The following is a 115,343-nucleotide window of genomic DNA, read 5'->3' on the forward strand; positions in this document are numbered from 1 at the left end:
GCTGCTCGCGGCTGTCGTTTCGCTCATTTTGTCCAATCTGGTAGTTATCATGGCCGCGTTAGTAGCGGCGCAGGCGGTCAGCGAGAGGTCATTTGACACCAAGGCATTCCTGTTGATTTCGCTGACGGCGTTTTTCGTTGAATGCATGTTTTTGGCACTTGGCATCCTCATCTCCGTCCTTGTTCCAAAAATAAAATCGGTGTTGCCGCTGTCACTGGGAACGGTGTTTGGTTTTTTCATTCTCAATATGTTCGGATCGGTCATTGGTGATAAGGCGGTGCGCTATCTGACACCGTTTAAGTATTATGATCCGGGTTATATTAGCAAACATCAAACCTATGAAATTCGGTTTATCGTCATTGAAGTTATTTTTATCATTGTCGCGGTCACGGCAAGCTATTTCATTTATGCGAAAAAAGATATTCATGCGGTGTAGGGGGTGTGGACAGTGAATCTATTTTGGCGGGAAATGAAGGCGAATCGGAAGTCGTTAATCATTTGGGGAATCGGGCTTCTGTTCATGGTGGTCGCCGGAATGGCGAAATATGAAGGATACAGTTCATCGGGTCAATCGATTAACGAATTGATTTCGCAGATGCCGAAGTCGCTCCAGGTAATTATTGGGACGGGAGACTTGGATTTGTCGACAGCTATCGGGTTTTACGGCATGCTGTTTTACTACTTGTTGCTGTTGGCGGCAATTCATGCGTTGATGCTGGGCGCTAATATTATTGCCAAGGAAGAGCGCGACAAAACAGCGGAATTTCTGATGGCAAAGCCAATCTCACGTACCCGGATTATCAGTTCAAAGCTGCTGGCGGCTTTGGTAAATGTGGTCATCTTTAATCTGGTAACCTTAGTTCTATCGCTGGCAATGGTGAGTCATTATCAGCAAACCGGGGAACAGCTTGATGATATTTACTTATTAATGGCGGGGATGTTTCTAGTGCAGCTCATTTTTCTGGCAGTTGGCGCGGTGATTGCGGCGGTGGGAAAACGGCCGAAGCGTGCGGCCGCACTGGGAACGGTACTACTGCTACTAACGTATCTCCTCTCCATCGCCGTCGATTTGAATGAAAAAATTGAATGGCTGCAATATGTAACGCCATTTAAATATTTTGAAGCAAAAAGGGTCTTGGCGGACGGTACGCTGGAAACTACGTTTGTTGCGATCACCATTGTAGTGGTTACGATTCTAATTGCCATTACTTACCATTTTTATCAAAAACGAGATTTGCAAATATAATCACAAAAATGAAGCAGCAGTAATGTTAGAAAACTTCTATATTGTGATGATGTGGTGGGCTTGTTGGCTGGGATGGATTAGAAGTTGAAGGATGCTCCTAAGTGGTAGGCATCCTTCTTTTTTGGTTCCGGGGGCAACAACTTGATGGGAATAAACAGGATTTTTTATACATATTAATAGTGTTTAATACATTAATAATAGTGTTAATATAATATATAAATAGGTTGGAAAAGGGAGGAATTTAGGATGTCGCAAAATAATCATCAATCGTTGCCGCCAAAAACGTGTACAATTGAGCGCTTAGTGACGTTAGAAAAGGATGTCAAGAAAGTGCTTGCCGGGGAAAAAACAGCCACCCGCCGCAATGGCCGCTATGCCGACCCGGGAGAAATCATGACCCTGGAGGGACGTCAGTTTGTTGTTGATAAGGTGTATTCCCAAAGCTTGGGTGAGCTGACAGAGGATGATGCGCGCCGCGAGGGCTTTGCTTCTGTAGAGGAATATAAACAGTCAATCCTCGCAATTCATCCAGGTATGCCATGGCTGCCGCAAATGAGAGTCTGGGTGCATGAATTTAGCGCAGTTTAATAGAAGGGTTCAGTTAGTCCACAGATCTTTGCACTGTGGACTTGATTTTTTATGGCGGGGCTACTGTAAACATGACAGCCGCTAGAAAAAAGCCATCAATCGCCAATTGAGGATGTTATCCCGCCAATTGAATGAGTTTGCGCCAATTGAAGTGCGTCTATCGCCAATTGAAGCAGCTATGTCGCCAGTTGAATTGGCAATGTCGCCAATAGGAGAGGGCTTTTCGCCAGTTGAATGAGTTTGCGCCAATTAAAGTGCGCCAATCGCCAATTGAAGCAGCTATAACGCCAGTTGAATTGGCAATGTCGCCAATAGGAGAGCGCCTTCCGCCAATTGAGATGGCTATATCGTCGATTGAAACCGGTTACCTGCCAATTAGAGAGTGTATCCGCAAGTAACACAGCTATATGTGGCCCCACATAATCGGCTCAAATATTTGTATATCACCAAAAAACATCATTATAATAGCTTTATCCCTTTTTCCGGGAGTGTAGCCCTCACCGCAAAACTTTCGTTAAACAAAGTTTTGGTGGGGTATAAGGCGTACTCCACTGATTGAGGATCCACTTCATGAAATGTTGAAAGACTTTTTGAGGAGAGAAACTCTATGAGTTATTTAGGAAAATACATCAAAAAATATTGGCTGTCTTTCAGCATTGCCGTGTTTTTTCTTACGTTAGAGGCGATTTGCGATTTACTGCAGCCGACGATTATTGCCAAGGTAATCGACGAGGGCGTGGCCCATAATGACATCCACTACGTATTGAAAATGGGTGGGGTGATGCTGCTCGTTACCGCATTTGGAGCGGTCGCCGCGTCAACGCGGAGTATCCTAGCCAGCATCGTTTCACAAAATTTTGGCGCCGAATTAAGATCCGATTTGTATAAAAAAATTCAATCCCTGGCATTTAAAAATCTCGATCAATTTGACCGCGCGTCGCTCATCACTAGGCTGACCAATGATGTCACCCAGGTGCAGATTTTTGTCAACGGATTAATGCGAATCTTTGTCAAGGCACCGCTGCTTGCACTTGGCGGGCTGGTGATGGCTACCCGGCTGAATCTGCAACTCTCGGTTGTCCTGGCGGTCGTTGTGCCGCTTGTCGCCATTCTGATCATCATCAACCTTAGGTTGGGCTTCCCGTTATTTTCCAAAGTGCAACAGGCGTTGGACGGAGTGAACCTGGTGATGCGCGAATATTTATCAGGAGTCCGCGTCGTTAAGGCGTTTAATCGTTTCGAGGTGGAAATCAACAAGTTTACTAGGGTAAACGATGAGTTTAAAAGTCGCTCGATTGCCGCCAGCCGACTGATGTCGATTTTCAGCCCGGCGATCATGCTGACCGTCAATCTCGGGATTGTTGTCGTCATTTGGATCGGCGGCTTGGGCGTTGATAATGGCAGCATCCAGGTCGGCCATATTGTGGCGTTTATCAATTATATGACACAAATTTTAACATCATTGATGATGATCACAATGGTGTTTAATATGTTTGTCCGCGCGAAGGCGTCGGCGGGAAGAATCGGCGACGTTTTTTCCGAAGAAAGCAAACAGACATGGAGCAAGAACACGCTAGCACAGAGCGGTACGCAAACAGGCCGGATTGATTTTGAACACGTCAGTTTCTCTTATGAGACAGAAGGAGCTGAGCCGGTGCTAAAAGATATCAGCCTGACGATCCTCCCGGGGGAAACGGTGGGCATCATCGGCTCAACCGGGTCCGGCAAAAGTACCCTAGTCGGGCTAATTCCCCGCTTCTATGATGCCACATCCGGTACAGTAAAGGTGGGCGGGGTAGATGTTGCGACCGTAAGCCCGAGAGCACTTCGGAAAAAAATTGCCTTCGTACCGCAAAAGAATACTTTATTTACCGGCAGTGTTGCTGAAAATATTCGCTGGGGGAAAGAAAATGCGACACAGGAAGAAATCGTCGAAGCGGCCAGGATTGCCGGGGCGCATGAGTTTATCAGCGCCACGCCGGAAGGTTATGGGACCGCGATCGGCCAAGGCGGGGTTAATTTTTCCGGCGGCCAAAAGCAGCGGCTGGCAATTGCCAGGGCATTGGTGAAAAAACCGGAAATTCTGATCCTCGATGACAGCACAAGTGCCGTTGATGTCAACACTGAGGCCAAAATCAAACAGGCCTTAAAACAATATGCCAAGGGGCTGACCTGTATCATCATTGCCCAGCGGATCACCTCCATGCTGGATGCTGATAAAATCGTCGTTCTCGACCATGGTGAAATCGCCGGGGTGGGAACGCATCAGGAATTATTGAAAAATTGTCGCGTTTATCAAGAAATTTACCGCTCGCAAATTGGCAAGGAGGTGTCCGTAGATGGCGAAAACAACCACACAGCAGCAGAATAATCCGGTCACGCCTCCACCATTAAGACCGGGCGGGGCCCATCATCGCCGTGGCCCGGTTGTCAAGCCGAAAAACTTCAGCGGCACCCTGAAACGGCTTTGGGATTATATCGGCAAGGAGAGAAAGATGCTCACGCTGATTTTCAGCTTTATTCTGATTGACGCGGTGCTGATGTTGCTCAACCCATTCCTGATTGGGAAGGCGATTGATGCAATGACGTTGAAACATGGAAAAGTTGATTTCGCGCTTTTGGAAGTAATGATCCTGGTACTGGCAATCGCCTATATCGCTGATGCTGTGCTTACGCTGATGCAAGGCTGGCTGATGGCGGGCGTAGCTGGAAGGATTGTGAAAAATTTGCGCGATGCCATTTTTCACAAGCTGCAAAAGCTCCCGGTCGCTTTTTTCGATTCCCGCACACATGGGGAGCTGATGAGCCGGCTGTCCAATGACGTTGACAATGTCAGCAACACCATCTCGCAGTCGACGACGCAATTAATGTCGGGGCTCGTTGTTCTGACCGGTTCCTTCCTGATGATGCTTTACTTAAGCCCGTTGTTAACCTTGGCCAGCATGATCACGATTCCGCTTGTCTATTTGCTGACGCGGACGATTGCCAAGCGCACCAGCGTCTTGTTTAAACAGCAGCAGGTCGAGCTTGGCCAGTTAAACGGACAGATCGAGGAGACGATTTCCGGGATCGAGGTCGTGAAAGCCTTTAACCATGAGGATAAAGTAGTCGAAGAGTTTGACAGCGTCAATGCCAGACTCCGTGAGGTCGGCCTTAAGGCGCAGATTTGGTCGGGGTTTCTGATGCCGATTATGAACGTCATTAACAATCTGGGCCTGGCAATTGTCGCAATGGTCGGTGGTGTCCTTGCTGTCAAAGGTCAGATCACGATTGGTGCGATCGCCAGCTTCATTACTTATTCAAGGCAATTCGTCCGCCCGCTTAATGACATTGCCAACATCTTTAACATCCTTCAGTCGGGTGTTGCCGGTGCCGAGCGGGTATTTGAAATGATGGATGAAGAGGAGGAATCCGTCGACCTGGCGAACGCGGTGCCGCTTCAGCATCCGCAGGGTCATGTCGTCTTTGATAACGTCAGCTTCGGCTATCGCCCCGATGTGCCGATTTTGAAAAATGTCAGCTTTGAAGCTGAGGTTGGCACCAGCATTGCGCTTGTCGGGCCGACCGGTGCGGGAAAAACAACGGTCGTCAATCTGTTGACGAGGTTTTATGATGTCACCAGCGGCAGGATCTTGTTAGATGGCCGCGATATCCGCGAATATACGAGAGATTCGCTGCGGCGCTGCTTTGGTTTTGTGCTCCAGGATACGTACTTATTTTCCGGGACGGTAAAGGAAAATATTAAATACGGTAAGCCGGATGCGACCGATGAAGAGGTGGAAAAAGCGGCCCGGATGGCGGGTGCCGCCGGGTTTATTAAACGCCTGCCGCAGCAATATGAGACAGTGCTTGCGGAAAACGGCGGCAACTTGAGCCAAGGCGAGCGGCAGCTGTTAGCAATCGCCCGGGTGATGCTGGCGAAACCGGCACTGTTGATTTTGGATGAGGCGACCAGCAGCATTGACACCCGGACTGAGCTTCATATTCAGAAAGCATTGTTAGCGCTGATGGAGAATCGCACGAGCTTCATTATTGCCCACCGCCTTAACACGATTCGTGACGCTGATATGATCATGGTCATTGATCACGGCGAAATCATTGAAAAAGGCAGCCATGAGGAATTAATGAAAAAACAAGGCCGCTATTATCAAATGTTTTTCAACCAATTTAAAAATGTCGAAAGCGCGCTAAATGAGTGAGGGACGGATCATCCCTCGCTTTTTTTGACTTGGAAAAATGAGCTGCAAATTTTTCTTTATTTTCCGTGCTGGATCTCTGCAATTTTTTAAATTATATCTGCAAAACTGTGCAAGAATATCGGCGATTTTTCAAAAGCTAGTTACAAAAGGCTCAAGTAGGAAATAAATTGGTGACAAGTGTAAAGACAGCTGTTAAAATACATGTATTGTTTCAACATACTATTTAAAAAACATGGAGGGATGAAAATGAGCAATACAAGGGGGATTTCAGGCGCACAGCCGCTTGGAATGAAGGTAAATAACAGCGACGGTATTTCCAGCCGTAAGCTGCTTGGTATTGCCGGGACGGCCTGGATGTTTGATGCCATGGATGTCGGGATGCTAAGCTTTATTATTGCGGCGCTGCAGGCAGAATGGCAGTTAACCCCGGGGCAGATGGGCTGGATTGGCAGCGTCAACTCCATTGGCATGGCTGTCGGCGCGCTTGTCTTTGGTTTAATGGCCGACAAAGTTGGCCGCAAAACTGTGTTTATGATTACTTTGTTACTTTTTTCACTTGCGAGCGGCGCCTCTGCGTTTACGAGCAGTTTGGCTATCTTTTTAGTACTCCGGTTTATTATTGGCGCCGGCTTGGGCGGCGAGCTTCCGGTGGCCTCAACGCTTGTCTCGGAAAGTGTTCCGGTGGAGAAACGCGGCAGCACGGTTGTCCTGTTGGAAAGCTTTTGGGCCGTAGGCTGGCTGGTTGCAGCGGTTATTTCCTATTTTGTGATTCCGGCTTACGGCTGGCAGACTGCCTTGATTATTAGTGCCTTGCCTGCACTTTATGTCATTTACCTGCGGCTCGGGTTGCCGGATTCACCAAAATTCGCTGCCGCCCAAGCCAAAAAGACGGTTTCTGTGTTTGAAAATCTCGCAAAAATATGGTCGAAACAGCATGTAAGGCAGACGGCAATGCTATGGATTGTCTGGTTCTGTGTCGTGTTTTCTTACTATGGCATGTTCCTCTGGCTTCCAAGTGTGATGGTGATGAAAGGCTTCAGTTTAATTAAAAGCTTTGAGTACGTGCTGATCATGACATTGGCACAGCTGCCAGGCTATTTTACCGCGGCTTGGTTTATTGAAAAATTTGGCCGTAAGTTTGTCCTGATTGTTTATCTCATTGGGACGGCGGTGAGTGCCTACTTTTTTGGGACGGCCGATTCAACAGCGTTGTTAATGACATCAGGAATCCTGTTATCATTTTTCAACCTTGGTGCCTGGGGCGGGCTGTATGCCTATACCCCTGAGCAATATCCAACGCTGATTCGAGGAACTGGCGCCGGCATGGCAGCGGCCGTCGGACGAATTGGCGGAGTGCTGGGTCCATTATTGGTCGGCTATCTCGTTGCCCAAAAGATTTCTGTGGCCATGATTTTCACTATTTTCTGTGTTTCCATCTTGATCGGAGCACTAGCCGTGTTTATTTTGGGAAAAGAAACGAAGCAGCAGGACCTCATTTAATGTTATTTTGAAGGGATTCCTTTTTATGGGAGTCTCTTTTTTCCTATTTATTCAAAAAAAATCATATTTAGACAAAATATTTTTATCCTATTTATAAAAATATATTGTTTTTAGTTTTTAACTGAGTAAAGCGATAGAATCAATAATAATCCAGACTGTTGGCATTTTTTAAATTATTTCAAAAAAACAAATATTAATACTAGACGAACGTAAAATTATTATGTACAATGTTTTCAGAATATTATCTTTTTTGCCAAGACTTCGATTACTAACTTGGGAAAATATTAAAAAATGGGGGTAAAACAATGAGAAAGAAAAAGGTAGCCGGCATTTTTGCATCATTGATGCTAGCGGCAGGGGTAATGGCAGGTTGTAACTCTAGTACAAGCGGTGGAGGAGATAGCAAAGAAGCGGACAAGGGCGGCGAGATTAAAATCGGTGCGAACCTTGAGTTATCCGGCGGGGTTGCTTCTTACGGCCAGTCGATTAAAGAGGGGATCGAATTAGCGTTTGAAGAAATCAACAAAGAAGGTGTCAACGGCAAAAAACTGAAGCTTGTTCCGTATGACAACAAGTCTGATGCACCGGAGGCGATTACCGGGGCAACGAAGTTAACCAGCCAGGATAAAGTTGCAGCGATCATCGGGGCAGCTACAAGCGGAAATACAAAAGCACAGATTGAAATTGCCCAAAGCAATAAAGTACCGCTGTTAACACCGACCGGAACGGCAGAGGATGTAACATTTAAAAACGGCAAGCTGAATGATTTCGTCTTTCGTACCTGCTTCATCGATCCATTCCAAGGGACGGTAGCAGCAAACTTTGCGCTTAATGAGTTAAAGGTTAAGACAGCTGCTATTTTCATCGACAGCTCCAGCGACTATTCGAAAGGCTTAGCGGCATCCTTTAAAGAATTATTCACAAAGGATGGCGGAAAAATTGTCAAGGAAGAAGCTTATGTTGCTAAGGATACTGACTTCCATGCACAGTTAACCAATATTAAAGGGGCAAAACCTGAATTCGTCTTTATTCCAGGTTATTACGAAGAAGTTGGTCTAATCGTGAAACAAGCTCGTGAGTTAGGCATTACCGCACCAATGATGGGGGCTGACGGCTGGGATTCTCCGAAGCTGATTAAACTTGCTGGAAAAGCAGCATTAAACAATACATTTATTACCAACCACTATTCTTCTGGCGATTCTGATCCAAAGGTACAAGAGTTTGTGAAAGCCTTTAAGGCAAAATACAGCGACAAGTCTCCTGATGCCTTTAATGCTTTAGGTTATGACTCCGCTTACTTTATTGCCGATGCCATTAAGCGTGCCGGCAGCGCCGATCCGGAGAAAATTCAAAAGGCACTTGCTGAAACGGACGGCCTTGACCTGGTAACCGGAAAAATGAAACTTGACGATAAGCACAACCCAATCAAATCTGCTGTTATTCTGGAATATGTAAACGGCGAACAAAAATTCAAAACAAAAGTTAATCCATAAAAGAAAAGCGGAAGTTACCGTTTAGCGACGTACGGCCAAGGTTGGACGCTAGTCGCTAGGGACTGGAGCTAGACAAATTTATAATTTTTAAATGAATAGGGAGCATGTCGATGTTCCCTATTCCCTTTAGAAAGGGAGTTGCTTTCATGGAACAACTTATACAGCAGCTGGTAAACGGCATTTCCTTAGGAAGTATTTATGCACTAATTGCTCTCGGTTATACAATGGTATACGGAATCGTCAAGCTCATCAACTTCGCCCATGGGGATGTCTTCATGGTCGGCGCATTTATCGGTTTTTATTCGATTACAGTTATGGATTTAGGTATTTTTCCAGCATTGCTTGTTTCAATGGCGGCCTGTGCCCTGTTCGGTGTCCTGATTGAGCGGATTGCTTATAAACCGCTGCGAAACGCGACCAGGATTGCCGCTTTAATTACGGCGATTGGGGTTTCGCTGTTTATTGAATATGGCACGATTTATATCCGCGGAGCACAGCCGGAAGCTTATCCAGACGGGATAGTTCCGCTCAAGAGTATTGATCTTTTTGGCGTCAGTATCAGCGGCCAGTCGTTGTTAATTCTGGGCGTTGCGATTGTGTTAATGATTTTACTGCAATATATTGTCCATAAAACAAAAATCGGCAAGGCGATGCGGGCTGTTTCCCATGATCAGGATGCCGCAAGATTGATGGGCATTAATGTCGATAATACCATTTCCGCAACGTTTGCGATTGGCTCGGCGCTTGCCGGGGCAGCCGGCGTTGTGTTTGGGATTTACTATACAAAAATCGAACCGTTGATGGGGATCATCCCGGGGTTAAAGGCTTTTGTTGCCGCCGTTTTAGGCGGAATCGGAATTATCCCGGGGGCGATGGTCGGCGGTTTATTGTTGGGTGTGATTGAAGCGCTCGTCAGCGCCGCAGGTTTCTCGCTATGGCGTGATGGAGTGGCGTTTGTCGTATTAATTGTGATTTTAATTTTCCGTCCTGCCGGATTATTTGGAAAAAATGTCAGGGAAAAGGTCTAGGGGGTGGCTTAAGCGATGAAATCAATGAAACATGTAAAAGGTTTTTGGCTCTCAATCGTTTTAGCCATTATTTTTTCCGTTGTGATTCAATTCCTTATTACCGGAGGAACGTTAAATTCATTTTATGTTAACACGCTGTTTTCAATTGGGATTAATATTATTCTAGCAGTCAGCTTGCATTTAATCATCGGCATTACCGGGCAGTTTTCGATTGGACATGCCGGCTTCCTTGCCGTCGGTGCCTATGCGTCGGCGATTATCACGATGAAATTGGCGTTGCCGTTTCCATTAGCCTTGCTTGTCGGCGGGATTGCAGCGGCGTTTGCCGGGCTGGTGATCGGGATTCCGACGTTACGTTTGCGCGGTGACTATTTGGCGATTGCCACGCTCGGTTTCGGCGAGATTATGAAAATTGTTTTCTTAAATATTGATTATGTCGGCGGCGCCAGTGGAATGACGGTGTCTCACCTGACAACATGGCCGTGGTTAATGGCGTGTGTCCTGATTACCATTGTCGTGATTATAAACTTTACCAATTCTACCCATGGAAGGGCCTGCCTCTCGATTCGTGAGAATGAAATTGCCGCCGATGCGATGGGGATTAATACGACGTATTATAAAGTAATGGCGTTTGTCATCGGTGCGTTTTTTGCCGGCGTTGCCGGTGCGCTGCATGCTCATAATTTTTATATTATTCAGCCAGCCAACTTCGGCTTTTTAAAGTCCTTTGATATTTTGATTTTGGTCGTTCTCGGCGGCTTGGGCAGCATGTCCGGTTCGGTTATCGCGGCAATTTTGTTAACAATTATTTCCACATTCCTATCCAATTATCCTGAGGTTCGGATGCTCATTTACAGCCTTGTGCTGATTGTGATGATGCTGTTCCGTCCACAAGGATTAATGGGTACGAAAGAATTTACCGACCTCTTAAAAATCGGCAAAGGCGCTAAAGGAGGTTCTCAAGATGTCAACAAACAAACCATTGCTTAAAGTAGACAATGCTGGGATTCGATTTGGCGGACTGAAGGCCGTTTCTGAAGTCAACCTTGAGCTCCTTAAAGGCGAATTGGTCGGTTTGATTGGGCCAAACGGTGCCGGGAAGACGACTTTTTTCAACCTGTTAACTGGCGTCTATGTGCCGACGGAAGGCAGCATTTTGCTTGACGGGGAAAAATTAAACGGTATGGCTCCCCATAAAATTACCAAAAAAGGGATCAGCCGGACGTTCCAAAACATTCGATTGTTCAATGACTTGTCTGTGCTTGACAATGTCAAGATTGCTTATCACACGCAGGCGAAGCATTCCATTGTCAGCTCGATTCTCCGCCTCCCATCCCATTTTGCCGGTGAGCGCGAAATGGAGGAAAAGGCCATCGACTTTTTAAAAATTTTTAATTTGGATGATGTGCTGTATGAGCAGGCGAAGAACCTGCCCTACGGACAGCAGCGCCGCCTGGAAATTGCCCGGGCGCTGGCGGCAGGGCCGAAGCTGTTGCTTCTCGATGAACCTGCGGCCGGGATGAACCCGCAGGAAACAGAGGAACTGATGAATTTAATCGCCTTGATCCGCGAGAAGTTTGATTTAACGATTTTATTGATTGAGCACGATATGAACCTAGTCATGGGGGTTTGTGAGCGAATCTATGTCCTCGACCACGGCCAGTTGATTGCGCAAGGCACGCCGGTAGAAATCCGAAACAATCCAAAAGTCATCGAAGCCTATCTCGGCGAGGAGGTCTCTTAAATGCTGAAAGTGAATGATATCAATGTTTATTATGGCAATATCCATGCATTGAAAGGAGTAACTCTCGAGATCCATCCCGGTGAAATTGTGACCTTGATTGGTGCGAACGGTGCCGGAAAAAGTACCCTGTTAAAGACGATCTCCGGTTTATTAAAGCCGAAGAGCGGGGAGATTTTGCTTGAGGACGAGCATGTCGCCGGGAAAGTGCCACAGTTAATTGTCAAGCGCGGGATTTCCCACGTCCCTGAAGGCCGCCGTGTGTTTGCCAATATGTCGGTCGAGGAAAACCTGGAGTTAGGCGCTTATTTGCGTAAAGATAAAAACGGCATTCGCGAGGATTTTGAAAAGGTGTATCAGTTGTTCCCGCGCCTCCAGGAACGCCGCAAACAGCTATCAGGGACATTGTCAGGCGGTGAGCAGCAAATGCTGGCAATGGGCCGGGCGTTGATGGCACGGCCACGGCTGCTGCTATTGGACGAACCGTCAATGGGTCTGGCACCGCTCTTGGTTAAAACGATTTTTCGCATCATTGAAGAAATCAATCAAACGGGTACCACGATTCTTTTGGTTGAGCAAAACGCCAATATGGCCTTATCGATTGCCAACCGTGCGTATGTCATTGAGACTGGAAAAATTGTTGCTGCCGGAACCGCGGCAGAGCTGGGTGAGAGTGATCAAATCAGGAAAGCTTATTTGGGCGGACATTGAAAAAGGTATCGGGATTCTCTCCGATACCTTTTTTTAGCCGAAAAGGAAAGCATTAACTTTCCTATTGGGTATAAGCACACAATGGAAAGCTTCGTGAGCAAAGACACCGCAGCCCAAAACCTTTGGGCGAACTGCGCCTCTGCCTTAAAGGCTCGCCAATCGGCGAGTTTTCTTTTTTACAGTTTGGCCTTCCGCTGTTCTGGTTTCAGCTTAAATTGATGGCGCTGCTCCTGGTGCAGCTGGGATTGAATTTTATTGGCATATTCTTGTAAAAGTTGCTCCAAGCCAACCATTGTCAGTGAAAAGATGTTGGCGTAATTCTTCTGTACTTCCCATTTCAGTTCATTTTTACCGCAAATGCTGTAGTTGTTGAGCTGTTCGATTTCCTTGCGTAGCTCTGCCAGTGCTCCTGCCTGGTCGGCCTCGGGGAGCACGAGAATGTGGTCGATTTTTTCAATGTATTCCTGTGATTTGGCGATTTTCCATTGAATTTCTTCGTAGCTGGCTTGGTCAATCAGCTGATAGTTTCGTTTAAATTCGTTCAGCTTTGCCGCCGCTTCATACGTCGCATTGACGATATCATCACGGGTCATTTCATTTGTTTCATAGCTTAGCATATGCTTCCATGACGGCTGGGTAATCGCCTTGCGGTGGTCCTCCAAGCTATGGCACAGCTTTTTGTAGCCGTACATTTCCGGATGCTCAAACGCCGGGCTCGCCGGGTCCAAAAACGGCGCGAGCGGAGCGATAAAGTAATAGATTCGCCGGTCCTCGTGGCAGGCAAGGTGTATTTTTTCACAGAAATCAATATTGGCGATCGCACTTTCGTACGTCTGCCGCGGGATTCCGACCATGAAGAACAGATCAATTTTTTTACAGTTATGCTTTAAAGCGAAATTCAAGGTTTCGATCACTTTGGCATTTGTACAGCTGAATTTCCCGTTATAGCGGCGAATGTTCTCATCATGTGTTTCCAGGGTGATTTCAATGCTGTATTTTGGCACGCTGTCTTCGATCAGTCTGAAATAGTCCTCATCCGCGTACTGGAATAATTCAAACACAATTTCATTTTTCAAATGAAGCTGTTTGACCCGGCTGAAAAACTCTTCGACATACTTGCGGCCCCCCTGCCGTAAGTCATGAAGAATGAAAATTGGTGCCCGGCTAAACCGGGAAATAAACTGAATGTCACTGGCAAGTTTCTCCGGTGACCGCAAGGCCAGTGATTGCCGCTGGCAGTTTTGCTGATAGGCCTCTCGCGAACCGCCGCAGATCAGGCAGTTCTGGGTACAGCCGCGCGCGGTTAACAGCGCGGTGTTGGGATAGTGCAGCCAGCCATTGTATGGCAGCGGATCAAGGATGTTGCGGTATTTAAACACCGAGCGGATCGTGTAGCGGTAGCCAGGAATATCGATATCATCCAGGTCCTTAGGTACGTAGGTCAACGGATTATAGCCGATTTGACCGCCCTTCTTCCAGGTTAAATTGGGAATATCGGCATAATAGGTGTTGCCCATTTCTAATTTATTCATCAACAACAGCATCAGCTTTTCCGTTGAATCGCCGCGCATGACAAAGTCGATAAACGGATACTCGATTAAGTCTTTATGGTAGTAAGTGGCGGATAAGCCGCCAAAAATAATCGGTGTCTCAGGATGCAGTTGTTTCACGATTTTTGCCAGCTCGATGCTGCCGTGCGCATGCGGCAGCCAGTGGAGGTCAATCCCGAATGCCCGGGTCTTGATGTTTTTTAATTTTTTTTCGACATTGAAATCCCGGCTCATCAGCATCCGGTTGGCGATATTAATAATTTTTACCCGCAGTCCGTACCGCTCCAAATAATCTGCGATGCTTGTTAGTCCGATCGGATACATTTCAAATACTGGCGATGACGGCACGACATCGCTGATCGGACCAGCCAGTACAGAACTTTTCCGAAAGTCGTAGACACTTGGCGCATGCAGCAGTACTAAATCATAGCTCATTTGTAACAACACTCCTATATATTATGAATAATCCACTTGTGACGCCTTTCACAAATAGGAATCAACTATTTACAGGTTAATAACTGTAACTTCGTTGGGAAAAATGGTCCTTGATTCCAATTAATATAAGTTTACTATAATCATTGTTTGATAAAGTGACAAATGGGTGACAAAATAGCGGTGAATTTGTGGAAATTTGCCGGGGATTCGGCTGGTTCTTGTATGACTAGAAGGGGCCGGCAAAATACTGCTATAATAGAAAGTAATTTTTTGAACAAAAGGATGAGGCAAAATGGCACATGCAAAAACTAACGCAATGCGGCTGCTCGATACACACAAAATCAGCTATGAGGTCCTGATATATGATCATAAGGATGAAAAAATTGATGGGATTTCTGTGGCTGCAAAAATTGGCAAGGATCCAAAAGAGGTCTATAAAACGCTCGTCGCCCAAGGGGCAAGCAGGAATATTTATGTGTTTGTCATTCCGGTGGCGGAGGAATTGGATTTGAAAAAGGCTGCCAAAGCAGCTGGTGAGAAAAACATGGAAATGGTGCCGGTCAAGGATATTCAAAAATGGACCGGCTATATCCGCGGCGGCTGTTCACCGATCGGGATGAAGAAACAGTACCGCACCTTTATTGATGAAAGCTGCCTGCCGCTCGACTCGATCGTTGTCAGCGCCGGAAAAATCGGCATGCAGGTGGTGCTGGGGCCCGGTCAACTGAAGGAAATCACCGGAGCGGAAATTGTTAATTTGACGAAATGAAAAATTTTCTGGGCATTCACCTATAAGAAACTCCTGCATAAGATAGGGTGAAAAATCATTGAGGTTCTCATCTGTGCAGATATTTGTTAACAAAGGGAGTGTCGACGAATGCCAGGAAAAATCAAAAATTATTTTGCAGGCGGTAATACAGCCAGAGGCTTCCACAATTTGTATGATTCCAATCTTCAAGGGTTGAATCGGATCTTTATTTTAAAAGGCGGGCCGGGAACGGGAAAGTCCTCGCTGATGAAAAACATCGCTAAAGAGTGGCTGGAAAAGGGCTATGATATTGAATTATTACATTGCTCCTCCGATAATAACTCGATTGATGGGGTGCTGATTCCTGCACTAAAGGTCGGTATTGTTGACGGCACTGCACCGCATGTGATTGAGCCGAAAGCACCGGGGGCCGTGGAAGAGTACATTAATTTAGGCGAAGCCTGGGATGCCAAGGCACTTGCCGCCCGGAAAAAGGCAATTGAAAAGCTGAGCAAGCAAATCAGCGAGTCGTTTGAACAGGCTTATGCGACCTTTAAACAGGCGTTAGAAGTGCATGATGATTGGGAAAAAATCTATATTAACAGTATGGACTTTCAAAAAGCGGATCAGTTGACGAACAAATTAATCGAGTCGTTTTTTGGAAAAATGAAGCTGAATAAACCATCCGATGTCCGTCACCGCTTTTTAGGGGCAGCGACTCCAATGGGAGCAGTGGATTTTGTCCCGAACTTAACCGAAGACATCCCCAAGCGTTACTTTATAAAGGGACGTCCCGGTTCAGGGAAATCCACCCTGCTGAAAAAGCTGGCAGCTGCAGCCGAGGAGCGCGGCATCGATGTGGAAATTTATCATTGCGGCTTTGATCCGAACAGCTTGGATATGCTGATTTTCCGGGAATTAGGCATTGCCATTTTTGACAGCACCGCCCCCCATGAATATTTTCCGAGCCGCGATGGCGATGAAATTATCGATATGTACGAAATTTTGATCGAGCCGGGAACCGACGATATTTTTGCCGACATTATCAGCAAAATCTCCGCGCAATATAAAAGGAAAATGGCCGAGGCCACCTCATACCTCGCCAAAGCCAAAGAACTTCATGACGAACTCGAAGCCATCTATGTTGCCGCCATGGACTTTTCGGTTGTCGAACAAATCCAGCGAAAAATTGAAGCCGAGATAGAGGAAATCGCGAAAGACTAATTTAAAAACGCAACTGGATTTTCACCAGTTGCGTTTTTATTTCTTCTTGTCACCTATATTGTTATTCAAATAATTGGGTCTGAACCGATCATCATCTCTTGCTGAATAAACAAAACTTACCCCAATTGCAGCAGTACCCAAAATGGAACCTACACTATAAGCAAAGATATGATACCCTAAAATAAAACTAATAATTGTTACACCTAATAAGAATAACAAAAGATAAAGAAAGATCTTGCCCATAAATCAACCTCCTCTTTTCCCTATAATACCATATACGGAAAAATTACCCGAAAGTTTCAGCGTTTTTATACGAATAAAGCATTTTTTTAATTTCTGTAAAAAAGGCAATTTAAACTAAAAGGGTAATAGGGAAAAATCGATTTCACCATTTTTAATATACTTATTAGTCCGGTGTCAGGCACCATGTGAAAAATTCACATAGTGCCTGACACCCTTTTTACTTATGCGGATTGGTTTTGCTTTGCTGGCTCTTGTTGCGTTTGTTGCCTTTGCTGTTGTCCCCGCTGACAAATTCAGCGGTAAATTCCTCTCCCATCTGTCTTGCCTGCGGTGAATTTTGATTGCGGCTGCCTTTGTTGAATTTCTTGGTCATCCTGATTGCTCCTTTCGATTAATTGCTATTGATAGTTTGGCGGCTATTGTCTGCTTTATTCTCCAATTAAAAAGGTTATTTTAGGAAAAAAGAGAATACTTTAATATGCTATTTTTTATAAAGGACTGATCGATCATGCCAATTAACATTGCCCCGTTAACAAGTCTTTTTAAGGCAAACCAAAACCCGGCCAATGCCGAACAAATGGAACGATATATGAAGAACCGCTTTCCCTTCTTTGGAATTAAGACGCCACAACGAAGAGAGATTGAAAAGCGATTTTTTCAAGAGACGGGAATAGTAAAAGAGCCGTTTCATCATGAATTAGTCCTGGAACTTTGGCAAATGCAACAACGGGAATATCAATATGCGGCTTTAACCTATATTGAAAAATCATTAAGTAAGCTGCAAAAAAGTGATGTAGCACTGATGGAAACTTTGATTACAACAAAATCTTGGTGGGATACGGTTGATGCCCTTGCTGCAAAGCCAGTTGGAAACATTGCGCAAAAGTTCCCGGAAGTTGTCGATGAGACGATTGATGGCTGGGCGACTCATGACAATATGTGGCTACGGCGGACGGCAATTCTTTTTCAATTAAAATATAAACAAGCGACAAATGAAGAGAGGTTGTATCAATACATCCGATTAAATGCCGCCAGCAAGGAATTTTTTATCCAAAAGGCGATTGGCTGGGCATTAAGGGAGTATTCCAAGACAAATCCGCTGTCTGTTAAGGGATTTATCGAGGGGAGTCGTTTAGCTCCGCTGAGTGTGAGGGAAGGCAGCAAGTATTTGTCTTGAGGCTCGATGCAGGAACAATTCGGAGAAAAATGGTAAAATACCGGTATTATTTATTTAAAGGGTGAAACAGAATGATAAAATGTATTGCTATCGATATGGATGGAACCTTGTTAAATTCGATGCAGGAAATACCCGAGGGAAATAAACAGGCGATTCTAAAAGCACAATCCCAAGGGGTTGAGGTGGTTGTGGCAACGGGCCGATCCTATCAGGAGGCCACCTATGTCCTGCATGCCGCTGGCTTGAGCTGCCCGGTGATTTGTGTGAATGGCGCTGAGGTCCGCTCTAAGGAAGGGGATGTGATTTCGGCCAACCCGATTCCGAAACAACTGGCCCGCGAGACAGCGGCGAAACTGTCGGAGAATGATATTTATTTCGAAGTTTATACCAATCATGGTGCCTACTCGACAGATGCCGATAAAGCTGTTTCTACTCTTGTTGATATTGTGATGAGCGCTAACCCCGAAGCGGATCGTGATGAAATTACTGTTGCGGCGGGGGCAAGGGTGCGCGACGGCTTGATCCACATGGTAGAGGACTATGAGCAGCTATTTGTCGATGACGAGAAGATGATTTATAAATTTCTCGCTTATTCCTTTGAGGACCCTGGCAGACTGAAGGCAGCCAGCACCGCCCTTGCAGTATATGATGAGTTAGAGGTCACTAAATCAGGTTATGAAAATATTGAAATTACCTATAAAAAGGCGCAGAAGGGGATGGCCCTCGAGGCGTTTACGAAGGCGATGGACATTGCCTTAGCGGATACGATGGCCATCGGTGATAATTTTAATGATATTTCGATGCTGGAAAAGGCCGGCCGCGCGGTGGCAATGGGCAATGCCAGTGATGAAATTAAAGCGCTTTGCGATGTTGTTACCGACACCAATGAGAACAGCGGCGTGGGCAAGGCAATTCTTGAAGTGTTGTAGGTTGAGGGAGAAATCGAGCTCGGAATTTCAAAGAATGAAGGACAAACCGATTATAGTCTTTTTTAAGAAGAATAAAGGACAAAACGGTCTTGGAATTTGGGGGAAATGTCTTTCATCGGGTGGATGAAGGACAAAAGGAGCTTGGAAATTAGGGGAAATGTCTTTCATCGGGTGGATGAAGGACAAAAGGAGCTTGGAAATTAGGGGAAATGTCTTTCATCAGGTGGATGAAGGACAAAAGAATCATAAAATATAGGGGAAATGTCCTTCACCAGGCGGATGAAGTATTAAAGGAGCTTGGAAATTGTAGGGGATGTCCTTCATAAAGAAAAGGGGGTATCTGTTGTTGGGGCGGATCGGGTCTATTTTTCTAACGCTGGTTTTGCTATTGTCCGGTTGTTCTTTTTTCGAAAAAAAGCAGACACAGGAGCCTGATAGAGACGCGGTTGATGTCCAACAGGAAGTGGAAGTGTTGGCAGAAAATTTATCGGTTCCCTGGTCTATTGATCGAGTAAATCAAACTTTCTACATCAGTGAGCGGACGGGAAGTATTGTCAAAATTACTAACCGCAAAATCGAACGGCAGCGTGTACACTTGGAAAAACCATTGGCTGAAGCGGCAGAGGCCGGTTTGCTTGGCTTTGTATTAGACCCGCAGTTTTCCGAAAATCACAAGGCCTATGCGTACTATACTTATCGGGATGAAAAGAAGGGACAGTTTAATCGTGTCGTTGTCTTGAGGACGAATGGCAACGAGTGGACAGAAGCCGCCATCCTTCTTGACAGGATTCCAAGCGCCGCTTATCACCACGGCGGCAGGTTAAAAATAGGTCCGGACCGCAAACTATACATTACAACAGGAGATGCTACTGAACCGGATTTAGCCCAGAATGTAAAGTCGTTAAATGGAAAAGTTTTGCGAATGAATTTGGATGGTTCGATTCCCGCGGATAATCCATTTCCAGGGTCATCTGTTTTTAGCTACGGTCACCGTAATCCACAGGGCCTGGCTTGGCTTGGTTCGAGGTTGTATGCCAGTGAGCATGGGCAGTCGGCGCATGATGAAATTAATATGATCAAATCAGGTATGAATTACGGCTGGCCAGTCATTCAAGGGCAGGCTAAGAAAGCGGGGATGGTGACGCCGTTGTTTCAATCAGGTGAGAAAACCTGGGCGCCTTCCGGGATGGCTGCATCCAATGGTAAGCTTTACGTCGCAGCACTAAGGGGCAATGCGGTATTTAGGTTTGATTTAGCACGGATGCGGATGAAACCGGTGATAACGGGTTTAGGAAGAATCCGCGATATTTTTGTAGATGGTGAGTATCTGTATTTTATCAGCAACAATACTGATGGCCGCGGAAATCCTGATGAAACTGATGATAAATTATATCGGGTATTGTTGAAAAATGGTAATTAAGATTTTGGCGGAATGTCTATCAGACAAAACGATTCAGCAAATGTATCGAACTGTCCCATAGGGAAATCCTATGGGACAAAACTGTGTGGAAAAAGAGTAGAAGTGTCCCATAGCAAAGCTCTATGGGACACAAGCGGGTGAAAAAAGAGTCGAACTGTCCCATAGGGAGGACCTATAGGACAAACCGATCGAAGAAACCAGTCAAACTGTCTTTAATAAAGCCTCTTAAGGACAAAATTCCCCGTAAAATCAACCATACTGTCCTTAAAAGGTTTAACAAAACTTCAAACCTGTTCCCAAGGCTACCGTCTTCAACTCCAGCGGTTATGTGATAAACGATAGGTAGCAGATAACTAGCAACAAACTTACAAAATCTCAATCTTTAGCGAATTCACCTCGGAAACGACGAGGTCTTCGTATTTTTGCTGTGCCAGGTAGAGGAGATCCTGCTCGCCGGCCTTAGGATTTTCCTGTTTAACTTGCGCCTTTACATCCTCTTGAACTTTCGAGGCGAGGACAATCAGCTTGTACTGCTGTTTTTCCATTGTCCAAAATTTCTTCTCACCGTAAGCCTTGATCAATTTCATTGCCGAACCATATTCGCGATATTGCCCGCGAGCTCGGGTAACCGCCTGGGTAACCTCGGCATCAGCAGCTTTATGGCCCTTCTCTTCAGCAAGCAGCGCCATCGCGTGCAAACGGATCATTTGCGTCAGCAGCTGATTCCGATCTTCAGCTAGTTTCGACTGTGAATCTAAATAGGTTAATTCCTCCTCTAACTGTTTGCCGCTATATTGCTTTTTCGCCGCCTCGCGGTTAATCGCAAGCTGAAGCTGGTTGATGAATTTATAAAAAGCAAGGTCGTCAGCGGTAATCCACTCGCCGTTAATTTTGGCAACTCCCTTTGGTTTTTCCACATTCAAATTCATAACCTTTTCGGTCTTTTTGCCGTCTTTCTCAAGGGTGAAGGCCGCCTCATATTTTCCGGTCATCGGCAGCTGCACCTTGCCGGAATAGATGCCCTTCTTCCCCTCGGTAAATGTTATTTGAGCAGTGCCGTGATCCATATTGGCCATTGATAATTCTGCCGTCACAGTTAAGCCCGTAACCGCCTTATCGCCTTCAGTTACCTTCACCTCAATGGGTGACGCCTTATCTTGTTGAAAATAAGGCTTATTTGTGATTTTAACCGTATAATCGGGGCTTGAACTGCAGCCGGCCAGCACCGCGGCGGCCAGCAGCACTACAAACAAAATCCGTTTCATTCCTGATAACCTCCCAAATGATGTGTTTCCAAAAATTCTTCAACCGTGTATTTTGTCATTTTTCCATCGTCTAAATAGGCAACATGGGTGCACACTTGGCGGATTTCATCGAGATGGTGCGAGGAGAGGAGGATTGTTTTACCATGCAACGACTTTAATACCTCTAAGATTTCCTTGCGCCCCAACGGATCGATGCCGCTCGTCGGCTCATCAAGAATCAAAATATCGGCATCCTGATAGAGCGTAATCGCCAGACCTAACCGCTGCAGCATTCCTTTTGAGTACTTCTTCACTTGGACATCGCGGTCATCCCAGAGGCGCACCGACTGCAGTATCTGTTCCATCCGCCCAAGATCCGCCGAACCCACAACCGCCTCGGCAAAAAATGTCATATTTTCAAGCCCGGTCAAGCTGGGGTAGAGCATGAATTTTTCCGGCAGATAGGCAATCGCTTTTTTCCACTTGACATTTTTCTTTGTGACTTCAATGTCATTAATTGTAATTTTTCCTTGCTTCACCGGTAGAAGCCCCAACAGGCTGTTAATAAAAGTAGATTTGCCGGCGCCGTTTCTACCAACAAGGGCGCAAGTTTCAGTTTTGCCGATTTCCACGGAGATAGCATCGAGGACCCGTTTTTTTCCGTAGGATTGGCTCAATTGTTCGACTTTAATCATTATTCAACCCCCTCCTTGCGGTTGAAGGCAATCGCTATGCCTATGGAAGCGGCAAGCCAGACCACCAGATTCCCCAGTAAAAAGAACACCGGCTTCGTCCACATGAAGGCCTGCAGCAGCCGCGACATGTGACCGAAGGAATAAACTCCGATGCCGGTTTCGAGAAACATTCGCACGGCCGCAAGCGGATTTAAAAAGTAACATATGGAAAATAGTTTCACAGATTCATAGCTAACCTTCGGCAGGAACGACAACAGGATGAAATCATGCAAAAAGAAAAAGTAAAACCAGACAAAAATCGCGCTTCCGATAATCTGCATCCGTGAGCGGGAAAAACTGCCGATTGCCGTGCCCATCTGCATAAATACCAGTGCCATCGACATGATCGAAAGCAGAAAAATCACATACGACTTAAGATCAAGCTGGAATTGAAACTTCAACAGTAACAGGTAGATGAAAAACCACACGAGCAAAGGCACTAACACTACCGCATAGAGCGCGAGGCTTTTTCGCAGCAGGAAGCTGGCAAAGCTGTCTTTTTTCGTCAGCAGCATGATCAGCGTCTTTTGCTCTTTTTCTTGAAAAATCGAAAAGGCACCGATGAACAGGCAAAGGATCGGAATAAAATAAATGATGGCATCAAACAAATTGATCAGTAGAATGTAAAAGCCTTTGTCAAATGAAAGGGCCGTGGAACGAAACAGGATGCTGACTGAAATCAGCCCAATGATGCTCAAAGAAAGCCAAAGCCCCTTACCCCTTATGTTTTCCTTCCATTCCTTCCAAATGTAATGCATATTTTCGTCTCCCCTTTATGAAGATCAACACCGCCGCCGCAAGTCCGATGACGATCCAGACGACCACATGATGGCTGTTATTTTTCGAAACGAGCGGGTGCGAATCTCGAAACATGACTTCATTTTCGTTCAGAGTGGCGTTGATTTTTTCATAGATTTTAATCGCCGGGCTTTTTAAAAATAACGTCGTTAATTCCTGATCCTCCATTAGTTGGTGGAGGCTGGAATAGTAAGTTATCGGAAAATCCCCGATGCCGTCCTGATTTAAGTCGGTGAGCGGAAACGATCTGCCCCAGTCGTTGCCGAAGCCTTTCTTGCTCCAGACATTGCGCTCGCCTTTGCCGCCAATCGTGACAGCGGGAATGGTGTTTTCGGAAATTCGGTTTAAGGTAAATATTTCATCATTGGAACTAGCCCACAGCTCAATTCCAATTTGATTTTGGACAATGCGGTTATTTTTGAAAAAATTCCTCGTGGCTTGGTCAATGTACAAGCCGCGCTGGTTCATATAAAACGTATTATCTTCGATTCTGTTATCATTGGCCTGCAGCAAGAGGAGGCCGAATGATTGATTGCCATAGTTGATGATAAATTGATTGTCTTTTAGAGTCAGATGATTCGAGTTCATGACGGCGGCGCCGCCTTCGTTCATGGTAAACGTATTGCCTTTAAACATATTGCCGTCGGAGTACATATAATGCAGCCCGTAGCGGGTATTGCTGATATGATTGTCATAGCTTTGGTTGTGGTTGGCATAGTCGAAGAACATCCCGTCACGGGTGCCTTCAATCGTGTTATGAGAGAGGAGATTGTCCTCGGCATACCAAATATGAAGCCCGTTGCCTTGGGCGGCGATTTCTCCCTTGCCAAGTCCCTTTATGTTGCAGTAACGAACGGTGTTGTGGAAGGCTTTGCTTAAATAAATGCCGTGGAAGGAATCGCGGACCCGGATATGCTCGATCACATTGTGGTTCGTGTAGACCTTGACCGCGGCATATTCTTCGGCAGAGTTGCGATTCATGCTGCTGCCTTCCACCGTGAAATGGCTTAAGGTTACCTGCGGTGCCTTCACACTGATGACGTTGCCGGTGCTGTCGCCCTTAATCACGGTATGTTTTTGGCCGACGAGTGTCAGCGGTTTGTTAATGACGATATTGCCTTGATATGTTTTGTTCTCAAGCTTCAAAACCGCTCCTGCTTTCATGGAGTCGATTTTCGCTTGCAAATTCTCGGCTGCCATATTTTTTTCCGGTTTTATCAAAAACAGGAGAGAAAAAACAACAAGTAGGAGCGATATTTTTTTCATCTTTTTCGATCCTTCCATAGCGGAATCAGTAATAAAATGAATGCGATAATCACGATGTAGACACCTGTGCCTAACAAGCTGTGGGTTGTAAAGTTGGCCACTTTATTGGCTCCGATAATCGGCGGGACGAATGGGTCCATGTGGATGGGCGCATGCGGGTCCAAATTGGTGCCGTATTTTTTTAACGCTGCATAAAGGTCTAACACTCCAGCTAAACCGCCAATGACGAATAGCGAGATTAACCCGTAAAGTATGGATTTTTTGCGCAGCACCGCGGTAATCAGGGTCAGGACCGCCAAGCCGCCAACAATGTAGATTAAGTAGGATAATTCCGGGAAATTTTTCTCGCTGAAATTGGACATCCCAATATAATGGTTGAGCCCGTTAATGATGTCAATTTCGCCTGCTAGTTTATTCGGATAGACGATGATATTTAGGCCTTCTGGGTATTGTGGCGCATAGAAGAGCATTCTCCACCAAGGGAAAAACATCGAAATCACAATGAGAATAGCGGAAAGTCCAATTAATAAAGCTGAACCAAGTGATAATTTCCCTTTCTTTTGATCATTCAAGATAACCACTCCTATTATGGTGTAATCTTTGTAATGGGGAGGGTACCAATTGTTCAATTGATCCCCCCGCCAAAAAAGACTGCCAGGCTTAAGACGGCTAGGGTGGCCGATTAAGCTGGGCTAATTACAAAGTGCACAAAGCATTGGCATCGCGGCACAAACATGTTGCTTTTGAGCCAACCCTGTCTCTGTCCTCGCCTTGTGGGTTTGCCAGTCGGCGAGTTCTCTTTATAATATCAGAATTTATATCGTTCAAAATTGAGAATTGTCCAGCTCCACAAGGAACGCTACGGCAGCATAAACAAGGCGCTTCCGCTTTTCTATTTCGGTTTGACAAGGAAGTAGCCGTTCATTTCCTGGTGCAGGGCAGAGCAGAAGTTTGTGCAATAGAGCGGGAAGGTACCGGCTTTATCGGCGGTAAATTCCATTGTATTGGTTTGTCCCGGCTGGACTTCCATGTTCAAGTCATAGTCATTGATCGCGAAACCGTGGGTAATGTCCTCATCGAAGTCGATGTTCGTTAAATGGATGAAGACATGGTCGCCTTGGTTCACCTCAATCACGTCAGGACGTTTTGCTTTGGAATCAAATACAAATCTTGAACGCATCGCAATCCCGTAGACATGGACTTCGTTGCCTTTGCGGACAATTTTAGTATCTTTTTGGGTGTAGACGGCATCCTTGTTTTTCGAATCCTTTGGATAGACGTTAATCGTCTTGATTTTGTCCGCCTTGATCATTTGGGCATAGTGCGGCTCCGGATCAACCGGTACCGATTGAACGATCTTCATTTTCTTGCCGCTGAGATCGATTAATTGCATTGATTCTGGGTGAGAAGGTCCAACTGATAGGTAGGAATCCTTCGCGAGTTTATTCAGCGCGATAATCCATTTTCCGTCGGGCGATACCGTGTCTCCTTCAGCGGAAACTGCGTGTCCTGGTGAATATTGAACTGGTACGCGGTCTAATGTTTTACCGGTATTTGGATCCCACTTGACAATTTCTGATGAAATGAACATCGTGGTGTAAGCCATGCCTTTATCATCAAATTGTGTATGTAGCGGTCCAAGGGCATTTTCCGGGTTGACTTCGCGTTCCATGACCGATTTATAGTTTAAAATCGGAATACCATTGCGTTTGCCAGCAAAATCTTTATTTTTAATCGCCTTGAAGGCTTTTTCAAACGAGAATACCGTCATCGCCGGGGCCAGCTTGCCGGAAGCGATGAATCGTTTGCCGTCTGGTGTTACGTCTACACCATGCGGGGATTTGGCAACAGGGACTAAATAAATGCCGCCTTTTTGTTTTTCCGGGAAAATCATTTTTTGCCCGCCAACATTTTCATATTTGCCTTCCTTAACCATTTGGGCAAGCTCTTTCCAGTTGAACAGGACGATGTAGTCACGGTCAGCCTGGGATGCTTTTACTTCCATTGTTGTAGTTGCTTCTTCAGTATTGTAAGTGGTCATTACGGCCCAATCTTTGGATATTTTCTTACCGGCATCGGAAAGGTCATAAGACCATGGCGGCAGCGCCACTTGATAGGCGATGTGAAGCTTTTCCTTTTTGTCATCAAAAGTTACCGCTGACATCACGCCGCGGTATTTCTGGCTGTAGTTGTCAAGCGATTCGTATTTTTGCCCAAGCGGAACAGCGAATCTTGTTGGTAAAAACAAGTACTCGGTATTTTCCGTTACAAACGCGGCACAGTGCGGGCCGGCTGTGTTAGGCACTTTGATAATGTCTTTGGTGGTGAATGTTTTTAGGTCAACAACGGCGGCGCGGGCATTGCCAACATCAGTGGCAAACATCCATTTGCCGTCATAATCGCCATTTGTTTCCGATAGGGCCGGGTGGTGCAGGTCGCCCCATGTATAACCGCCCATCAGCTTTTTCGAATGTTCGTCAAAGCCATAACCAGTAGCGGAGTCCGGCGAGAAGACCGGGATCGTTCTGATTTTGCGCATCGAGGGCACACCGTAAATAAACATTTGTCCGGAGTGGCCGCCAGATGCAAACAGATAATAGTCATCTTTTTTGCCAAATGGCACATAAACCTTTTGAGCATCGGTCTTGTTGCTGGCGGAAGCGGTTTCGGATTTTGGAAATGAGAAGTCGGCAAAGGTAATCGTTGCCGCGATAAAACCAGCCAGCAGGCCCGATGCGATCGGAATCCATTTTTTCATTCAGTACACCTCTCTTTGTATTATTTTTCAGATGCTTTTTTCAGTAATTCCAATACTTGCTTGCGTTCTTGGTCGGTTAATGGATTTTTGCCGATAACTCCTGACATCACCTCTGTAGTTGGTTTTTTCAGGAATTCTTCAATCGGCTTGCCGTGTTTCCCTTCCACATTGACATAAGCCTTGGATAGGTCGGGACCTACTTGCCCGCCTTGTAGATTAAGGGATTCCACGCTGTGACAGCCTAGGCAGCCCTTTTTATTTAGGATGTTGTCCTCGTCAGCGGCAACGGTTTTGGCGGCTGGTTCCGTCGAGGTGCTGCTTTTTTCAGTTGTGGCTGCTTTGTCTTTTGGACCGGTTTGTGCTGTCTGTGCTTCATGACTGGAGTTCCCAATCAGGACATCAAAGACGAGGTAGCCAAGCCCAAAGCCAATGACTAAACTAATCACAAAACTAATAATTGATTTTTTCACCTTTTCCCCTCCTTTTCTAGGTATGAACATTTTCATCCTAGACTTCGCTATTCCGGTGAAGTGTGATGGGAATCACACTAGTTCTGGTATTTATGAAAATTTTGTGAAGGGGCTATGAAAAAATTATTAACAAAGCTGGTTTGAAAAAATGAACTTTTTTTGAAATGTATATTTATGTAGGGAGGATTCCTTTTTGTGAGCTATGTCACTCATTTTTGGAGACAGGTCATTATAATAGAGGCTAATCTAAAGTGTTTTAGTGATAATGAGGATTTCTTTTGAAAAGGTGGTGGCAATTTTGGTCCAAATCAACTACTTGCAGGACGAGAATTTGGCAGTTTATCGGGAGCTGAATAAAGCGGATTTGCTGCGCAAGATTGTAATTTTTAAAGAGTTATCAGCTGCTTCGCTTGCGGTCATTGAAAGGCGGATTCAAACCTTTGAGTTCAAAAAGGGAACGCAGATTATTGCCGAGGATGAAGTGGCAAAAGGGGTTTATTTCATTTTTTCCGGAGCGGTCAAGCTGACGAAGCGGGATGAAAACGGCAATGAAATTATTGTTTGTATGAAGCAGCAGGGCGACATTTTTGCCGAGGCCTGTCTGTTTACCAATAATGCTGAGTGCTATCCGGCCACGGCAACGATGCTGGAGAACGGTAAGATTTTGTTTTTGGACAAGCAGGAGCTGGAGAAAGATCTTGCTGATTATCCGGAACTGGCGCTGCAACTGGTCCGCTATATGAGCGATGCCTTAAGGGAAATGACCGGACAGCTGCGCGATGTGGCCTTGCTCGATGTGTATGCGAAAACGGTGAAAACGCTGCAGCGCTTAGGGGCTAAATTTAATACTGACGGGAAGCGCTGGGGGATTGAAATCCCCTTGACGGTCCAGGAGTTTGCAACGGTGGTGGGGACGACCCGGGAAAGCGTCAGCCGCGTATTTTCGAAGCTGCGCAAGGATGAATTGATTGAGATGAAATCACGAAAAATTGTCATCCTCGACTGGTGCAAGCTGTGCACATTGGCGCATCACGGGTATTGAGGTAATTTGTTGCGACGGCTGGAACAGTGGATTGTAACTATCCGCTGCAAAAGTGTAGATATCTGGCCAGAAAGTGTAGATATTGTCACAAAAAGTGTAGCTATCTGGTCAAATAGTGTAGATATCGTCACAAACAGTGTAGATATCGCCAAAATTAGTGAAGATACCTTTCTATAGCGAAGAAAAAATGACGTGTGCGAAATCGGCACGCGTCATTTTTTAACTACCATGAAAGTATAACTATTTTCATTCTTTGCGCTGCATGATGGACTAATGGGAAAGCATAAGTTCAACTGCGCCTCATGATCCGTCCTTACGGAATCGTCAGTCGGCGAGTTTTCACTTATCAAATTTATAGGTCCAGAACCGCTCATTGTTGAGCCAGACCATCACTTGTGGATCCTGATTTTTCAATTTTTCCTCCATGTCAGCGAGCGTTGCCTCGGTCTGTGAGCGGTGCGCCTTGATCGCGGCCAGCTTCAGTTCATTCACCGGTGTTATGTTATTGATAATATCAGCTTCTCCAAGCTTTTCGACACAATCGTTGGAGAATGCAACACAGTGTACGGTCGGCCTTGCGGCAGCGGGCATTTTTTCCACCGCGCGGATGACGGCCGCCCCAGTGGCATTGTGGTCAGGGTGAACAGCATAGCCGGGATAAAAGGTAATAACCAGTGATGGATTCAGTTCCTCGATTAACGAGGAAATCAAATTGGTCATTTTATCGTCGTCTTCAAATTCAATGGTTTTATCGCGAAGGCCCATCATCCTCAGGTCTTGAATTCCTAATGTGCGGGCTGCTTCCATTAATTCTTTTTTCCTGATTTTCGGCAGTTCCTCCCGGTTCGTAAATGGAGGATTCCCCATATTACGTCCCATTTCGCCTAGGGTTAAGCAGGCGTAGGTGACCGGTGTGCCATTTTTTATATGAGTCGCAATTGTTCCAGATACCCCGAAGGCTTCATCATCCGGGTGTGGGAACACGACGAGGACATGGCGTTCTTTTTTCATAACCATTCTCCTTTCCGGTGATTCAAACAGAGTTGAGCCATTTTTCAAGTGGAACTGATACCTTTATGAGTTTAGTCAAACGGCGTCGTGCTGATTTCCAGGGCAACGGCCAGCTTGCCTTTATAATCGTGGCCGGCGAGTAGCAGTCTTCCTTGTGGATCCATTTCAAAATGGGTAATCCCTTCAGCGTAGACCCAGCCAAGGTTAATTTTTAGACCGACCCGGTAAGGACCGTCGCCGGTGATCTTACCTATTTCATAGCGGACAAGGGCATTACGGATATAGGCGCCGGCGGAAAAAAAGGTTTGATCATAGTGGGATGCATAGGCACCATTTGTTGTTTCCAGATGGATATAGACATCTTTGTTGGCTAGTTGGTTAATCGCTTCCTGCACGCGATTCACGTCAACAACTTCCATTTTCCGCTCCTCCTTCCCTTTACAACAGTTAAAATTTATAATGTAATTATCATACTAAAATTAATAAGAAAATGCGAAATCAATGCTTTGGTGGAAGAAAAAAGGCGCCCTTAGAAAAGGGACACCGTTTATATCATTACTTAGTTAATCCGCTGCGATAAGCGCCATGCCAGGTAGGACCGACGTATTGATTTAAGCGGAAGCCTTGCGAGATCGCGGCAGAGACAAAGTCTTTGGAAACTTGCACAGCCTCGTTGACTGATTTCCCTTTAGCAAGTTCCGCTGCAATCGCCGCTGAATTGGTACAGCCGGCACCATGGGTATAGGTTGTGTCGATTTTGTCTGATTCATATACTTTGAATTCTTTTCCATCATATAGAAGGTCAAGTGATTTTTCCTCTGTTTGCAGCTTGCTGCCGCCTTTGATGAGAACATTTTTGGCCCCTAAATCGTGGATTTTCGCAGCCGCCTGCTTCATTTCATCCAATGTTTTCGGTGTTTTCATTCCGGCAAGCTGACCTGATTCAAACAGGTTTGGAGTTACCACTAAAGCCCGTGGGACGAGCAGTTCACGCATGGCGTCAGCCGTTTCCGGATTGAGCACTTCGTCTTCGCCTTTACATACCATTACAGGGTCAATGACGACGCGCTCTAATTTGTGCTCATCCATTTTTCTGGCCACCAGTTCGATGATATCCACCGTTCCAAGCATGCCCGTCTTCATACCGTCAATGCCAACTGAGAGGACCGTTTCCAGTTGTTTTTCAACTAGGTCGACAGCAATTGGATCAACACGATGATGCCAGCCGTTTGGATCCATCGTCACGATACATGTCAGGGCGGTCATTCCATAAACGCCCAGCTCCTGGAATGTTTTTAAATCTGCCTGCTGTCCGGCGCCACCGCTGGTATCCGAGCCGGCAATGGTCAATACTTTTTTAATCGCCATTATGTAAAACCTCCTGAAAATCTGCTTCAATTCATTTTTATTATAAATCATTTGAAAAAAATTAACAGAAATGATGCATGATAAAGTGAAACTTCCATCAGTGTGGGGGTTCTTCATCCCCCCACTGGTGGTTAGTTGAACTAATCGGACCTTTACGGGCAGTTGATCCCCCACCTAGATTTCTTGTAGACTTGGACTATCGATGTGGGGGTCTTACTGCCCGTTAAGGTGGGATAAATTTTATAATGATAGGAGAGCGAGAATGAAGGGAGGCTATCCTGATCCCCTACTATTGGTTGTTGCCTCCAAAGGAGAGATATTCAGTTGAATCAATATTGGCAGAAGGTATTCCGGCTTCCAGCGGAGAATACCACAATACGGACGGAGGTCATTGCCGGATTAACTTCGTTTATGACGGTTGCCTATATTATTGTTATTAATGGAGTGATTTTGCGAACGGCCGGGATGCCGTATGAGGCGGTTACGATTGCAACGGTCATCTGTGCCTGTTTAGGCTGTCTGTTGATGGCACTTTGGGCGAATTCACCGCTGATCATCATTCCGGGAATGGGTGATAACGCCTTTTTCGTTTACACGCTTGTGTTAGCTTTTGGACTCTCATGGCAGCAGGCGCTTGCGGCCGTTTTTCTGGCCGGCATTGTGTTTTCGATGACGGCGATGACAAAGGGAGCGGTCTATTTAGCTGCCGCGATTCCTAAGTCGATGGTGCATGCGATTACAGCAGGGATTGGTTTTTTTATTGCTTTTCTTGGATTGAAAAATGGCGGCTTGATTATAGCCAGTAAAGGGACGTTTGTTACCTTAGGAAACTTACATGATCCCCATACGTTGACAACGATTTTGACCTTGGCCGTTTTGCTGCCGCTGTTTTTGCGCAATGTAAAGGGGAACTTTTTAATTGCGATGATCGTTGGTACGGCCATTGGTGCGATGTTTGGTATTGTCGACTTTTCTCAGCTGCGTGATTTTAGTATTTCTTTTAGCAGCTACCGGGAAGTGTTCCTAGCCTTGGATTTCAGCGGGATTAGCTCGGTCGATTTTTGGACGGCGGTATTTGCGCTGTCAATGGTGATTATTTTTGAAAATATGGGAGCACAGCTGGGGATGCTGCCGGATAAGGAAAAGTTCCGGAAAGCGTTTCAGGCGAATGCGATATCCGTTCTCGCTGCCGGGCTGTTCGGCTCAAGTCCAACGACGACGGCTGCCGAATCAGCAACGGGAATCGCTTCCGGGGGAAAAACCGGATTGACATCTCTGACGGCTGGCTTGTTATTTATCCCGGCGCTGTTCTTGATTCCGTTATTTAAGATTATTCCCAATGCCGCGATTGCACCGGTTTTCATCATTGTAGGCTGTATGATGATTCAAAGTTTAAAGGAAGTACCGCTGGATGACTTTACTGAGGCTTTCCCGGCCTACCTGATGATCGTCCTCATGCCGCTGACCTTTAGCATTGCCAACGGAATCGCATTTGGCTTCATCGCCTATCCCATCGTCAAATGGGCCACCAGCCGCCAAGACGAAACAACACCAGCCATGTATATCATCGCTTTATTATTTCTGCTTTATTTTATCTTTGGTTAAGGGTGCCGGTATGTGAATTTTTCACATGGTGCCTGACACCAAAAGAAGGAAGGTGTGGCTATGAACGAGGCTGCTGCCATTATTTTAGCGGGTGGGAAGTCTAGCAGGATGGGGACCAATAAGGCCCTTTTAAAAATAAATGATAAAATGAATGTTGAGAGAATTAGAGATTAACTGCGAAATAGCTTTCATGATATCATTCTGGTAACAAACGATCCAAAGGCATATGAGTTTCTTGGCATAAAAATGGTCAGCGATGATTATCCTGGTATGGGGCCGCTTGCTGGACTTCATGCGGGCTTAAAGGCGAGTGCCCGTAAGGTAAATCTTGTTGTTGCCTGCGATATGCCGTTTGTCTCGGCCAAGCTTAGCAGGTTGCTGGTCGAGCAATACCGTGGCGGTGATGCGGTGGTCCCGGTTATCAACGGCAAGCCCCAACCATTATTTGCTGTTTATAAAAAGGAAATTGCTGATAATGCAGCGAAATGTATTGAGCACGGGAAACGAAGCATGAACTACTTGCTTGACCGCTTAGTAGTCCATTACGTAACTGAAAAAGATCTGGCTGACTTTGCTAATGTAGATTTAGAGCGGTTTTTTTTCAATATGAATGAACCCCAAGACTATGAGGCTGCTAAAAAGCTGGGCTTAAAGAGGTGAAATCATTGACGTTTTATGAAATTTCAAAGGAACCGATTAACATTCAGGCGGTGATAGACAAGGTAGTCCGGCGGGAAGCAGGGGCGATTACGACCTTTATCGGAACCGTCCGGGAATTAACCGGTGGAAAGAAAACATTATTTTTGGAGTATCAAGCCTATGAAGCTATGGCAGTGAAAAAGCTTGCCCAAATTGGTGCCGAGATTGAGCAGCGCTGGTCGGGAGCCAAGGCGGCGATTACCCATCGGATTGGTCGCCTTGATATTACCGATGTGGCGGTGGTCATTGCCGTGTCCACCCCACATCGTGCGGATGCTTATGAGGCCAACCGCTATGCAATCGAACGGATAAAGGAAATTGTTCCAATTTGGAAAAAAGAACACTGGGAGAACGGCGAAGAGTGGGTCGGCAATCAGTTGGAAACGGCCGCTTATCCGAGCGGAAAACCAGAGGCAGGTGATTTCGATGAATAAAGTGCTATTTTTCGCCCACTTACGCGATGTGGTCGGCGAGGAGTTTATAATGGTCGATGCGAGCGGCAAAACTGTCGCGGAGCTGAAGGCAGAATTGGCGGCAAAGTACGATCTCCCCAGACTGGAGACGGTGATGACGGCGATGAATGAAGAGTTTGCTCCCAATGATGAAGTGATCCGCGATGGCGATGAGATCGCGTTGATCCCACCTGTCAGCGGGGGCTAAAGGGTCAGTCCGTATAAACTTATATGGATCTGACCCGTTCATGTTTATTTTTTCAATAATAGATAGACAAAGTAGGGGGCTCCAATAAAGGCAACCATAATTCCGGCGGAAATGCCGTTTGGCTCAATCAGATTATGCCCGATAGTGTCCGCAATTAATAAGAACCAGCCGCCGATTAAGATGGCAAGCGGGATAAATAGTTGATTTCTTGGACCAACCAGAGCCTTTGCTATATGCGGTGCGATTAGTCCAATAAAGGAGATGCTTCCGGTAACAGAAACGGCGGCAGCAGCCAGGGCCACCGCGATTAACAGCAGGGTGATCCGCTCTCTTTCCACCGACACACCGACACCGATTGCCACGGGTTCACCAAGACTAAGAAGATTCAAGCGATTGGCTTTGTACAACGTAATGGGGATTAATATCGCTAACCATGGAAGCAATGCCCCAATAAATGGCCAATCTGCCCCCCAAATATTCCCTGTTAGCCATTTGGCAATAAAATCCACTTTTTCCCGCTCAGCGGAGGAAATCAGGACAATCATTGCCCCGGAGAGCGCCATGGAAAAACCAATCCCAACGAGAACTAGTCTTACCGGGTCCAAACCGGTGTTTCTATGATAAGAAAACAGATAGATAAGACCAGCAGTCAAAAGCGCACCGAAAAAGGCACAAATCGGAAGGAGATAGGTAAAGGATCCGGTCTCAATCGGAAAAAACAAGAAGAACACGGCAATAGCCACACCGGCACCAGCATTAATGCCAATAATACCGGGGTCCGCCAAATCATTGCGGGTAATGCCCTGTAAAATCGCACCCGATAAAGCTAAGGCCATCCCCGCCAGTAAGGTCACCACCATTCGCGGCAAGCGGATGGAAAATAATACAAACTCCTCTTGAAATGTACCATGGCCGAAAAGCGTTGGAATCAGTCTGTCATAAGATAGAGAAGAATAACCCAGCCCCATTCCAATGATGATGGTGACGACAATCATTCCGAGAAAAAGACTGAAAAGGATTCGTTGTTTTCTTCGTAAGGCAGGGTGAATCATTAGAAACTGCCTCCCTTCCGCACAATGAATAAAAAGAAAGGAAGCCCCATCACAGCGACAATGGCCGCCACCGGTGTTTCATACGGTGAATGAATCGTCCGGCCCAATGTATCGGCTAATAGCATGAAACTAGCACCTGTCATAGCCGACATCGGAATAATAAAACGATAATCGGTTCCCACCATCGCCCGGACGATATGCGGCACCATTAAACCAATAAAAGCCATATTGCCGACAAGGGCCACTGATGCCCCAGCCAGCAGAACAATCACGATGAACAGAATTCCCTTGATTCTTGCTGTATTTTGCCCCAGTCCGACAGCTACCTCTTCACTTAAACTTAAAATGGTCAGCTGCCTGGAAAGAATCAGTGCAAGCAAAATTCCGATCACAATAAGCGGAACAATGATTTGGAGCTGGGGCCATGAAGTTCCGATTAATCCTCCGGCGGTCCACATCGAGACATTTTTGGACAGTTTAAAATAAAGACCGACCCCGTCCGCGATAGCGTATAGGAAGGCAGAAACAGCCGCCCCTGCCAAGACAATCCGGAGCGGCGAAAAGCCACCTTTTTTGGCGGCGCCAATCCCAAAAACCATGAGTGTTCCGATTGCTGCCCCGATAAAGCAGGCAATCGTAATCGTAAAATAATTGGCATTAGGGAGAAAAGCAAGGGTAATTGCCAGTGCGGCATTGGCCCCTGCTGTTAATCCGAGCAGTCCCGGGTCCGCAAGTGGATTTCTCGTCAGGCCTTGCATAATTGCTCCCGCAACAGCGAGGGCAGCCCCAACAAAAACCGCTCCTGTTTCCCGTGGGAAGCGAATTTCACGCAGCATCAATACTGTATCGGTTTTTGCGTCCAATGTTATAGCCTGCCAAACGTCTTTCAGGGATGTGTCAGCCGCTCCCAAAACACAGGCAACTATAAACATGGTGACAAAAACAACCAGACTGGTGGCTATTTTTACGATAAAAGGAATGGAAGCTTGTTCTTCTTTTGTCATTAGTCTCTCATTTTTTCTTTCGCAGGATAATGGGAAGAGGAATTCTAACGATTAGAATCCCTCTTTGGCTGATTATTTTCCTAAAAAGGAATGTTGGAAAAATTTCAATTGCTCCTCAAGTGTAAGCGGGTCATTGAGAGAAGCGCCGTTTCCAACCATTTCGAATACATGATGGTTCTTCACAGCCGGAATGTTTTTATATGATTCTGTTTTTTGGAAGGAAGTATCAGCATCTGCATATTTGCTTAGAATGACATAATCTCCGGCATATTCCGGCAGTACCTCAGCCGAAAGCGTATAATAGCCTGATTTCAGCGCCATTTGCTTAACTTTCTCTGGCATTTTCAGTTTCATGGCCTGGTATAAGATTTCCGTCCCGCGCGCCCAGTTATTACCATATACGTAAAGGCTTTTATCATAGGCTTCGATCACAGAGACGGTTGCATTTTCTCCGATTTTGGCGCGGATTTCAGCGCCTGTGGTTTGCGCCCGTTTTTTGAAGTCATCGACCCAGCCCCGCGCTTCTTTTTCCTTATTTAACAGTTTGCCAATTTCCACATGCTGTGTCAGATAATCTACCTTTCCCCATGTATAGGTTACAGTTGGTGCAATTTGCTTAAATTTATCCAGGTTTTTAGCAGTGGATAGTCCGATGATTAAATCAGGTTTTAGTTCAATAATTTTTTCAATATTATCTTCGGAAATTTCAGCGGCATGTTTTAGTTCATCCTTTAAAATCGGGCTGTTCTTAGACCAGCTATCAGTGCCGACTACATTTACTCCCAGTTTAAGCACATTTCCGGCGAAAGCTGAAAGCACAACCACCCGCTTTGGATGTGCCGGAACTTTAATGGGTCCATTTTCGGATTGATAGGTAATCGTTTCAGAGTCTTTGCCGTTATTCTTTGCGTTTTCCTTTTTTTCGACAGAATTATTACTGCAGGCACTAACGATAAGCACCAATAGAAGAAAGGGGAATAGCCATTTTTTCATTTTGATTATCTCCTTTTAAAAGATTGTAAGTAATGCACATTGGTTTGTTTGTCCTTGGGTCTCTGCCAATATGGGCGTCAATTTGGAATACTTTTCTCAAGACGTCATGGGTCATGACTTCCTCACAGTCACCGGCCTTGACAATTTGTCCGTCTTTTAAGGCAATCATGTAGTCAGCAAAGCGGGCTGCCTGATTTAAATCGTGAAGCACCATAACAATCGTCCGTTCCTGTTCGATGTTCAACTTTTGCAAAAGTTCAAGGACCTCCAGCTGGTGGGCCATGTCCAAATAGGTTGTTGGTTCATCGAGAAAAATAATCTCGGTTTCCTGTGCTAGAGCCATGGCAATCCATCCTCTCTGGCGCTGGCCCCCAGATAGAGAATCGACGGAGCGGTACTTGAAGTCGCTCGTCCCCGTGACTTCAAGTGCCCAGTCAATCACCTCGATGTCTTTTTTCGTTAAGCGGCCCAACCCCTTTTGGTAAGGGAAGCGGCCGTATGAGACCAGCTCACCGACAGTTAAGCCGCTGGCACTTTCCGGCGTTTGTGGGAGAATCGCCATTTTTTGGGCGAGAATTTTCGTGTTTTCCTTGAGAATGTCCTTTCCATCAAGCACAACCGTTCCGGACTGTTGCGGTACAATTCTGGTAATCGCCTTCAGTAATGTGGACTTTCCGGAGCCATTGGCCCCAATAATGGTTGTAATTTTGCGATCGGGGATTTCTACATTGAGATTTTTTACAATCAGCCGTTCTCCATAACCAATATGTAATCCTTTTGTATATAGGCGAACCATTGCCTGACCTCCGTTCAGCACACTGTAATTGATAATGATTATCAATATCGTTAATTAAAACTATAAACACTCTTAATTTGAATGTCAATCCGTTTTTTTAAAAGAATAAGAATGGATAACTTTCGAGTTAGAGAATTGTCTAGCTCGACAAGGAAGCTTCGCCAGTACAGACATCGAACGAAGGAAAGCGATAGCTTTTTCGAGGAGTTTGGACGGCGATGACTAAGGAAGACTTCAAAGAGAATAAGCTTCGCAGGAACTGGCTGTGCTTGTTCCGAAGTCGCTTGCGCTTATCTTATTATTTGAATGTTCTTCCGTTTTTATTGAAAACTAAGAAGGATCAGGGTATATTTATTTGAGAATGATAATCAATTACATAAGCTGCGAAGGAGTGGGCGAAAATGGATCGGAAAGAATTGTTTGATGTGACCATTATCGGGGGAGGCCCTGCAGGATTGTACTCCGCCTTTTACAGCGGGCTGCGGGAGATGAAGACAAAGATCATTGAGTACCAGCCGCAATTAGGCGGGAAATTGCATGTCTATCCCGAAAAAATTATCTGGGATGTTGGCGGACAGACTCCGATTCCAGGGGCCAAACTAATGGAGCAGCTAGTGAAACAGGGACTAACGTTTAACCCTACAGTGGTCTTGAATGAAAAGGTCGAGAAGATTTCAAGCGAGGGAGAACATATTTTTGTCGTGCAGACAGCTTCCGGAAAAAAACATTACTCAAAAACAGTTATCATCGCGATTGGAAGCGGTATTTTGAGGCCGAAAAGATTGGAAATAGATGGCACTGAGCAGTTGGAAGTGTCCAACTTACATTACACGGTGAAGTCTTTAACCCATTTCAAGGACAAAGCAGTGGTGATTTCCGGCGGCGGCAATACCGCGATTGATTGGGCAAATGAATTGGAATCGATTGCCAAGGTAGTATATGTAATCTACCGGAAAGATGCTTTAAAAGGGCATGAGGCCAGTGCAACCAAGCTGCTGAACGGTACGGCAGTTTGCCTGTTTCAAACGACAATGACAAAGCTTGATGTAAGTTCGGACGGTACAAAAATTGTTAGTGTCGAGTTGACGAATCATGAAACCGGTGAAGTCTTCAGCTTGCCAATCGACGAAGTCATTGTCAATCACGGTTATGAGATTGATGCTTCGCTTGTGAAAAATAGTGAATTGGACATTGAGATGGTGGATGACTTTTACATTGCCGGAAATGCTGTTAGCGAAACCTCTATCGGCGGTTTGTACGCAGCCGGGGATATATTGATGTACGAAGGAAAATTGCAGTTAATTGCCGGGGCTTTCCAGGATGCCGCCAATGCTGTTAATAAAGCCAAGCAATGGATCCAGCCGGATGCCGAGAAAACTGCTGTCGTTTCCTCACACCATGAAGGCTTGAAAAAGCGTAATCGGGTTTTGCTGCAGCAGATGATGAAGGGATGATCATCAGTAATAGGAAACAGGAGGCAGCGACATCTTCCATGCTACCTAAGGGAAACTTGTCGAAAAGTCTAATTTTTCGAAAAAACGGCGATACTCTTGTAAAATAGAATCGAGATTGAATGCTAGAGGTGGCGCTCGTGAATATATCAGTACAAAAGTTGTTGACAAAGATGGAAGCGGAGCTGCAGCAGGCGAAAATGGCTCAGAAACCAGAAAGCTTGCGGGAAAAGGTTTACTCGATTAAAATATTATCTGAGCTTATTCTGGACGAAGTCCAGGCTGGTGGAGCAGTGATGGAGCCTCTAAGGCAGCGGCCGCAGCCGAAATCCAGCTCACAGCCGAAAAAACTGGAATTGGATGATGAAGCAAACGGGGATTCGTTGTTTGATTTTTAACCAATGCTTAAAGTGTTGACAAGCAGAGTTGCGCCGCAGTTGGCGTTCTTTGTTTGCAACAGGAAGCATATTGGATGGAACAGGGGGGACAGGATGAAAGCTTTTATTGTAATTGGCGCTTTGAATGCCTTTTTGGCGGTGGCGCTTGGGGCCTTTGGTGCTCATGGGCTGAAGGGAAAGGTTGATGCCTACTATTTAGACATTTGGAAAACAGGGGTTCAGTATCAAATGTTTCATGCTGCAGGTATTCTGGTTGTCGGATTACTGCTGGGAAAGGTACCGGCAAGCTCCTTATTTACTTGGTCAGGTTGGTTGATGTTTGTCGGGATTATCTTCTTTAGCGGCAGCTTGTATCTGTTAACTTTAACGAATATAGGACCGCTGGGAGCAATCACTCCGATTGGCGGCGTCTGCTTTTTGATTGGTTGGGTGTTAATGATGATCGGTGCAGTGAAAAATTTTTAATCATGGCAAAAAGGCATTGGGTGTGAGTGATCCCGATGCCTTTTTTGGCTGATAGGAAAGCATAAAAACTTTCCTATCAGTCCACCATGCAGCGCAAAATCAGTGTTGCACCACAAAGAATGAAAATAGCTATACTTTCATGGTAGGCATAAGTTTAACTACGCCTCATGAACCGCCCTAACGGACTCGCCTTTCGACGAGTTTATGTGCCCCGGAAGGAGTTTGAGACTGGGCACTGCTGCTTTGCTGTTAACGCGGGGGAAAGTTGCTAATGAGGGCCCGGCTCCAAATGGATACTCGTATTCAATTTCTTCGGCAAAGGTGATGTAGTCGACGGCAACCATCGGAATCAAGTAGCGGGTTCCTACCTGCGGATCGCTTAGAATTACATGATCCCTGCCGGCAGCCTCGATAATGCCCCTAAATTCTTTGGCATTCCATTGGGGGTTGCCTTCAAAGGTAGCAAACACACTGACTAATTTTCCCTTGTTCAGTCGTAAAATATTTTCGATATATGACTGTTCAATTGGCAGCATGCCCGGTATCGCTGACCCCGCAGTGGCGGATGGCGGCGTGGGCATAGTGCCTGAACTGGTCGGCGGAAATTGCGGATGCGGCTGTACTGGAAAAAACGCCTGACCTTGGCCGCCGCCAGCGATTGGCTGTGCTCCCTGCTGTCCAGCTGCCCCGGTATACGGCTGGAAGCCTTGAGGATTGTAATATTGGTTCATTTGTTTCCCTCCTAAAAAATAAAATGTACCAATTTGCCTAACATTCTATACATACTCGATCAACCCTGAATGGATACATAAAGGGTCAAGCATTTCCCGAGATACGTTTATAGACTCGCTGTTTTATAGTATGAGAAAAAACAGTGAGATATGACTTGTAAATAGGAGGTAAAGTAAAAAAGCTTCCAAACAGGGCTGGAAGCTGTAAAGCAAAGAGCTAACCGGGCAAACGCAGTCAACACTTTTTTCAAAAAGCGCTCTGATTATTTTTATACCTGAAGGAATTGCGGCACGCGTTCTTCTGCTAAAATATTTCCGACAAAGAACGCGCCAAATTCGCCATAACGGGCACTCACTTCATCAAAACGCATTTCATAGACAAGTTTTTTAAACTGGAGGACATCATCGGCAAATAAGGTAACGCCCCACTCATAATCATCAAAGCCGACAGAGCCGGTAATAATTTGTTTCACCAGTCCGGCATATTTACGACCGATCATGCCGTGGCTCCGCATTAACTCGCGGCGCTCCTCCATCGGCAGCATGTACCAGTTGTCATTGCCTTGGCGGCGCTTGTCCATTGGATAGAAGCAAACATGCTTCGCTTTCGGCAAAATAGGATAAAGCCGTGCCTGCACCTGTGGATTTTGGTATGGATCCTCATCAGATGGCAAATAATTGCTGAGTTCGACCACGGATACATAAGAAAAAGCAGGAATGGTGTATTCTGCCAGTTTTGTTTTATTAAATTCGGTTTCAATTTCATTTAACTCTTCCATCGTCGGGCGAAGGATCATCATCATAAAATCGGCTTTTTGGCCGACGATCGTGTAGAGGGCATGGCTGCCTTCCTTGCGCTCTTGAGCCGTGTTCCATTTTTCAACGAGACCTAGAAACTCATCGATGGCGGCTTGCCGTTCGTCACTTGAAAGCATTTTCCAGGCGGTCCAGTCGACAGAACGGAAATCATGCAGGCAGTACCAGCCATCAAGTGTTTGTGCTGCTTCGCTCATTAAACTCACTCCTATATAATCATTATTCTTAGATCATCATTACTATACCATAGTTTGACCCACAGGTGCTTTAATAAAACCTTAAATTAGCGAGGTTGGATATTTTTATCAATAAACGCGCATCTTAAAACTGAGAGCGTAATTTTTTAAAAAAACTATTGCCTGAAAACGTTATCTTCGAATTGCATAGGTTGAAAAATTGTTCTGGTAAAGTATTCTAAAAGAAGAGCTTTTTTTTAAAATGGGAGGTTTTGATTAGTGAGTGATTTATTTACTGGCTTAAAGAATAAACTTGCCGGTCGCGAGTTAAAAATCGTCTTTCCGGAGAGTTTGGATGAACGGGTTTTAACAGCGGCGGGCCGGTTAGCAGCGGAAAAACTGGTAACACCGGTTTTGCTGGGGAATATTGACGAGGTGCAGGCAAAGGCTGCTGAACTGGGCGTCTCTTTGGATGCGGCGGAAATTTATGACCCTGCTCATTACGCGGGGATGGATGAACTTGTCGCCGCGTTTGTCGAGCGCCGCAAAGGCAAGGCCACGGAAGAAGATGCCCGTAAGATTTTACTCGATGTCAATTACTTTGGGACGATGCTTGTCTATCGTAATAAAGCCGACGGGCTTGTCAGCGGCGCCACCCATTCCACTGCTGATACCGTCCGTCCTGCACTGCAGATTATCAAGACAAAGGAAGGCGTCAAGAAAACGTCCGGCGTGTTCATTATGGTGCGCGGCGATGAAAAATATGTCTTTGCCGACTGTGCGATTAATATTGCTCCGGACAGCAATGATTTAGCGGAAATTGCCTTAGAGAGCGCGAAGACTGCAGCAATGTTTGATATTGAGCCGCGCGTGGCCATGTTGAGTTTTTCCACAAAAGGATCGGCCAAATCGGATGAAACCGAGCGGGTCGTTGCCGCTGTTGCCGAAGCCAAACGGCGGGACCCTTCGGTTGTGCTTGATGGCGAATTTCAATTCGATGCCGCTTTTGTTCCGTCTGTTGCGAAAAGTAAGGCCCCCGGTTCTGTCATTCAGGGTAATGCCAATGTATTTATTTTCCCGAGCCTGGAAGCCGGCAACATCGGTTATAAAATTGCCCAGCGCTTAGGCGGATTTGAGGCTGTCGGCCCGATTCTTCAAGGCTTGAACCGCCCGGTTAACGACCTGTCCCGCGGCTGTAATGAAGAGGATGTATACAAACTGGCGTTAATTACCGCAGCCCAAGGACTGTAATCTATTTCTGAGCTAGCTCTTCTTTTGGAGGGCTGGCTTTTTTTGATTGGCGGGCAGGGTTTCCACTTTATTCTAATCTTTGTACAATTGCAGGGTGATTACGCACAATTAGGCTTGGTTTTTGTAAAAAAACAGTTGGGTTTTGTAAAAAAGAGCTTCAAATATGTACAATTGCCCCCATTGATGAAGTAAGTTCCTAATATGTTCCAACTATTGAAAAATTGTTTAGGGATTACGTATAATTAGGCTTGGTTTTTGTAAAAAAACAGCTGGGTTTTGTAAAAAAGAGCTTCAAATATGTACAATTCATTGCGCTCATAACATTCTTTGGTACAATATTTACAACATACATATAAGGGGCAATCAATATGGAAGGTTTGCTGCGCCAGCCGGAGTGGCGGGTAATTGATCAGTCTGGTGTTGGACCGCTTTTTCCGGCGCTGGAGTCATTTGGTTATGATGATACGTTGTGTGCCTCTGTCGGGGCGGGAAAGGCACCGGCAACAGTGCGCACCTGGGTTCATCACAACACCGTCGTGTTGGGGATCCAGGATACGAAGCTTCCCTATTTGCAGGAAGGGATTCAATTTCTAAATGGACAAGGGTATCAGGTGATCGTCCGCAATTCCGGCGGTCTTGCGGTTGTCCTAGACGCGGGAGTTCTCAATGTTTCGCTGATTTTTCCGGAGGCGGAGAAAGGAATTGATATCAACCGCGGCTATGAAGCCATGTGGGCGCTTACGAAAAGCATGTTTGCTGATTTCCCGCAGCGCATTGACGCCGGGGAGATTGACGGCTCATATTGCCCGGGAAGCTATGACCTGAGTATCGGCGGGAAAAAGTTTGCCGGGATTTCGCAAAGACGGCTACGAAAGGGCGTAGCTGTCCAGATTTACCTCAGTGTCGACGGCAGCGGCTCGAAGCGGGCCGAGCTTGTCCGCGAGTTTTACCGCAGGGCGAAAAAGGATGAAGCGACGAAGTTCTTCTCCCCTGAAGTCGTCCCCGATGTGATGGCCTCACTGTCAGAGCTTTACCGCTGTGATTTTTCCATCAGCGATATGATGCTGCGCCTGCTTAACCAGCTGCAGCACTATGGAGATCGGCTTTATGCCGGCGGGTTAAATGAGTTTGAACTTGAGCTCTTGCCCGGATATATCCACCGGATCGTCCAGCGAAATGAACCTTATTTGGCGATGCAAACACAAAAAGAGGCTGGCTCTTAAACGGTTTATCCGCTAACAGAGCTAGCCTCTTCTTATTTAATAGAGCTGCTGCGCATTCTCTTCTCCCTGATGAATGGAACGTAAGCATTGGAATCCGCTTTATTCCGCTACTTTTTCCAGGTTCCCATTACGGTCCATTTTGAATTTGGTGGCGGGTCTTTCTTCTTCCTCAAATAAAACGAGCTTGCGGGCGCGGTTCATAATTTTCATTAAGGTTTCGTAGTCTTCCTGCATGGTTTCGGAATTTTCTTCGAGCCCCTTGATCTTGTTCTGCAATTCCTCGTTTTGTCGCTTCAAATCGGTCATTTCCCGCTTCAATCTTTCATTCTCACTTTTTAATGCTTCATTTTGCAGATTGGAATGTTGAAAGTTTTGCAAGAAGGCGATGACGGACTCCATTGTCAAACCTGTTGCTGGCGTATACACTTGGGGTTGCGGCTGTACATAGGATTCCATTGCCAATTCTGCGGTCATGTTTTGGACCTCGGAAGCTGGCACTTCTGCAATAGGTTCAGCTACTGCCGGGATTTCTGCGCTGACTGGCAGTGGACCCAACTCTTCCGGAGTGGTCACTGGCGGATTGTAGAGCAGTTTTTTCTTGCCGCCCTGATCTTTTCCTAAAATTCTTTGCCGTTGTTTTCGCTGCTTTTTCGCCAATGCCAGCGCTTTTTCATAACGGTGGCGGACGACGGCGTTCCATCTGAAGCCGCAAGCCGCAGAGGTTCGGTTCAGCTTGTCACCTACCTCTTCGAAAGCATTCAGCTGTGTACTGCCCTCTCTTACATGTCTTAGGACTGTTTCAGCCAATAGCAAATCGTTTTCATCTGTCCATGCATCTTGACGAACTTTCATTTGTTTCATTTCCCTAAAATTAATTTCCCATGAATGACATGCCTAATAATGGCTATGTTCAAAAAGTTCTAGTCTTATCATGGACAAGTTTTCTAGGCTTTATACCAATATGGTTAAAAGGATAATAGATTTTTTAAATAGCAATTTTAAAAAAGTTGTTTAGCATGGCGGGCATCGTTAAAGTTGTACGGCTTGCATCGACAAGAGAGAAAATGTAAAATACGTTAGGAGTTAATCGATCATCGTTCGTGATTTTTCCATTGTTTGCTCAATTGGTGAAATCTTAGCTGCCGGTTGGGCAAAATAATGTTATAGATTGTTGGTCATGCTTTAAGCACTCGTCTGTCAGGGGGCTAGAGCTGCCAATTGGAGAAAGGGTTGTCGGAAATGGCTAATGAATTTCGCGTTTGTGATGATTGCCAAGCCGTGAATTTAAAGACTTTGATTCCACGTCTGAAGGAGCTCGACCCCAATGCTGAAATCAAAATCGGCTGCCAATCATATTGCGGTCCCGGTCGGAAAAAGACCTTCACCTTCGTCAATAACCGCCCTGTCGCCGCCCTCACAGAAGAAGAACTAATGGAGAAAGTTAGCAAAAAAATAAAATAAATAAGGTTTGCCCAAAAATTTAATAATATTGATATATGCAAGGCTTTACAACAATAACGGAGTGCCCAAAAGTCAAAATATGACTTGCTGGACCGCTCCGTTTTTCTTTTTCAATGCAATCGCACGGTGTCACCGCATGGTGTCAGGCACCGTCCGTGGACACGATTCCACCCCACGCGGACACATAAAATGGAAATTGAAACACTGTTGTTGTCGAAAAATCCTGCGGAAATGTGCTGCTTTTTGGTATATAATAGGGCTAATGTAGTTCGGATTATGTTCTTGGGGAGGAGGGAAGCGGATGACGTATTCGACGGAAAAGTTGAGTGAGGAAAAAGTGTTTAAGGACCCGGTTCATCGCTATGTCCATGTGCGTGATCGAGTGATTTGGGATTTAGTCGGGACAAAGGAGTTTCAGCGCCTGAGGCGGATCAAACAGCTCGGGACAACGTTTTTAACTTTTCATGGTGCCGAACATAGCCGTTTCACCCATTCACTCGGTGTCTATGAGATTGTTCGCCGGATGATTGACGATGTGTTTGACGGCCGGCCGGAATGGGATCATGATGACCGCCTGCTCACTTTATGTGCCGCGCTGCTTCATGACCTGGGCCATGGCCCATTTTCCCACGCATTTGAAAAAGTATTTGATTTCGATCATGAGGATTTTACGAGAGCGATTATTTTGGGAGACACTGAGGTAAACAAGGTGCTTCAGCACATTGGTTCTGATTTTCCGGAAAAAGTCGCCGAGGTGATTGCCAAGACGTCCCCGAAAAAGCTCGTCGTCAGCATGATTTCCAGTCAAATTGATGCTGACCGTATGGATTATTTGCAGCGCGATGCTTATTTTACCGGAGTCAGCTATGGTCAGTTCGATATGGAGCGGATCTTAAGGGTAATGCGTCCGCGCGAGGAACAGGTCGTCATCAAAAAGAGCGGCATGCATGCGGTTGAGGATTATATCATGAGCCGCTATCAAATGTATTGGCAGGTGTACTTCCATCCTGTCTCCCGCAGCGCCGAGGTGATTTTGACAAAAATTCTCCACCGTGCGAAGCAGTTATTTAAGGAACATTATCTGTTTAAATATGAGCCATTGCACTTTTTCTCGTTTTTCCGGGAAAACGTGGCATTAGAAGACTATCTTAAATTGGATGAAGCGGTCATCATGTATTATTTTCAAATTTGGCAGGAAGAGGCCGATCCGATCTTAAGCGATTTGTGCCGCCGCTTTGTTAACCGGAATTTATTTAAGTATGCCGAGTTTGATCCGGCCAAGGAATATAAAAAAATGGCAGAGCTGAATGCCTTGTTCATCCAAGCAGGGATTGATCCCGACTATTATTTGGTCGTGGACTCCTCTTCTGACCTGCCCTATGATTTTTACCGTCCGGGTGAGGAGGAAGAGCGACTGCCGATTCACTTATTGATGAAAAGCGGGGAACTCCGGGAGCTTTCCCGAGAATCAGAGATTGTTGATGCGATTTCCGGGAAAAGACGGACCGATCACAAACTCTACTATCCTGCGGATTTTCTGGCTGACGAAACAACGGCTGGAGAGATTAAAAAGCAAATTCGTTCACTTTTAGAATAGCGGTCCGTTTGTGGAAATGAGCGGAGGCCGTTAAACTCGGGTTGGTATGTTTGTTTTGGAAAAATAACTCGAATACGTCGGTACAAACGCCTTTATAGGCTGACGAATATTTTTTCCTCTGAATTGATTTCAATTGTAAATGGTGACGGCGATTGCCATAAGGTTTAGATGGAGTAGGAGATGACGAATAGTGTTAAAAGATCATGCCAAGCTGATGCAGGCGATTATGGTTTCCGGCGAAATCGTCGGCCGCAAGAAACTGCAAAAGATGATATATATTGCGAAAAAAATTCACTTTCCGTTTAATGATCGATTCCAGTTTCATTTTTACGGCCCATACTCGGAGGAATTGACGACAAGAGTGGAGGAACTGTGCAACATGGGCTTCTTGAATGAGATCAAGGAGAAAAAAGGCGGCTATTTTCAGTACCGTTATACATTGACGGAATCCGGGAAAGAGTTTTTAAGTCTAAATGAAGTCGAGATGCCGTTTTTAGAAGATTGTTTCCAGGATATGAATGAGCAAAATGCAAGATTTTTAGAGCTGGTATCGACGGTTCTGTTTTTTGGTGAGCTTCCAAGGGAAGAGGTCAAAAACAAAGTATTTACGTTAAAAAGCAGCCAGCGCTATACGGAAGCGGAAATAGAAGAAGCCTATCGCTATATTGAAAGCTTGAGAGCGAAAGTTCAATAATGTCAGGTCAGGGAAATGCTTGGATTTTTGTCTTGCCATACAATCGGGTAGTCAAAAATCCAGGCATTTTTTTAAGTTTTGGGTTATATGAATTTTCTAGAAAATTTGCTATGATTTGTCTATCAGTGTGGTGAGGGAGGGTAAGGCATGGATGAATTCGTAGGCTTGGTCGCAATAGTAATGACATTTGGGATTCCTATGGTGGCGATTCTGGGTGGCTTCTCCATTAAAAAGACAAAAATAAAGGCGGGAATGGTGAAGGACCAGCTGGAGCTGGAAAGACTTAAACATGAGAACTATTTAATCGAAACCGAAAAAATGCGGCTCGAACTGGAAAAAATGAGACTTGAAGAACCAAAGGACAATCTAAAATTGTAAACCGGAACGGCAAAAAAAGTGTGAAACCTACGTATGGTCGCTTCACACTCTTTTTTATTGCCAGGCAATACCAACTACCATTTTCTGTGTCCGTGTGGGGTGGAATCGTGTCCACGAGGGGTGTCAGGCACCATGTGAAAATTTCACATGGTGCCCCCCAAAATCACATTGACTGCGTGATGGGTCTTGTGTTATTTGTCGCTGGCGCGGACGCCTGCGACGGCGTAGTGGTTTTTGCTCATTTCTTCAATAAAGACGGTGATGTTTTCTTTTGGGGCGCCGGTGGTTTCGCTGACGGCGTCGGTTACTTTCTCAACGAGTGCTTTCTTTTGTGTGTCAGTGCGGCCTTCCAGCATTTTTACCGTTACGTATGGCATGTTCGATTTCCTCCCTTCGTAAAAAGCTCTGCTTGTAGTGTTCCACAATAGACAAAAAAGTGCAATATTTCTCATATGTGGATGAGTAAAATATTTTAGGCAGCATTGACCCCGTTCAAGGTCCATTTGATTTTCATTTTCAAAGCGGTTTCATGTATACTAGAAGGAAACTAGAGATGGTACGGAGACTGACTCCGCTTTTTCACTAAGGAGGAGAACTATTTTTGGATTTTCTAGATGGCTTTTTGGCTTATCCCTTACAGATGATTCCTTATGTTGCGATTACCCTGGTATTTGCCTTTACCTTGCATGAATTTGCCCATGCCTATGTTGCCTATAAATTTGGTGATATGACGGCAAAAAAGCAGGGGCGGCTGACCTTAAATCCGCTGCAGCATCTCGATCCATTCGGCACGATCCTGATTTTGATTGCCGGATTCGGCTGGGCCCGCCCGGTTCCCGTTAACCGCTATTTTTTTAAAAAGCCGCGCCTTGCCGGTGTGCTCGTTTCGGTTGCCGGACCGTTGGCGAATCTGCTGTTGGCCTGCCTTGGCTTCATTGTTTGGTATGGTTTAAACCATTTTGGTATCAATAGTTCGGACAATTTCTATTCCTTTATGCAAATCTTTATCCGGCTTAATATCGTCCTCTTCATCTTTAATTTGCTGCCGCTGCCGCCGCTTGACGGCTACCGGATTGTTGAGGATCTAGTCCCCAATGACACTAGGGCAAAAATGACCCAATATGAGCAGTATGGAATTCTAATTTTTTTGATTTTAGTCCTTATCCCGCCGCTAAACAGCATCACGATTCAACCGCTTTTCAGCATCGTCATCCCGTGGATCTGGGACGTTTTAAATCAATTCTTTTATGGGCTGTTTTTTTAAAGGAGGTCTTACGCCATAATGGAAGAAAATAAGAAAAAAATGGGCTTTAATATCATTAAGAGTGATCCAACCGATGGGCACAAGGGCTTTGGCAAGGGGGCACTCAGCCTCGATAACGTAACGCCGGTTATCATTGATGTTGAGGCCGGAGAGGCGGAAATTGATATTGGCGCGATGCATGCCCGCAGTGCTGTCGAAAGAGGGATCAAATTTTTGCCGAATAAAGAGGAAGTACCGAACGGCAAACCATATTGGCTCGTCTGGGTAACAGTTGACCGTAAGGAAGAAGGGCCGTATTATGCCGGCGTGGCCGCCTGTTTTATGACCGTTGACCGGGAAATTCGGCGCGGTTACAAGCTGCTGCCCGAGCATGTGAACCGCATGGATAAATCGCTCAAACGCCATATTATCGTGGATGATATGGACGCCCGCTCGAAAGAAGTGCTGGCCGATTTCCTTCGTTCCCATAATGAGACGATGTGGAATAATTCGTCCGCTGAACTGAAGACGGCCTTGGCCGCTGAATGAAAAACTAATCTTGAATTTTTTTGGAAAAATGAGTAGTATTATAAGCAGTGTAAAAACACTGTAAAACTAGGACAAGAAAAAGCTCCGGAACCATCTCCGGAGCTTTTTCCATAACCTTAACCCCATGGCCATAATCGTTTATACCATGGTTTTTTCGGCACTGTTTCGCGATTATCCGGTTTGCCGCCGCCATTTTTTAGATGCTCGGTGCAATATTCGGACGGCTCGGTTCCGGCAACAAAATACGTGAGCCGGCGGACCGGGCAGTCGTCTGTCGCCAGCTTACCATTGGCTGGATCGACGTAAACGCCGACCACCCCGTCCTTTGGTGGCTTGAACGCTTTGACGGCCTTGCCTTGTAGGGCTTCCTCCATAAAATGAGCCCAGATTTTCTTCGCATATGACTTCTCGGTGGAGAGGTTAATCGGCTTCCCGACATCATAACCGGCCCAAACGGCGGTCACAAGCTGCGGCGAGTAGCCAATCATCCAGCTGTCCGTCTCGGTTGAACCGGATTTGCCCGCATAAGGGCGCGTCAGCTCGGCAGCGATCGTACTCCCGGTCACCTTCGCATAGCCGTTGAGTTTCGGGTCGAATATGCCGGTCAGCATTTGCGTCATGACATAAGCTCTCGCCGGGTCAAGGATTTTTTCAGTCTGCGATTTTTTTTCAAAAATCACCTTGCCATGATAATCTTCCACTTTGGTAATCAGGGTTGGCTCAACGCGTTTGCCGCCATTGGCGAACAGGCTGTAGGCATTGGCCATTTCAATTACGCGGACCCCCGAGCTTCCCAGCGCAAGTGACGGAACCTGGGCCATTTTTGTCGATAGTCCGAATTTCTTTGCTGTCTCCTTTAGCACCTCTTCACCTAAAAATAGATGTGTTTTTACCGCAAAAATATTATCCGAAACGGCCAGCGCCTGGGCGAGCGTAATTTCGCCGTGGGCATACTGATTATTGAAGTTATGCGGCGTGTAATCAGCCCGACCATCATCAAAATGAAAGGTTGTATCCTCACTTCGCATCGTCGATGATGGGGTGAACCCATGCTCCAGAGCGGCATAATATAGCAGCGGCTTAATCGTCGAACCAGGCTGCCTGACCGCTTGTACAGCGCGGTTAAACGGACTTTGTGCGTAATCCCGGCCGCCGACCATTGCTTGGATATAACCGTTTTTCGGGTTCATCGCCACTAGCGCCACTTGAATATCAGACGAGCGCGCTACATTTTGTTTGATTTGCTTCTCCGCTGCCTTTTGCTGTTTGAGGCTTAGCGTCGTGTACACCTTTAATCCGCCTAGGGCAATCATGCGCTCATCCAAATGGAGCTGATTTTTGAGGGCATTTTGCACGGCGTCCTGGAAATAAGGGGCTACTTTCACTTTTTGCGTCTTATGCACACCGGTGAAGACGAGCTTTTGTTTGGCGGCGGCTGCCGCTTCCGTTTTGGTGATATAGCCGTTTTTTTCCATGCTCGTTAAAATAATGGCCTGGCGCTGTTTGGCATTTTTCAATGAACTCAGTGGCGAGTAAAGACCGGGGCCCTTAGGAATGCCCGCGAGCATGCTGGCCTCTGCCAAACTGAGATCGGCCGCTTTTTTGCCAAAATAAAACTGACTCGCTGCTTCCGCCCCATAAGCCCCGTTTCCATAGTAGATGGTATTTAAATAACCTTCCAAAATATCATTTTTCGTATAGTTCATTTCGAGGCGGATGGTATAGAAGGCTTCGTGAATTTTCCGCGTCCACGTTTTGTCATGCTCGAGAAATAGGTTGCGGGCATACTGCTGGGTAATCGTACTCGCCCCTTGTACTTTTGCCAATGCGCGGATATCGGCAATCACCGCCCCGGCAATCCGTTTGTAATCAAAACCGTGGTGGTTGTAAAAATTTCGGTCTTCAATCGCGATGGTGGCATGAATTAAATCCGGCGAAATTTCCTCAAGCTTGGCCCAGTAGCGTTTTTGCCCGTTGTTGCTTTCGCCAATCAATTTGCCATCATCGGAAAAATACAATGTTGACTGAGGCACGGCGAGCGGCGGCGGTCCGAGGATCTTTGCATAGGTAAGAATGCCGGCCAAGACAATGACCATACCAGCCATGGCGATCAAACTGATGAAGAAAATAGCGCGAAAAATTTTAATGGTTTTGCGAAATCCGTGATCTGTCATGATTTCCATGTAAGCCCACCACCCCTTTTTTAGACCGATAAGAAAGTGTAAATAAACAAAGTAACCTTTGTAACCATAGGCATCGCAGCCCAAAAGTTATACTATTGGGAGAACTGCGCCTCTGTCATTGCTTTGAAGGCTTTCCAATCGGCGAGTTTTTTAAAAAAAGCAACTGTTCGGCTGAAAAATTTAGATAGTAATAGTATTGAAAAATCAGCTTGGTTTTAAACCTTTACGGGTTAAAATCTTTCAGATTTTTACTAGACAAATTCTGATGATTGTAATTCAATAGTTTGGGTAGGATAAAATTTGAAAGCGTCAGCGGGCGCTGCTTAGGAGTGATGGCTGAGAAAAACTAGGAAGGATGATTCTATTGGCTGGACTTTGGTTTACTGAAAAGCAAACTGAAAACTTTGGCATTACCATGAAAGTGAATAAAACCTTACATACAGAAAAAACCGAATATCAAATGCTAGAGATGGTGGAAACTGCCGAATGGGGCAACATGCTGCTGCTCGACGGCATGGTGATGACCTCGGTGAAAGACGAATTTGTCTATCATGAGATGGTCGCCCACGTACCGCTGTTTACCCACCCTAATCCGGAGAATGTGCTCGTTGTCGGCGGCGGCGACGGCGGTGTCATCCGCGAGGTGTTAAAGCACCCAAGTGTAAAGAAGGCAACGCTTGTCGATATTGATGGAAAGGTGATAGAATATTCAAAAAAGTTTCTCCCGGAAATTGCCGGCTGGCTCGATGACCCGCGCGTAGAGGTGCGGGTGGCTGACGGCTTCATGCATATTGCCAACAGCGAAAATGAATACGATTGTATCATGGTGGATTCCACTGAGCCGATCGGGCCGGCCGTGAATCTGTTCACGAAGGGGTTCTATGCCGGGATTTCCAAGGCGCTGAAGGAGGACGGACTGTTTGTTGCCCAGTCGGATAACCCATGGTTCAAGGGAGAGCTGATTCGCAATGTCCAGCGGGATGTTCGCGAAATTTTTCCGATTACCCGTTTGTATCTTGCCAACATCCCAACCTATCCTAGCGGCCTGTGGGCATTTACCATCGGTTCGAAGGTGTATGACCCTCTCGCCGTCAGCGACGACAGCTTCCACGACATCGAAACAAAGTACTACACGAAAGAATTGCACAAAGCAGCATTCATCCTGCCAAAATTTGTCCAGGAATTGCTGCAGTAGGTTAACGGGTAGGTTCTTCAAGGTGTAAAAAAATCTACCTGGTAAAGTCGGGGAGTCTACGCTCCCCAACGTGATGAAAAAAGGTGTTCGCGGTCAAGTAGAGGAGTTCTAGTTGCCCGAACGGGGTAAAAAAAGAGAACTCGGTCACGTAGAGTCATTCAGTCTACCATTAAAAGGGAAATATACAAAAAATGTGTCCACCCCACGTGGAATCGTGTCCACAGATGGTGCCTGACACCAATATTGTGACACTACTTTATCACCACTATTAACACTTATTACATAGAAAGAGAGGAATGCCGCGATGCGTTTTGATGAGGCTTATTCAGGAAATGTGTTTATTAAGAGTCATCCGAATTATGAGGAGAGTCAGGTTGTGATTTATGGGATGCCGATGGATTGGACGGTGAGTTATCGGCCCGGGTCGCGGTTTGGCCCGGCGCGGATTCGCGAGGTGTCGATTGGGCTGGAGGAGTACAGTCCATATCTTGACCGCGAGCTGGATGAAATTAAATATTTTGATGCCGGTGATATTCCGCTGCCGTTTGGCAATCCGCAGCGCAGCCTTGATTTGATTGAGGAATTTGTCAAAAAAATACTCGAAGCCGACAAGTTTCCGCTAGGAATGGGCGGAGAGCACCTCGTCTCCTGGCCGGTCATGCGGGCTGTTTATAAAAAATATCCCGATCTGGCCATTATCCATATGGATGCCCATACCGACCTTCGCGAACAATACGAAGGCGAAGAGTTGTCACATTCAACTCCAATTCGGAAGATTGCCGAACTGATGGGGCCGTCCAATGTCTATTCATTTGGAATCCGCTCCGGGATGAAAGAGGAATTTGAGTGGGCGAAGCAAAATGGCATGCACATTTCCAAATTTGAAGTGCTGGAGCCGTTAAAGGAAGTACTGCCAAAGCTGGCCGGACGCCCGGTCTATGTCACCATTGATATCGATGTACTCGATCCGTCCCACGCGCCTGGAACCGGCACGGTCGATGCCGGCGGGATTACCTCAAAAGAGCTGCTGGCATCGATTCATGAGATTGCCCGGTCGCAAGTAAACGTGGTCGGCGCCGATCTTGTAGAGGTTGCCCCGATTTACGATGTTTCCGAGCAAACCGCCAATACGGCAAGCAAATTGATTCGCGAAATGCTGCTCGGATGGGTGAAATAGTGATGATACCATTGAGATGTCTGCTCCCAATAGGACGGACATCTTTTGTTTTATGCAGAGCTAGACCTGGACTTATACTATATTAGCGATTTCCCCCGGTATATTAGCGGAAAAATGAGTTTTATTCGCGAATTTATAGCTTTTATTAGCGAATCCAAGCAATTTATTAGCGAATCCAAAATCCAAGCAGTTTTAAAAAATAAAAAGGAAGTGCACTTTTTTGACGACAAATGAAATACCTGTAAAAATTTCCGTGAAAACCACCATAAACGATGCTGCGCCAGTGGAACTGATCGTGTTTGGCCGCTACTTTCAAAAAGAGCGGGCTGCCTATTTGCAGTATGAGGAAGTATTAGAAGAGGTAGGCACTGTTCGTACCATCGTAAAAGTATCACAAGAGGAAATGCTGATTTTACGCAGCGGGGCCATTAAAATGCGGCTGCCATTTCGGCTGCAGCAGAAGCTCCCGGGCAGCTATGAGCTGTCGCTGGGGGCATTTGAAACGGCAACATTGGCGAAAAAAATGGAATTCACCTCTCAGGAAAATGGCAGCGGCCAAATCGATATCATCTATGATTTCGAGATGCAGGGGGCGCCCGCCGGCACTTTTCAGTTGGAAATCCATTTTCAACCGGAGCACTCGTATGAATAATATCCAAAAAAATGCAAATAGTAGTAATGTATTTTTTTGCGAGGAGTGGGCCAAATCTATGAATGTGGGAAGAGCGAAGGAAATTCTTGAGTCTGCTGACATGATTCATGTGACCTACAATGGCACGCCGGTGATCATTCAGCATGTCGATGAGAAAACGAAAATGGCGCGGATTTATTCCCGAAAAGACCCGGACAATGAACAGGATGTCCCGGTGCTCAATTTAATTGAAGACTAGAAAAGAGTCTCCGAAACCGCTCGGGGACTCTTTTCTTGGCTAATAGGAGGGGAGGTACGAAAAGTGGTTTTTCAGCCCGAAAATTAAAAATAGATAAACCCAAGAATGTTGATTTTACGGCATTCTTGGGTTTTTATTTTCGGTGTTTTTTACTCAAAAATGGACTTCCTGGACAGCTCCTCCCTATGTCGCATTAATTCAACTACGCCTCATGAACTGTCCTTACAGACTCGCCAGTCGCGAGTTTACAGTTGATTACAAAAAATAAGAAAGACAATAGGCTGTAGCTTCTTTCACCGTCCTAAGCAAATTTGGTTTTTCCAAAGTTTCCAATGACAATCGTTCGGAATCCTGAATGTCTTTTTCTAACACCGCCTTAAGGCGGGTAATAAAGACTGAATCATAGATGTAACAGTTGATTTCCTTGTTTAGGTAAAGACTGCGCTTATCAAAATTGGCAGTGCCGACGTCACAGACTTTATCGTCTACTACAAATGTTTTCGCATGATAAAAACCGTTTTTATACTGATAAACGACAGCACCCTCACGCAGCAGACGCCGAAAAAAGCGATAGGAAGCCTCCTGCACGAGCGGATGATCGGCATAGTACGGAACGACAACCAAAAGACGGACACCCCGCTTTAGCGCCGCCAGCAATTCATCCAAAATCTCGCGGCTGGGAATAAAATAAGGCGTGCCAATGATGATTTCCTTTTCTGCCATTCGGATTAATTCAATAAACTGTTTTTCCAGCTGATTGGCCTCCGTTGCAATGAATTGGTGGCGACTGGCGCCCATTCTACATCCCAAAGGAAAGGTAAGCTCTGCCGCTGCTTCCCAATTGACGGCCATACCGACAGGTCCAGGCCAGCTAAGAAAAACATCTTCACTCGTCGCGTGCTGCCAATCTAGCAAGAACTCTTTTTGTAACTCGTTTACACCTTCACCGCTGATTTTTACATGATAATCCCGCCATGGCCGCAGCTTCGGCGGGCCAGCGTCGATATATTCTTTGCCAATATTAAATCCCCCAAGATAGCCGATGTTCTCATCAATGACGGATATTTTTCGATGGTTCCGCACCTGGGCTGAATAAAACAAAAAGGGCAATTTTACAGGAGCACTAAAAGCCACTTGCACACCCGCCTGCCGTAACTCCTTCACAACTGCTTGTTTCACCTTGAGGCAGCCGAGCCGATCAAGCAGCAGCCGCACTTCGATCCCTTCCAGTGCCTTTTCTTTTAAAATCGTCAGGAATTCCTTGCTGATCGCATCATTTTTAACAATGTAAAATAAAACATGAATCTGTTTTTTCGCCTGCCGCAAACTGTTAAAATAATCGTGAATCAGCTCTTTACCATTCGTAAAAATTTCAAAATTGCTGTGGAGAAACGGGGTTTCCCGTTTCGAAACACGCGAAAGATGCTGCTTTCTTCCCAGGCTAAAATCAAGAATGAGCCAGATCATGATAAGAAATATGCAAATACCCAATACCTTCATTAGGAATTCCCCCAATCAGTGGAATTAGTTTTTCCAAGGCAGCCATTTTCTATAAGTGAGGAGAATCTTGCAAAAATAGGTTGACTGAGCGACCTTTCATACTATAATAGAGATAAGTATATTTCTGAAAATTTGGTATTTACATAATTTTTTTAAAAGAATTTAAAAGTATAAAAATAGATTGACTGAATGCTCATTCATTATATAAAATAGAAACAAGCTTAGTTCAGAAAATTAGCCATTTTCTACAACTTAAAAAGATTATAGCGGAGGATCAAACGAAAGGAGCATTTTCATGAATGGTCTACTATGGGTTAACCTCATTGCGTTTCTCGCCGTAACCGCTTACGCTGTGAGCCTGTTCACCTATGTTGTCAAAACCCGGATTGAATATATTAAGCTTGGGAAAAAGACGGAGTTTGACAACAATGTAAAGGAACGGCTGCGTAAAATTTGGGTTATGGTTTTTGGCCAAAAAAAGCTGTTAAAGGATAAAAAGAGCGGCGCAATACACGTCATGTTCTTTTACGGCTTTATTCTTGTGCAATTTGGCGCGATTGATTTCATTTGGAAGGGGATTAAACCGGGTTCCCATCTGCCGCTGGGCCCGTTGTATCCAGCTTTTACCTTCTTCCAGGAAATTGTCACATTAATGATTTTAGTCGCGGTTGTTTGGGCTTTCTACCGTCGTTACATTGAAAAATTGGTTCGCCTAAAGCGTGGCTTTAAAAATGGGCTGGTATTGATTTTTATCGGCGGCCTGATGCTTTCCGTCCTGTTAGGAAACGGTGCCGGCATCATCTGGCATGGTGAGGATCCGTCATGGACTGAACCGGTTGCTTCGGTCATTTCAATGGCTTTGGCGGGAGTCGGTGAAACGGCTTCAATTGTGATTTTCTATATCGCTTGGTGGTTCCACCTATTATTCCTGCTTTCCTTCCTGGTCTATGTGCCGCAGGGCAAACACGCCCACTTAATTGCCGGGCCGGCGAACGTTTATTTAAACCGTTTAGAAAATCCCGGTAAATTATCAAAGATTGATTTTGAAGATGAGTCACAGGAATCCTTTGGAGTAGGAAAAATTGAAGATTTCACCCAGCTGCAAATGGTTGATTTTTACGCCTGTGTGGAGTGCGGCCGCTGTACCAACATGTGTCCGGCAACTGGCACTGGAAAGATGCTGTCACCGATGGATTTAATCCTGAAAATGCGTGACCACTTGACCAATTATGGTGCTGCCGTGACGTCGAAAAAGCCGTGGGTGCCGACATTTGCGTTTAACCATACACAAGGAAACCAGCTGGCGATCGCAGCTGCCGCACAAGGAGTACAGGAATCGGCGGCCTCTGCCGTGTACAGCCCGAGCCTGATTGGCGATGTCATTACCGAAGAGGAAATCTGGGCGTGCACCACCTGCCGCAACTGTGAAGATCAATGTCCGGTCATGAACGAGCATGTTGAAAAAATCATCGACCTGCGCCGTTATCTGGTGTTAACAGAAGGAAAAATGAACCCGGATGCCCAGCGTGCAATGACCAACATTGAACGTCAAGGCAACCCATGGGGCTTGAACCGCAAAGAGCGGGAAAACTGGCGCGAGCTTCGCGAAGACGTGGAAGTCAAAACGGTAAAAGAAATGAACAAAGCCGGTGAAGAGTTCGAATACCTCTTTTGGGTTGGTTCGATGGGTTCTTTTGACAACCGCAGCCAGAAGATTGCCTTGTCATTTGCCAAGCTATTAAACGAAGCCGGCGTGAAATTTGCTATTCTTGGCAACAAAGAAAAGAACTCCGGCGACACTGCACGCCGCCTCGGCAACGAGTTCCTGTTCCAGGAATTAGCAACGAAAAACATTGAGGAATTTGAGAAAGCGGGCGTAAAGAAGATCGTCACCACTGACCCGCATGCCTATAATATTTTCAAAAATGAATACCCTGATTTCGGATTGGAGGGTGTCGAGGTCTATCATCATACGGAAATTCTCTATCAGCTTGTCCGTGACGGCAAACTCGTTCCGAAGCATGCCGTCAATGAAACGATTACGTTCCATGATTCCTGCTATTTAGGACGCTACAACGAAGTGTACGACCCGCCGCGCGAGATTTTAAAAGCGATTCCAGGAGTGAAGCTTGTAGAAATGGAGCGCAACCACGACCGAGCAATGTGCTGCGGCGCTGGCGGCGGTCTGATGTGGATGGAAGAGGATACCGGTCAACGGATCAATGTCGCACGGACCGAACAGGCGCTGGAGACTCATTCCACGATGATCAGCTCCGCCTGCCCATACTGCTTAACAATGCTGTCTGACGGAACGAAAGCGAAGGAAGTGGAAGACAAGATCAGCACTTACGATGTCGCTGAGCTTCTCGAAAAAGCTGTCTGCGGTGAACCAGCAACAATTGCAGGGTAACGTGCTCCTAGCTGGGTGCCAGGCAGTGGCAATTAGCGGATAACAGTGATCAATTGTCGGGAGGGCTTCGTCAATTGGCGGGAGATGCACTCCAATTGGCGAAAAACCTTCGTCAATTGGCGGGAGACACACTCCAATTGGCGAAAAACCTTCATCAATTGTCGGGAGATGCACTCCAATTGGCGAAAACACGCCTCTAATTAGCCTAAGAACCTATCAATTATTACAATAGCAGAGGTTGAAAATAAAATTTTGGAATTTTATGAAAAACAATTCAACTTCTGCTATTTTTTGTGTAAAATAGAAATGTGCATAAAACGCTTTCATTGCGTATTTTACGTGGGCTGGGAATCTGGGTCTGCGTTCGTTTTTTGCTACCTATTGAGCGAGCGTTCAGTCGCTCGGTAAACCATAGCTTTTATAGCTAATGGAAAAATGTCTGATGAAAGCACAATTCTTTCTAGCAAACTTCGCCTCTGTCGTCGCTCTTTGGGTTCGTCAGCTGGCGAGTTTCTATATAAACACACCTGACTAAATATTGGCAAAAGGGGGACTTTTTTGAATGGGGAGAACAGTTATTTTAAGCGGAGTTCGAACACCGTTTGGCAAATTCGGCGGGGCCTTGAGCAGCCTTTCCGCCGTTGAACTTGGGGGGATCGCCATTAAAGCAGCGCTAAAAAGGGCTGATGTGGCGCCAAAAGATGTTGGTGAAGTTATTTTTGGAACCGTTTTACAAGGCGGGCAAGGGCAAATTCCGTCGCGACAGGCTGCCCGGAACGCTGGATTACCATGGGAAGTAAAGACAGAAACCATCAACAAGGTATGTGCCTCGGGCTTACGCAGCGTGACCTTGGCGGATCAAATCATCCGCCTGGGTGAGGAAGAAGTGATTGTTGCCGGGGGTATGGAATCGATGAGCAACTCCCCGTATTTTTTACCAAAAGCAAGATGGGGCTTAAGGATGGGCGATGCGGCTGTGAAAGATTTAATGATTCACGACGGTTTAAGCTGCAGCTTCACCGGGGTTCACATGGGCACATATGGGAACTCAACCGCTGAGGAAATGGGACTCAGCCGCGAAGCCCAGGATGAGTGGGCATTTAGGAGTCACCAACGGGCACTTGCCGCCATCGAGAGCGGCAAATTTGCCGAAGAAATTGTTGCTGTTGAGGTACCGCAGCGCAAAGGTGCCCCGGTAATCGTCGAGCATGATGAATCGCCACGGAAGGATACATCCCTAGAAAAGCTGGCAAAGCTGGGACCGGCTTTTAATGGTGAAGGGACCATTACTGCCGGAAATGCCCCCGGAGTGAATGATGGGGCCGGTGCCCTGGTGCTCATGAGTGAGGAGCGGGCGGCGCGTGAAGGCCGCAAGGTGGAGGCAGTGATTATCGGGCAGGCGGCGGTCGCCGTAGAGGCAAAGGACTTTCCTAAGACACCGGGCTTCGTCATCAATGAAATTTTGCGAAAAACCGGCAAAAGCCTGGCAGATATCGATTTGTTTGAAATTAATGAAGCATTTGCCGCTGTCACGTTAGCGAGCAGTCAAATCGCCGGATTGGATCCGGAAAAAATTAATGTCAATGGTGGCGCTGTTGCTCTCGGACATCCGATCGGTGCAAGTGGAGCAAGAATTATCATTACATTAATCCATGAATTGAAGCGACGCGGCGGCGGGATCGGGATTGCCGCGATCTGCTCCGGCGGCGGCCAGGGCGATGCCGTGATGATTGAGGTACCAAAGGGGCAATAGTGAACGTACTGGTACCGATATTTGTCTATTTGTCCAAAACGTTTGAAAAAATGTCCAAAACCACCCAAAAAATGTCCAAAGCAATTTTTTAAATATCCAATCACTAAAAACAGAGGGGGAGCAATATGACAGTTGAAAAAGTAATGGTAGTCGGAGCAGGGCAAATGGGCTCGGGGATTGCCCAGGTTTGTGCTCAGGCAGGTTACAAGGTACTGTTAAATGATTTGAAACTGGAATTTGTTGAGCGTGGGCTTGGAGTGATCAACAAAAATTTAACCCGCAATGTCGACAAGGGCCGCCTTACAGAGGAGCAAAAACAGGAAGTATTAAATAACCTGACTCCATCTATCGATTTACAAGACGCGAGCGAAGTCGATCTTGTTATCGAAGCAGCGGTGGAAAATATGGAGATCAAGGCAAAAATCTTTGCTCAACTGGATGAGATTGCCCCGGAACATACGATTTTGGCAAGCAACACCTCGTCATTGCCAATTACGGAAATTGCCGCGGTAACAAAGCGCCCGGAAAAAGTCATCGGGATGCACTTTATGAACCCGGTGCCGGTGATGAAGCTGGTGGAAATTATCCGCGGCTTAGCAACGGCTGACGAGGTATATCAGGTGATTGAAGATATGACAAAAACGTTAAACAAAGTGCCGGTGGAAGTGAACGACTTCCCGGGATTTGTGGCTAACCGCGTGTTAATGCCGATGATCAATGAAGCGATTTATACCTTGTACGAGGGCGTGGCCACGAAAGAAGCCATTGATGAAGTGATGAAGCTCGGCATGAACCATCCGATGGGGCCTTTAACATTAGCTGATTTTATCGGGCTGGACACCTGCTTATATATTATGGAAACGCTCCATGATGGCTTCGGTGACGATAAATACCGCCCATGCCCGCTGCTGCGCAAATATGTCAAGGCAGGCTGGCTTGGCAAGAAGACCGGACGCGGCTTTTACGTCTACGAATAAAGCTGCTTTATCTGCAGAAATGATTTAGTCAGCGGAAATCTGGATTATATTAGCGGATCTGGGTCAGATATCGGCGGTTTCGGGTCATATTTCGACGATTCAATGCCGGATATCGGCGAATTGCTACTACATATCGGCGATTCAATATCAGATCTCGGCGAATTGCCAATCGATATCCGCGAATCAACAAAAACTATCCTCTGAAGGGGAGACCAACATGAATCTTACTTTTACAGAAGAACAACAGATGATGCGCAAAATGGTGCGTGATTTTGCTCAGGCGGAAATCGCTCCATTTATCGAAAACATGGAAAACGGCGAATTCCCTCGTGAGATTCTCCGGAAAATGGGGGAGCTCGGTCTGATGGGGATCCCGATTCCAGAGGCTTATGGCGGGGCGGCAATGGATTTCACCTCCTATATTATCGCGATCCATGAGCTTGCCAAGGTGAGCGCGACGATGGGGGTGATTCTTTCCGTGCACACATCGGTCGGCACGAACCCGATTGTTTATTTTGGCACCGAAGAGCAGAAACAAAAATACGTGCCGAAGCTGGCAGCAGGCGAGTACTTAGGCGCTTTTTGCCTGACCGAGCCAAGTGCTGGGTCGGATGCCGCCAGTCTGAAAACACGAGCTGTCCGCGATGGTGATGAGTATGTATTGAACGGCTCGAAGCTGTTTATCACGAACGGCGGTGAAGCGGATGTCTATATTGTTTTTGCTACGACCGAACCGCAACTGGGCACCAAAGGAATTGTTGCTTTTATTGTCGAAAAAAACACCCCTGGCTTATGTGTAGGCAAGGATGAAAAGAAACTGGGCCTGCACGGTTCAAGAACGGTCCAGTTGACATTTGACAATATGCGTGTACCGAAAGCTAATCTGCTTGGCAAGGAGGGGGAAGGTTTTAAAATTGCCATGGCCAACCTTGACGCCGGCCGCATCGGGATTGCTGCGCAGGCGCTCGGTATTGCCGAAGCGGCGCTCGATGCGGCCACTGCTTATGCCAAAGAGCGATATCAATTTGGTAAACCAATCGCCGCCCAGCAAGGGATTGCCTTTAAGCTAGCTGATATGGCGACAAGTGTTGAAGCAGCAAAATTATTAGTCTATCGCGCCGCCGATCTACGCTCTCATGGTCTGAAGTGCGGAATGGAAGCTTCAATGGCAAAATTGTTTGCCAGCCGAACAGCAGTAGAAGTGACGACCGAAGCGATTCAAGTGTTCGGAGGCTATGGCTACACGAAGGATTACCCAGTAGAGCGCTATTTCCGCGATGCTAAAGTAACGGAAATTTACGAAGGCACGAGCGAAATCCAAAGAATCGTCATCAGCAAGCATTTGTAAAACAAACTGCTGATTTCTAGCAGATTGCCAACTTTTGAATCATTCAGAAGCAATTTCGTAAAAAGACAATCAAATTTCGAAAAAAATCTCTGGATTATGTAAAAACAAAACGAAATTTCCAGTAAATTACCAACCTTTGAATAATCCACTAGCAATTTCGTAAAAAAATCATTCAAATTCGTAAAAAAGTCTTTAAGATACGTAAAAACAGAGTGCGATTTCCAGGGTATTACCAACTTTTGTACAATTCCATAGTAATTTTGTAAAAAAAACATCAAATTTCGTAAAAAAGTCACTCTAATTCGTAAATAATCCACAACATTATGTAAAAAAACATTCACAAAGGGGGGTTCACCCAGTGAACTTTAAATTAACAGAAGAACATGAAATGATTCGGAAAATGGTGCGTGATTTTGCCAGAAACGAAGTTGCCCCAACTGCAGCGGAAAGAGACGAGCAAGAGCGCTTTGACCGCGAACTTTTTGACAAGATGGCAGAGCTTGGCTTGACGGGGATTCCTTGGCCGGAAGAGTACGGTGGTATTGGCAGTGATTACCTTGCTTATTGTATTGCTGTCGAGGAGTTATCACGCGTGGATTCATCGATCGGTGTGACCCTTTCTGCCCACACTTCACTGGCCAGCTGGCCGATCTACAAATTTGGCAGCGAGGAGCAAAAGCAGAAATACCTTCGTCCGTTGGCGGAAGGCAGCAAAATCGGTGCCTACGGCTTAACGGAGCCGGGCAGCGGTTCGGATGCCGGCGGAATGCGAACAACGGCGAAACTCGATGGCGACCATTATGTCCTCAATGGCTCGAAAATTTTCATCACCAACGGTGGTCAGGCGGATATTTACGTCGTCTTTGCCTTAACCGACCCGAGCAACAAGCAAAGAGGAACAACGGCATTCATTATCGAAAAAGACTTCCCAGGCTTCTCGGTTGGCAAAAAAGAAAAGAAACTGGGCATTCGTTCCTCGCCGACAACGGAAATTATTTTTGAAGATTGTAAGGTTCCGGTTGAAAACCGTCTCGGCGAAGAAGGGCAAGGCTTTAAAATTGCCATGATGACCCTTGATGGCGGGCGCAACGGGATCGCTGCCCAAGCAGTCGGAATTGCTCAAGGTGCGCTGGACGCCGCTGTCGAGTATGCAAAGGAACGCCATCAATTTGGCAAACCAATCGCCGCCAACCAAGGCATCAGCTTCAAGCTGGCCGACATGGCAACAGCGGTTGAAGCTTCAAGACTATTAACCTATCAGGCAGCCTGGCTTGAATCAAACGGGCTTCCGTACGGCAAAGAATCAGCGATGTCGAAGCTGTTTGCTGGCGACACTGCGATGAAGGTGACGACCGAAGCGGTGCAAATCTTTGGCGGCTACGGTTATACAAAGGATTACCCGGTTGAACGCTTCATGCGTGATGCCAAGATTACACAAATTTATGAGGGCACTCAGGAAATCCAGCGTCTCGTGATTTCCCGGATGCTGACAAAATAAACGAACAGCGCGGGGCTGGAAAAAAGGATTCGCCACCTCAGTTGGGCGGAAACCTACACGATGCGCGGTGGGAAAAGTGATCCAACCTAGTCTTATCTAACCAAGCCACTTTGTGGTAGAAAAAGTGATCACAACCTAGTTTTGCCGTAACCCAGACAACTTCTGGCGGCGATTTTTCTAACCAGCCATCCGGCATCCGAAAACTCACAAAAAAACAAAACAAATTTCCCTGACGATGCTTTTTTTCCAAAAAGAATGGCGGTTGTCAGGGATTGCTTACTTTGAACAAAGGCGGTAGATGCATGAGTAAACGGGAAGTTCAGGCCTCGGTCAAGGATGAACGCCTTGTGCAGAAGCGACGTGATCAAATGATCAAAGGGGCTGTGCAGCTATTTAAAGAAAAGGGATTTCACCGAACAACCACAAGGGAGATTGCCAAGGCGGCTGGGTTCAGCATCGGTACATTGTACGAATATATTCGGACCAAGGAGGACGTCCTGTACCTTGTTTGTGACAGTATTTATGATCACGTCAGCGAGCGCCTGCAGCAGGATCTTGAGCTCAAGCAGGGGACATTGGAAAGTCTGAAACTTGGGGTGGCCAATTTTTTCCAAGTAATGGATGAGATGCAGGCCGAGGTGCTGGTCATGTATCAGGAAGTGAAATCACTGTCAAAGGATGCCTTGCCCTATGTATTAAAAAAGGAAATGGAAATGGTCGGCATGTTTGCAGACCTGCTGCAAAAATGTGTCGAAAACGGTGAATTGGAATTAACAGAGCCACAAATTCAAATCATTGCCCACAATATTTTCGTCCAGGGGCAAATGTGGGGCTTCCGCCGCTGGGCCTTACGAAAGTTATTTACGCTTGATGAATATATTGAACGGCAGACAGAACTGTTGCTGGCCGGTTTACGTCAGTTTCAACCAAAAGGGGGAGCAGGATGAAAAAATATCAGCCGAAACACCATATCCGCTTTGTAACGGCGTCAAGCCTGTTTGACGGCCATGATGCCTCCATCAATATTATGCGGCGCATTCTTCAATCGAGTGGTGCAGAGGTCATTCACCTCGGTCATAACCGTTCGGTTGAGGAGGTTGTCAATGCCGCGATTCAAGAGGATGTTCAGGGAATTGCGATTTCCTCGTATCAAGGCGGCCATGTTGAGTATTTTAAATACATGTATGACTTATTGCAGGAAAAAGGTGCGCCGCACATCCGCATCTACGGCGGCGGGGGCGGTGTGATCATTCCAAAAGAAATCAAGGAATTGCATGATTACGGGATCGCCCGGATCTTTTCGCCGGATGACGGCCGCGAAATGGGTCTCCAGGGGATGATTGACCTGATGATCGAGGAATGTGATTTTTCCACGGTCAGCGGCGACGTTTCTGAGGAGATTGAAAAGTTACCGACTGGCGATGTTAATGCGATTGCCAAACTGATTACCTTAGCTGAGCTGCATGTTGAGCAAAATGCCGAAGCCGCCAGTACGCTGGAAAAAGTGAAGCAGCTTGAGAAGGCCGTCCCGGTTGTTGGCATTACCGGAACCGGCGGCGCTGGAAAAAGCTCACTCACAGATGAGTTAATCCGCCGCTTTCTCAATGAATTCCCAGGGAAAAAGGTAGCGATTCTGTCGGTTGACCCGACGAAACAAAAAACTGGCGGCGCGCTGCTTGGCGACCGGATCCGGATGAATGCGATTTTTTCACCCAATGTGTATATGCGGAGTCTGGCTACAAGGGCATCAAGAAGCGAATTGTCACTGGCAATTCAAGATGCCGTCGCGGTGGTGAAAGCCGCCGGCTTTGACCTGATCGTCGTGGAAACGAGCGGCATTGGCCAAGGAGATGCGGCCATCACGGAAATCTGCGATGTATCGATGTATGTGATGACCAGTGAGTTTGGCGCACCGTCACAGCTGGAAAAAATCGATATGATCGACTTTGCCGATTTGATTGTGATCAATAAATTCGAGCGCAAAGGTTCGGAGGATGCCAAGAACCAAGTGCAAAAGCAATACCAGCGCAGCCACATGCTGTTTGAAAAGGATCTGTCGGAAATGCCGGTGTATGGCACGATTGCCAGTCAGTTCCACGATCCGGGGACAAACGCCCTGTTTGCCGCGCTGATTGAAAAAATCAATGAAAAAGCGGGAACTGATTGGGTGACTACTTTTAGCAAGAATGCTGCTGTTGAAAAACAAAATGTGATCATTCCAGCGGAACGCCGTTATTACTTGCGAGAAATATCCGAGACAGTCCGCCATTATCACAAAAAAGCGGAAGAGCAGGCGAACCTCGCTCGGAAACTGTTCCAGCTTGAAGGAGCGATGGCGGCGGTCAAGGATCAGCCCGAGGTGGTTGCCGCCTTGGAGGCCGTCAAGCAGGAAACCGAAGCAAAGCTCTCGCCGGAGTCGAAAAAGATTCTTGACGGCTGGGAAGCGACCAAGGCTGCTTACAGCGGTGACCAGTTTGTCACGAGAATCCGCGATAAAGAAATTATGACCGTGTTAAAAACAAAAAGCTTATCCGGTCTTGATATTCCTAAGGTGGCGTTGCCGAAATATAAGGATTATGGTGAAATCCTCCGCTGGGTGTATCGCGAAAATGTTCCCGGCTCGTTCCCGTATACAGCAGGGGTTTTTCCGTTTAAGCGCGAGGGCGAGGACCCGAAACGCCAATTTGCCGGCGAAGGGACACCGGAACGGACGAACCGCCGTTTCCATTATTTATCAAAGGATGACCCGGCTAAGCGCTAGAGCACGGCCTTTGATTCGGTCACCCTTTACGGAGAGGATCCGGATTACCGCCCGGATATTTACGGGAAGGTCGGCGAGAGCGGTGTCAGCGTTTGTACGCTGGATGATATGAAAAAACTGTATGACGGCTTTGATCTCTGCCACCCGTCGACATCGGTTTCGATGACGATAAACGGACCGGCGCCGATTATTTTGGCGATGTTTATGAATACGGCGATCGATCAGCAGGTGAAGAAGAAAGAGGCCGAGCTGGGCCGGTGTCTGACCGTCGAGGAGTTTAACGACGTCAAGGCCTATACGCTAAGAACCGTCCGCGGTACCGTCCAGGCTGATATTTTAAAAGAGGACCAAGGCCAAAATACCTGCATTTTTTCGACCGAATTTGCACTGCGGATGATGGGCGATATTCAGCAGTACTTTATTGACCACCAGGTGCGCAATTATTATTCAGTGTCGATTTCCGGCTACCATATTGCTGAAGCGGGGGCGAACCCGATTTCGCAGCTGGCATTTACGCTGGCCAACGGTTTTACGTATGTTGAGTATTATTTAAGCCGCGGTATGGATATTGATGATTTTGCGCCGAATCTGTCGTTCTTCTTCTCGAACGGTCTCGATCCGGAGTATACCGTGATCGGAAGGGTGGCGCGGCGCATTTGGGCCACGGTGATGCGCGAAAAATACGGCGCCAATGAGCGGAGCCAGAAGCTGAAGTACCATGTGCAGACATCGGGTCGCTCGCTGCACGCCCAGGAAATTGATTTTAACGATATCCGGACCACGTTGCAGGCGTTGATGGCGCTGCATGATAACTGTAACTCGCTGCACACCAATGCCTATGACGAGGCGATTACCACACCAACGGAGGAATCGGTGCGCCGGGCGATGGCAATTCAGCTGATTATCACGAAGGAGCACGGCTTAACCAAAAATGAAAATCCGCTCCAAGGGTCGTTTATTATCGAGGAGTTGACCGACCTTGTCGAGGAAGCGGTGCTGCAGGAATTTGACCGCCTGAATGACCGCGGCGGTGTCCTCGGGGCGATGGAAACCCAGTACCAGCGCGGAAAAATTCAGGAAGAGTCAATGTATTATGAAATGAAAAAGCATAGCGGGGAACTGCCAATCATCGGCGTTAATACCTATTTGAACCCGAATCCGCTGGCTGCGGAAGAGATTGATAAGATGGAGTTGGCCAGAGCCACGAAGGAAGAAAAGGAGCTGCAGATTCATAATTTACGTGCCTTCCAGGAAAAACATGCTTCTGATGCCCCGGCAGCGTTGAACCGGTTGAAGGAGACAGCGGTGACGGGCGGCAATATTTTTGCGGAATTAATGGAAACCGTCAAGGTCGCCAGCCTTGGCCAGATTTCCCGGGCCCTTTATGAGGTCGGCGGGCAGTACCGCCGGAATATGTAGGAGGCGCGGCACACCAGCTTTTATCAAGCGAGCGGGATGATAAAATAGATAGAAAAATAGAAGCGATAACGGTTAAAATTTTTTCATAAAAATACAATGGTGTTAAAAGCCATTGTATTTTTATGTTAAAATGTCATATAGAATGATAAACTAAGCGGACAAACATCCATGGGTATGGCAGGTGGTCAACGTATGAAGCTCAGTCACATGATTATTATTTTACTTGTTTTTGCCTGGCCATTGTATTACTTGTACGAACGGCAATTAGGAGCGATTTCTTTTCTATTGTTGGCCATTTTCTTTCTGGTGGTTTCGATCAAAGAATACAAAAAGTTTCGCGAACAAAAAGAAAAGGAAGGCGAGTAAAATTTTCGTACAAACTGCGGTTTGAACTAGCATAAACAGAGGGAATTTGTTTATAATGGTGAATATGCATTTGGGTAAATATTTAAATAATGCCGTGTTAAATAGAGAAAGGAAGTGCTGTACTTGAGTCTAGCACAATACTCAAAAGAGGAGTTATTAGAGTTATCCCTCATCGAAATGGCGTATGAATTTTTAAAAGACAGCAAACAGCCGATTTCGTTTCTTGACTTAGTCAAGGAAATTTCGGCAGCTGCCGGTATTTCTGAACAAGAAATGCGGTCTCGTCTGTCACAATTTTACACAGACATCAATGTCGACGGCCGGTTTCTTTCATTAGGTGAAAACCGCTGGGGACTTCGGGTTTGGTATCCTGTTGATACACAGGAAGAAGAAGTGGTGACCGTGGTGAAGCCGAGGAAGAAGAAGGCGAAGAAGGTTGTCGATGACGAAGATCTGGATGTTTACGATGAAATCGATGACGAGGACTATGATGACATTGATGAATTCGATGATGAAGATTTGGTCGAAGACGACGAAGATTTTGATGACATCGATAGTGTTGATGATTTTGACGAAGACGAAGAAATATTGGATGATGATGAAGCCTTCGACCTCGATGAGGATGAAGAAATTGATGAAGAACTCGAGCTTGATGATGAAGAGTTGGAAGAAGAGGAAGAGGAGGAAGACCTGTAATTTTTTTGCCTTGACTTTTCTCACGTCAACTTGTATTATCTTGTTTGGGCTCCTTAAAAAAGGACAATTCGTATTTATCAACAATACGCTCCCTTACAATATGTAAAGTGGAGCGTTTTTTTATGGGAAAAACTCCGTTTTCGTGGGGTTTTTTCATTTTACACGAGCGGAAAAGGTTTTTTTCGAAAAATGCCCTTTAACAATTTAAATTATGTACAAACTGTAACAGAGGGGGAATTTGTATGACAAAGTATATTTTTGTAACCGGCGGTGTTGTCTCATCGCTTGGAAAAGGAATTACGGCGGCTTCCTTAGGCAGATTATTGAAAAATCGGGGGTTAAGTGTCACGATTCAAAAATTTGACCCATACATCAATGTCGATCCGGGAACGATGAGCCCGTATCAGCATGGTGAGGTGTTTGTCACTGATGACGGCGCGGAAACCGATTTGGATTTGGGCCACTATGAGCGCTTTATCGATATTAATTTAAACAAATATTCTAACGTGACAACAGGAAAAATCTACTCTTCGGTATTGCACAAAGAGCGCCGCGGCGACTATTTAGGGGCAACCGTTCAAGTGATTCCGCATATTACCAATGAAATCAAGGACCGTGTCTTCCGCGCCGGCAGGGAAACAAATGCCGATGTCGTGATTACCGAAATTGGCGGAACTGTCGGTGACATCGAGTCGCTGCCGTTTCTAGAGGCAATTCGCCAAATCAAGAGCGATATCGGCCGTGACAATGTGATGTACATCCACTGTACGCTCGTTCCTTATATTAAAGCTGCCGGCGAGATGAAGACGAAGCCAACCCAGCACAGTGTCAAGGAATTGCGCAGCCTCGGAATTCAGCCAAATATTATCGTCGTCCGCACGGAAATGGAGATTTCGCAGGATATGAAGGATAAAATTGCTCTGTTCTGTGATATTGATGCTCGTTCTGTTATCGAATGCCGCGATGCCGACACCTTGTATTCGATCCCGCTTGCGCTGCAGGAGCAGCATATGGATCAAATTGTCTGTGACCACTTGAAATTAGTCACCCAAGACCCTGACATGACGGAATGGAAGGCCTTGGCTGATAAGGTACTAAAGTTGTCAGGAAAAACCCGTATTGGTCTTGTCGGGAAATATGTTGAGCTCCAAGATGCTTATATTTCCGTAGTTGAGGCTTTGAAGCACGCCGGTTATGCGTTTGATGCTGATGTCGAAGTGAAATGGATCAATTCCGAGGACGTAACCCGTGAAAATGTGGCCGAACTACTGAACGATGTTGATGGCGTTCTCGTTCCCGGCGGTTTTGGCGACCGTGGCATTGAAGGGAAAATTGAAGCGACCCGCTATGCCCGCGAGATGAAGAAACCGTTTCTGGGGATCTGTCTCGGAATGCAGCTGGCGACGATTGAGTTTGCCCGTAATGTGCTAGGCTATCATGATGCTCATTCTTCCGAATTTGTTCCGGATACCAAGCATCCGCTGATCGATCTGCTGCCGGAGCAAAAGGATGTCGAGAATATGGGTGGAACGTTGCGTTTGGGCCTTTATCCATGCCGCCTGGCTGAGGGCACAAAGGCATTTGCCGCCTATGGTGAAAAAGTGGTATATGAGCGCCACCGCCATCGATATGAATTTAACAATCACTATCGTCAAGAGATGGAAGAGGCCGGCTTTGTATTTTCAGGAACCAGCCCGGACGGCCGTTTGGTGGAAATCATCGAGCTGAAAGATCATCCGTGGTTTGTTGCCTCCCAGTTCCATCCGGAGTTCGTCTCCAGACCAACGCGTCCGCAGCCGCTATTCCGTGAATTTATTCATGCAACAATTAGTGGAAAATAAGATTTGAATATCGGCCAGTTCCCCTCATTATGGGGGAACCGGCTTTTTTTGAAGGAATTTATTTTTTGGAAAAATTGGAAATATAATTAGTGTAGATATCCGCCGAAAAAGTGTAGATATTTTTGTCACAATAGATAAAACAGGTCTTGAAGATGCCGCAAGATGTCAAAGTATTTAGACTGGCAGACTTGGGGCAGATCTACTTGCTCGAAATTAGGAAAAATAACTTTTTCGGCCAACTAGAACCGGTCTACTTGCCTAAAATTAGAAAAAATAACTTATTGGGTAAGCTAGAAGCAGTCTACTTACTTGAAATCGGGAAAAATAACAATTTGGGTCAACTAGAACCGGTCTACTTGCCCGAAATTAGAAAAAATAACTTATTGGGTAAGCTAGAAGCAGTCTACTTGCCCGAAATCAGGAAAAATAACTGTTTCAGTCAACTAGAGGAGGTCTACTTGCCTGAAATTAAGAAAAAAGCGCTAATTGGGTTAATAAGAGCGGCCCTACTTGCCTGAAATCAAGGGGAACCCCCTATTGGGTCAACTAGGGACCAGCTAGATCAAAAAAAAGAACACAATCACAGCTCGTACTCTTCCAAAATCTCATCAATCGTAAATTTTAAACCGTAATAAGCATATAGCCCGGCCATCGCCGCCGGATAACCGACCCGTCCGCCAAATTCATCGGGAATCAGGCCCATCTTCAGCCCTAAATCGATATGCACATCCGCTATTTCAGCCAGCCCGCTGTAGCCCTCTGCGTCCAGCACCGTCGAAACAGCAACAAACGGGATGTTTTTTCCTTGAAGCTCCCCGGCAACACGCAAGGCCGCTTCATCAGTGGAATTCCGCGAAAAAATAATCACCCTGTCGGCTTCGGTTAACTCCGAAACAGTCGAGTCGTCCAACCGTTTCGCCGAATTCAACGGCTCAGCCCCTTCAAGAGCCTCCAACTCGACCGCTTTCATTTCAGCGACTCCATAAATATAAATCGAGCCGTCGCCGGCAGGCGCCTGTGCGAGCAGACGTGCCCCATCTTCAAAGGAAAATTCCGCTGTATCAGCAATCCTTTTAAATAAACCAGTTAGCTGGGTAGTAAACATTTTTAACATAAAAATCCTCCTTCATTTGCTATCTGAATTATAAGCTTTCCTCCTATAAAAGAAAAACAGACAGCAATTCCTCAAAATAAATGATCACATGACAGAAATTAGCAGGAATTCTTTCAGACAAAGTAGAATAATAGCATGTATAATGGGGGATTTAAAGGTTTTATCTTAGTAAATTGGGGAGAGGTGGAAGGATGAAAGGGAATATTTTAATTGTCGACGATCAATTTGGTATTCGGATCTTGCTAAATGAGGTACTTCAAAAGGAAGGATACAAAACGTTTCAAGCAGCAAATGGAGTTCAGGCGCTTGATATCGTGACCAAGCATGCCCCGGATCTTGTCCTCTTGGACATGAAAATACCAGGGATGGACGGGATTGAAATTTTAAAACGAATGAAGGTTATCGATCCGGACATTCGTGTGATCATCATGACCGCCTATGGTGAGCTGGATATGATCCAGGAAGCAAAAGATCTGGGCGCCATTACCCATTTTGCCAAACCATTTGACATTGATGATATCCGTACAGCCGTAAGGAAATATATCCAGCAAAAAGCAAACTAGGATTCCAAATTTAAGTGGATCCGCTTTCATTATGACAGTTTGAAAAACTGTGCCCGATGAATGGTATTTCTGTTTTTGATTTGATATGATACATATGACTTTTAATTGGCGATGTACGGTTCTCAATACATAATTGACAATTTAGTAGGAAACCATTTAAATGAACTACTCAATTGAGAAGGGACATCGACCTAATTTAAGGAGGAATCATAATGCCTTTAGTTTCAATGACAGAAATGCTGAAAAAAGCAAAAGCGGAAGGCTATGCTGTTGGGCAGTTTAACATTAATAACCTGGAATATACCCAGGCGATTCTGCAAGCAGCAGAGGCAGAAAAATCACCGGTTATTCTTGGTGTCTCTGAGGGTGCAGGCCGTTATATAGGCGGTTTCAAAACCGTTGTAAAAATGGTTGAAGGATTAATGGAGGATTATAAAATTACTGTTCCTGTGGCGATTCACCTTGACCATGGTTCAAGCTTTGAAAAATGTAAAGAAGCGGTTGATGCTGGCTTTACTTCTGTAATGATCGATGCTTCGCACCACCCTTTTGAAGAAAACGTCGAGATTACCTCAAAGGTAGTAGAATATGCTCATGCCAAAGGAGTTTCCGTTGAAGCAGAACTTGGCACTGTCGGCGGACAAGAAGACGATGTAGTCGGTGAAGGCATCATTTATGCTGATCCTAACGAATGTAACGAGCTGGTTAAGCGAACTGGCATTGACTGCTTGGCTCCTGCATTAGGCTCTGTTCATGGTCCTTACAAAGGCGAGCCAAAACTGGGCTTCAAAGAGATGGAGGAAATCGGCAATATCACCGGTGTGCCATTAGTCCTTCATGGTGGTACCGGAATTCCGACAAAAGACATTCAAAAAGCGATTTCACTTGGGACAGCAAAAATTAACGTCAATACTGAAAACCAAATTGCTTCGGCAAAAACAGTTCGCGAAGTGTTGGCGGCCAATCCAGAGATGTATGATCCACGTAAATACTTAGGACCTGCACGCGAAACGATTAAAGAAACCGTTATTGGCAAAATTCGCGAGTTTGGCTCCTCACAAAAAGCGTAATTGTTGGTGTCAGGCACCATTATAAAAAGCGAACCGCCCTATTTAAAAAGGGCGGTTTCCGTGTGTTCGAAAGTTTTACCTTTCATTTCAATAAAAAAAATTGGAGGGAATGTCATGAAATTTTTTATTGATACAGCTAATTTGGATGAAATACGCGAGGCTCATGAACTTGGCCTGCTTGCCGGAGTAACGACTAATCCTTCACTGGTAGCGAAAGAAAAAGGCGTTTCGTTCCACCAGCGGTTAAAGGAAATTACCAGCCTCGTACCAGGCTCCGTCAGCGCCGAAGTGATTGCACTGGATGCCGAAGGAATGATTAAAGAAGGACGCGAATTGGCGGCGATCGCTCCAAATATTACCGTAAAAGTTCCGATGACGCCGGACGGGTTAAAGGCAGTTCATGCCTTGTCCCAAGAAGGCATCAAAACAAATGTAACGTTAATTTTTAACGCCAACCAGGCACTTTTGGCAGCAAGAGCAGGGGCAACCTATGTCTCCCCATTCCTTGGTCGATTGGATGATATTGGGCAAAACGGCTTGGATCTGATTTCCACTATTTCCGAAATTTTCGCGATCCATGGAATTGAGACGGAAATCATCGCTGCTTCGATCCGCCACCCAATGCATGTCACCGAAGCGGCATTGCGCGGAGCCCACATTGCGACCATTCCGTACAAAGTATTAATGAGCTTGACGAAGCATCCATTGACAGATAAAGGAATTGAGGCCTTCTTAAAAGACTGGAATTCCCGGACAGAGGCCTAAAAAAGTACCGCTTTTTCCATTTTCGCGAAATTTTTTTCAGATTGATACATGAAAATGAAATTTTCGTGTAAACTATAAGTTAGACAAACTGTCGGAATTTCGGTATGATGATTGGAAAAATATACCTGAAGCTGTTTAAAACCGGATTTTTTAGCTAATAAGAAAGAATAAGCTTTCTTAAGCATACATGTAACTGCGCTTCTGGCTTCGCCCTGAGGGGCTCGCCAGTCGACTAGTGTACTAAAAAATGGGGTTCTAAACGCTGTAAGCCTGTAACAATCTGTTTTATATAGGCTTAGAAGGGAGTCGAAAATGGAAAAGCTTAAAATTGCGGGCGGATATTCGTTAAAAGGAACCGTGCGTGTCAGCGGTGCTAAAAATAGTGCCGTTGCACTCATACCCGCCACTATTTTAGCAGAATCACCGGTAACGATTGAAGGGCTGCCACATATTTCTGATGTGGAAATCTTGAAAGACCTGCTCGAAGAGATTGGCGGAAGGGTAAATATTAACAGCGAAGAAATGACGGTGGACCCTTCCACGATGATTTCCATGCCGCTGCCAAATGGCAAGGTCAAAAAGCTGCGTGCCTCCTACTATCTTATGGGTGCGATGCTCGGCCGTTTCAAAAAGGCGGTCATTGGTCTGCCCGGGGGCTGTCATTTAGGACCGCGTCCCATCGATCAGCATATTAAAGGCTTCGAAGCCCTTGGTGCTCAAGTGACCAATGAACAGGGGGCAATTTATCTGCGGGCTGATGAGCTTCATGGCGCCCGGATTTACCTTGACGTTGTCAGTGTTGGCGCGACGATTAATATCATGCTGGCGGCGGTCCGGGCAAAAGGCCGGACGGTGATTGAAAATGCTGCCAAGGAACCGGAAATTATTGATGTTGCTACCCTGCTGACGAATATGGGGGCGAAAATTAAAGGAGCCGGAACCGATGTCATCCGCATTGAAGGGGTTGAAACCTTGAACGGCTGCCGTCATACCATCATTCCCGACCGGATTGAAGCAGGTACATATATGATCCTTGCGGCAGCCATGGGCGAGGGTGTGATCATTGATAATGTCATTCCTCTCCATTTGGAATCGGTGATTGCCAAACTGCGTGAAATGGGCGTCTTCGTGGAATCAGGCGATGATCAAATCTTTGTCAAAACAGTGCCGAATTTAAAAGCGGTTGATATTAAAACGCTCGTATATCCGGGATTTCCCACTGATCTGCAGCAGCCGTTTACCACGCTGTTAACGCGTGCTGCCGGATCGAGCGTAGTTACCGATACGATTTATGGTGCCCGTTTTAAACATATTGATGAGCTCCGAAGAATGAATGCCAATATTAAGGTCGAGGGACGATCGGCGATCATCAATGGTCCCATTCAGCTGCAAGGGGCTAAGGTGAAGGCCAGTGACCTTCGGGCCGGGGCGTCACTATTCATTGCCGGACTCATGGCTGAAGGAATTACCGAAGTGACCGGACTTGAGCACATCGACCGCGGCTACAGCGACCTGGTAGAAAAATTGAACGGTCTCGGTGCCACGGTATGGCGGGAAGCTTTGACAAAAGATGAGCTGGAACACATGAAAAATATTTAGTCAAGCGGAAGCGATCGGCTAAAGCGGCGGATATCTTACCGCTATAGCTGAAGCTAACGCTTTTTGGCATGCATGCCGATAGATTGCTAACGCTTTCTTCAGAAAAACACATAGACAGAGCATGTTCAACAAACCTCTTTTTGACGAAAAGAGAAAAAATGGGAGATGGAAAAGCGATGGAAAGAAGTTTGACGATGGAGCTAGTCCGGGTGACGGAAGGGGCTGCTTTGGCCTCTGCACGCTGGATGGGACGGGGAAAAAGGACGAAGCCGATGATGCCGCAACAACGGCGATGCGGAATGTCTTTGATACGGTGCCGATGAAAGGAACGGTTGTAATTGGCGAAGGGGAAATGGATGAAGCCCCGATGCTCTATATTGGCGAAAAGCTGGGAACCGGCTATGGACCGCGTGTCGATGTTGCCGTAGACCCGCTTGAAGGCACCAATATTTTAGCCTCCGGCGGCTGGAACGCCCTGGCTGTTCTTGCCGTTGCCGATCATGGGAATTTACTGCATGCTCCGGATATGTATATGGAAAAAATTGCTGTTGGACCGGAAGCGGTAGGCCTGGTGGATATTAACGCCCCTATCCTGGATAACTTAAAGGCTGTTGCCAAGGCAAAAAATAAAGATATCGAAGACGTCGTGGCCACGGTTTTAAACCGTCCGCGTCATGAGCATATTATTGCCCAGCTTCGTGAAGCCGGTGCGAGGATTAAATTGATCAATGACGGTGATGTCGCCGCAGCGATTAACACGGCGTTTGACAATACCGGTGTTGACATTTTATTCGGCACTGGCGGCGCGCCAGAGGGTGTCCTTTCAGCCGTCGCATTAAAATGTCTTGGTGGCGAACTGATGGGCAAACTAATCCCACAAAATGATGCGGAACTGGAACGCTGCAACAAAATGGGCTTGGATGTCAACAAAGTATTGCGCATGGAAGACCTGGTGAAAGGCGACGATGCCATTTTTGCCGCCACTGGTGTAACCGACGGCGAACTATTGCGCGGTGTCCAATTCAAAGCATCCTTCGCTTCGACACATTCTATCGTCATGCGGGCTAAGTCAGGAACCGTCCGCTTCATCGAAGGGCGCCACAGCTTAAAGAAAAAACCAAATTTAGTGCTCTAAGACGATTAGGTGTCAGGCAGCCATTTTGGTGCCTGACACCGATTAAAAATAAATAATAGACTCCGATTTCTCCCAGGGAGAACTCCTTCCAGATCTAAAAATTCCATTGATTAACATAAAGCCTGTTCGCATCGGCCAAAGGGATGAACCCTTAGTATTAAAGGATTTTGGCTTTGTCAAAAATATAGTTGATTAATAATTAGCTAAGAGGGTAAAATAGAAATTGTTTTATACATTATGCATAATTTCTGCAAATCTATTCATTTCATTTTTAACTTCTATTCTAATTCCTCTTTTTTTAATAAAACCATCTCCCGCTCTTTTGCGGTAAGGACGGAAAAATTTAAAAGCGTGGTGTACACATGGATTTAACAATTTCAAGTTTAGAAAATATGAAGCTGAAGGAGCTTTACGAGCTGGCCCGCGAATATAAGGTGACCTATTACAGCAAGCTAACGAAAAAAGAACTAATATTCGCGATTTTAAAATCTCGTGCTGAACAACAGGGGTATTTCTTCATGGAAGGCGTCCTGGAAATCATCCAATCGGAAGGGTTCGGTTTTCTGCGTCCGATTAATTATTCGCCAAGTTCGGAGGACATTTATATTTCTGCCTCGCAGATCCGCCGCTTTGATCTTCGCAACGGCGACAAAGTGTCCGGAAAGGTACGTCCGCCGAAGGAAAATGAACGTTATTTTGGCTTGCTGCACGTTGAAGCGGTTAACGGCGAGGATCCGGAATCTGCCAAAGAACGCGTCTATTTTCCGGCGTTAACACCGTTATATCCAAACCGAATGATGCGTCTGGAAACATCGCAAAAAAATCTTTCCACGAGAATCATGGATTTGGTGGCCCCGGTCGGGTTTGGCCAGCGCGGCTTAATTGTGGCCCCGCCAAAAGCCGGTAAAACGATGTTGCTGAAGGAAATTGCCAACAGCATTACGACCAACCATCCGGAAGTGGAATTAATCGTCCTATTGATCGATGAACGTCCGGAGGAGGTCACCGATATTGAGCGCTCCGTTGCTGGCGATGTCGTCAGCTCGACGTTTGATGAAGTACCGGAAAATCATATCAAAGTTGCCGAATTGGTACTTGATCGGGCGATGCGTCTGGTCGAGCATAAACGCGATGTCGTCATTCTCATGGATAGTATTACCCGTCTTGCCCGTGCCTATAACTTAGTGATTCCGCCAAGCGGCCGGACCCTTTCCGGTGGTATCGACCCAGCAGCCTTCCACCGTCCGAAGCGGTTTTTCGGGGCAGCCCGGAACATCGAAGAAGGCGGCAGCTTGACGATTTTAGCAACAGCTCTTGTTGACACTGGTTCACGGATGGATGACGTTATTTATGAGGAATTTAAAGGGACAGGCAATATGGAGCTGCATCTGGACCGTTCGCTTGCCGAACGCCGCGTCTTCCCGGCAATTGATATCCGCCGCTCCGGTACCCGTAAAGAAGAATTGCTGATTCCAAAGGATCATTTGGACAAACTATGGGCCATTCGCAGGTCGATGTCCGATTCGCCGGATTTTGCCGAGCGTTTCTTAAAAAAATTGCGGCAGACAAAATCAAATCAGGAATTTTTTGAACAATTGGATATGGAGCTCAAAGCACGTCGCTCGTAAGCCTGTTTTTCACACCGGAACTGGTTCATCTTTTAAAAAAATAATTGCTGTACCTAAAAATCCCAGCTTGCAAAAGTGGTAATGCGTTGGTATAATAGCATCAGTGTGTTTATAGTCACTTAAGTGCCTGTTTTAGACAAGCACGTTGTTCGATAACTCTGTTTCAGAATGATTCAGGGCGGAAGGAGATGAAAAGAATGAAAGCAGGAATTCATCCTAATTATAAAAAAGTAATGGTGACTTGCGCTTGCGGCAACACTTTCGAAAGCGGATCAGTAAAAGAATCCATCCGTGTTGAAACTTGCTCTGAGTGCCATCCGTTCTATACAGGTCGTCAAAAATTCGCAGAAGCTGGCGGACGTGTTGATCGCTTCAACAAGAGATATGGCCTTAAGCAAAAGTAATGATGCAAAAAAACAGGCAAGAAGAAATTTGACTTGCCTGTTTTTTATTGGAAAAACTATTGTTCACTAAAATGAAATTTAAGATTAGGGTTCGTAACAGGAAGGAGACGCCATTTATGTATGTGATGAAGCAAAGTGGCTGGGTTGAGGTTATCTGTGGCAGTATGTTTTCTGGAAAATCGGAGGAATTGATTCGCCGTGTTCGCCGTGCGCAATTTGCCAAACAAAAAATTGCTGTATTTAAACCAAAAATTGATAATCGCTATAGCGAACAATCCGTTGTATCCCATAATGGTTCTTCCTTTCATGCGAAGCCAATTTCCCATTCTATCGAAATTTTACACCATGTCGAGGCTGATATGGACATCATTGCGATCGATGAGGTTCAGTTTTTTGATGAAGGCATTGTCCGCGTCGTGCAGCAGCTGGCAGATCGTGGTCATCGGGTGATCATTGCCGGGCTTGATCAGGATTTCCGCGGCGAGCCATTCGGCTCGATGCCGATGCTAATGGCGATTGCCGAGTCAGTTACCAAGCTGCAGGCCGTTTGTGCTGTTTGCGGTTCGCCCGCCAGTCGGACACAACGGCTGATTAACGGCCGTCCGGCATCCTACCATGATCCGGTTATCTTAGTGGGAGCCGCTGAAAAATATGAACCACGCTGCCGTCATCACCACGAAGTGCCGAAAACCGCAGTTTACGAAGCGAGTGCAGACGCCGCCGGTTCAGGTGTCTGATTTATTTGCGAAAAAAACTGTCCAAGATATGTGTCTTGGGCAGTTTTTTTATACGGATTATCACAGATTTTATGCCGATTTTTAGGTCCACTAAAGGGGTTTTGCCAGTATTCGCTGCAAATTGGATGGTAAAAGGGGGAAAGGTACCGGTAAAGTCTCAAAATCCGTCGGTAACCACCTTCAAACTGCGACAACCAATAAAGGCCTCCCGTTGCCAACTTAACCATCCTGTTGGAAACAATTCACATGTACAGTTCCAGCCATGACTAGGGCAAGATAATAGCAATGGGAGGTGTACAACATGAAAAAATGGCTGTTTCCTACGTTCATCATGCTATTAATGTTCACAGCCGGATGTCAAAACGCCAATCGCAGCGCCGATGATACCGCCTACGATTTACGCAAAGATAACAGTCCGCCCAATTATATGTCAAACCGCTCCGAAACCCGAAATCATAACCCGGATTTCGTCGCCAACCGCGGCAAGAACGAGCAGCACCTGGTCGAAAACGACATCACCAACCAAAACCCGAATTTCCTTGATTTGGACCGAACCGGCAGCGGCGGTGAAGCTGGTGCCGGTAACCAGGGCAATGATCTTAACAAAGCGAAGGCTGTGATTGCCGCAACCGATGAGTTCGTCCCCGATTCTATCTGGATTAATGGCGACCGGATGTGGGTGTCCGTTTATAAAAAAGGAATGTTGTCCGACCGCGGGAAAATTGCCGCCGAAGCCCGCCTCCACAAAAAACTGATCAAAGCCCTGCCGCGATACCATATCGAAGTCCGGGTAAATGAAGATAGAAGATAGCATGCTCTGAAATCAGGGCATGTTTTTTATTATGTGTTTTGCATTGTTGGGTGTTCAGCATATACCCTGTAATTATTATGTTTCGCATATTAAGAAATTTTCAAAATAATCATATCTTGTACCTCTATCATTGGTATAATTTCTATTTTTATTAAGATCAATTCATATGTCTAAAGTATAGAGCATGATAATCATTTATAGTTGACCTAATATTATAATTGACCCTGTTTAACATAATTGGTATAATATGGTTGATATATCAGTTTTATAGATTTGGCCAAATCTAATAATGTTTTAATATAGAAGATTAACCAAAAATAATAGAAATAATACGAGGTGAGTATAGGAAATATGAAAAAACAGTAATGCCCTATATTTTTAGTTTAATTGTTTTGTTCAGTATTATAGCTAACACACCGATTCAAAGCGTTAAAGCAAGTGAAATTGATACAAACTCAACTGTACAGCAAAAGTATATCTCTGCTTATAAGGTATCAGGTTTTTCTAATTATCCTCCCCAAACGTATCTTTATAACGACGGAAAATTTAAAGGATGGCTTACTTTAGAAGATGCATACGCTGTAGGAACAAAATACACTGGAATATATGCAGGATATGTGTATTACCCTTTCTATCCCGACAAGCCTTAATAAAATTTCCAAAAATTCCAAAACAGAGCTTAGATAATTTTATCTAGGCTCTGTTTTGAAAATAATTTCTTTAGATGGGGGAAGATCACCGATGTCTATATTGAAAGTTGCAAATATTCAAAAATCATATGGGCGGGAATTAGTGCTGAACGGGGTTTCTTTTGAAATAAACGAACCACAAATTGTTGCGCTCGTAGGACCGAACGGGTCGGGAAAATCAACCCTGTTAAATATTTTGACAAACCTACTTCAAGCTGATCATGGAACCGTGAGAATTCTTGGAAAACCGAATTCTGATCCTAAAATCTTCAAAGAAATTTCTTTTATGCAAGACAACACCGTATTATATGATTACTTAACAGGTTACGATCACTTGCAATTTATTGCTGATATACAATCTCTGCCAAAGGAAAGAATCATTGAGACAGCTAGATTAATAGGGATTGAATCGTATTTACACAAAAAGGTGAAAAATTATTCGCTAGGGATGAAACAGCATCTGCTTCTTGCAATGGCAATTATCAATCAGCCGAAACTGTTGATACTTGATGAGCCGTTGAATGGACTAGATCCTTCCAGTGCCATTAGAGTAAGAGAACTTTTGTTAAAGTTGCGAAAAGAGGGAACGACTATTCTACTTTCATCACATAACTTAGGGGAAATTGATCGGGTAACTTCATCGATCTTATTTTTGAAAAATGGGAGTCTTATAAAAGAAGATCTCTCCCAGCTTGAAGAAACCATTTACTTTATTTCGGTGGATAAAACAGAGAAAGCAAAAAAGATGTTGCTTAGCTGCGAAATCCCAATAAAAGTGGAAAACAACCGTCTACATATTTCAGTAAAAAATCATTCCCTTCAGCAAGTCATAATGTTGCTAATAGAGAATGGTATTAAGGTAGTAGATATAGAAAAAAGAATATTTGGTTCAGAAGAACGTTATCGGCAAATTTATAGGGAAAAGGGGATGAATGATGCGGTTGCTTACATTTGAATTGAAAAAGAATTTTAAAAGGAAAAAATTCATCCTTCTTTTTCTAGTTGTCATATTGTTTTTGACGGGCCTTGCTATTCGTAATTTGCTCATGCAAGATAAAATGAGAGAAAATGCGTTGCAAAATATATATCCGCACCATCGGGAAGCAAGTGATTTAGTTAAATTATATATGGAAAAATTGAAAGATCAGCCGCAAAATGAAACATTGCGGACAAGCTACGAAAATGCAGTCGAAATGGAGAATGACATTAGCGATATCGAAACTGCCATTAACAATCGTGACTGGGGAACAATACCTAAAATTGAGGCTGATTTTTTGCGAAGAGTTTCCACCCATCTGAAATTGGGGGGAGAATATAAGTCATTTCAAGGAAATGAGTTAGAACAAAGAATAAAGAAAAATACTATTTTGTTAAAACATCATTTACCTTATGAAGATGAGAATTATTCGCTTACAATACCGCAGTTTATGAAAAACGCTGCAGTTTTATTTATAAGTGTAATAGGAGTGTTCATTCTTGTTTTAATCACAGCGGATCAAATGAGTGAAGAATTTGATCATCAAACAATTAGAATCCTATATACACAGCCAGTTAAAAAGGCGGGGATTTTGCTGGGGAAATATGCTAGTATGATGGCACTAACATTGTTTATGTTGCTCGTGTTTTTTTTAAGCAGTAGTGTAGTGCCTTTGTTATTTGGCGGAAAAGCTGGCAGTTTTTCTTACCCGCAATTAGTCCAATATACAAATGGATTTACCTATATTTCTATATTGGAATATATAATCAAGCTTACTTTTCTTTTTATTGGGGCAGCAAGTTTTGCTTTTAGTCTTGTGCTGTTATGCAGTTTCCTTTTTAAAAATAGGTTCACTACGTTTTTTGTTAGTGTTCTCATTCTTTTATGCGGGATATTGTTGACCGATCAAATGGAAGCTTGGCAGAGAGTCCAAAATCCTTTCTATCTTTTTCAAATGACGGAACTGATGGAACGGCCTAAATCTTTGGGAATTCCGGGAAGTATCTTGGTTTTGTTTGCTTATTCATTCGCGGCCCTTTTAATTAGTTATTTTTTTCAAGGGAAAGGAGTAATCTTTCGAACAGGATCGGCGACAAAGCGGCCATTTAACAAAGGACGCACCCTATGCACCCTATCAAAGGCAAGAGGCATTTTACCTATCGCCCTCTTCGAATGGAGAAAAATTTGGCGACAAGAGAGTGCAAAACAGACTTTTGCTGTATTGCTATTATTATTTTCACTAGGATATGTATTTTTAACTTATCAGACGAACGAAAAGAAACGTGATTTTGTTGAAACGATGAGAACTACTTTAGAAGGACAAAAAGGGGAAGTACAATGGCTTAAACAATATCTGCAGAGGCAGCAAGACAAACTGAATAAACTAGAAAATAAGAAATCATCACTAAATGAAAATGAGAAGACGATGTTAGCAGGTTTAAAAAGCTCAATTCCTCAGCTAGAAGAGAGTATGAAGGAAAGCCAATTGATGGTTGAAAAAGATAAAGACGTATTGGACGCCTATACCAAAGAGGATTGGCCAAGGTTTTATGAATATTGGATCTATCAAAACCAATTAGAGAAAGGGGAAATTACCGGAGCAACACATTACCAAAGCCATTTGAGTAATTTTACGTATAAAGCCAGCATTGCTGAAAAAAAGTTCTTAGCAAAACACAATGTGGAACCCACCCTTCCACCGGAATACTTGTATACCATATATGATGACCAATACTTTCCAAACCCACTTGACCGAATCGAGCAAAAAAGAAGTAGTTGGAAACTGGACAACACAGGGTTATTTACTGTCTACCAATTTTTCAACACCTTTATCTATCTACCGTTGCTATTTATACTGGTTTTTCTATATGGTGCCGGGTTCGCAGCGGAAAAGGGGAAAAAACAGACATTATTTCTATTAGAAACACAGCCTTTATCGAGAACTCAGTTATTTCTTGCAAAGTCCGGAGTGTCTGTTATTTTGTCATTAGGAATGGCACTAGGCTTCATGTTGTTAATGTTATTCCTCGGGATGGCAGGTAACTGTTTTGGAGATTGGCAATTTCCTGTTCTTCATTATGATACGGATGACACTGCAAAATTAGCGAATTATACCGGGATTACGGCACAAGAAGGAAGCTTCCATTTTATTGGAATGGGGCAATACCTTTTGGAATGCATTCTTTTGTTCCTGGGAGTAATCATATTTTTAATTGCGGTTACAGTGTTATTCTCTTTATTTGTTAATCATGTAATGACCTCGATGATATTTACTCTTATCGTAGTTTTGGGAGGATATTTTATCAGTTCAATGCCTTTTGCAGCTTCTATTAGTCATTTATCCCCATTTCTTTATTTAAATGTAGGGAAAATTGCGAATGGAGAATTAGCTGTCATGCTTCATAATAGCTCCATCCAAACGTGGACAGGTTTGTTGGTATTAGTGATAAGTGCTTTTATCTTGTTTGGTGCAGGGCTATTGTTGTTTCAAAAAACGCAAATGAAACATTCACATTTTTTAAGAGGGACCATAAAAATAGAAAAGTAAATATCGAAAAAAACGGGGTGGATCTTGTCATGGTCCGTCTCGTTTTTTCATAAAGCACAAAAGGGCAAATTTAGGTTGAATTAAGTTTTGACCTGCGTTTTTTCCTATACTATAATTAGAATGTTATGGCTTAAAAAACGAACAAAATTTTTATATAGATGCAGACTAACTATCGAGGTGAATAAAGTGTTTGATCGTCTCCAATCTGTGGAAGATCGCTATGAGCGATTGAATGAGCTTTTAAGCGATCCGGAAATTATCAATGATGCTAAAAAGCTGCGGGAATATTCAAAAGAACAGGCCGATATTCAAGAAACGGTGCAAACCTATCGGCAATATAAAGAGACCAAAGCTCAGCTTCAGGATGCCAAGGCCATGCTGGACGAGAAGCTTGATGCTGAAATGCGGGAAATGGTAAAAGAGGAAGTAAGCGAACTGGAGTCAAAAATCGCTCAATTAGAGGAACGCTTGAAAATCCTGCTGATTCCCAAAGACCCGAATGATGACAAAAACGTCATTATGGAAATCCGCGGTGCTGCCGGGGGAGAAGAGGCAGCGCTGTTTGCCGGTACGCTTTACCGCATGTACTGCCGTTATGCTGAGTCCCAAGGCTGGAAGACAGAAGTAATTGATGCAAACGAAACCGGCTTGGGCGGCTTCAAAGAGATTATATTTATGATCAACGGAACCGGGGCCTACTCCCATTTGAAGTTTGAAAATGGTGCTCACCGCGTTCAGCGTGTCCCGGAAACGGAATCTGGCGGCCGGATTCACACATCGACGGCCACCGTGGCGGCTCTGCCGGAGGTCGAAGAATTCGATATCGAGATTAATGAAAAGGATATTCGTTTTGATACATTTGCATCCAGCGGTGCCGGCGGACAGAGCGTAAACACCACGATGTCTGCGGTGCGCTTAACCCATATACCGACCGGAATTGTCGCCACCAGCCAGGATGAGCGGTCGCAGCATAAAAACCGCGATAAAGCGATGAAAATCCTGCGCGCGCGGATTTACGATAAATTCCAGCAAGAAGCCCAGGCGGAATACGATCAAGTGCGGAAATCAGCAGTTGGTACCGGCGACCGTTCGGAGCGGATTCGGACCTATAATTACCCACAAAACCGCGTCACCGACCACCGGATTGGCTTAACGATTCAAAAGCTTGATCAGATCATCGAAGGCAAGCTCGATGAAATTATTGAAGCGCTCATCCTTGATGACCAAGCGAAACGATTGGAAAATGCCTCCAATGAGTAAAAAGGTATTTGAAGCTCTGAAATGGGCTTCTTCTTTTTATTGGAGGCCGGTCGCGATGCCAATGCCGGGGAATTGCTGCTCAGGCACTTCAGCGGGATGTCCCGGACGCAGCTGTTTGCCAATATGAGAGAAGATTTGACAGGTGAAGTATGGGCGCAATTTGCTGCTGCGGTGGAAAAGCATGTTCAAGGGGTCCCGGTGCAATACATCATTGGCTCCGAGGAATTTTACGGTCGCACTTTCCTCGTCAATCCCGCTGTCCTGATTCCACGACCGGAAACGGAAGAGCTCGTCTATGGCGCCCTGCAACGAATCGGGCGGCTGTTCGATACTACCACAAACAAAGAGCTTACAATAGCCGACATTGGCACAGGCTCAGGGGCCATCGCTATCACGATGAAACTGGAGACCGAAGCAAACTGTCCACCTGGGGCGGACAAATGTCCACGAAGGGTGTCAGGCACCGATATTTCTACGGAGGCGCTGGCGGTGGCGCGGGAGAATGCAGCAAGGTTGGGGGCGGATGTGGAGTTTTTGCAGGGGGATTTGCTTGCGCCGTTTATCGAGCGTGGTGAGCGGCTTGATGTCGTACTGTCGAATCCGCCGTATATTCCGCTTCGTGATATGGAATGGATGTCAGAGGTGGTCACGGAGCATGAGCCGCACAATGCCCTGTTTGCCGGAAAAGACGGGCTTGACTTTTACCGCCGCTTTATGGTGGAGCTGCCGCAGGTGCTCGCTCCAAAAGCGCTCGTCTGCTTTGAAATTGGCGCCGGACAGGGCGACGTTGTGGCCGAAATGTTGCGAACGACATTCCCCGGCGCCTTTGTCGAGGTTGTTCATGATATTAACAGCAAGGATCGAATGGTGTTTGCTGAAATCGGCTTCGGAGCTTAGCACTCTGAGGCCTTTTTTGGTTGCTGGGAAATTTCCCAATCTCTTCTATGTCGCAGCAATTCAACAACGCCTCATGAACCGCCCTAACGAACTCGCCACTCGGCGCGTATTCATTTATAAAAAAACAGCATTCATCCTGGGTTGGCCTTGGTTACTGTGGCTTCTATTGTGAAGGCGATTGCCGATGGCTTTTCCTAATTTTGAAAAAACTAGATTTTTCAAAATTACTAGTTTAAGATTCTGGCATTTTGTCCACAATGTTGATAGGGAAGGGACGGTGCCAAAGATGAGGAGTAAATTATTAGTTTGGGGATATTTATGTGTTTTGTCGTTAGCCACGGTGCTAAATTTATATATACCAAAAACCGAAGCGGTCGCGAAGGAATCCATTGTGATTCCGGGGGAAGCGATTCGCCTCAGGATTCTCGCCAACAGCGACTTTGAGGAAGACCAAAGAATTAAGCGGAAAGTCCGCGATGCCGTCAATGCCAAAGTCGAGCTTTGGGTCAAGGATCTGACTTCCATGGAAAAGGCGCGCAAGGTTATCAAGGCTAAATTGCCAGAGATTCAAGCCATTGCCGAAAAAACGGTTAAAGAACAAGGATCGCACCAGTCGGTCAAAGTCGAGTTTCGCAAGGTTCAGTTTCCTACCAAGCTATATGGACAATTTTTATACCCCGCAGGGAAATATCAAGCCATCTTAATCACTTTAGGCAAAGGTGAAGGCGCCAATTGGTGGTGCGTCCTCTATCCGCCATTATGTTTCCTTGACTTTTCCAATGGAGTTGCCGTCAGCAGTGATGGGTTTGAAGAAAAGGAAGCTGCAGTGACAAAGGATGATGGAAAAAATAAGATAGCTAAAACAACGGAGCAAGCTGTCAAAGACGACGGGAAAAACCACGTCGCTGAAGAATCCCAGGATCAGACAGAATCAAAAGCGAAGGAAAAGCCCGGTCATAACGAGGAAAAAGCAGCAGAGGAAAAGTCTAATCATAACGATAAGAAGACAGATTCTAAAAAACAAAAGAAGACGGATACCACGGCTAAAAAAGCTCCAGTGTACACGAAAGACGATGAGCAGCCAGTGAAAGTAAAATTTTTCGTAGCCGAGTTATGGAAAAAGATTTTTTAAGAACCAGTATGGATGATTTGCTACAGTTGACGGGTAAATCGAAAAACTAGACGGGTAAAATCCAACACAAGTTTAAACCTTCATTTTCCCACTTCACCCTTTCTTCTGTTCATTGATCAATTACTAGATTTGCCGTTCTATTTTGTCTCTTTTTTCATATTCATAGAATAGAATTGAAAAAATGGGGTGGATGAAGATGCCAGGGATAATACGAAAGGCAAAAATAGAAGATTTGGAACGAGTACAACAGTTTCTTAGGCGGGCAAATCTAGGGACGGAGGGACTCACTGCGGAAACGATTGCCTCCTTTTTTATCAAGGAGAATGACAATGAGGAGATTAGCGGCACGCTTGGAATCGAAGTTATTCAAGGTATTGGGCTATTGCGGTCGCTGGTCGTTTCACCGGGACATGTGGAAGAGGAAATCATCGACCTATTAGACAAAATGGTTCAGTTGGCAATCGAAAAAGGAATCGACCGCATATTTCTTGCAACAAATAAAGCAGCAACAGTAGCGTTCTTTGAATTGCTAGGTTTTAAACGTGTCGAACGAGAGGAGCTGCCGCAGGAGTTTGATCACTCAGAACACATTCGACATGTTTTAAATGTGGATAACTCACTATTTTTAAAACTTTCATTATAAGTTTGTGGATATTTCACCATAGTTATCCACTTTTTCATAGGACTTATGCACAATTTGTGGATAAAAACTTGTATTTATGCCCACCTTCTTTTATACTTTCAGACGTATTAAGAGAAAAATATGTGTCAAAGTGCCTAGATTCGTCAAATTTCGATAAGGGCCATACAGACTCATAAAGGTGGAACAATGATGGAAACAAAGGTTTGGAAAGTGGATAAGTATGTGGACAAATTAGAAAGTAATCCACATATTGTGGATGCTGCTCATTTTTTGCGGGATAATGAAGTTGTTGCGCTGCCGACGGAGACCGTTTACGGACTTGGAGGCAATGCCGAAAGCGATGAGGCTGTGGAGAAAATTTATGCTGCAAAAGGCCGGCCGGGGGATAATCCGTTAATTATCCACATTGCTGATCGGGCTCAGCTGGATCAATTTGTTGCTGAAGTGCCAGCAACCGCCGAACGGTTGATGGACAGCTTCTGGCCGGGACCGCTGACGATTATTTTTAAAAAGAAACCAGGTGTTCTGTCAGAGAAAGCGACAGCAGGACTCGAAAGTGTTGCCGTTAGAATGCCGGATCATCCGGTGGCATTGGCGTTATTTCGCCGCTGTGGACTGCCAATTGCCGCACCGAGTGCCAACAGTTCAGGGAAGCCCAGTCCGACAACAGCCGCTCATGTGATCGACGACCTTAATGGAAAAATAGCCGGTGTCCTTGATGCCGGTCCAACCGGAGTCGGTGTGGAGTCGACGGTGGTAGACTGCTCCGAGGGAATACCAGTCATTCTCAGGCCGGGCGGGGTCACGAAAGAACAGCTGGAGGCGGTAATTGGGGAGGTTCGCATCGATCCGGCCCTGACAAAAGCTGAAGGAACAGCCCGGCCGAAAGCCCCGGGAATGAAATACCGCCACTACGCGCCGAATGCCCCGCTCTATTTGGTGTCAGGCACCAGAGCATTTTTGCAACGATTAGTGGATGAAAAACGACGGGAAGGTTTACGGGTTGGGGTGTTGACAACCGAGGAATTTACCGCTGAATTCTCCGCCGAAGAGGTTCTTGCCTGCGGCCGAAGAGCGGAGCTGGGGACGGTGGCGGCGTCGCTTTATGACACCCTGAGGAAGTTTAATCAAGCGGGTGTAGATATTATTTTTAGCGAAATGTTCCCGACCACAGGCGTTGGGCTCGCCATCATGAACCGCCTGCAAAAAGCAGCCGGAAACAAAATCATTAAGGAGTAAACACCAGCGGGCAGACTGGTGTTTTTTCTTGGCCAGATAGGAAAGTATAAAAACTTTCTTATCCGGCATAAGTGTAACTACGCCTCATGAACCGCCTTAAAGGCTCGCCAATCGGCGAGTTTTCAGTTGATTGAAAAACCTACTCCCCCACTATTTCTGCCTTCTAAATCCTGATGGACGTGCATATGCTGAAATAGTTAGTCCAAGGGGGGCGGAGCACGAATGACAGAATTTGTGGGAGAAATCATAACGCTAACCATCATGGCAGCAGCATTAGGAATGGATGCCTTCTCAGTTGGACTTGGGATGGGGATGTACAAACTGCGGCTGCGGAAAATTTTTGAAATCGGCCTGGTGATCGGCTTATTCCATGTCATCATGCCACTGGCCGGCATCCTTGCCGGAAAATTGCTATCGGAAAATTTCGGTGCACTTGCTTCATGGATCGGGGGCTTGCTGCTGATCCTATTAGGAGCGCAAATGATTTGGTCAAGCTTCCAAAAAGAAGCGGTGAGTGCGATTACACCGGCGGGTGCCGGTCTTTTGATATTTGCCTTTAGCGTCAGCCTCGATAGTTTCTCCGTCGGCCTGACATTGGGAATTTACGGCGCGAAAACGATCCTGGTCCTTTTAATCTTTGGGATCTTGGCCACTGTGCAAACCTGGGCGGGCCTGTTGCTGGGGAAAAAAGTAAGGGGCTGGATTGGTATATATAGTGAGGCGTTGGGCGGATCGATTCTCCTGGCCTTCGGAATCAAACTGTTGAGCACGTTCTGGTAGCCGGACAGACATTTTTTACAAGACAAGCATTATGGTAAAATATAATGAACGACATAATTCTGAAAGGGGCAACCATTATGCGGCACATTTTGTTTGTCTGTACCGGCAATACATGCAGGAGCCCGATGGCGGCAGCGATCCTGAAACATCGGAACATTGACGGCGTCGAAGTCAAATCTGCGGGTATCTTTGCGGCCGATGGCGGCGATGCTTCAGCGCACGCCAAACAGGTACTAAAGGACAACAAGATTTCTTACCAGCATCGCTCACAGATGTTAACAGATGCAGAGGTCGACTGGGCCGACCTCATCATAACGATGACTGACGCTCATAAGCGTTCAATCCAGCAGCAATACCCACAAGCGGCAGAAAAAGTATTTACACTAAAGGAATATTCCGGTGAAGCAACCAACCTTGACATCACCGATCCCTACGGCGGTGACTTGGAGCAGTACAAGAAAACATTCCACGAGCTGGAAAGACTAATTGATCAGATGATCGAAAAAATAACAGCAGAACCATAAGCTCTCCGCTAAAGTGAGGGCTTTTATTTTTCATAGGAAAAAAGGGGCCGCAACCTCTCCGCGAAGTGATACATTAATTTTCCTAAATCGGCTTCGATTACTTTAACTTTTCCAAGCTGTATGTCAAAATGAAGACAGATAAACGATTCAGGAGGAATTTGACATGAGAGTAGCTATAGCATCTGATCATGGCGGGATCCATATCCGCAAGGAAATCGCCAGCTTGCTGGACGAATTAAAGATTGAATATGTGGACTTTGGCTGTGACTGCGAGGGCTCAGTCGATTATCCGGACTATGCTCTACCGGTTGCCGAAAAGGTGGCCAGCGGCGAGTTTGATCGCGGTATTTTAATTTGCGGAACGGGGATTGGCATGTCCATCGCGGCCAATAAGGTGAAAGGCATCCGCTGCGCCCTTTGTCATGATACGTTCAGCGCCAAGGCAACGCGGGCTCATAATGATAGCAACATTCTCGCGATGGGGGAGCGCGTCATCGGACCCGGGCTGGCACGGGAAATTGCGCAAGTCTGGCTGACCGGGAAGTTTGAAGGCGGCCGCCACGCGGGTCGCGTTGGTAAAATTTCCGCATACGAAGAAAAACATCTATAAATTCATGAGAAAGGACGACCAGGATGATTCACGAATGGGAAAAACAGTTGGCAACGATTTTAACTGAATTTAACGAGCAGGCAGCACTTAAACCGGGTGAGCTCCTCGTCGTAGGCTGCAGTACCAGCGAGGTTGTCGGTCAGCGAATCGGAACGGCCGGAACCTTCGAAGTGGCCGAAATGATTTTTCAAACATTGAAGAAACTGCAGGAGAAAACAGGCATTGACCTGGCATTCCAATGCTGTGAACATTTGAACCGGGCGCTGGTCGTTGAACGGACTGTTGCCGCCCGCCGAGGGTTTGAGGCGGTATCCGTCATTCCCGTCCGAAAAGCTGGCGGGGCCATGGCAACCTATGCGTTTGATCACTTGGACGATCCTGTTGTCGTTGAATTTGTCAGGGCAGAAGCGGGCATTGATATCGGTCAAACCTTAATTGGCATGCATCTAAAACATGTTGCTGTGCCGATTCGGGTGACGCAGAAGACGGTTGGCAGCGCCCTAGTGACATTGGCAAAAACGCGGCCAAAGCTGATTGGCGGTGCCAGAGCCGTTTATGAGCGGAAACAAGAAAATTCCAGCTGCAGTTAAAATTCCCCTGGTTATACCTTTCTTTTAAAAAAAAACATGTTACAATGAAGAAGGAATTTTCACACTGTTTTGCTTTTTACATAATCAAGGGGGTTTGTCATTATGAAGCATTTGTCCCAAGCGGACGAGCAGGTTTTCCAAGCGATCCAGCTGGAACTGGGCCGTCAGCGTGCGAAAATTGAATTAATCGCCTCGGAAAACTTTGTCAGCGAAGCCGTGATGGAGGCGCAAGGATCTGTTTTAACGAATAAATACGCGGAAGGATACCCGGGACGCCGTTATTATGGCGGCTGTGAAAACGTTGATATTGTAGAAAATTTGGCTCGTGACCGGGCGAAGCAAATTTTCGCTGCGGAATATGTGAATGTGCAGCCGCACTCAGGAGCTCAGGCAAATATGGCCGTCTACTTTACGGTGCTTGAGCATGGTGATACCGTTCTTGGGATGAACTTGTCGCATGGCGGTCACTTAACCCATGGCAGTCCGGTTAACTTCAGTGGTATTCAATATAACTTTGTTGAATATGGTGTCGATGAAAAAACACATCGTATCGATTATGAGGATGTTCGCGCCAAAGCTCTCGAGCACAAGCCAAAGCTGATTGTCGCCGGTGCCAGCGCGTACCCGAGGGAAATTGACTTTGCTAAGTTTCGCGAGATTGCCGATGAAGTCGGTGCTTATTTGATGGTCGATATGGCTCACATTGCCGGCCTTGTTGCTGCAGGTTTGCATCAAAACCCGGTTCCATATGCCGACTTTGTCACCACGACCACTCATAAAACACTTCGCGGACCACGCGGCGGGATGATTCTCTGTAAAGAAGAATTTGGTAAGAAGATTGATAAATCAATCTTTCCGGGAATTCAGGGCGGTCCATTAATGCATGTTATCGCTGCAAAAGCGGTTGCCTTTGGCGAGGCGCTGCAGGACAGCTTTAAAGAATATGCCAAAAACATTGTGGCCAATGCTAAGCGCTTGGCGGAAAGCCTGCAAAAAGAAGGCTTGACCCTCGTATCCGGTGGCACGGACAATCACCTGCTGCTAGTGGATGTTTCGAAAATTGGCTTAACTGGTAAGACCGCTGAGCATGTCCTTGATGAAATTGGCATTACGGTCAATAAAAACACGATTCCATTTGACAGCCAAAGCCCGTTTGTAACCAGCGGAATTCGCATCGGTACGGCAGCAGTAACAACGCGAGGATTTGGTTTTGCGGAAATGGATGAAATTGCATCCATTATTGCTTTCACATTGAAAAACCATGAAGATGAGGCAAAACTTGCTGAGGCGCGTAAACGTGTTAATACGTTAACTAACAAGTTTCCGCTTTATCCCGAATATTAGCTTCCAGAATCGGCCTAACTAGTAGTAGTGGGCCGATTTTTTTCGATGTAGTTCCTCAAATATCAGCCAGGAACGAGCTTTTTTGAGTTTCGTAGAAATTCCGAGGCGCTTGTGCTTTTCTATGTTGCTCATTCAGTAGATTTTCTGTAAAATTAGTCGAAGTGTCATTATTTTTTATAAAAGGGGCGATTATTGTGGCAAAGGTTTACGTCTTCGACCATCCGCTGATTCAGCACAAACTAACGTACATACGCGATAAAAATACGGGAACAAAGGAGTTTCGTGAGCTGGTCGACGAAGTGGCAACGCTGATGGCGTTCGAAATTACCAGGGACATGCCGCTTGAAGAGATCGAGATCGAAACGCCGATTTGCAAGACAAAGTCAAAGGTGTTGTCCGGGAAAAAAATTGGCCTCGTACCGATTTTACGCGCAGGAATTGGGATGGTTGACGGTGTTTTAAAGCTGATTCCGGCGGCAAAGGTTGGCCATGTTGGCTTATACCGCGATCCGGAAACATTAAAGCCAGTCGAATACTATGTAAAGCTGCCAAATGATGTCGAGGAACGCGACTTCATCGTTGTTGACCCTATGCTGGCAACAGGCGGTTCGGCGATTGATGCCATCCATGCCTTGAAAAAGCGCGGTGCCAAGCATATCAAATTCATGTGCCTAATCGCTGCTCCAGAAGGCGTTGAGGCCGTGAAGACAGAACATCCGGACGTCGATATTTACATTGCTGCAATGGATGAAAAGCTTAACGACCACGGCTACATTATGCCAGGTCTGGGAGATGCCGGCGACCGCTTGTTTGGCACGAAATAAGGATGTTTTAGAATTTACCTGAGCCAGGCTGTCAACCGCCTGGCTTTTTGATGTGAAAATATCCAAAATCCCTAGAAATATGTCCAAAGCCTCGTAAAAAATGTTCCAACCACCATTAAAAAAGTCCAAAACTCAATGGATCCCCATGATATTCCTTATATCAGGAAAATCCAAATAACTGCATACTTTCCCCGTCAACTGAAAAAAATATTAAAAAAGGGGACTTCCTTATATGAAATTTCTACTGTCGCTGCTGCTGGCTACACAACTGTACCACCCAGCTATTCCAAAACCCACAAAAGACACGATTGCCATTGTCATCCTCGACAAGCCGCATACCCAAGAGGAAATCAAAAAGCTAATCCAACCATCCAAACATCTAAAACTAAGAAGAATTTTTCGAGAAGCCCTTGATGGCTTTTCCGTCCAAGGCCGTCCCGAGATGATCGCCCTTCTGGCCAAACGGCAAAAGCACATTGTCCATGTTTCCCCCGTCCATGAATACCGGGTGCAAACGGAGGAAAGTGTCAAGATTATCGGAGCTGAGGAGGTTCGCCGTTTTTATGACCGCGATAACAAGCGCCTTACCGGTAAAGGTGTTACCGTCGGTGTGATTGATACCGGCGTCGACTATACCCATCCTGACCTTAAACCAAACTATAGCGGTGGCCATGACTTGGTCGACAATGACAACGACCCGATGGAAACGACCGACCCGGGGAAAGCAACGATTCATGGTACCCATGTTGCCGGGGTCATTGCTGCCAATGGGAAAATAAAAGGCGTCGCCCCGGAGGCAAAAATTGTTGCTTATCGAGCACTCGGACCAGGGGGCGGCGGAACGACTGAGCAAGTGCTAGCGGCGCTCGACCAGGCGATGAAAGACAAAGTGGACATCGTTAACCTATCGCTGGGCAATAATATTAACGGCCCGGACCTGCCAATCAGTCTGGCGCTTGACCGGGCTGTTACAAAAGGGATCGTTGCTGTTGCCGCTGCCGGCAACTCAGGACCAAAGGTGTGGACAGTCGGCTCGCCTGGCACCTCCTCAAAGGCGATCTCAGTGGGTGCCTCGACACCGACGCTGTTGGTTCCCTACTTATTAATAGAAGGAAGACGGTTACCGCTGCGAATTCAGCCGCTGGAGGGCTCGACAGATTGGACGCTGGACCGATCGTATGACTTGGTCGATGGCGGCCTTGGGCGCAAGAAGGACCTCCGCCATGCAGCAGGGAAAGTGGTACTCATCAAGCGGGGAGGATTAACCTTTTCCGAAAAAGCCAAGAATGCTCAGGAAGCAGGGGCCAAAGCCGTTCTGATTTACAATAATGTGGCTGGCAGCTTTCTCGGCAATCTCGAGGCAGAAACCGCCATCCCGGTTGGTTCGTTGACCAAAAAAGACGGAGAATGGTTGCTAAAACAGCAGCCAACATTGGTCCGCCTCCTGATTAAAAAGGAAAAAGATCAGCTGGCCGAGTTTAGCTCCCGGGGACCAGTAACGGGGACGTGGGAAATTAAGCCGGATATTCTCGCTCCTGGGGTCGCGATTAACTCCACCATTCCCGGCGGATATTTGTCATTGCAGGGCACGAGTATGGCGGCGCCGCATGTGGCCGGAGCCTGCGCCCTGATCAAGCAGGCCCATCCTGATTGGACTCCGGAACAAATCAAAGCGGCGTTAATGAATACCGCCCAACCCTTAACCGCGACGAGCGAGACGCAGCAAACAAAGGCGCCCGCCCACTATCGTACATACGAACAAGGGGCTGGCCGGATCCAGGTTGCCGAAGCGATTCAAGCGGAATCACTGGTGACCCCCGGCAGTATTAGGTTTGATAAATTTTCCAACAGTAATCATGTTCATCAAGTTAAGCTTCAGGTTCACAATGTCAGCAGTCGAAGACAGCGTTACTCGTTTGCGATACCGGCCCATGAAGACGGCCTTCATTGGCGCCTGCCATTTTCGTTTATCCTTGGCCCAAAACAGTCAAAAGTCATTACGATTCGTTTAACCGTCGACCCGGCTGTCTTTAAAAAGAAAATCCATGATGGTTATTTGAGATTACACGCCGGTTCGCGAATCCTCAGTCTTCCTTACTTGTACGTCCTTGAGGAACCGGGTTATCCGAGGGTGATGGGGTTTGATTTTGCCATGGGAGATCATCCGGGCAGCTATCGTTATGAGGTGTATTTGCCGGGAGGTGCCGAGGAATTTGGGATTGCCTTATTTAACCCGGAGAGTTACCGGTTTGTTGCCTTTCTGGATACAAGCACGAGGTTGAAAAAGGGGCTAATCAGCAAAGAATTACCAGCGGCCGAACTGCCGCCGTCCGGAACGTACCTGGCCAAAGTATTTGCCAAAAAGGCGGGTAAAGAGGACTACATCGAAACACTGATTACCATTTTAAAATAATTTGTCAGAAAGGACACTATGTTTTCTGGTAGAAAAAAAGGAATAAAATGGTTCAAATTATTTGGAAGTCATAAAATGTTCACAAAACTGACACAATTTTGGCAAAAATACGATTAAATATGCCATACAATAATAATGTTTACGACTAAATATGCCATACAATAATCATTCTGACTGTAGATACCATATGGGAGAAATTATGGTAATTTCAAGGTATTAATTATGGCTAAATTAATTGACTTTGCTAGGTGCCTATTGTATGCTAACAAAGGATGTAAATGAGTGTTTTTTCACAAAAATGTCACATTTTTCTTGTGCCATAATGATTTAAATCATTTACAATATCCTTTATATATTTTTTCTCACTTATTGAAGGTGAGGATGATTTTATATGCAAAAAAACCGCAATCCATTTCAAGCGATGGCACTGATGTCTGCTATTGTCTCGCAGTTGGTTGGCTCCATCTTAATCGGTATATTTGCAGGCAGATGGGTAGACGGGCATTGGGGAACAGAGCCGATCTTTTTAATCATTGGCTTACTTTTGGGACTTGCTGCTGGAGTTTATTCAATGCTTGCTTCCATTCGTCATTTCTATTCAGGAGATAAATAACCATGCCGGATTTTCGAGAGATGTACAATAGGCAGCGAAAGTGGATATTCTACATATTAGCCATTTATGTTCTTGGATGGGGTTTTACATCTTACCAAACTTTCTTTTTAGGATTAATCCTTGGGACTTGCTTTAGTTATTTGAACCTCTGGCTGTTAGTAAGGAAGACAGAGAGTTTTGACAAGGCCATCTCGCAAGGGAAAAAAGTCCGATCGCTGGGTTCGTTGCAACGGATCGCCGCAGCAGGTATTGCCGGGGCGATTGCTGTTATGTATCCTCAATATTTCCAAATTATCGCTGTTGTGTTGGGACTAATGACATCCTATATTGTCATTATGATAGATTATTTTTATCATGCATTTCATGTTCATAAGTGAATGGGAAGCGAGGTGAGATTACATGAATCATGGTTCTCCTGATTTTCAGTTTTTAGGTCTTTGGTTTAATGCAGCGAATCTCTTGATGATTACCGTTGCAAGTTTGATTGTTTTTCTCATTGCTGTTTTTGCAACCCGCAGGCTGGCAATGAAACCTACCGGGATGCAGAACTTCTTAGAGTGGGTGCTTGACTTTGTAAAAGGCATTATCAACAGCACAATGGATTGGAAAGATGGCGGGAGGTTCCACGTCCTCGGGCTGACATTAATTATGTATATTTTTGTTTCCAATATGCTCGGTCTTCCATTTGCCCTCGTGGTAAATGAGAAGCTATGGTGGAAATCACCAACTGCCGACCCGATGATTACATTAACTTTAGCTGTCATGATCTTGGGCCTGACCCATTATTATGGAGTTAAGTTAAGGGGGCCGAAAGCATATGGAGGAACATTCTTCTCTCCAATGAAATTCTTATTTCCGTTAAAGATTATTGAAGAATTTGCCAATACCTTAACGCTTGGTTTGCGTCTTTACGGAAACATCTATGCCGGTGAATTATTGCTTTCACTGTTAGCAGCCGGTTTAGCACACCAAGGAGCCCTCGGCTTGATTGCCGCGGCACCGCTGACGCTTGTTTGGCAGGCCTTCTCGATTTTCGTCGGCACCATCCAGGCATATATTTTTACGATGTTAACAATGGTTTATATGTCTCATAAAGTGAGCAGCGACCATTAATATATTTTTGAAAAAATAAAAATACTTATCGATACATTTTAAGGAGGAACAAAGTAATGAATCTTATAGCAGCAGCAATTGCAATTGGTTTAGCAGCAGTAGGCGCAGGTATTGGTAACGGTCTTATCGTAGGTCGTACAGTTGAAGGGATTGCTCGTCAACCGGAAGCACGTGGTTTACTGCAAACTACCATGTTTATCGGGGTTGCGTTAGTTGAAGCATTACCGATCATCGGCGTTGTTATCGCGTTCATGGTATTAAACCGCTAGAACTTGATAGACTCCAAATGGCGAAGTGGGTGTCAAAGAAACCTTCGCCATTCATTTATGTCCTTTAAGGAAGAGGGGCGGAGCACAGCCTGACTCAAATGGAGAGGATTAGCTCGCTTCACCGCCTTGTTGGTAAAGGTTGTTTTTGGTTCATAATAGGTATGGTTTGCCATAAAAGTTTTCTTGTAACTGTGAGCAACTCTTGAAAGGAGTGAACCCGTAGTGTTATTGAGCAGTTTAGTGTTGGGAACAGCTGCTGAAGGCGTTACTCATATTAATTATGGGGACATGTTCTTCCAGTTGATTGTGTTTATCGTTTTATTAGCGTTGCTGAAAAAATTTGCCTGGGGTCCATTGATGGGCATTCTGAAACAGCGCGAAGAACATATTGCGAATGAAATCAATGCGGCGGAAGAAAGCCGTTTAGAAGCTAAGAAACTTCTTGAAGAACAAAGAAATCTATTAAAAGAAGCACGTAATGAAGCCCAAAGCTTGATTGAAAATGCCCGAAAGCAAGGCGACATTCAGCGTGAAGAAATTATTGCCACAGCCCGCGGTGAAGCAGAACGCTTAAAAGAAGCGGCAAAGGTGGAAATCGAGCAGCAGAAGGAAAAAGCCGTTGGAGCCATCCGCGAACAAGTGGCGCATTTGTCTGTCTTAATTGCTTCGAAAGTGATTGAAAAGAACCTAAGTGCAGAAGACCAAGACAAACTCATTAACGACTATATTAAAGAGGCAGGAGAATTACAATGAGCGGCTCGTTGGTAGCAAGACGCTATGCACTGGCACTTTTGGAAATTGCCAAAGAACAGCAGCTTCTCAAAGTGATTGTTGAGGATCTTCGCGTCGTAAAGGAAGTAATTGGATATACTCCTGAATTAAAAGCCGTTCTTCATTCTTCCAAACTGACTAAAGAAACGAAAAAAGCGGTTGTAATTCAAGGTTTTACTGCGGTCAATCCGTATGTATTAAATACCCTGTTACTGCTAATTGACCGTCATCGTGAAGACCAAATTGCCTCTGTGGCTGATGAGTTTTTGGCATTGGCAAATGAGGAAATGGGGATCGCTGAAGCGGATGTGTACAGCACAAGGGCGCTGTCAGATGCTGAACGTGAGGCTGTTACTGCAGTTTTTGCCGCAAAAGTGGGCAAGAAGTCATTAAATATTAAAAACTTTGTTGATTCCGATTTGCTTGGCGGCTTAAAGCTGCGCATCGGAAACCGAATATATGACGGCAGTTTGCGCGGCAAACTTGATCGTTTAGAACGCACATTGTTATAAGAGAATAGGGGTGAAACTCATGAGCATCAAAGCTGAAGAAATCAGTGCCCTGATAAAGCAGCAAATTGAAAATTATCAGGCAGAAATTCAAGTGACAGACGTTGGTACTGTTATCTCTGTTGGTGACGGTATCGCACGTATCCACGGCCTTGATAATTGTATGGCCGGTGAACTTGTTGAATTTTCTAACGGCGTTATGGGGATGGCACAAAACCTTGAAGAAAATAACGTCGGTATCATTATTTTAGGACCTTTCACCGACATTAAAGAGGGTGACGAGGTTCGCCGTACAGGACGCATCATGGAGGTTCCGGTTGGTGAGGAACTGATTGGTCGTGTTGTCAACTCATTAGGACAGCCTATTGATGGCATGGGTCCAATTAATGCCAAGAAAACCCGCCCTGTTGAGCAAGTGGCAACAGGTGTTATGGCACGTAAATCCGTTCATGAGCCGCTGCAAACCGGGATTAAAGCGATTGACGCACTTGTACCAATCGGACGCGGCCAGCGGGAATTAATCATTGGTGACCGGCAAACTGGTAAAACATCAGTAGCGATTGATACGATCATCAACCAAAAAGGTCAAAACATGATTTGTATCTATGTAGCGATCGGACAAAAAGAATCCACCGTCCGCGCCGCTGTTGAAACCCTTCGGAAAAACGGTGCCTTAGACTACTCTATCGTTGTTTCCGCTTCCGCATCACAGCCAGCTCCAATGCTGTTCCTAGCACCATATGCAGGGGTTGCGATGGCAGAAGAATTTATGTTCAGCGGCAAGCACGTATTAATCGTCTATGATGATTTATCCAAGCAGGCATCTGCTTATCGTGAGCTTTCCTTGTTACTTCGCCGTCCGCCGGGCCGTGAAGCTTATCCAGGGGATGTATTCTACTTACACTCGCGCTTACTCGAGCGTGCAGCTAAATTAAATGATGATCTTGGCGCTGGTTCGATCACCGCATTGCCATTTATCGAAACACAAGCAGGCGACGTTTCTGCTTATATTCCAACAAACGTTATTTCCATCACAGATGGACAAATTTTCTTACAATCAGACCTATTCTTCTCCGGTGTTCGTCCGGCGATCAACGCAGGTCTTTCCGTTTCCCGTGTAGGGGGATCGGCACAAATTAAAGCGATGAAAAAGGTTGCCGGAACATTGAGACTTGACCTTGCTTCCTATCGTGAATTAGAGGCATTCTCACAGTTCGGTTCCGACCTTGATAAAGCAACTCAAGCGAAGCTGGCCCGCGGTGCCCGTACCGTTGAGGTATTAAAACAGGATCTCAACAAACCGCTGCCGGTTGAAAAACAGGTTATGATTCTTTACGCTCTAACTCGCGGCTTCCTTGATGATATTCCAGTTCAAGATATCCGCCGCTTTGAGGGCGAATTCTATAACTGGCTAGACCACAATCGCAAAGAGCTGTTAGACCAAATCGTCACAACCAAGGATCTGCCAAAAGACGATGACATGGCAGAAGCCATCAACGCCTTTAAAAAGACATTTGCTGCTTCGGAACATTAAGGTCTAACAATTTGAACGGTGGTGTCAGGCACCACAAAAAGACAAATACCGCAAATTGTCCGCGTGGGGTGGACACATAAAATGGTAATTGTTCCAAAAAGCGTGGCCTGACATCCGCCTGACATTCTTTGAATGAGGGTGGTGAGAACCTATGGCATCATTACGCGATATTAAACATCGTATTGCGTCGACGAAAAAGACAAGTCAAATTACCAAGGCAATGGAAATGACTTCGGCTGCGAAATGGAATCGCGGCGTGTTGAACGCGAAATCATTCGTGCCTTATATGGAAAAAATCCAGGAAGTAACCACATCGATTGCCCTTGGTGCAGGCGGCGTAACCCATCCAATGCTGACCCATCGTCCGATCAAAAAGACGGGTTACATCGTGATCACATCCGACCGTGGCCTTGCTGGCGCGTTCAATAGTAACGTCATCCGCCGTGTCCATCAAACCATCCAAAGCCGTCATAAATCCAATGACGAATTTGCGATTATTGCGATTGGCCGAGTGGGACGGGACTTTTTTGTGAAGCGCGGCTACAATGTCGTCCTCGATATCGTCGGGCTTCATGACCAGCCAAGCTTCCAGGATATTAAAGAGATTACCAGTACAGCTGTCGGCATGTTCGCAGACGAAACATTCGATGAATTGTATCTCTATTACAGTCACTATATCAGTGCGATTTCGCAGCAGGTAACCGAGAAGCAACTGCTTCCGCTAACGGATATTTCCGCTTCTGCACCACACAAGCTGATATCTTATGAGTTTGAGCCGGATGCCGAAGCAATTTTGGAAGTGCTCCTGCCGCAGTATGCCGAAAGCTTAATCTACGGTGCCCTGTTAGACAGCAAAGCCAGTGAGCACGCTGCCCGGATGACCGCGATGCGCAATGCCACTGACAATGCGCAGGAATTGATCCGCAATTATTCACTAAGCTACAACCGCGCCCGCCAGGCTGCGATCACACAGGAAATTACCGAAATCGTCGGCGGTGCGGCAGCTCTTGAATAATCGATTTTTTAAAAATGAACCCTGTTGTAGGGTTCTTGACAAAGTAGCCGTTTTTGGAAACTGTTTCGTTCGTGTGAAACGTTATCCGAAAACGAGTACCAATATAGTGGGATGAACCAGGTTCATTTTTCAAGCAGCTTTGTTTGGAAAAAGTAAGTTAGGAGGGAAAAATGATGAGCAAAGGACATGTTCTTCAGGTTATGGGTCCGGTTGTTGACGTGAAGTTCGAAAACGGTTATCTTCCAGAGATCTATAATGCGCTGAAAATCGTGAAGAAAGCGCAAAATGAATCTGAAGTGGATATTAACTTAACCCTTGAAGTAGCCCTTCATTTAGGTGATGATACCGTTCGTGCCATTGCGATGGCATCTACTGATGGTTTGACTCGCGGTTTGGAGGTAGAAGATACCGGTGCACCGATTTCGGTACCGGTTGGGGACCCAACATTGGGCCGTGTATTTAATGTTTTAGGTGACGTTGTTGACTTGAAGGAAGAGATTCCAGCAAGTGCCCGTCGTGATCCGATTCACCGCGAAGCACCAACGTTTGAGGATCTTTCGACTGAAGTTGAAATTTTGGAAACCGGTATTAAAGTTGTTGACTTGCTGGCTCCATACATTAAGGGTGGTAAGATCGGCCTGTTCGGTGGTGCCGGTGTAGGTAAAACCGTTCTTATTCAGGAGTTAATTCACAATATTGCCCAAGAGCACGGCGGTATTTCTGTATTCGCCGGTGTAGGTGAGCGGACTCGTGAAGGGAACGACCTTTATTGGGAAATGACCGATTCTGGTGTTATCAAGAAAACAGCGATGGTTTTCGGTCAGATGAACGAGCCGCCAGGTGCCCGGATGCGCGTTGCCCTGACTGGTTTAACAATGGCGGAGTATTTCCGTGATGAGCAAGGACAAGACGTGTTGTTCTTTATCGATAATATCTTCCGTTTCACCCAGGCAGGTTCCGAGGTTTCAGCGCTGTTAGGCCGTATGCCATCTGCCGTTGGTTACCAGCCGACACTTGCTACTGAAATGGGTAAATTACAAGAACGGATTACTTCGACGAAAAAAGGTTCAGTTACATCGATTCAAGCGATTTACGTACCTGCCGACGACTATACTGACCCGGCTCCGGCGACCACATTCGCCCACCTTGATGCAACGACCAACCTTGAGCGTAAGCTTTCCGAAATGGGGATCTATCCTGCGGTGGATCCGCTTGCTTCAACTTCTCGTGCTTTGGCACCTGAGATCGTTGGCGAAGAGCATTACAATGTTGCTCGCCAAGTGCAGCAAACATTACAAAAATATCGTGAATTACAGGACATCATCGCCATTCTTGGTATGGATGAGCTTTCTGATGAAGATAAACTGGTTGTTGCCCGTGCCCGTCGGATTCAGAACTTCTTATCACAAAACTTCCACGTGGCTGAACAGTTTACTGGCCAGCCGGGTTCATATGTACCGGTTAAAGAAACGGTTCGCGGCTTTAAGGAAATCCTTGAAGGGAAGTATGACCACCTTCCAGAGGATGCCTTCCGTCTTGTTGGCCGGATCGAAGAAGTGGTTGAGGCCGCAAAACGTATGGGTGTAGAGGTCTAATCCAGCCAGGGAGGGTAAAAAATGAAGACGATTAAAGTCAGTGTTGTAACTCCCGATGGTCCGGTGTATGAATCAGATGTGGAAATGGTGAGTACGAAGGCTAAATCAGGTGAACTCGGTATTTTACCAGGTCACGTGCCATTGGTAGCACCGCTTGAAATTGGTTCTGTTCGTTTAAAGAAGGATGGAAAGACTGAATTTGTCGCTGTCAGCGGCGGTTTTCTAGAAGTCCGTCCTGATCAGGTAACGGTTCTGGCCCAATCGGCAGAGAAGTCTGAAGATATTGACGTGGAACGCGCCTTAAGGGCTAAGGAGCGTGCCGAGCAGCGCCTGCGCGAGCAGAAGCAGGATAATATTGATTTCAAACGCGCTGAGCTCGCCTTGAGACGTGCTGTCAATCGGATTACGGTAGCAGAACGTAAATATTAATTGTAGGAATAAAATGGGCTCCTCTGGCCGGCAAATAAAACGCCGCACCCCGAGGGGCCTTTTATGTGTGTGACTGGCAGCGCCGAGTGCAGGCCGTTTTGATGAAGAAATTTCTACAGAACTTCTTTGTGCTGGATAAAGGTAAACTGTTTGGAGATCATTGGTAAAGTTCTTATATAAGAAGGATGAAGGACAAAGATGTTGTAAAAATGAGGCAACTGTCCCATAGAAGGGGTCTTTGGGACAAAACGTCAAGATCAAACGGAGAAACTGTACCATAGGCATAGTTTGATTGCAAAAGCTCCAATCCAGGATAACACAATCTGATAATACTTCGCATGAAACTGGACATTTAGAATATGATGATAGGGAAACCTAATAATGAATATTTTCCTTATTTTCATGTTGGTATACTTTAAAATTTTTCAAAGGTTGATAAACCTCACTGACTTAGGCATGGTTTTGTTTTTAAATAGAGTTATCGAATTTATTAGGGCTATTATGGTACATACGAACCTCTTGGTTTCTGGCTCATGAAGAAGTCCCACAGCACGTTCTCAGCGAGCAGTGAGGGTGGGAACATGGACTCCAAACCAGTGTGGTGGAAACATGAAATTTTGCCTCTAAATATTTCCTATCGAGACTTGCGAAAGTTTTTCAAATGGGGCTTTTGTGAGCGAGATCTACATACCTATTTTGGATAATTTCGCGGCGGGCAGAATTCCAATTTTTAAATGGATTTGGTTTGTCGACACAAGTTTGTAACAATGTTATAATGAATTCGGTTACAATATTCGTAAGTGTTAAAATATTCAACTTGGAGGGGATGGCATGGAACTTTTAAATGTATATCAGAATAATTATCTGATAGTTTTTGTGTTCCTGTGTCTCGGAATTTTGCTACCGGTGGTGGCGCTATTTTTGGGAAAGCTTCTGCGTCCGTATAAGCCAAGTGCGGAGAAGTATACCACATATGAGAGCGGGATTGATCCGTTTCACGATTCTCGTGTACAGTTCAATGTCCGCTATTATATTTTTGCCCTGATGTTTGTTATTTTTGATGTAGAAACAGTGTTTTTATATCCATGGGCAGTTGCTTATGATAAGCTAGGTGTTTTTGCTTTGATTGAAATGGTGTTATTCGTCATTATGCTTTTAATCGGCCTAGTATATGCTTGGAAAAAGAAGGTGCTACGATGGATTTAAAAGTAGATGGCATTACCGATTTGGAAATGGAAGAGTTAAAAAGAAATGTATTTTTGACGACGCTGGAGCAAGTGAAAGGGTGGGCGCGAAGCAGTTCAATCTACCCGGTGACATTTGGTCTGGCTTGTTGTGCGATTGAAATGATGGGCGTGGGTGCAGCTCACTACGACTTGGACCGATTTGGGTCGTTTTTCCGGCCGTCACCACGACAATCCGATTGCATGATTGTTTCGGGAACAGTAACAAAGAAAATGGCTCCAATTTTGAGGCGTCTTTATGACCAGATGCCGGAGCCAAAGTGGGTAATCGCGATGGGATCGTGCGCAACTGCGGGCGGGCCGTATGTGAAATCGTACTCCGTTGTTAAAGGTGTTGATCAAATTGTCCCTGTAGATGTATATATCCCTGGATGCCCTCCGAATCCGGCCGCGTTAATATATGGAATCAACAAATTAAAGGAAAAAATCAAATATGAAGCGAAGACTGGGAAGAAGGTGATCTAGTCGATGAGCGGGGAAAAAGATCTTGAGCAATTGAAGCGGGAGGCCGCGGAAAAAGCGAAAGCCGCAGCGCTGGCGAAGCGACAGGCAAAGGCTGCAGCGGAAGCAGGTCAATCACAGGAAGTGCCGAAGCAAGTTGAGCCCGAGCAAAAGCCGTCAGAGCCTGAAAAAACTGCAGCAGCATCGGCTGGTGACGCCGATGATCTGGCAAAGAAAAAAGCGGCAGCAGCCGCAAAGGCAAAAGCGGCGGCACTAGCGAAAAAGAAACGCGAAGGGATCGTAGACGAGGAACCGGCGTCAGAAACAGTAGCGGAAGCAAGTGCCGGAGAAACTGACGATCTGGCGAAGAAAAAAGCAGCAGCAGCCGCAAAGGCAAAAGCGGCGGCATTAGCGAAAAAGAAACGCGAAGGAATCGTGGACGAGGAACCGGCGTCAGAAACAGCAGCGGAAACAAGTGGCGGAGACGCCGACGATCTGGCAAAGAAAAAAGCGGCAGCAGTCGCAAAGGCAAAAGCGGCGGCACTAGCGAAAAAGAAACGCGAAGGAATCACAGACGAGGAACCGGCGTCAGAAACAGTAGCGGAAGCAAGTGGCGGAGACGCTGACGATCTGGCAAAGAAAAAAGCAGCAGCAGTAGCGAAAGCAAAAGCGGCGGCCGCCGCAAAACGAAAAGCAATGGAACTTGCCGGTGGAGCCGCAGCCGACGGTGACAGTGCCCCGGCAGGCGACGATGCGAAGGCAAAAGCAGCGGCCGCCGCAAAAGCCAAGGCCGCAGCAGCAGCCAAAGCGAAAGCAGCCGCGAAAGCAAAAGCCAGCACAGACGGAGCAGCAGCGGGTGATGATGAAAAAGCCAAAGCGATTGCCGCAGCCAAAGCGAAGGCGAAAGCAGCCGCAGCAGCCAAAGCCAAAGCCGCAGCAGCAGCAAAAGGCGGTGCGACAGCAGCAGATACTGATGCTGCGGAAGCCAAACCATCACCAAACCAGCCATACCTTGACAAGTATGTGAAGGTCATTGAAGAAAACTTGGGTTCCGATGTTTTGGAAGATTTTTATATTAATAAACTCTCAAAGGATGTTCCAACATTAGTCGTTAAACGGGAGGCCTATTATAAACTGGCTCAATTTTTGAAATTTAATGAGCTGTTAGGGTTTGATTACTTATCAGAGCTTCATGGTACTGATTTTCAAACACATATGGAAGTTTATCTTCACTTATTCTCGTTTAAAAACCGCCAATCTGTTGCGGTAAAAGTAAAGATTGACCGTGACGACCCGGCAATCGAATCGGTACAGCCGATTTGGGCAGGGGCAGAGTGGCCGGAATGTGAGGCCTACGATTTATTAGGCATTAAGTTTACCGGGCATCCGAATTTACGCCGAATTTTCCTCGGCGAAGAATGGATTGGCTATCCACTGAGAAAAGATTATGAGCCGTATGATGTGGAGGTGTAGCCAGTGATTAGAACAGAAGAAATGGTCCTGAACGTAGGACCGCAGCATCCAAGTACCCACGGAGTTTTTCGGCTTGTGGTACACCTGGACGGGGAATTGATCACCAAGGCAGAGCCTGTAATCGGCTATCTGCACCGCGGGACGGAAAAATTAGCGGAAAACTTGCAATATACGCAGATAATTCCCTATACCGACCGGATGGACTACCTGTCATCGATGACAAACAACTACGTGCTTTGCCATGCGGTGGAAACCATGATGGGGATTCAGGTGCCGGAACGCGCGGATTACTTACGGATCATCGCAATGGAATTAAACCGTGTAGCCAGCCATCTTGTTTGGTGGGGGACATATTTGCTTGACCTTGGGGCAACAAGTCCCTTCATTTATATGTTCCGTGAACGGGAAATGATTATCAATTTGCTGAATGAACTCTCGGGCGGTCGCTTAACCTTCAACTATATGCGGGTTGGCGGGGTCAAGTGGGACGCACCGGAGGGCTGGATTGAAAAAGTTAAAGAGTTTATCCCTTATATGAGGGAACAAGTCAAGGGCTACCATACCCTTGTCAGCGGCAATGAAATTTTTCTCAATCGGGTTACTGGAATCGGCAAGTACACAAAGGAAGATGCGCTTAACTACTCTCTGAGCGGGGCAAACCTTCGCTGTACAGGCGTAAATTGGGATCTGCGCAAAAACGAGCCGTACTCCATTTATGACCGGTTTGATTTCGATGTCATCACCGAAGAAGGCGGCGATATTTTATCACGTTACAAAGTTCGGACAAGGGAAATCGAAGAGTCATTGAAAATTTTAGAGCAGGCTGTCGAGCAATTCCCGGCTGATGGAGCAATTATGGCGAAAGTGCCAAAAATCATCAAGCCACCGAAAGGGGAAGCGTTTGTCCGAATCGAAGCGCCGCGGGGAGAAATAGGCTGCTACATTAGCAGTACAGGTCAGAAAGAACCGTACCGCTTGAAATTTAGAAGACCATCATTCTACAATCTGCAAATTCTTCCGAAGCTATTAGAGGGAGAAAATATTGCAAATATGATCGCAATTTTAGGAGCAATTGACATTGTTCTCGGAGAGGTGGACGGCTGATGATTGAAGAAATGCTCCATTCCAGTCCCGGCCTGTACAACTTTATTATCTACTTTATCTTTGCCTTGGTTTTATTGCTAGTTGTACTGGGTTTCGTAACCTACTCAATTTTGGCAGAGCGGAAGGTTATGGGTTACATGCAAAACCGGCACGGCCCAAACCAAGTCGGCGGCCGCTTTGGACTGTTGCAAACCGTTGCTGACGTTCTGAAGCTTTTACTAAAAGAGGATATTATCCCGAAGGTAGCTGACAAGCCGCTGTTCATCATTGCACCGGTCATCGCCTTTGCACCATCGTTTATGGTTCTGGCAACGATTCCGTTTACAGATCGGTTCCAATTTGCTGACCTGAATGTCGGACTCCTGTATTATGTGGCGATTTCCGGAATGACCGTATTTGGCGTACTACTGGGCGGCTGGGCTTCGAACAATAAGTACTCTCTATTAGGGGGAGCGCGGGCGACAGCGCAGATGATTTCCTATGAAATCCCACTCGTTATGTCCGTATTGGGTATTATTTTACTATCAGGCAGTCTGAACTTGAATGATATCGTGCATGCGCAAAAGCATGGCTGGTTTATTTTATTGCAGCCGATTGCCTTTTTGGTATTTTTAACAGCATCGACTGCAGAACTTAGCCGGACACCGTTTGACTTGCCGGAATCAGAGTCGGAGCTTGTTGCTGGATACCACGTTGAGTATTCCGGTTTCCGCTGGGCGTTCTTTATGCTGGCGGAATATGTCTATTTATTTGCCATGACGGCATTAGTGACCGTATTGTTCTTTGGCGGCTGGCTGGCGCCAGTTAGTTTCTTGAGCTTTATTCCAGGATCCGTCTGGTTTGCACTTAAATTCAGCGCCGTGCTGTTCGTTTACCTATGGTTCCGAAGCACGTTCCCGCGGATGCGTGCCGACAAGTTGATGGAGTTCGCCTGGAAAGTACTCATGCCAATTGCACTCGCGAACATCATGTTGACGGCATTGATAAAGTCACTGTTTTTCTAAAAAGTGGTGCTTTAAAAATGTAAAACGCCAATTGGGGAGAAAAGTGCCAATTGAAGAGTGCTATCCGACAATAGGCAGTTGCCAAACGCCAATTGGAGAGAGTATTCCGCTAATTAGGGAGGGGAAACGCCCATTGGCAAGGGAAAAGTGCCAATTGAGTGATATTTTCCGCCAATTGAAAGCTGTTTATCGCCAATTGGAGAGAGTTTTGCGCCAATTGGGGAGGGAAAACGCCAATTGAAATGGCTTTTCCGCCAATTGACCGGTGTTACCCGCCAATTGACACAGCTCAAGCGCCAATTGAGCGATATTTTGCGCCAATTGCAGCGGATAACGCCAATTAGGAGGCACTTGCGCCAATTGATTTTTGGAAAAATAAGAATTTACGTTTGAAAATTTTTTAAAGGGGTGAACAACGTGCTTGGAACTGGATTAGCTAAAGGCTTGAAGTATACCCTAAAACAGTTAACGCGTGAAAAGGTAACGTATGATTATCCGAATGAACCGCTACCACTGCCGGACCGGTTCCGTGGGATTCAGAAGTTCTATCCGGAAAAATGTATTGTCTGTAACCAGTGTGCTAATATCTGTCCGACGGACTGCATCCAGTTAACCGGGAAGAAGCATCCGGACCCGACGAAAAAGGGAAAAATCATTGATACGTATGATATTAATTTTGAAATCTGCATCCTTTGTGATTTATGTACAGAGGTTTGCCCAACTGAAGCCATTGTCATGACTAATAACTTTGAGCTCGCTGAATACAGCCGTGACATGTTATTTAAGAACCTGGAGTGGCTTGATGAAAATGATGAAAACATACGGCAGGTGAATAAACCATGACCTTCTCAGGTGAATTTTTCGCATTCATGGCCCTTGCACTTGTGGCGATCATCGGCGGCGTGCTTTTATTAAATCTGAATAAAGTCGTTCACATGGTCGTGGCTTTGATTTTCACCTTCGTCAGTATTGCTGGAATTTATATCCTCTTGTCCGCGGAATTTGTCGCGGCCGTGCAGGTACTTATCTATTCCGGAGCCATCACGATCATCGTGCTGTTTGGCATCATGTTAACAAAGCCATATGACGATAGTGAAGCAAAAACAGGAAAATGGAGAAAGATTCTCGTCTTTCTCGGTGTTGTCGGGTTTGCCTTTGCGGTTTATCTCGGAATTTATCATTTCGATATCCAGCAGGTTCCAACAACGCTACATGAAGACAATGTACTGCAAATTGGCAAGGCATTGTACACGAAGTATATTATTCCATTTGAATTTGTCTCGGTATTATTACTAGCAGCTCTTATAGGGGCAATTATTTTAGCAAAACGAGAGGATAAGGAGGCGGATAAGCAATGAGTTCGGTTCCCGCTTCAGCCTTTCTGGCATTGGCACTGATTCTATTCTGCATCGGTTTGTACGGTGCGTTGACAAAAAGAAATACCGTCATTGTCTTAATTTCAATTGAGTTGATGCTGAATGCCGTCAATATTAATTTGGTAACCTTTAGTAAATACGGCTTAAGTCCATCAATCGATGGGCAGATCTTTGCCCTCTTTGCCATGGCCGTCGCCGCGGCGGAAGCCGCTGTCGGTCTAGCAATCTTAATGGCGCTGTACCGCAACAAAAAAACTGTCCATATCGACGAAATGAACGAAATGAAACACTAGAAAACCTTTAAGGTGTCACCACCCTCTGCTAATCACGGCGCAATAGCAGGGAATGAGACAGGGAATAAAGGCAATTGGTTAATTTAACCAAACTGTACGCCGTGGGTGGACAAATCACGCGAATTGTCCACGAGTGGTGCCTGACACCCATTGACACCCATTTGAAAAGGGGATTTGATAAGATGGAAAATGCATGGCTGATACCGCTTTTCCCGTTATTATCGTTTTTGCTCCTTCTGCTGATCGGTAAAAGATTGAAGGAGGCGAGCGCGTATGTGGGGATTCTGATGACGCTGGCGTCGCTCGTTTTCTCCATTCTCGTCTTGTTGGAGCGCTTTTCAGAGCCGACGTACTTATATAGGTTTGACTGGCTCACGATCGGGGAAATGCACTTAACAGCGGGCTTTGAAGTGAACCAATTAAATGCACTAATGCTGTTTATTGTTTCGCTCGTTAGTTTCCTGGTACATACCTATTCCAAGGGCTATATGCATGGAGACGAGCGGTTTCACGTATTTTATGCCTATTTAGGGCTATTTACCTTTGCAATGTTGGGCCTTGTGATCTCGCCTAACATTCTGCAAACGTATATTTTCTGGGAACTGGTTGGTCTAGGTTCCTTCCTATTAATCGGTTTCTACTATTATAAAGAAGAAGCGAAGGCGGCTGCGAAAAAAGCCTTCATCATGACCCGGATCGGCGACGTTGGCCTGCTAATCGGGATGATTCTGCTATTCTGGCAAACCAATAGCTTCGAATATAGTGAAATTTTTAAAGCTGTCGAAGCCGGTGCCATTTCTAACACCATGATTACCTTAACGGCGATCTTGATTTTTATCGGGGCAATTGGGAAATCTGGTCAGTTCCCGCTCCATACCTGGCTTCCGGATGCGATGGAAGGTCCGACACCGGTTTCGGCCCTTATCCACGCCGCGACCATGGTTGCCGCTGGGGTGTATTTAGTAGCTGCCCTGTTCCCATTGTTTTTGGCGAGTAAAACGGCGCTCATGACCGTTGCCGTCATCGGTGGGTTTACGGCAATTTTTGCCGCCAGCATCGGATTGGTGCAGACGGATATTAAACGGGTGCTTGCATACTCGACCGTCAGCCAGCTTGGCTACATGATGCTCGCACTTGGATCGGCCGGATATGTTGCCGGTGTGTTCCACTTAATGACACACGCGTTTTTTAAAGCATTATTATTCCTTGCCGCCGGTTCCGTGATCCATGCGGTGCATACGCAGAACATTGAGGAAATGGGCGGGCTTTGGAAAAAACTGAAGTTTACCGCACCGCTGTTTTTAATCGGAACACTGGCGATCAGCGGGGTGCCGGGGTTATCCGGCTTCTTCAGTAAAGATGAAATTTTAGTGGCCGCATGGGAAGGCGGACATCCGGTTCTCTTCCTGCTGGCGCTCATCGCCGCGTTCATGACGGCGTTCTATATGTTCCGCTTGTTCTTCATGGTGTTCACTGGGGAAAACCGCGGCAAGCAAACCCATGTGCACGAGTCACCATCAACGATGACCCTGCCGATGCTGCTGCTCGGGATCCTCGCAGTTGTCGCCGGTTATGTCAATACACCTTGGTTCGGCTCATTTCTTGGCGACTGGCTGACCGATGGCAATCCAGTACTAGGACATGGTCATATCGAAGGACCAGCCTGGATCATGGCTGCTGCCACGATTGTGTCTTTGGCGGGAATTCTATTAGCCTACTTAATCTACGGCAAACGTTCGATTGCCCCTGATTGGCTCAGCGGAAAAGGCGACATGCTGCACACAGTTTTATACAACAAATATTATATCGACGAATTTTATCAGATGACCGTTGTTGCCTTTGTTACAGGCTTCAGCTATTTATTGCGCTTCATTGACGTCTTCATTGTTGAAGGAATTATCAAGGGCGTCACCGGAATCATCCAAGGCCTTGGAAAACTGGGCTCGAAAATGCAAACCGGACAAGTGCAAACGTACGGTGCCGTGGCCTTTGTCGGACTGGCCGTGCTCGTGGTCATCTATGCATTAACAGGGGGGTACTTACGATGAATTTACACGCAGTCTTGTCACTCTTAGTATTCTCCCCG

114 protein-coding genes and 3 pseudogenes (2 of these 117 cut by a window edge) are annotated in these 115,343 nt (G+C 45.9%); 92 read left to right on the forward strand and 25 right to left on the reverse strand.

Annotated features, from left to right (window positions below):
- The 12 genes from RCG24_RS17445 to RCG24_RS17500 all read left to right on the forward strand — a co-directional run.
- Positions 1-436 carry the 3' portion of an ABC transporter permease subunit gene (locus RCG24_RS17445; protein WP_202654494.1) on the forward strand. 362 nt of this gene lie to the left of the window's left edge, so only the last 436 of its 798 coding nucleotides appear in the window; the start codon falls outside the window, past its left edge; it ends in the stop codon at positions 434-436.
- Positions 437-448: 12 nt separating this feature from the next.
- Positions 449-1,246, forward strand: coding sequence for a DUF2705 family protein (locus RCG24_RS17450; RefSeq protein WP_308077594.1), 798 nt, complete (start codon positions 449-451; stop codon positions 1,244-1,246).
- Positions 1,247-1,492: 246 nt separating this feature from the next.
- Positions 1,493-1,834, forward strand: a complete 342-nt coding sequence (locus RCG24_RS17455) for an ASCH domain-containing protein (RefSeq protein WP_202654492.1) — start codon at positions 1,493-1,495, stop codon at positions 1,832-1,834.
- Between the two features lie 230 nt (positions 1,835-2,064).
- Entirely contained in the window at positions 2,065-2,232 is a 168-nt protein-coding gene (locus RCG24_RS17460; RefSeq protein WP_202654491.1) for a hypothetical protein, read from the forward strand.
- Positions 2,233-2,441: 209 nt separating this feature from the next.
- On the forward strand, positions 2,442-4,205 hold the full coding sequence (locus RCG24_RS17465) for an ABC transporter ATP-binding protein (protein WP_308077595.1): 1,764 nt from the start codon (positions 2,442-2,444) through the stop codon (positions 4,203-4,205).
- Positions 4,174-6,033: an ABC transporter ATP-binding protein gene (locus RCG24_RS17470; RefSeq protein ID WP_308077596.1), complete on the forward strand. Its 1,860-nt coding sequence runs from the start codon at positions 4,174-4,176 to the stop codon at positions 6,031-6,033. Before RCG24_RS17465 ends, RCG24_RS17470 begins: the two co-directional genes overlap by 32 nt.
- 288 nt (positions 6,034-6,321) lie before the next feature.
- Positions 6,322-7,533, forward strand: coding sequence for an MFS transporter (locus tag RCG24_RS17475; protein WP_202654648.1), 1,212 nt, complete (start codon positions 6,322-6,324; stop codon positions 7,531-7,533).
- Between the two features lie 305 nt (positions 7,534-7,838).
- Positions 7,839-9,026, forward strand: a complete 1,188-nt coding sequence (locus RCG24_RS17480) for an ABC transporter substrate-binding protein (protein ID WP_202654488.1) — start codon at positions 7,839-7,841, stop codon at positions 9,024-9,026.
- Between the two features lie 146 nt (positions 9,027-9,172).
- Entirely contained in the window at positions 9,173-10,054 is an 882-nt protein-coding gene (locus tag RCG24_RS17485) for a branched-chain amino acid ABC transporter permease (RefSeq protein ID WP_202654487.1), read from the forward strand.
- Positions 10,055-10,069: 15 nt separating this feature from the next.
- The gene (locus RCG24_RS17490; RefSeq protein WP_202654486.1) at positions 10,070-11,044 is read left to right on the forward strand and encodes a branched-chain amino acid ABC transporter permease; all 975 of its coding nucleotides are present in this window, start codon (positions 10,070-10,072) and stop codon (positions 11,042-11,044) included.
- The gene (locus RCG24_RS17495) at positions 11,019-11,798 is read left to right on the forward strand and encodes an ABC transporter ATP-binding protein (RefSeq protein WP_202654485.1); all 780 of its coding nucleotides are present in this window, start codon (positions 11,019-11,021) and stop codon (positions 11,796-11,798) included. The genes RCG24_RS17490 and RCG24_RS17495 overlap by 26 nt, the downstream gene beginning before the upstream one ends.
- Positions 11,799-12,506 (forward strand): ABC transporter ATP-binding protein, encoded by a 708-nt coding sequence (locus RCG24_RS17500; protein WP_202654484.1) that lies wholly within the window; start codon positions 11,799-11,801, stop codon positions 12,504-12,506. It begins immediately after the preceding gene.
- A gap of 176 nt (positions 12,507-12,682) precedes the next feature.
- On the opposite strand, the gene RCG24_RS17505 is transcribed toward RCG24_RS17500, so the two are convergent.
- On the reverse strand, positions 12,683-14,491 hold the full coding sequence (locus RCG24_RS17505) for a TIGR04190 family B12-binding domain/radical SAM domain protein (RefSeq protein ID WP_308077597.1): 1,809 nt from the start codon (positions 14,489-14,491) through the stop codon (positions 12,683-12,685).
- A gap of 292 nt (positions 14,492-14,783) precedes the next feature.
- On the opposite strand from RCG24_RS17505, the gene ybaK reads away from it, so the two are divergent.
- Together ybaK and RCG24_RS17515 are read left to right on the forward strand one after the other, a co-directional pair.
- Positions 14,784-15,260, forward strand: a complete 477-nt coding sequence (gene ybaK / locus RCG24_RS17510; RefSeq protein ID WP_202654482.1) for a Cys-tRNA(Pro) deacylase — start codon at positions 14,784-14,786, stop codon at positions 15,258-15,260.
- 108 nt (positions 15,261-15,368) lie between these two features.
- Positions 15,369-16,463: a PRK06851 family protein gene (locus tag RCG24_RS17515; RefSeq protein WP_308077598.1), complete on the forward strand. Its 1,095-nt coding sequence runs from the start codon at positions 15,369-15,371 to the stop codon at positions 16,461-16,463.
- A 36-nt stretch (positions 16,464-16,499) separates the two neighbouring features.
- Here the strand turns inward: RCG24_RS17515 and RCG24_RS17520 are convergent, their stop codons facing one another.
- Both RCG24_RS17520 and RCG24_RS17525 read right to left on the reverse strand, forming a co-directional pair.
- Complete coding sequence (locus tag RCG24_RS17520) at positions 16,500-16,706, reverse strand: hypothetical protein (protein WP_202654480.1); 207 nt, start codon at positions 16,704-16,706, stop codon at positions 16,500-16,502.
- A 217-nt stretch (positions 16,707-16,923) separates the two neighbouring features.
- Positions 16,924-17,079, reverse strand: coding sequence for a hypothetical protein (locus tag RCG24_RS17525; RefSeq protein WP_308077599.1), 156 nt, complete (start codon positions 17,077-17,079; stop codon positions 16,924-16,926).
- Positions 17,080-17,214: 135 nt separating this feature from the next.
- Here RCG24_RS17525 and RCG24_RS17530 point away from each other — a divergent pair, with 135 nt between their 5' ends.
- The 3 genes from RCG24_RS17530 (at position 17,215) to RCG24_RS17540 (ending at position 20,232) form a co-directional block, all read left to right on the forward strand.
- On the forward strand, positions 17,215-17,883 hold the full coding sequence (locus RCG24_RS17530; protein ID WP_202654478.1) for a DNA alkylation repair protein: 669 nt from the start codon (positions 17,215-17,217) through the stop codon (positions 17,881-17,883).
- A 71-nt stretch (positions 17,884-17,954) separates the two neighbouring features.
- Entirely contained in the window at positions 17,955-18,812 is an 858-nt protein-coding gene (locus RCG24_RS17535) for a Cof-type HAD-IIB family hydrolase (protein ID WP_308077600.1), read from the forward strand.
- Between the two features lie 346 nt (positions 18,813-19,158).
- A complete protein-coding gene (locus RCG24_RS17540) occupies positions 19,159-20,232 on the forward strand; it encodes a PQQ-dependent sugar dehydrogenase (RefSeq protein ID WP_235888095.1) in 1,074 nt (357 codons plus the stop codon).
- A 365-nt stretch (positions 20,233-20,597) separates the two neighbouring features.
- On the opposite strand, the gene RCG24_RS17545 is transcribed toward RCG24_RS17540, so the two are convergent.
- The 7 genes from RCG24_RS17545 to RCG24_RS17575 form a co-directional block, all read right to left on the reverse strand.
- Positions 20,598-21,497, reverse strand: a complete 900-nt coding sequence (locus RCG24_RS17545) for a FixH family protein (protein ID WP_202654475.1) — start codon at positions 21,495-21,497, stop codon at positions 20,598-20,600.
- On the reverse strand, positions 21,494-22,171 hold the full coding sequence (locus RCG24_RS17550) for an ABC transporter ATP-binding protein (protein WP_308077601.1): 678 nt from the start codon (positions 22,169-22,171) through the stop codon (positions 21,494-21,496). The genes RCG24_RS17545 and RCG24_RS17550 overlap by 4 nt, the downstream gene beginning before the upstream one ends.
- A complete protein-coding gene (locus RCG24_RS17555; RefSeq protein WP_202654473.1) occupies positions 22,171-22,968 on the reverse strand; it encodes an ABC transporter permease in 798 nt (265 codons plus the stop codon). Before RCG24_RS17555 ends, RCG24_RS17550 begins: the two co-directional genes overlap by 1 nt.
- Positions 22,925-24,208 (reverse strand): nitrous oxide reductase family maturation protein NosD, encoded by a 1,284-nt coding sequence (nosD, locus tag RCG24_RS17560; RefSeq protein ID WP_308077602.1) that lies wholly within the window; start codon positions 24,206-24,208, stop codon positions 22,925-22,927. Before nosD ends, RCG24_RS17555 begins: the two co-directional genes overlap by 44 nt.
- Positions 24,209-24,270: 62 nt before the next feature.
- On the reverse strand, positions 24,271-24,846 hold the full coding sequence (locus RCG24_RS17565) for a hypothetical protein (protein ID WP_202654471.1): 576 nt from the start codon (positions 24,844-24,846) through the stop codon (positions 24,271-24,273).
- Positions 24,847-25,166: 320 nt separating this feature from the next.
- Positions 25,167-27,032, reverse strand: coding sequence for a Sec-dependent nitrous-oxide reductase (gene nosZ, locus RCG24_RS17570; RefSeq protein ID WP_202654470.1), 1,866 nt, complete (start codon positions 27,030-27,032; stop codon positions 25,167-25,169).
- Positions 27,033-27,052: 20 nt separating this feature from the next.
- Positions 27,053-27,502 carry a c-type cytochrome gene (locus tag RCG24_RS17575; protein WP_202654469.1) on the reverse strand — a complete coding sequence of 150 codons (450 nt, stop codon included), beginning with the start codon at positions 27,500-27,502 and terminating at the stop codon, positions 27,053-27,055.
- Positions 27,503-27,791: 289 nt separating this feature from the next.
- Between RCG24_RS17575 and RCG24_RS17580 the strand changes: the two genes are divergently transcribed.
- Positions 27,792-28,544: a Crp/Fnr family transcriptional regulator gene (locus RCG24_RS17580; RefSeq protein ID WP_308077603.1), complete on the forward strand. Its 753-nt coding sequence runs from the start codon at positions 27,792-27,794 to the stop codon at positions 28,542-28,544.
- A gap of 339 nt (positions 28,545-28,883) precedes the next feature.
- Here the strand turns inward: RCG24_RS17580 and bshB2 are convergent, their stop codons facing one another.
- The 3 genes from bshB2 to pdxK form a co-directional block, all read right to left on the reverse strand.
- A complete protein-coding gene (gene bshB2 / locus RCG24_RS17585; RefSeq protein ID WP_202654466.1) occupies positions 28,884-29,555 on the reverse strand; it encodes a bacillithiol biosynthesis deacetylase BshB2 in 672 nt (223 codons plus the stop codon).
- 71 nt (positions 29,556-29,626) lie between these two features.
- Positions 29,627-29,974 (reverse strand): YojF family protein, encoded by a 348-nt coding sequence (locus tag RCG24_RS17590; RefSeq protein ID WP_202654465.1) that lies wholly within the window; start codon positions 29,972-29,974, stop codon positions 29,627-29,629.
- A gap of 136 nt (positions 29,975-30,110) precedes the next feature.
- Positions 30,111-30,923 carry a pyridoxine/pyridoxal/pyridoxamine kinase gene (gene pdxK, locus RCG24_RS17595; RefSeq protein ID WP_202654464.1) on the reverse strand — a complete coding sequence of 271 codons (813 nt, stop codon included), beginning with the start codon at positions 30,921-30,923 and terminating at the stop codon, positions 30,111-30,113.
- Positions 30,924-31,247: 324 nt separating this feature from the next.
- Here pdxK and RCG24_RS17600 point away from each other — a divergent pair, with 324 nt between their 5' ends.
- From RCG24_RS17600 to moaD, 4 genes and pseudogenes are all read left to right on the forward strand, one after another.
- Positions 31,248-32,528 carry an NCS2 family permease gene (locus RCG24_RS17600; RefSeq protein WP_202654463.1) on the forward strand — a complete coding sequence of 427 codons (1,281 nt, stop codon included), beginning with the start codon at positions 31,248-31,250 and terminating at the stop codon, positions 32,526-32,528.
- Positions 32,529-32,588: 60 nt separating this feature from the next.
- Positions 32,589-33,188: pseudogene (locus tag RCG24_RS17605) on the forward strand (molybdenum cofactor guanylyltransferase).
- Between the two features lie 5 nt (positions 33,189-33,193).
- Positions 33,194-33,661 (forward strand): molybdenum cofactor biosynthesis protein MoaE, encoded by a 468-nt coding sequence (locus tag RCG24_RS17610; protein ID WP_235888092.1) that lies wholly within the window; start codon positions 33,194-33,196, stop codon positions 33,659-33,661.
- Entirely contained in the window at positions 33,654-33,887 is a 234-nt protein-coding gene (gene moaD, locus RCG24_RS17615; protein WP_202654461.1) for a molybdopterin converting factor subunit 1, read from the forward strand. Before RCG24_RS17610 ends, moaD begins: the two co-directional genes overlap by 8 nt.
- Before the next feature lie 44 nt (positions 33,888-33,931).
- Here the strand turns inward: moaD and RCG24_RS17620 are convergent, their stop codons facing one another.
- From RCG24_RS17620 to RCG24_RS17635, 4 genes are all read right to left on the reverse strand, one after another.
- Positions 33,932-34,939, reverse strand: a complete 1,008-nt coding sequence (locus RCG24_RS17620) for a FecCD family ABC transporter permease (protein WP_202654460.1) — start codon at positions 34,937-34,939, stop codon at positions 33,932-33,934.
- Entirely contained in the window at positions 34,939-35,943 is a 1,005-nt protein-coding gene (locus tag RCG24_RS17625) for a FecCD family ABC transporter permease (RefSeq protein WP_202654459.1), read from the reverse strand. Before RCG24_RS17625 ends, RCG24_RS17620 begins: the two co-directional genes overlap by 1 nt.
- Before the next feature lie 72 nt (positions 35,944-36,015).
- Complete coding sequence (locus tag RCG24_RS17630; protein ID WP_202654458.1) at positions 36,016-36,936, reverse strand: iron-hydroxamate ABC transporter substrate-binding protein; 921 nt, start codon at positions 36,934-36,936, stop codon at positions 36,016-36,018.
- Positions 36,890-37,732 (reverse strand): ABC transporter ATP-binding protein, encoded by an 843-nt coding sequence (locus RCG24_RS17635; protein WP_202654457.1) that lies wholly within the window; start codon positions 37,730-37,732, stop codon positions 36,890-36,892. The genes RCG24_RS17630 and RCG24_RS17635 overlap by 47 nt, the downstream gene beginning before the upstream one ends.
- Before the next feature lie 401 nt (positions 37,733-38,133).
- Here RCG24_RS17635 and RCG24_RS17640 point away from each other — a divergent pair, with 401 nt between their 5' ends.
- The 3 genes from RCG24_RS17640 (at position 38,134) to RCG24_RS17650 (ending at position 40,046) form a co-directional block, all read left to right on the forward strand.
- Positions 38,134-39,186 carry an NAD(P)/FAD-dependent oxidoreductase gene (locus RCG24_RS17640; protein ID WP_202654456.1) on the forward strand — a complete coding sequence of 351 codons (1,053 nt, stop codon included), beginning with the start codon at positions 38,134-38,136 and terminating at the stop codon, positions 39,184-39,186.
- 137 nt (positions 39,187-39,323) lie between these two features.
- Positions 39,324-39,581, forward strand: a complete 258-nt coding sequence (locus RCG24_RS17645) for a YwdI family protein (protein ID WP_308077604.1) — start codon at positions 39,324-39,326, stop codon at positions 39,579-39,581.
- Between the two features lie 93 nt (positions 39,582-39,674).
- The gene (locus RCG24_RS17650) at positions 39,675-40,046 is read left to right on the forward strand and encodes a DUF423 domain-containing protein (protein WP_308077605.1); all 372 of its coding nucleotides are present in this window, start codon (positions 39,675-39,677) and stop codon (positions 40,044-40,046) included.
- Positions 40,047-40,204: 158 nt separating this feature from the next.
- Here RCG24_RS17650 and gerQ read toward each other — a convergent pair whose 3' ends face one another.
- Positions 40,205-40,777 carry a spore coat protein GerQ gene (gene gerQ / locus RCG24_RS17655; RefSeq protein WP_308077606.1) on the reverse strand — a complete coding sequence of 191 codons (573 nt, stop codon included), beginning with the start codon at positions 40,775-40,777 and terminating at the stop codon, positions 40,205-40,207.
- Between the two features lie 269 nt (positions 40,778-41,046).
- The gene (gene hemQ, locus RCG24_RS17660) at positions 41,047-41,790 is read right to left on the reverse strand and encodes a hydrogen peroxide-dependent heme synthase (protein ID WP_202654452.1); all 744 of its coding nucleotides are present in this window, start codon (positions 41,788-41,790) and stop codon (positions 41,047-41,049) included.
- 258 nt (positions 41,791-42,048) lie between these two features.
- Here hemQ and pta point away from each other — a divergent pair, with 258 nt between their 5' ends.
- Both pta and RCG24_RS17670 read left to right on the forward strand, forming a co-directional pair.
- On the forward strand, positions 42,049-43,020 hold the full coding sequence (gene pta, locus RCG24_RS17665) for a phosphate acetyltransferase (RefSeq protein WP_202654451.1): 972 nt from the start codon (positions 42,049-42,051) through the stop codon (positions 43,018-43,020).
- Positions 43,021-43,388: 368 nt separating this feature from the next.
- The gene (locus RCG24_RS17670; RefSeq protein ID WP_202654450.1) at positions 43,389-44,243 is read left to right on the forward strand and encodes an octanoyl-[GcvH]:protein N-octanoyltransferase; all 855 of its coding nucleotides are present in this window, start codon (positions 43,389-43,391) and stop codon (positions 44,241-44,243) included.
- A gap of 99 nt (positions 44,244-44,342) precedes the next feature.
- On the opposite strand, the gene RCG24_RS17675 is transcribed toward RCG24_RS17670, so the two are convergent.
- Positions 44,343-45,095: an RsfA family transcriptional regulator gene (locus RCG24_RS17675; protein ID WP_202654449.1), complete on the reverse strand. Its 753-nt coding sequence runs from the start codon at positions 45,093-45,095 to the stop codon at positions 44,343-44,345.
- Positions 45,096-45,482: 387 nt separating this feature from the next.
- On the opposite strand from RCG24_RS17675, the gene RCG24_RS17680 reads away from it, so the two are divergent.
- The 4 genes from RCG24_RS17680 (at position 45,483) to RCG24_RS17695 (ending at position 48,373) form a co-directional block, all read left to right on the forward strand.
- A complete protein-coding gene (locus RCG24_RS17680; RefSeq protein ID WP_308079205.1) occupies positions 45,483-45,704 on the forward strand; it encodes a YuzB family protein in 222 nt (73 codons plus the stop codon).
- 301 nt (positions 45,705-46,005) lie between these two features.
- Positions 46,006-47,301 carry an HD domain-containing protein gene (locus RCG24_RS17685; protein WP_308077607.1) on the forward strand — a complete coding sequence of 432 codons (1,296 nt, stop codon included), beginning with the start codon at positions 46,006-46,008 and terminating at the stop codon, positions 47,299-47,301.
- 190 nt (positions 47,302-47,491) lie between these two features.
- Entirely contained in the window at positions 47,492-47,995 is a 504-nt protein-coding gene (locus tag RCG24_RS17690) for a YwgA family protein (protein ID WP_308077608.1), read from the forward strand.
- Between the two features lie 147 nt (positions 47,996-48,142).
- Positions 48,143-48,373: a hypothetical protein gene (locus tag RCG24_RS17695; protein WP_202654445.1), complete on the forward strand. Its 231-nt coding sequence runs from the start codon at positions 48,143-48,145 to the stop codon at positions 48,371-48,373.
- 191 nt (positions 48,374-48,564) lie between these two features.
- Here RCG24_RS17695 and RCG24_RS17700 read toward each other — a convergent pair whose 3' ends face one another.
- A complete protein-coding gene (locus tag RCG24_RS17700; protein ID WP_308077609.1) occupies positions 48,565-48,750 on the reverse strand; it encodes a 2-hydroxymuconate tautomerase in 186 nt (61 codons plus the stop codon).
- 263 nt (positions 48,751-49,013) lie between these two features.
- On the opposite strand from RCG24_RS17700, the gene RCG24_RS17705 reads away from it, so the two are divergent.
- The gene (locus RCG24_RS17705) at positions 49,014-49,637 is read left to right on the forward strand and encodes a site-2 protease family protein (protein WP_202654646.1); all 624 of its coding nucleotides are present in this window, start codon (positions 49,014-49,016) and stop codon (positions 49,635-49,637) included.
- An 18-nt stretch (positions 49,638-49,655) separates the two neighbouring features.
- A complete protein-coding gene (locus RCG24_RS17710; protein ID WP_202654443.1) occupies positions 49,656-50,165 on the forward strand; it encodes a YwhD family protein in 510 nt (169 codons plus the stop codon).
- A gap of 116 nt (positions 50,166-50,281) precedes the next feature.
- On the opposite strand, the gene RCG24_RS17715 is transcribed toward RCG24_RS17710, so the two are convergent.
- The gene (locus RCG24_RS17715) at positions 50,282-52,348 is read right to left on the reverse strand and encodes a transglycosylase domain-containing protein (protein WP_308077610.1); all 2,067 of its coding nucleotides are present in this window, start codon (positions 52,346-52,348) and stop codon (positions 50,282-50,284) included.
- A 364-nt stretch (positions 52,349-52,712) separates the two neighbouring features.
- On the opposite strand from RCG24_RS17715, the gene speE reads away from it, so the two are divergent.
- The 4 genes from speE (at position 52,713) to RCG24_RS17735 (ending at position 55,610) form a co-directional block, all read left to right on the forward strand.
- On the forward strand, positions 52,713-53,543 hold the full coding sequence (gene speE, locus RCG24_RS17720) for a spermidine synthase (RefSeq protein ID WP_202654441.1): 831 nt from the start codon (positions 52,713-52,715) through the stop codon (positions 53,541-53,543).
- A gap of 304 nt (positions 53,544-53,847) precedes the next feature.
- Complete coding sequence (speB, locus tag RCG24_RS17725) at positions 53,848-54,720, forward strand: agmatinase (protein ID WP_308077611.1); 873 nt, start codon at positions 53,848-53,850, stop codon at positions 54,718-54,720.
- 220 nt (positions 54,721-54,940) lie between these two features.
- Positions 54,941-55,372, forward strand: coding sequence for a YwiB family protein (locus tag RCG24_RS17730; RefSeq protein WP_308077612.1), 432 nt, complete (start codon positions 54,941-54,943; stop codon positions 55,370-55,372).
- A gap of 58 nt (positions 55,373-55,430) precedes the next feature.
- Positions 55,431-55,610, forward strand: a complete 180-nt coding sequence (locus RCG24_RS17735; protein ID WP_202654439.1) for an H-type small acid-soluble spore protein — start codon at positions 55,431-55,433, stop codon at positions 55,608-55,610.
- A 255-nt stretch (positions 55,611-55,865) separates the two neighbouring features.
- On the opposite strand, the gene cls is transcribed toward RCG24_RS17735, so the two are convergent.
- The gene (cls, locus tag RCG24_RS17740; protein ID WP_202654438.1) at positions 55,866-57,110 is read right to left on the reverse strand and encodes a cardiolipin synthase; all 1,245 of its coding nucleotides are present in this window, start codon (positions 57,108-57,110) and stop codon (positions 55,866-55,868) included.
- A 295-nt stretch (positions 57,111-57,405) separates the two neighbouring features.
- Between cls and RCG24_RS17745 the strand changes: the two genes are divergently transcribed.
- The 12 genes and pseudogenes from RCG24_RS17745 to RCG24_RS17800 all read left to right on the forward strand — a co-directional run bounded on the left by RCG24_RS17745 (position 57,406) and on the right by RCG24_RS17800 (position 72,697).
- Positions 57,406-59,520 (forward strand): (Fe-S)-binding protein, encoded by a 2,115-nt coding sequence (locus RCG24_RS17745; RefSeq protein ID WP_308077613.1) that lies wholly within the window; start codon positions 57,406-57,408, stop codon positions 59,518-59,520.
- A 74-nt stretch (positions 59,521-59,594) separates the two neighbouring features.
- The gene (locus RCG24_RS17750; protein WP_308077614.1) at positions 59,595-59,720 is read left to right on the forward strand and encodes a hypothetical protein; all 126 of its coding nucleotides are present in this window, start codon (positions 59,595-59,597) and stop codon (positions 59,718-59,720) included.
- A 362-nt stretch (positions 59,721-60,082) separates the two neighbouring features.
- Positions 60,083-61,273, forward strand: a complete 1,191-nt coding sequence (locus tag RCG24_RS17755; protein ID WP_308077615.1) for an acetyl-CoA C-acetyltransferase — start codon at positions 60,083-60,085, stop codon at positions 61,271-61,273.
- Positions 61,274-61,398: 125 nt separating this feature from the next.
- Positions 61,399-62,250, forward strand: coding sequence for a 3-hydroxybutyryl-CoA dehydrogenase (locus RCG24_RS17760; protein WP_308077616.1), 852 nt, complete (start codon positions 61,399-61,401; stop codon positions 62,248-62,250).
- Between the two features lie 217 nt (positions 62,251-62,467).
- Positions 62,468-63,598: an acyl-CoA dehydrogenase gene (locus tag RCG24_RS17765; RefSeq protein ID WP_202654434.1), complete on the forward strand. Its 1,131-nt coding sequence runs from the start codon at positions 62,468-62,470 to the stop codon at positions 63,596-63,598.
- Between the two features lie 358 nt (positions 63,599-63,956).
- Positions 63,957-65,096, forward strand: a complete 1,140-nt coding sequence (locus RCG24_RS17770) for an acyl-CoA dehydrogenase (RefSeq protein ID WP_202654433.1) — start codon at positions 63,957-63,959, stop codon at positions 65,094-65,096.
- A gap of 302 nt (positions 65,097-65,398) precedes the next feature.
- Positions 65,399-66,043, forward strand: coding sequence for a TetR/AcrR family transcriptional regulator (locus RCG24_RS17775; RefSeq protein WP_202654432.1), 645 nt, complete (start codon positions 65,399-65,401; stop codon positions 66,041-66,043).
- Positions 66,040-69,276 (forward strand): annotated as a pseudogene (icmF, locus tag RCG24_RS17780) (fused isobutyryl-CoA mutase/GTPase IcmF). The gene RCG24_RS17775 and the pseudogene icmF overlap by 4 nt, the downstream one beginning before the upstream one ends.
- Positions 69,277-69,468: 192 nt before the next feature.
- Entirely contained in the window at positions 69,469-69,642 is a 174-nt protein-coding gene (locus RCG24_RS17785; protein WP_202654430.1) for a hypothetical protein, read from the forward strand.
- Positions 69,643-69,756: 114 nt separating this feature from the next.
- The gene (rpoE, locus tag RCG24_RS17790; protein WP_308077617.1) at positions 69,757-70,338 is read left to right on the forward strand and encodes a DNA-directed RNA polymerase subunit delta; all 582 of its coding nucleotides are present in this window, start codon (positions 69,757-69,759) and stop codon (positions 70,336-70,338) included.
- Positions 70,339-70,580: 242 nt separating this feature from the next.
- Positions 70,581-72,179 carry a CTP synthase gene (locus RCG24_RS17795; protein ID WP_202654428.1) on the forward strand — a complete coding sequence of 533 codons (1,599 nt, stop codon included), beginning with the start codon at positions 70,581-70,583 and terminating at the stop codon, positions 72,177-72,179.
- A 146-nt stretch (positions 72,180-72,325) separates the two neighbouring features.
- Entirely contained in the window at positions 72,326-72,697 is a 372-nt protein-coding gene (locus RCG24_RS17800) for a hypothetical protein (RefSeq protein ID WP_308077618.1), read from the forward strand.
- 62 nt (positions 72,698-72,759) lie between these two features.
- Here RCG24_RS17800 and RCG24_RS17805 read toward each other — a convergent pair whose 3' ends face one another.
- Positions 72,760-73,293 carry a DUF2529 domain-containing protein gene (locus RCG24_RS17805; RefSeq protein WP_202654427.1) on the reverse strand — a complete coding sequence of 178 codons (534 nt, stop codon included), beginning with the start codon at positions 73,291-73,293 and terminating at the stop codon, positions 72,760-72,762.
- A gap of 191 nt (positions 73,294-73,484) precedes the next feature.
- Between RCG24_RS17805 and RCG24_RS17810 the strand changes: the two genes are divergently transcribed.
- The 38 genes and pseudogenes from RCG24_RS17810 to nuoH all read left to right on the forward strand — a co-directional run bounded on the left by RCG24_RS17810 (position 73,485) and on the right by nuoH (position 111,588).
- The gene (locus tag RCG24_RS17810; protein WP_202654426.1) at positions 73,485-73,856 is read left to right on the forward strand and encodes a response regulator; all 372 of its coding nucleotides are present in this window, start codon (positions 73,485-73,487) and stop codon (positions 73,854-73,856) included.
- Between the two features lie 212 nt (positions 73,857-74,068).
- A complete protein-coding gene (locus RCG24_RS17815; protein WP_202654425.1) occupies positions 74,069-74,926 on the forward strand; it encodes a class II fructose-bisphosphate aldolase in 858 nt (285 codons plus the stop codon).
- A gap of 114 nt (positions 74,927-75,040) precedes the next feature.
- The gene (gene fsa / locus RCG24_RS17820; RefSeq protein ID WP_308077619.1) at positions 75,041-75,691 is read left to right on the forward strand and encodes a fructose-6-phosphate aldolase; all 651 of its coding nucleotides are present in this window, start codon (positions 75,041-75,043) and stop codon (positions 75,689-75,691) included.
- A gap of 312 nt (positions 75,692-76,003) precedes the next feature.
- Entirely contained in the window at positions 76,004-77,290 is a 1,287-nt protein-coding gene (locus RCG24_RS17825; protein ID WP_202654423.1) for a UDP-N-acetylglucosamine 1-carboxyvinyltransferase, read from the forward strand.
- A 176-nt stretch (positions 77,291-77,466) separates the two neighbouring features.
- Positions 77,467-78,425, forward strand: a pseudogene (gene glpX / locus RCG24_RS17830) (class II fructose-bisphosphatase).
- A gap of 362 nt (positions 78,426-78,787) precedes the next feature.
- On the forward strand, positions 78,788-80,053 hold the full coding sequence (gene rho / locus RCG24_RS17835) for a transcription termination factor Rho (RefSeq protein WP_202654421.1): 1,266 nt from the start codon (positions 78,788-78,790) through the stop codon (positions 80,051-80,053).
- A gap of 197 nt (positions 80,054-80,250) precedes the next feature.
- A complete protein-coding gene (gene rpmE / locus RCG24_RS17840) occupies positions 80,251-80,457 on the forward strand; it encodes a 50S ribosomal protein L31 (protein WP_202654420.1) in 207 nt (68 codons plus the stop codon).
- 116 nt (positions 80,458-80,573) lie between these two features.
- Complete coding sequence (locus RCG24_RS17845; protein ID WP_202654419.1) at positions 80,574-81,194, forward strand: thymidine kinase; 621 nt, start codon at positions 80,574-80,576, stop codon at positions 81,192-81,194.
- Positions 81,195-81,525: 331 nt separating this feature from the next.
- Positions 81,526-82,005: a hypothetical protein gene (locus tag RCG24_RS17850; protein ID WP_308077620.1), complete on the forward strand. Its 480-nt coding sequence runs from the start codon at positions 81,526-81,528 to the stop codon at positions 82,003-82,005.
- 741 nt (positions 82,006-82,746) lie between these two features.
- Positions 82,747-83,649 carry an ABC transporter ATP-binding protein gene (locus RCG24_RS17855; protein WP_308077621.1) on the forward strand — a complete coding sequence of 301 codons (903 nt, stop codon included), beginning with the start codon at positions 82,747-82,749 and terminating at the stop codon, positions 83,647-83,649.
- Complete coding sequence (locus RCG24_RS17860; RefSeq protein WP_308079206.1) at positions 83,630-86,218, forward strand: ABC transporter permease subunit; 2,589 nt, start codon at positions 83,630-83,632, stop codon at positions 86,216-86,218. The genes RCG24_RS17855 and RCG24_RS17860 overlap by 20 nt, the downstream gene beginning before the upstream one ends.
- A 186-nt stretch (positions 86,219-86,404) precedes the next feature.
- On the forward strand, positions 86,405-87,478 hold the full coding sequence (prfA, locus tag RCG24_RS17865; protein WP_308079207.1) for a peptide chain release factor 1: 1,074 nt from the start codon (positions 86,405-86,407) through the stop codon (positions 87,476-87,478).
- A gap of 21 nt (positions 87,479-87,499) precedes the next feature.
- The gene (gene prmC, locus RCG24_RS17870) at positions 87,500-88,375 is read left to right on the forward strand and encodes a peptide chain release factor N(5)-glutamine methyltransferase (protein ID WP_308077622.1); all 876 of its coding nucleotides are present in this window, start codon (positions 87,500-87,502) and stop codon (positions 88,373-88,375) included.
- A 286-nt stretch (positions 88,376-88,661) separates the two neighbouring features.
- On the forward strand, positions 88,662-89,507 hold the full coding sequence (spoIIR, locus tag RCG24_RS17875; RefSeq protein ID WP_202654416.1) for a stage II sporulation protein R: 846 nt from the start codon (positions 88,662-88,664) through the stop codon (positions 89,505-89,507).
- A 196-nt stretch (positions 89,508-89,703) separates the two neighbouring features.
- Positions 89,704-90,150: a GNAT family N-acetyltransferase gene (locus RCG24_RS17880; RefSeq protein WP_308077623.1), complete on the forward strand. Its 447-nt coding sequence runs from the start codon at positions 89,704-89,706 to the stop codon at positions 90,148-90,150.
- A 189-nt stretch (positions 90,151-90,339) separates the two neighbouring features.
- A complete protein-coding gene (locus tag RCG24_RS17885; protein ID WP_202654643.1) occupies positions 90,340-91,389 on the forward strand; it encodes an L-threonylcarbamoyladenylate synthase in 1,050 nt (349 codons plus the stop codon).
- 222 nt (positions 91,390-91,611) lie between these two features.
- Positions 91,612-92,169, forward strand: coding sequence for a manganese efflux pump MntP (locus tag RCG24_RS17890; RefSeq protein WP_308077624.1), 558 nt, complete (start codon positions 91,612-91,614; stop codon positions 92,167-92,169).
- Positions 92,170-92,213: 44 nt separating this feature from the next.
- Positions 92,214-92,693: a low molecular weight protein arginine phosphatase gene (locus tag RCG24_RS17895; RefSeq protein ID WP_308077625.1), complete on the forward strand. Its 480-nt coding sequence runs from the start codon at positions 92,214-92,216 to the stop codon at positions 92,691-92,693.
- A gap of 163 nt (positions 92,694-92,856) precedes the next feature.
- Positions 92,857-93,303 (forward strand): ribose 5-phosphate isomerase B, encoded by a 447-nt coding sequence (rpiB, locus tag RCG24_RS17900; protein WP_202654412.1) that lies wholly within the window; start codon positions 92,857-92,859, stop codon positions 93,301-93,303.
- 23 nt (positions 93,304-93,326) lie between these two features.
- Positions 93,327-93,893 (forward strand): TIGR01440 family protein, encoded by a 567-nt coding sequence (locus RCG24_RS17905; RefSeq protein ID WP_308077626.1) that lies wholly within the window; start codon positions 93,327-93,329, stop codon positions 93,891-93,893.
- A 102-nt stretch (positions 93,894-93,995) separates the two neighbouring features.
- Positions 93,996-95,237: a serine hydroxymethyltransferase gene (glyA, locus tag RCG24_RS17910; protein WP_202654410.1), complete on the forward strand. Its 1,242-nt coding sequence runs from the start codon at positions 93,996-93,998 to the stop codon at positions 95,235-95,237.
- Positions 95,238-95,431: 194 nt separating this feature from the next.
- The gene (gene upp, locus RCG24_RS17915) at positions 95,432-96,061 is read left to right on the forward strand and encodes a uracil phosphoribosyltransferase (RefSeq protein ID WP_202653006.1); all 630 of its coding nucleotides are present in this window, start codon (positions 95,432-95,434) and stop codon (positions 96,059-96,061) included.
- Positions 96,062-96,293: 232 nt separating this feature from the next.
- On the forward strand, positions 96,294-98,474 hold the full coding sequence (locus tag RCG24_RS17920) for a S8 family serine peptidase (RefSeq protein ID WP_308077627.1): 2,181 nt from the start codon (positions 96,294-96,296) through the stop codon (positions 98,472-98,474).
- Between the two features lie 391 nt (positions 98,475-98,865).
- Positions 98,866-99,087: an AtpZ/AtpI family protein gene (locus RCG24_RS17925; protein WP_202653008.1), complete on the forward strand. Its 222-nt coding sequence runs from the start codon at positions 98,866-98,868 to the stop codon at positions 99,085-99,087.
- A 2-nt stretch (positions 99,088-99,089) separates the two neighbouring features.
- Positions 99,090-99,464 carry an ATP synthase subunit I gene (locus tag RCG24_RS17930; RefSeq protein ID WP_202653009.1) on the forward strand — a complete coding sequence of 125 codons (375 nt, stop codon included), beginning with the start codon at positions 99,090-99,092 and terminating at the stop codon, positions 99,462-99,464.
- 22 nt (positions 99,465-99,486) lie between these two features.
- On the forward strand, positions 99,487-100,200 hold the full coding sequence (gene atpB / locus RCG24_RS17935) for a F0F1 ATP synthase subunit A (protein WP_308077628.1): 714 nt from the start codon (positions 99,487-99,489) through the stop codon (positions 100,198-100,200).
- A 56-nt stretch (positions 100,201-100,256) separates the two neighbouring features.
- The gene (atpE, locus tag RCG24_RS17940; protein ID WP_027323467.1) at positions 100,257-100,469 is read left to right on the forward strand and encodes a F0F1 ATP synthase subunit C; all 213 of its coding nucleotides are present in this window, start codon (positions 100,257-100,259) and stop codon (positions 100,467-100,469) included.
- 222 nt (positions 100,470-100,691) lie between these two features.
- Positions 100,692-101,222 (forward strand): F0F1 ATP synthase subunit B, encoded by a 531-nt coding sequence (locus tag RCG24_RS17945; protein ID WP_202653011.1) that lies wholly within the window; start codon positions 100,692-100,694, stop codon positions 101,220-101,222.
- Positions 101,219-101,752 (forward strand): F0F1 ATP synthase subunit delta, encoded by a 534-nt coding sequence (locus RCG24_RS17950; RefSeq protein WP_308077629.1) that lies wholly within the window; start codon positions 101,219-101,221, stop codon positions 101,750-101,752. The genes RCG24_RS17945 and RCG24_RS17950 overlap by 4 nt, the downstream gene beginning before the upstream one ends.
- A gap of 19 nt (positions 101,753-101,771) precedes the next feature.
- On the forward strand, positions 101,772-103,283 hold the full coding sequence (gene atpA, locus RCG24_RS17955; protein ID WP_202653013.1) for a F0F1 ATP synthase subunit alpha: 1,512 nt from the start codon (positions 101,772-101,774) through the stop codon (positions 103,281-103,283).
- Positions 103,284-103,434: 151 nt separating this feature from the next.
- Positions 103,435-104,298 carry an ATP synthase F1 subunit gamma gene (gene atpG, locus RCG24_RS17960; RefSeq protein ID WP_202653014.1) on the forward strand — a complete coding sequence of 288 codons (864 nt, stop codon included), beginning with the start codon at positions 103,435-103,437 and terminating at the stop codon, positions 104,296-104,298.
- 173 nt (positions 104,299-104,471) lie between these two features.
- A complete protein-coding gene (gene atpD, locus RCG24_RS17965) occupies positions 104,472-105,893 on the forward strand; it encodes a F0F1 ATP synthase subunit beta (RefSeq protein WP_202653049.1) in 1,422 nt (473 codons plus the stop codon).
- Between the two features lie 21 nt (positions 105,894-105,914).
- Complete coding sequence (locus RCG24_RS17970) at positions 105,915-106,322, forward strand: F0F1 ATP synthase subunit epsilon (protein WP_202653015.1); 408 nt, start codon at positions 105,915-105,917, stop codon at positions 106,320-106,322.
- An 831-nt stretch (positions 106,323-107,153) separates the two neighbouring features.
- On the forward strand, positions 107,154-107,528 hold the full coding sequence (locus RCG24_RS17975; RefSeq protein WP_308077630.1) for an NADH-quinone oxidoreductase subunit A: 375 nt from the start codon (positions 107,154-107,156) through the stop codon (positions 107,526-107,528).
- Positions 107,519-108,031 carry a NuoB/complex I 20 kDa subunit family protein gene (locus RCG24_RS17980; protein ID WP_202653017.1) on the forward strand — a complete coding sequence of 171 codons (513 nt, stop codon included), beginning with the start codon at positions 107,519-107,521 and terminating at the stop codon, positions 108,029-108,031. The genes RCG24_RS17975 and RCG24_RS17980 overlap by 10 nt, the downstream gene beginning before the upstream one ends.
- A gap of 3 nt (positions 108,032-108,034) precedes the next feature.
- Positions 108,035-109,480: an NADH-quinone oxidoreductase subunit C gene (locus RCG24_RS17985; RefSeq protein WP_202653018.1), complete on the forward strand. Its 1,446-nt coding sequence runs from the start codon at positions 108,035-108,037 to the stop codon at positions 109,478-109,480.
- A gap of 3 nt (positions 109,481-109,483) precedes the next feature.
- Complete coding sequence (locus RCG24_RS17990; RefSeq protein WP_202653019.1) at positions 109,484-110,584, forward strand: NADH-quinone oxidoreductase subunit D; 1,101 nt, start codon at positions 109,484-109,486, stop codon at positions 110,582-110,584.
- Positions 110,584-111,588: an NADH-quinone oxidoreductase subunit NuoH gene (gene nuoH, locus RCG24_RS17995; RefSeq protein WP_202653020.1), complete on the forward strand. Its 1,005-nt coding sequence runs from the start codon at positions 110,584-110,586 to the stop codon at positions 111,586-111,588. Before RCG24_RS17990 ends, nuoH begins: the two co-directional genes overlap by 1 nt.
- Before the next feature lie 186 nt (positions 111,589-111,774).
- Here nuoH and RCG24_RS18000 read toward each other — a convergent pair whose 3' ends face one another.
- On the reverse strand, positions 111,775-111,948 hold the full coding sequence (locus tag RCG24_RS18000; protein ID WP_308077631.1) for a hypothetical protein: 174 nt from the start codon (positions 111,946-111,948) through the stop codon (positions 111,775-111,777).
- Between the two features lie 57 nt (positions 111,949-112,005).
- Here RCG24_RS18000 and nuoI point away from each other — a divergent pair, with 57 nt between their 5' ends.
- The 5 genes from nuoI to RCG24_RS18025 all read left to right on the forward strand — a co-directional run.
- On the forward strand, positions 112,006-112,431 hold the full coding sequence (nuoI, locus tag RCG24_RS18005) for an NADH-quinone oxidoreductase subunit NuoI (protein WP_308077632.1): 426 nt from the start codon (positions 112,006-112,008) through the stop codon (positions 112,429-112,431).
- Positions 112,428-112,946, forward strand: coding sequence for an NADH-quinone oxidoreductase subunit J (locus tag RCG24_RS18010; protein ID WP_308077633.1), 519 nt, complete (start codon positions 112,428-112,430; stop codon positions 112,944-112,946). Before nuoI ends, RCG24_RS18010 begins: the two co-directional genes overlap by 4 nt.
- Entirely contained in the window at positions 112,943-113,257 is a 315-nt protein-coding gene (gene nuoK / locus RCG24_RS18015) for an NADH-quinone oxidoreductase subunit NuoK (RefSeq protein ID WP_202653023.1), read from the forward strand. The genes RCG24_RS18010 and nuoK overlap by 4 nt, the downstream gene beginning before the upstream one ends.
- Positions 113,258-113,439: 182 nt before the next feature.
- Complete coding sequence (gene nuoL, locus RCG24_RS18020; protein WP_202653050.1) at positions 113,440-115,305, forward strand: NADH-quinone oxidoreductase subunit L; 1,866 nt, start codon at positions 113,440-113,442, stop codon at positions 115,303-115,305.
- On the forward strand, positions 115,302-115,343 hold the beginning of the coding sequence (locus RCG24_RS18025) for an NADH-quinone oxidoreductase subunit M (RefSeq protein ID WP_308077634.1). It continues 1,467 nt past the right edge of the window; 42 of the gene's 1,509 nt are visible here — the first part of the coding sequence; the start codon lies at positions 115,302-115,304; the stop codon falls past the right edge of the window. The genes nuoL and RCG24_RS18025 overlap by 4 nt, the downstream gene beginning before the upstream one ends.

The organism is Neobacillus sp. OS1-32 (assembly GCF_030915425.1).
Taxonomy (GTDB): Bacteria; Bacillota; Bacilli; order Bacillales; family Cytobacillaceae; genus Neobacillus; species Neobacillus paridis.

Coding starts and splice junctions, on each gene's coding strand:
- RCG24_RS17455 (WP_202654492.1), top strand. CDS start 1,493: ATGTCGCAAAATAATCATCAATCGTTGCCGCCAAAAACGTGTACAATT.
- RCG24_RS17465 (WP_308077595.1), top strand. CDS start 2,442: ATGAGTTATTTAGGAAAATACATCAAAAAATATTGGCTGTCTTTCAGC.
- RCG24_RS17470 (WP_308077596.1), top strand. CDS start 4,174: ATGGCGAAAACAACCACACAGCAGCAGAATAATCCGGTCACGCCTCCA.
- RCG24_RS17475 (WP_202654648.1), top strand. CDS start 6,322: ATGAAGGTAAATAACAGCGACGGTATTTCCAGCCGTAAGCTGCTTGGT.
- RCG24_RS17480 (WP_202654488.1), top strand. CDS start 7,839: ATGAGAAAGAAAAAGGTAGCCGGCATTTTTGCATCATTGATGCTAGCG.
- RCG24_RS17485 (WP_202654487.1), top strand. CDS start 9,173: ATGGAACAACTTATACAGCAGCTGGTAAACGGCATTTCCTTAGGAAGT.
- RCG24_RS17490 (WP_202654486.1), top strand. CDS start 10,070: ATGAAATCAATGAAACATGTAAAAGGTTTTTGGCTCTCAATCGTTTTA.
- RCG24_RS17495 (WP_202654485.1), top strand. CDS start 11,019: ATGTCAACAAACAAACCATTGCTTAAAGTAGACAATGCTGGGATTCGA.
- RCG24_RS17500 (WP_202654484.1), top strand. CDS start 11,799: ATGCTGAAAGTGAATGATATCAATGTTTATTATGGCAATATCCATGCA.
- RCG24_RS17505 (WP_308077597.1), bottom strand. CDS start 14,491: ATGAGCTATGATTTAGTACTGCTGCATGCGCCAAGTGTCTACGACTTT.
- ybaK (WP_202654482.1), top strand. CDS start 14,784: ATGGCACATGCAAAAACTAACGCAATGCGGCTGCTCGATACACACAAA.
- RCG24_RS17515 (WP_308077598.1), top strand. CDS start 15,369: ATGCCAGGAAAAATCAAAAATTATTTTGCAGGCGGTAATACAGCCAGA.
- RCG24_RS17520 (WP_202654480.1), bottom strand. CDS start 16,706: ATGGGCAAGATCTTTCTTTATCTTTTGTTATTCTTATTAGGTGTAACA.
- RCG24_RS17525 (WP_308077599.1), bottom strand. CDS start 17,079: ATGACCAAGAAATTCAACAAAGGCAGCCGCAATCAAAATTCACCGCAG.
- RCG24_RS17530 (WP_202654478.1), top strand. CDS start 17,215: ATGCCAATTAACATTGCCCCGTTAACAAGTCTTTTTAAGGCAAACCAA.
- RCG24_RS17535 (WP_308077600.1), top strand. CDS start 17,955: ATGATAAAATGTATTGCTATCGATATGGATGGAACCTTGTTAAATTCG.
- RCG24_RS17545 (WP_202654475.1), bottom strand. CDS start 21,497: ATGAAACGGATTTTGTTTGTAGTGCTGCTGGCCGCCGCGGTGCTGGCC.
- RCG24_RS17550 (WP_308077601.1), bottom strand. CDS start 22,171: ATGATTAAAGTCGAACAATTGAGCCAATCCTACGGAAAAAAACGGGTC.
- RCG24_RS17555 (WP_202654473.1), bottom strand. CDS start 22,968: ATGCATTACATTTGGAAGGAATGGAAGGAAAACATAAGGGGTAAGGGG.
- nosD (WP_308077602.1), bottom strand. CDS start 24,208: ATGGCAGCCGAGAATTTGCAAGCGAAAATCGACTCCATGAAAGCAGGA.
- nosZ (WP_202654470.1), bottom strand. CDS start 27,032: ATGAAAAAATGGATTCCGATCGCATCGGGCCTGCTGGCTGGTTTTATC.
- bshB2 (WP_202654466.1), bottom strand. CDS start 29,555: ATGAAAAAAGAACGCCATGTCCTCGTCGTGTTCCCACACCCGGATGAT.
- RCG24_RS17590 (WP_202654465.1), bottom strand. CDS start 29,974: ATGGAAGTTGTTGACGTGAATCGCGTGCAGGAAGCGATTAACCAACTA.
- pdxK (WP_202654464.1), bottom strand. CDS start 30,923: ATGGCGATTAAAAAAGTATTGACCATTGCCGGCTCGGATACCAGCGGT.
- moaD (WP_202654461.1), top strand. CDS start 33,654: ATGAATAAAGTGCTATTTTTCGCCCACTTACGCGATGTGGTCGGCGAG.
- RCG24_RS17620 (WP_202654460.1), bottom strand. CDS start 34,939: ATGATTCACCCTGCCTTACGAAGAAAACAACGAATCCTTTTCAGTCTT.
- RCG24_RS17625 (WP_202654459.1), bottom strand. CDS start 35,943: ATGACAAAAGAAGAACAAGCTTCCATTCCTTTTATCGTAAAAATAGCC.
- RCG24_RS17630 (WP_202654458.1), bottom strand. CDS start 36,936: ATGAAAAAATGGCTATTCCCCTTTCTTCTATTGGTGCTTATCGTTAGT.
- RCG24_RS17635 (WP_202654457.1), bottom strand. CDS start 37,732: ATGGTTCGCCTATATACAAAAGGATTACATATTGGTTATGGAGAACGG.
- RCG24_RS17640 (WP_202654456.1), top strand. CDS start 38,134: ATGGATCGGAAAGAATTGTTTGATGTGACCATTATCGGGGGAGGCCCT.
- RCG24_RS17650 (WP_308077605.1), top strand. CDS start 39,675: ATGAAAGCTTTTATTGTAATTGGCGCTTTGAATGCCTTTTTGGCGGTG.
- gerQ (WP_308077606.1), bottom strand. CDS start 40,777: ATGAACCAATATTACAATCCTCAAGGCTTCCAGCCGTATACCGGGGCA.
- hemQ (WP_202654452.1), bottom strand. CDS start 41,790: ATGAGCGAAGCAGCACAAACACTTGATGGCTGGTACTGCCTGCATGAT.
- RCG24_RS17670 (WP_202654450.1), top strand. CDS start 43,389: ATGGAAGGTTTGCTGCGCCAGCCGGAGTGGCGGGTAATTGATCAGTCT.
- RCG24_RS17675 (WP_202654449.1), bottom strand. CDS start 45,095: ATGAAAGTTCGTCAAGATGCATGGACAGATGAAAACGATTTGCTATTG.
- RCG24_RS17680 (WP_308079205.1), top strand. CDS start 45,483: ATGGCTAATGAATTTCGCGTTTGTGATGATTGCCAAGCCGTGAATTTA.
- RCG24_RS17685 (WP_308077607.1), top strand. CDS start 46,006: ATGACGTATTCGACGGAAAAGTTGAGTGAGGAAAAAGTGTTTAAGGAC.
- RCG24_RS17695 (WP_202654445.1), top strand. CDS start 48,143: ATGGATGAATTCGTAGGCTTGGTCGCAATAGTAATGACATTTGGGATT.
- RCG24_RS17700 (WP_308077609.1), bottom strand. CDS start 48,750: ATGCCATACGTAACGGTAAAAATGCTGGAAGGCCGCACTGACACACAA.
- RCG24_RS17705 (WP_202654646.1), top strand. CDS start 49,014: ATGATTCCTTATGTTGCGATTACCCTGGTATTTGCCTTTACCTTGCAT.
- RCG24_RS17710 (WP_202654443.1), top strand. CDS start 49,656: ATGGAAGAAAATAAGAAAAAAATGGGCTTTAATATCATTAAGAGTGAT.
- RCG24_RS17715 (WP_308077610.1), bottom strand. CDS start 52,348: ATGGAAATCATGACAGATCACGGATTTCGCAAAACCATTAAAATTTTT.
- speB (WP_308077611.1), top strand. CDS start 53,848: ATGCGTTTTGATGAGGCTTATTCAGGAAATGTGTTTATTAAGAGTCAT.
- RCG24_RS17735 (WP_202654439.1), top strand. CDS start 55,431: ATGAATGTGGGAAGAGCGAAGGAAATTCTTGAGTCTGCTGACATGATT.
- cls (WP_202654438.1), bottom strand. CDS start 57,110: ATGAAGGTATTGGGTATTTGCATATTTCTTATCATGATCTGGCTCATT.
- RCG24_RS17745 (WP_308077613.1), top strand. CDS start 57,406: ATGAATGGTCTACTATGGGTTAACCTCATTGCGTTTCTCGCCGTAACC.
- RCG24_RS17755 (WP_308077615.1), top strand. CDS start 60,083: ATGGGGAGAACAGTTATTTTAAGCGGAGTTCGAACACCGTTTGGCAAA.
- RCG24_RS17760 (WP_308077616.1), top strand. CDS start 61,399: ATGACAGTTGAAAAAGTAATGGTAGTCGGAGCAGGGCAAATGGGCTCG.
- RCG24_RS17765 (WP_202654434.1), top strand. CDS start 62,468: ATGAATCTTACTTTTACAGAAGAACAACAGATGATGCGCAAAATGGTG.
- RCG24_RS17775 (WP_202654432.1), top strand. CDS start 65,399: ATGAGTAAACGGGAAGTTCAGGCCTCGGTCAAGGATGAACGCCTTGTG.
- RCG24_RS17785 (WP_202654430.1), top strand. CDS start 69,469: ATGAAGCTCAGTCACATGATTATTATTTTACTTGTTTTTGCCTGGCCA.
- RCG24_RS17795 (WP_202654428.1), top strand. CDS start 70,581: ATGACAAAGTATATTTTTGTAACCGGCGGTGTTGTCTCATCGCTTGGA.
- RCG24_RS17805 (WP_202654427.1), bottom strand. CDS start 73,293: ATGTTAAAAATGTTTACTACCCAGCTAACTGGTTTATTTAAAAGGATT.
- RCG24_RS17810 (WP_202654426.1), top strand. CDS start 73,485: ATGAAAGGGAATATTTTAATTGTCGACGATCAATTTGGTATTCGGATC.
- RCG24_RS17815 (WP_202654425.1), top strand. CDS start 74,069: ATGCCTTTAGTTTCAATGACAGAAATGCTGAAAAAAGCAAAAGCGGAA.
- fsa (WP_308077619.1), top strand. CDS start 75,041: ATGAAATTTTTTATTGATACAGCTAATTTGGATGAAATACGCGAGGCT.
- RCG24_RS17825 (WP_202654423.1), top strand. CDS start 76,004: ATGGAAAAGCTTAAAATTGCGGGCGGATATTCGTTAAAAGGAACCGTG.
- rho (WP_202654421.1), top strand. CDS start 78,788: ATGGATTTAACAATTTCAAGTTTAGAAAATATGAAGCTGAAGGAGCTT.
- rpmE (WP_202654420.1), top strand. CDS start 80,251: ATGAAAGCAGGAATTCATCCTAATTATAAAAAAGTAATGGTGACTTGC.
- RCG24_RS17845 (WP_202654419.1), top strand. CDS start 80,574: ATGTATGTGATGAAGCAAAGTGGCTGGGTTGAGGTTATCTGTGGCAGT.
- RCG24_RS17850 (WP_308077620.1), top strand. CDS start 81,526: ATGCTATTAATGTTCACAGCCGGATGTCAAAACGCCAATCGCAGCGCC.
- RCG24_RS17855 (WP_308077621.1), top strand. CDS start 82,747: ATGTCTATATTGAAAGTTGCAAATATTCAAAAATCATATGGGCGGGAA.
- RCG24_RS17860 (WP_308079206.1), top strand. CDS start 83,630: ATGCGGTTGCTTACATTTGAATTGAAAAAGAATTTTAAAAGGAAAAAA.
- prmC (WP_308077622.1), top strand. CDS start 87,500: ATGGGCTTCTTCTTTTTATTGGAGGCCGGTCGCGATGCCAATGCCGGG.
- spoIIR (WP_202654416.1), top strand. CDS start 88,662: ATGAGGAGTAAATTATTAGTTTGGGGATATTTATGTGTTTTGTCGTTA.
- RCG24_RS17880 (WP_308077623.1), top strand. CDS start 89,704: ATGCCAGGGATAATACGAAAGGCAAAAATAGAAGATTTGGAACGAGTA.
- RCG24_RS17885 (WP_202654643.1), top strand. CDS start 90,340: ATGGAAACAAAGGTTTGGAAAGTGGATAAGTATGTGGACAAATTAGAA.
- RCG24_RS17890 (WP_308077624.1), top strand. CDS start 91,612: ATGACAGAATTTGTGGGAGAAATCATAACGCTAACCATCATGGCAGCA.
- RCG24_RS17895 (WP_308077625.1), top strand. CDS start 92,214: ATGAACGACATAATTCTGAAAGGGGCAACCATTATGCGGCACATTTTG.
- rpiB (WP_202654412.1), top strand. CDS start 92,857: ATGAGAGTAGCTATAGCATCTGATCATGGCGGGATCCATATCCGCAAG.
- RCG24_RS17905 (WP_308077626.1), top strand. CDS start 93,327: ATGATTCACGAATGGGAAAAACAGTTGGCAACGATTTTAACTGAATTT.
- glyA (WP_202654410.1), top strand. CDS start 93,996: ATGAAGCATTTGTCCCAAGCGGACGAGCAGGTTTTCCAAGCGATCCAG.
- RCG24_RS17920 (WP_308077627.1), top strand. CDS start 96,294: ATGAAATTTCTACTGTCGCTGCTGCTGGCTACACAACTGTACCACCCA.
- RCG24_RS17925 (WP_202653008.1), top strand. CDS start 98,866: ATGCAAAAAAACCGCAATCCATTTCAAGCGATGGCACTGATGTCTGCT.
- RCG24_RS17930 (WP_202653009.1), top strand. CDS start 99,090: ATGCCGGATTTTCGAGAGATGTACAATAGGCAGCGAAAGTGGATATTC.
- atpB (WP_308077628.1), top strand. CDS start 99,487: ATGAATCATGGTTCTCCTGATTTTCAGTTTTTAGGTCTTTGGTTTAAT.
- atpE (WP_027323467.1), top strand. CDS start 100,257: ATGAATCTTATAGCAGCAGCAATTGCAATTGGTTTAGCAGCAGTAGGC.
- RCG24_RS17950 (WP_308077629.1), top strand. CDS start 101,219: ATGAGCGGCTCGTTGGTAGCAAGACGCTATGCACTGGCACTTTTGGAA.
- atpA (WP_202653013.1), top strand. CDS start 101,772: ATGAGCATCAAAGCTGAAGAAATCAGTGCCCTGATAAAGCAGCAAATT.
- atpG (WP_202653014.1), top strand. CDS start 103,435: ATGGCATCATTACGCGATATTAAACATCGTATTGCGTCGACGAAAAAG.
- atpD (WP_202653049.1), top strand. CDS start 104,472: ATGAGCAAAGGACATGTTCTTCAGGTTATGGGTCCGGTTGTTGACGTG.
- RCG24_RS17970 (WP_202653015.1), top strand. CDS start 105,915: ATGAAGACGATTAAAGTCAGTGTTGTAACTCCCGATGGTCCGGTGTAT.
- RCG24_RS17975 (WP_308077630.1), top strand. CDS start 107,154: ATGGAACTTTTAAATGTATATCAGAATAATTATCTGATAGTTTTTGTG.
- RCG24_RS17980 (WP_202653017.1), top strand. CDS start 107,519: ATGGATTTAAAAGTAGATGGCATTACCGATTTGGAAATGGAAGAGTTA.
- RCG24_RS17985 (WP_202653018.1), top strand. CDS start 108,035: ATGAGCGGGGAAAAAGATCTTGAGCAATTGAAGCGGGAGGCCGCGGAA.
- nuoH (WP_202653020.1), top strand. CDS start 110,584: ATGATTGAAGAAATGCTCCATTCCAGTCCCGGCCTGTACAACTTTATT.
- RCG24_RS18010 (WP_308077633.1), top strand. CDS start 112,428: ATGACCTTCTCAGGTGAATTTTTCGCATTCATGGCCCTTGCACTTGTG.
- nuoK (WP_202653023.1), top strand. CDS start 112,943: ATGAGTTCGGTTCCCGCTTCAGCCTTTCTGGCATTGGCACTGATTCTA.
- nuoL (WP_202653050.1), top strand. CDS start 113,440: ATGGAAAATGCATGGCTGATACCGCTTTTCCCGTTATTATCGTTTTTG.